This window comes from Enterobacter sp. JBIWA008, from assembly GCF_019968765.1.
Taxonomy (GTDB): domain Bacteria; phylum Pseudomonadota; class Gammaproteobacteria; order Enterobacterales; family Enterobacteriaceae; genus Enterobacter.
Genome location: NZ_CP074149.1, coordinates 2,056,891 through 2,169,288 on the forward strand (window position 1 = coordinate 2,056,891; position 112,398 = coordinate 2,169,288).

General features: G+C 55.8%; 116 protein-coding genes, 2 tRNA genes, 1 other RNA gene and 1 other annotated feature (2 of these 120 cut by a window edge). Of the genes, 57 read left to right on the plus strand and 62 right to left on the minus strand.

The genetic code is table 11. The features are described from left to right. On the plus strand, window positions 1–45 hold the end of the coding sequence (gene ves, locus KGP24_RS10020; RefSeq protein ID WP_223563203.1) for an environmental stress-induced protein Ves. The gene continues 513 nt to the left of window position 1, outside the view; the window shows 45 of its 558 coding nt (coding positions 514–558); the start codon falls outside the window, past its left edge; it ends in the stop codon at window positions 43–45. Here the strand turns inward: ves and cho are convergent. Continuing rightward, window positions 23–901 (minus strand): excinuclease Cho, encoded by an 879-nt coding sequence (gene cho, locus KGP24_RS10025; RefSeq protein WP_223563204.1) that lies wholly within the window; start codon window positions 899–901, stop codon window positions 23–25. The two genes, ves and cho, sit on opposite strands and share 23 nt — an antisense overlap. Before the next feature lie 149 nt (window positions 902–1,050). Beyond that, window positions 1,051–1,878 carry an ammonia-dependent NAD(+) synthetase gene (nadE, locus tag KGP24_RS10030; RefSeq protein WP_223563205.1) on the minus strand — a complete coding sequence of 276 codons (828 nt, stop codon included), beginning with the start codon at window positions 1,876–1,878 and terminating at the stop codon, window positions 1,051–1,053. A gap of 232 nt (window positions 1,879–2,110) precedes the next feature. Here nadE and osmE point away from each other — a divergent pair, with 232 nt between their 5' ends. From osmE to chbG, 7 genes are all read left to right on the plus strand, one after another. Continuing rightward, complete coding sequence (gene osmE, locus KGP24_RS10035) at window positions 2,111–2,455, plus strand: osmotically-inducible lipoprotein OsmE (protein ID WP_014069881.1); 345 nt, start codon at window positions 2,111–2,113, stop codon at window positions 2,453–2,455. A gap of 281 nt (window positions 2,456–2,736) precedes the next feature. Further along, window positions 2,737–3,054, plus strand: a complete 318-nt coding sequence (gene chbB, locus KGP24_RS10040; RefSeq protein ID WP_008500676.1) for a PTS N,N'-diacetylchitobiose transporter subunit IIB — start codon at window positions 2,737–2,739, stop codon at window positions 3,052–3,054. 79 nt (window positions 3,055–3,133) lie between these two features. Then, window positions 3,134–4,492 carry a PTS N,N'-diacetylchitobiose transporter subunit IIC gene (gene chbC / locus KGP24_RS10045; RefSeq protein ID WP_023311283.1) on the plus strand — a complete coding sequence of 453 codons (1,359 nt, stop codon included), beginning with the start codon at window positions 3,134–3,136 and terminating at the stop codon, window positions 4,490–4,492. Between the two features lie 46 nt (window positions 4,493–4,538). Beyond that, window positions 4,539–4,886 (plus strand): PTS N,N'-diacetylchitobiose transporter subunit IIA, encoded by a 348-nt coding sequence (chbA, locus tag KGP24_RS10050; protein ID WP_223563206.1) that lies wholly within the window; start codon window positions 4,539–4,541, stop codon window positions 4,884–4,886. Window positions 4,887–4,915: 29 nt separating this feature from the next. Next, the gene (gene chbR, locus KGP24_RS10055; RefSeq protein WP_033145266.1) at window positions 4,916–5,734 is read left to right on the plus strand and encodes a transcriptional regulator ChbR; all 819 of its coding nucleotides are present in this window, start codon (window positions 4,916–4,918) and stop codon (window positions 5,732–5,734) included. Window positions 5,735–5,843: 109 nt separating this feature from the next. Then, entirely contained in the window at window positions 5,844–7,199 is a 1,356-nt protein-coding gene (locus tag KGP24_RS10060; RefSeq protein WP_223563207.1) for a 6-phospho-beta-glucosidase, read from the plus strand. Window positions 7,200–7,210: 11 nt separating this feature from the next. Then, on the plus strand, window positions 7,211–7,960 hold the full coding sequence (gene chbG / locus KGP24_RS10065; protein ID WP_223563208.1) for a chitin disaccharide deacetylase: 750 nt from the start codon (window positions 7,211–7,213) through the stop codon (window positions 7,958–7,960). Window positions 7,961–7,998: 38 nt separating this feature from the next. Here the strand turns inward: chbG and katE are convergent, their stop codons facing one another. Beyond that, window positions 7,999–10,248 carry a catalase HPII gene (gene katE, locus KGP24_RS10070; protein ID WP_223563209.1) on the minus strand — a complete coding sequence of 750 codons (2,250 nt, stop codon included), beginning with the start codon at window positions 10,246–10,248 and terminating at the stop codon, window positions 7,999–8,001. Between the two features lie 203 nt (window positions 10,249–10,451). Between katE and cedA the strand changes: the two genes are divergently transcribed. Beyond that, window positions 10,452–10,691 (plus strand): cell division activator CedA, encoded by a 240-nt coding sequence (gene cedA, locus KGP24_RS10075; protein ID WP_008500668.1) that lies wholly within the window; start codon window positions 10,452–10,454, stop codon window positions 10,689–10,691. 48 nt (window positions 10,692–10,739) lie between these two features. On the opposite strand, the gene KGP24_RS10080 is transcribed toward cedA, so the two are convergent. The 3 genes from KGP24_RS10080 to hxpB all read right to left on the minus strand — a co-directional run bounded on the left by KGP24_RS10080 (window position 10,740) and on the right by hxpB (window position 13,622). After that, on the minus strand, window positions 10,740–12,131 hold the full coding sequence (locus KGP24_RS10080; RefSeq protein ID WP_223563210.1) for an L-cystine transporter: 1,392 nt from the start codon (window positions 12,129–12,131) through the stop codon (window positions 10,740–10,742). Window positions 12,132–12,258: 127 nt separating this feature from the next. Next, a complete protein-coding gene (locus tag KGP24_RS10085; RefSeq protein ID WP_014883483.1) occupies window positions 12,259–12,849 on the minus strand; it encodes a metal-dependent hydrolase in 591 nt (196 codons plus the stop codon). 101 nt (window positions 12,850–12,950) lie between these two features. Beyond that, window positions 12,951–13,622, minus strand: coding sequence for a hexitol phosphatase HxpB (hxpB, locus tag KGP24_RS10090; RefSeq protein ID WP_223563211.1), 672 nt, complete (start codon window positions 13,620–13,622; stop codon window positions 12,951–12,953). A 148-nt stretch (window positions 13,623–13,770) separates the two neighbouring features. On the opposite strand from hxpB, the gene KGP24_RS10095 reads away from it, so the two are divergent. Further along, window positions 13,771–14,307 carry a YniB family protein gene (locus tag KGP24_RS10095; RefSeq protein ID WP_223563212.1) on the plus strand — a complete coding sequence of 179 codons (537 nt, stop codon included), beginning with the start codon at window positions 13,771–13,773 and terminating at the stop codon, window positions 14,305–14,307. 36 nt (window positions 14,308–14,343) lie between these two features. Here KGP24_RS10095 and KGP24_RS10100 read toward each other — a convergent pair whose 3' ends face one another. The 3 genes from KGP24_RS10100 to pfkB form a co-directional block, all read right to left on the minus strand. Then, a complete protein-coding gene (locus tag KGP24_RS10100; RefSeq protein ID WP_223563213.1) occupies window positions 14,344–15,204 on the minus strand; it encodes a fructosamine kinase family protein in 861 nt (286 codons plus the stop codon). Between the two features lie 105 nt (window positions 15,205–15,309). After that, window positions 15,310–15,600, minus strand: coding sequence for a type V toxin-antitoxin system endoribonuclease antitoxin GhoS (gene ghoS / locus KGP24_RS10105; RefSeq protein ID WP_223563214.1), 291 nt, complete (start codon window positions 15,598–15,600; stop codon window positions 15,310–15,312). Window positions 15,601–15,706: 106 nt separating this feature from the next. Next, on the minus strand, window positions 15,707–16,639 hold the full coding sequence (gene pfkB, locus KGP24_RS10110) for a 6-phosphofructokinase II (RefSeq protein WP_223563479.1): 933 nt from the start codon (window positions 16,637–16,639) through the stop codon (window positions 15,707–15,709). Between the two features lie 295 nt (window positions 16,640–16,934). Between pfkB and KGP24_RS10115 the strand changes: the two genes are divergently transcribed. Further along, the gene (locus KGP24_RS10115; RefSeq protein WP_223563215.1) at window positions 16,935–17,693 is read left to right on the plus strand and encodes a YdiY family protein; all 759 of its coding nucleotides are present in this window, start codon (window positions 16,935–16,937) and stop codon (window positions 17,691–17,693) included. 81 nt (window positions 17,694–17,774) lie between these two features. On the opposite strand, the gene yniD is transcribed toward KGP24_RS10115, so the two are convergent. Together yniD and yncL are read right to left on the minus strand one after the other, a co-directional pair. After that, a complete protein-coding gene (gene yniD, locus KGP24_RS10120; RefSeq protein ID WP_008500658.1) occupies window positions 17,775–17,882 on the minus strand; it encodes a small membrane protein YniD in 108 nt (35 codons plus the stop codon). A 98-nt stretch (window positions 17,883–17,980) separates the two neighbouring features. After that, complete coding sequence (yncL, locus tag KGP24_RS24780; RefSeq protein WP_319875770.1) at window positions 17,981–18,253, minus strand: stress response membrane protein YncL; 273 nt, start codon at window positions 18,251–18,253, stop codon at window positions 17,981–17,983. Window positions 18,254–18,395: 142 nt separating this feature from the next. On the opposite strand from yncL, the gene thrS reads away from it, so the two are divergent. The 14 genes from thrS to selO all read left to right on the plus strand — a co-directional run bounded on the left by thrS (window position 18,396) and on the right by selO (window position 31,043). Continuing rightward, window positions 18,396–20,324: a threonine--tRNA ligase gene (thrS, locus tag KGP24_RS10130; RefSeq protein WP_008500657.1), complete on the plus strand. Its 1,929-nt coding sequence runs from the start codon at window positions 18,396–18,398 to the stop codon at window positions 20,322–20,324. Between the two features lie 3 nt (window positions 20,325–20,327). After that, the gene (gene infC / locus KGP24_RS10135) at window positions 20,328–20,870 is read left to right on the plus strand and encodes a translation initiation factor IF-3 (RefSeq protein WP_014069901.1); all 543 of its coding nucleotides are present in this window, start codon (window positions 20,328–20,330) and stop codon (window positions 20,868–20,870) included. 97 nt (window positions 20,871–20,967) lie between these two features. Further along, window positions 20,968–21,165 (plus strand): 50S ribosomal protein L35, encoded by a 198-nt coding sequence (rpmI, locus tag KGP24_RS10140; protein ID WP_003030583.1) that lies wholly within the window; start codon window positions 20,968–20,970, stop codon window positions 21,163–21,165. Between the two features lie 51 nt (window positions 21,166–21,216). Then, complete coding sequence (gene rplT / locus KGP24_RS10145; RefSeq protein WP_000124850.1) at window positions 21,217–21,573, plus strand: 50S ribosomal protein L20; 357 nt, start codon at window positions 21,217–21,219, stop codon at window positions 21,571–21,573. A 117-nt stretch (window positions 21,574–21,690) separates the two neighbouring features. After that, window positions 21,691–21,815, plus strand: a sequence feature (Phe leader region). Continuing rightward, on the plus strand, window positions 21,696–21,740 hold the full coding sequence (gene pheM / locus KGP24_RS10150; RefSeq protein WP_001386830.1) for a pheST operon leader peptide PheM: 45 nt from the start codon (window positions 21,696–21,698) through the stop codon (window positions 21,738–21,740). Its footprint overlaps the feature before it by 45 nt. A gap of 62 nt (window positions 21,816–21,877) precedes the next feature. Continuing rightward, on the plus strand, window positions 21,878–22,861 hold the full coding sequence (pheS, locus tag KGP24_RS10155) for a phenylalanine--tRNA ligase subunit alpha (protein WP_223563216.1): 984 nt from the start codon (window positions 21,878–21,880) through the stop codon (window positions 22,859–22,861). A 15-nt stretch (window positions 22,862–22,876) separates the two neighbouring features. Further along, the gene (gene pheT, locus KGP24_RS10160) at window positions 22,877–25,264 is read left to right on the plus strand and encodes a phenylalanine--tRNA ligase subunit beta (RefSeq protein WP_223563217.1); all 2,388 of its coding nucleotides are present in this window, start codon (window positions 22,877–22,879) and stop codon (window positions 25,262–25,264) included. Between the two features lie 4 nt (window positions 25,265–25,268). Continuing rightward, window positions 25,269–25,568: an integration host factor subunit alpha gene (gene ihfA / locus KGP24_RS10165; RefSeq protein WP_003857805.1), complete on the plus strand. Its 300-nt coding sequence runs from the start codon at window positions 25,269–25,271 to the stop codon at window positions 25,566–25,568. 103 nt (window positions 25,569–25,671) lie between these two features. Next, window positions 25,672–26,652, plus strand: a complete 981-nt coding sequence (gene btuC, locus KGP24_RS10170; RefSeq protein WP_223563218.1) for a vitamin B12 ABC transporter permease BtuC — start codon at window positions 25,672–25,674, stop codon at window positions 26,650–26,652. A 32-nt stretch (window positions 26,653–26,684) separates the two neighbouring features. Further along, the gene (locus KGP24_RS10175; RefSeq protein WP_223563219.1) at window positions 26,685–27,236 is read left to right on the plus strand and encodes a glutathione peroxidase; all 552 of its coding nucleotides are present in this window, start codon (window positions 26,685–26,687) and stop codon (window positions 27,234–27,236) included. After that, window positions 27,236–27,991 carry a vitamin B12 ABC transporter ATP-binding protein BtuD gene (btuD, locus tag KGP24_RS10180; RefSeq protein WP_223563220.1) on the plus strand — a complete coding sequence of 252 codons (756 nt, stop codon included), beginning with the start codon at window positions 27,236–27,238 and terminating at the stop codon, window positions 27,989–27,991. The genes KGP24_RS10175 and btuD overlap by 1 nt, the downstream gene beginning before the upstream one ends. Window positions 27,992–28,064: 73 nt before the next feature. Further along, a complete protein-coding gene (locus KGP24_RS10185; RefSeq protein ID WP_111965616.1) occupies window positions 28,065–28,529 on the plus strand; it encodes an NlpC/P60 family protein in 465 nt (154 codons plus the stop codon). A gap of 293 nt (window positions 28,530–28,822) precedes the next feature. After that, a complete protein-coding gene (locus KGP24_RS10190; RefSeq protein ID WP_223563221.1) occupies window positions 28,823–29,539 on the plus strand; it encodes an EAL domain-containing protein in 717 nt (238 codons plus the stop codon). Between the two features lie 61 nt (window positions 29,540–29,600). Beyond that, a complete protein-coding gene (gene selO / locus KGP24_RS10195) occupies window positions 29,601–31,043 on the plus strand; it encodes a protein adenylyltransferase SelO (RefSeq protein ID WP_223563222.1) in 1,443 nt (480 codons plus the stop codon). A gap of 43 nt (window positions 31,044–31,086) precedes the next feature. On the opposite strand, the gene KGP24_RS10200 is transcribed toward selO, so the two are convergent. From KGP24_RS10200 to KGP24_RS10220, 5 genes are read right to left on the minus strand one after another with little or no spacing between them, the layout of a single operon-like run. Further along, the gene (locus tag KGP24_RS10200; protein WP_223563223.1) at window positions 31,087–31,857 is read right to left on the minus strand and encodes a 3-hydroxybutyrate dehydrogenase; all 771 of its coding nucleotides are present in this window, start codon (window positions 31,855–31,857) and stop codon (window positions 31,087–31,089) included. 10 nt (window positions 31,858–31,867) lie between these two features. Continuing rightward, a complete protein-coding gene (locus KGP24_RS10205) occupies window positions 31,868–33,259 on the minus strand; it encodes a GntP family permease (protein WP_223563224.1) in 1,392 nt (463 codons plus the stop codon). A gap of 44 nt (window positions 33,260–33,303) precedes the next feature. Further along, the gene (locus tag KGP24_RS10210; RefSeq protein ID WP_223563225.1) at window positions 33,304–34,485 is read right to left on the minus strand and encodes an acetyl-CoA C-acetyltransferase; all 1,182 of its coding nucleotides are present in this window, start codon (window positions 34,483–34,485) and stop codon (window positions 33,304–33,306) included. A 9-nt stretch (window positions 34,486–34,494) separates the two neighbouring features. Then, a complete protein-coding gene (locus KGP24_RS10215; RefSeq protein WP_223563226.1) occupies window positions 34,495–35,151 on the minus strand; it encodes a 3-oxoacid CoA-transferase subunit B in 657 nt (218 codons plus the stop codon). A 2-nt stretch (window positions 35,152–35,153) separates the two neighbouring features. Next, window positions 35,154–35,861 (minus strand): CoA transferase subunit A, encoded by a 708-nt coding sequence (locus KGP24_RS10220; protein ID WP_194401039.1) that lies wholly within the window; start codon window positions 35,859–35,861, stop codon window positions 35,154–35,156. 140 nt (window positions 35,862–36,001) lie between these two features. On the opposite strand from KGP24_RS10220, the gene KGP24_RS10225 reads away from it, so the two are divergent. Then, on the plus strand, window positions 36,002–36,925 hold the full coding sequence (locus KGP24_RS10225) for a LysR family transcriptional regulator (RefSeq protein WP_194401037.1): 924 nt from the start codon (window positions 36,002–36,004) through the stop codon (window positions 36,923–36,925). On the opposite strand, the gene KGP24_RS10230 is transcribed toward KGP24_RS10225, so the two are convergent. The 8 genes from KGP24_RS10230 to KGP24_RS10265 all read right to left on the minus strand — a co-directional run bounded on the left by KGP24_RS10230 (window position 36,892) and on the right by KGP24_RS10265 (window position 44,985). Next, complete coding sequence (locus KGP24_RS10230) at window positions 36,892–37,671, minus strand: heme ABC transporter ATP-binding protein (protein WP_194401035.1); 780 nt, start codon at window positions 37,669–37,671, stop codon at window positions 36,892–36,894. The two genes, KGP24_RS10225 and KGP24_RS10230, sit on opposite strands and share 34 nt — an antisense overlap. Beyond that, entirely contained in the window at window positions 37,664–38,656 is a 993-nt protein-coding gene (locus tag KGP24_RS10235; RefSeq protein ID WP_223563227.1) for an iron ABC transporter permease, read from the minus strand. The genes KGP24_RS10230 and KGP24_RS10235 overlap by 8 nt, the downstream gene beginning before the upstream one ends. After that, a complete protein-coding gene (locus KGP24_RS10240; RefSeq protein ID WP_223563228.1) occupies window positions 38,656–39,477 on the minus strand; it encodes a hemin ABC transporter substrate-binding protein in 822 nt (273 codons plus the stop codon). The genes KGP24_RS10235 and KGP24_RS10240 overlap by 1 nt, the downstream gene beginning before the upstream one ends. Then, complete coding sequence (gene chuS, locus KGP24_RS10245; protein ID WP_223563229.1) at window positions 39,474–40,502, minus strand: ChuX/HutX family heme-like substrate-binding protein; 1,029 nt, start codon at window positions 40,500–40,502, stop codon at window positions 39,474–39,476. The genes KGP24_RS10240 and chuS overlap by 4 nt, the downstream gene beginning before the upstream one ends. Before the next feature lie 35 nt (window positions 40,503–40,537). Continuing rightward, window positions 40,538–42,520 (minus strand): TonB-dependent hemoglobin/transferrin/lactoferrin family receptor, encoded by a 1,983-nt coding sequence (locus tag KGP24_RS10250; RefSeq protein ID WP_223563230.1) that lies wholly within the window; start codon window positions 42,518–42,520, stop codon window positions 40,538–40,540. A gap of 77 nt (window positions 42,521–42,597) precedes the next feature. Then, window positions 42,598–42,780: a hemin uptake protein HemP gene (gene hemP, locus KGP24_RS10255; RefSeq protein ID WP_223563231.1), complete on the minus strand. Its 183-nt coding sequence runs from the start codon at window positions 42,778–42,780 to the stop codon at window positions 42,598–42,600. Between the two features lie 172 nt (window positions 42,781–42,952). Further along, the gene (gene aroH / locus KGP24_RS10260) at window positions 42,953–43,999 is read right to left on the minus strand and encodes a 3-deoxy-7-phosphoheptulonate synthase AroH (protein WP_223563232.1); all 1,047 of its coding nucleotides are present in this window, start codon (window positions 43,997–43,999) and stop codon (window positions 42,953–42,955) included. Window positions 44,000–44,151: 152 nt separating this feature from the next. Further along, window positions 44,152–44,985 (minus strand): pyruvate, water dikinase regulatory protein, encoded by an 834-nt coding sequence (locus KGP24_RS10265; RefSeq protein WP_023311315.1) that lies wholly within the window; start codon window positions 44,983–44,985, stop codon window positions 44,152–44,154. Window positions 44,986–45,320: 335 nt separating this feature from the next. Between KGP24_RS10265 and ppsA the strand changes: the two genes are divergently transcribed. The 3 genes from ppsA (at window position 45,321) to KGP24_RS10280 (ending at window position 51,712) form a co-directional block, all read left to right on the plus strand. Beyond that, window positions 45,321–47,699 (plus strand): phosphoenolpyruvate synthase, encoded by a 2,379-nt coding sequence (ppsA, locus tag KGP24_RS10270; protein WP_023311316.1) that lies wholly within the window; start codon window positions 45,321–45,323, stop codon window positions 47,697–47,699. A gap of 233 nt (window positions 47,700–47,932) precedes the next feature. Next, a complete protein-coding gene (locus tag KGP24_RS10275; RefSeq protein WP_223563233.1) occupies window positions 47,933–49,333 on the plus strand; it encodes an MFS transporter in 1,401 nt (466 codons plus the stop codon). A gap of 3 nt (window positions 49,334–49,336) precedes the next feature. Then, window positions 49,337–51,712 (plus strand): glycoside hydrolase family 3 N-terminal domain-containing protein, encoded by a 2,376-nt coding sequence (locus KGP24_RS10280; RefSeq protein ID WP_223563234.1) that lies wholly within the window; start codon window positions 49,337–49,339, stop codon window positions 51,710–51,712. Window positions 51,713–51,717: 5 nt separating this feature from the next. Here the strand turns inward: KGP24_RS10280 and rprA are convergent. Beyond that, window positions 51,718–51,825: antisense sRNA RprA (gene rprA / locus KGP24_RS10285), an RNA gene on the minus strand. A gap of 209 nt (window positions 51,826–52,034) precedes the next feature. Beyond that, window positions 52,035–53,150: an AI-2E family transporter YdiK gene (ydiK, locus tag KGP24_RS10290; RefSeq protein WP_223563235.1), complete on the minus strand. Its 1,116-nt coding sequence runs from the start codon at window positions 53,148–53,150 to the stop codon at window positions 52,035–52,037. A 199-nt stretch (window positions 53,151–53,349) separates the two neighbouring features. Between ydiK and KGP24_RS10295 the strand changes: the two genes are divergently transcribed. The 3 genes from KGP24_RS10295 to KGP24_RS10305 all read left to right on the plus strand — a co-directional run bounded on the left by KGP24_RS10295 (window position 53,350) and on the right by KGP24_RS10305 (window position 57,093). Next, window positions 53,350–56,406, plus strand: a complete 3,057-nt coding sequence (locus tag KGP24_RS10295; RefSeq protein WP_223563236.1) for an FAD-binding and (Fe-S)-binding domain-containing protein — start codon at window positions 53,350–53,352, stop codon at window positions 56,404–56,406. After that, a complete protein-coding gene (menI, locus tag KGP24_RS10300) occupies window positions 56,403–56,813 on the plus strand; it encodes a 1,4-dihydroxy-2-naphthoyl-CoA hydrolase (RefSeq protein ID WP_223563237.1) in 411 nt (136 codons plus the stop codon). Before KGP24_RS10295 ends, menI begins: the two co-directional genes overlap by 4 nt. Window positions 56,814–56,898: 85 nt before the next feature. Continuing rightward, complete coding sequence (locus KGP24_RS10305) at window positions 56,899–57,093, plus strand: YdiH family protein (RefSeq protein WP_003857766.1); 195 nt, start codon at window positions 56,899–56,901, stop codon at window positions 57,091–57,093. Window positions 57,094–57,196: 103 nt separating this feature from the next. Here the strand turns inward: KGP24_RS10305 and KGP24_RS10310 are convergent, their stop codons facing one another. The 8 genes from KGP24_RS10310 to ycgZ all read right to left on the minus strand — a co-directional run bounded on the left by KGP24_RS10310 (window position 57,197) and on the right by ycgZ (window position 64,066). Beyond that, window positions 57,197–58,768, minus strand: a complete 1,572-nt coding sequence (locus KGP24_RS10310) for an IS66 family transposase (protein WP_223563238.1) — start codon at window positions 58,766–58,768, stop codon at window positions 57,197–57,199. Between the two features lie 19 nt (window positions 58,769–58,787). Next, the gene (gene tnpB / locus KGP24_RS10315) at window positions 58,788–59,135 is read right to left on the minus strand and encodes an IS66 family insertion sequence element accessory protein TnpB (RefSeq protein WP_079896895.1); all 348 of its coding nucleotides are present in this window, start codon (window positions 59,133–59,135) and stop codon (window positions 58,788–58,790) included. After that, window positions 59,132–59,749 carry an IS66-like element accessory protein TnpA gene (gene tnpA / locus KGP24_RS10320; RefSeq protein ID WP_223563239.1) on the minus strand — a complete coding sequence of 206 codons (618 nt, stop codon included), beginning with the start codon at window positions 59,747–59,749 and terminating at the stop codon, window positions 59,132–59,134. Before tnpA ends, tnpB begins: the two co-directional genes overlap by 4 nt. 164 nt (window positions 59,750–59,913) lie before the next feature. Then, window positions 59,914–60,552: a winged helix-turn-helix transcriptional regulator gene (locus KGP24_RS10325; protein ID WP_223563240.1), complete on the minus strand. Its 639-nt coding sequence runs from the start codon at window positions 60,550–60,552 to the stop codon at window positions 59,914–59,916. 299 nt (window positions 60,553–60,851) lie between these two features. Then, entirely contained in the window at window positions 60,852–63,002 is a 2,151-nt protein-coding gene (fdhF, locus tag KGP24_RS10330) for a formate dehydrogenase subunit alpha (RefSeq protein WP_223563241.1), read from the minus strand. Between the two features lie 191 nt (window positions 63,003–63,193). Then, the gene (locus tag KGP24_RS10335) at window positions 63,194–63,472 is read right to left on the minus strand and encodes a biofilm/acid-resistance regulator YmgB/AriR (protein ID WP_023311323.1); all 279 of its coding nucleotides are present in this window, start codon (window positions 63,470–63,472) and stop codon (window positions 63,194–63,196) included. A 29-nt stretch (window positions 63,473–63,501) separates the two neighbouring features. Then, window positions 63,502–63,822 carry a hypothetical protein gene (locus KGP24_RS10340; protein WP_223563242.1) on the minus strand — a complete coding sequence of 107 codons (321 nt, stop codon included), beginning with the start codon at window positions 63,820–63,822 and terminating at the stop codon, window positions 63,502–63,504. A 4-nt stretch (window positions 63,823–63,826) separates the two neighbouring features. Continuing rightward, on the minus strand, window positions 63,827–64,066 hold the full coding sequence (gene ycgZ / locus KGP24_RS10345; RefSeq protein ID WP_023335405.1) for a regulatory protein YcgZ: 240 nt from the start codon (window positions 64,064–64,066) through the stop codon (window positions 63,827–63,829). 337 nt (window positions 64,067–64,403) lie between these two features. On the opposite strand from ycgZ, the gene KGP24_RS10350 reads away from it, so the two are divergent. The 9 genes from KGP24_RS10350 to KGP24_RS10390 all read left to right on the plus strand — a co-directional run bounded on the left by KGP24_RS10350 (window position 64,404) and on the right by KGP24_RS10390 (window position 73,477). Continuing rightward, the gene (locus KGP24_RS10350) at window positions 64,404–65,624 is read left to right on the plus strand and encodes a diguanylate phosphodiesterase (protein ID WP_223563243.1); all 1,221 of its coding nucleotides are present in this window, start codon (window positions 64,404–64,406) and stop codon (window positions 65,622–65,624) included. A gap of 188 nt (window positions 65,625–65,812) precedes the next feature. Then, the gene (locus KGP24_RS10355; RefSeq protein ID WP_223563244.1) at window positions 65,813–66,541 is read left to right on the plus strand and encodes a MerR family transcriptional regulator; all 729 of its coding nucleotides are present in this window, start codon (window positions 65,813–65,815) and stop codon (window positions 66,539–66,541) included. 307 nt (window positions 66,542–66,848) lie between these two features. Continuing rightward, window positions 66,849–67,217 (plus strand): Fe-S cluster assembly scaffold SufA, encoded by a 369-nt coding sequence (gene sufA / locus KGP24_RS10360; RefSeq protein ID WP_008500631.1) that lies wholly within the window; start codon window positions 66,849–66,851, stop codon window positions 67,215–67,217. An 8-nt stretch (window positions 67,218–67,225) separates the two neighbouring features. Beyond that, window positions 67,226–68,716 carry a Fe-S cluster assembly protein SufB gene (gene sufB, locus KGP24_RS10365; RefSeq protein ID WP_032657798.1) on the plus strand — a complete coding sequence of 497 codons (1,491 nt, stop codon included), beginning with the start codon at window positions 67,226–67,228 and terminating at the stop codon, window positions 68,714–68,716. Between the two features lie 9 nt (window positions 68,717–68,725). Next, the gene (gene sufC / locus KGP24_RS10370; RefSeq protein ID WP_223563245.1) at window positions 68,726–69,472 is read left to right on the plus strand and encodes a Fe-S cluster assembly ATPase SufC; all 747 of its coding nucleotides are present in this window, start codon (window positions 68,726–68,728) and stop codon (window positions 69,470–69,472) included. Further along, on the plus strand, window positions 69,447–70,718 hold the full coding sequence (sufD, locus tag KGP24_RS10375) for a Fe-S cluster assembly protein SufD (protein WP_223563246.1): 1,272 nt from the start codon (window positions 69,447–69,449) through the stop codon (window positions 70,716–70,718). Before sufC ends, sufD begins: the two co-directional genes overlap by 26 nt. Beyond that, window positions 70,715–71,935 (plus strand): cysteine desulfurase SufS, encoded by a 1,221-nt coding sequence (sufS, locus tag KGP24_RS10380; RefSeq protein WP_223563247.1) that lies wholly within the window; start codon window positions 70,715–70,717, stop codon window positions 71,933–71,935. Before sufD ends, sufS begins: the two co-directional genes overlap by 4 nt. A 14-nt stretch (window positions 71,936–71,949) precedes the next feature. Then, window positions 71,950–72,366 (plus strand): cysteine desulfuration protein SufE, encoded by a 417-nt coding sequence (gene sufE, locus KGP24_RS10385; RefSeq protein WP_223563248.1) that lies wholly within the window; start codon window positions 71,950–71,952, stop codon window positions 72,364–72,366. A 97-nt stretch (window positions 72,367–72,463) separates the two neighbouring features. Next, a complete protein-coding gene (locus KGP24_RS10390) occupies window positions 72,464–73,477 on the plus strand; it encodes a L,D-transpeptidase family protein (protein ID WP_223563249.1) in 1,014 nt (337 codons plus the stop codon). Window positions 73,478–73,537: 60 nt separating this feature from the next. Here KGP24_RS10390 and lpp read toward each other — a convergent pair whose 3' ends face one another. The 4 genes from lpp to KGP24_RS10410 form a co-directional block, all read right to left on the minus strand. After that, a complete protein-coding gene (gene lpp, locus KGP24_RS10395; RefSeq protein WP_001082307.1) occupies window positions 73,538–73,774 on the minus strand; it encodes a murein lipoprotein Lpp in 237 nt (78 codons plus the stop codon). Window positions 73,775–74,083: 309 nt separating this feature from the next. Then, on the minus strand, window positions 74,084–75,505 hold the full coding sequence (gene pykF, locus KGP24_RS10400; protein WP_023311333.1) for a pyruvate kinase PykF: 1,422 nt from the start codon (window positions 75,503–75,505) through the stop codon (window positions 74,084–74,086). Window positions 75,506–75,882: 377 nt separating this feature from the next. Further along, on the minus strand, window positions 75,883–77,028 hold the full coding sequence (locus KGP24_RS10405) for a PLP-dependent aspartate aminotransferase family protein (protein WP_223563480.1): 1,146 nt from the start codon (window positions 77,026–77,028) through the stop codon (window positions 75,883–75,885). An 11-nt stretch (window positions 77,029–77,039) separates the two neighbouring features. Further along, window positions 77,040–78,410 (minus strand): cystathionine beta-synthase, encoded by a 1,371-nt coding sequence (locus KGP24_RS10410; protein ID WP_223563250.1) that lies wholly within the window; start codon window positions 78,408–78,410, stop codon window positions 77,040–77,042. A gap of 400 nt (window positions 78,411–78,810) precedes the next feature. On the opposite strand from KGP24_RS10410, the gene KGP24_RS10415 reads away from it, so the two are divergent. From KGP24_RS10415 to fumD, 4 genes are all read left to right on the plus strand, one after another. After that, complete coding sequence (locus tag KGP24_RS10415) at window positions 78,811–79,833, plus strand: ATP-binding cassette domain-containing protein (protein ID WP_223563251.1); 1,023 nt, start codon at window positions 78,811–78,813, stop codon at window positions 79,831–79,833. Next, window positions 79,826–80,494, plus strand: a complete 669-nt coding sequence (locus KGP24_RS10420) for a methionine ABC transporter permease (RefSeq protein WP_008500617.1) — start codon at window positions 79,826–79,828, stop codon at window positions 80,492–80,494. The genes KGP24_RS10415 and KGP24_RS10420 overlap by 8 nt, the downstream gene beginning before the upstream one ends. A gap of 23 nt (window positions 80,495–80,517) precedes the next feature. Then, window positions 80,518–81,330, plus strand: a complete 813-nt coding sequence (locus KGP24_RS10425) for a MetQ/NlpA family ABC transporter substrate-binding protein (protein WP_008500616.1) — start codon at window positions 80,518–80,520, stop codon at window positions 81,328–81,330. Window positions 81,331–81,440: 110 nt separating this feature from the next. After that, window positions 81,441–81,650, plus strand: a complete 210-nt coding sequence (gene fumD / locus KGP24_RS10430) for a fumarate hydratase FumD (protein ID WP_223563252.1) — start codon at window positions 81,441–81,443, stop codon at window positions 81,648–81,650. Here fumD and KGP24_RS10435 read toward each other — a convergent pair. The 4 genes from KGP24_RS10435 to KGP24_RS10450 are packed head-to-tail and all read right to left on the minus strand — an operon-like array spanning window position 81,631 to window position 84,724. Continuing rightward, a complete protein-coding gene (locus KGP24_RS10435; protein WP_223563253.1) occupies window positions 81,631–82,317 on the minus strand; it encodes an amino acid ABC transporter permease in 687 nt (228 codons plus the stop codon). The genes fumD and KGP24_RS10435 overlap by 20 nt on opposite strands. Continuing rightward, window positions 82,301–83,077, minus strand: a complete 777-nt coding sequence (locus KGP24_RS10440; RefSeq protein WP_223563254.1) for an amino acid ABC transporter permease — start codon at window positions 83,075–83,077, stop codon at window positions 82,301–82,303. Before KGP24_RS10440 ends, KGP24_RS10435 begins: the two co-directional genes overlap by 17 nt. Continuing rightward, complete coding sequence (locus tag KGP24_RS10445; protein ID WP_223563255.1) at window positions 83,077–83,892, minus strand: amino acid ABC transporter ATP-binding protein; 816 nt, start codon at window positions 83,890–83,892, stop codon at window positions 83,077–83,079. The genes KGP24_RS10440 and KGP24_RS10445 overlap by 1 nt, the downstream gene beginning before the upstream one ends. Before the next feature lies 1 nt (window position 83,893). Then, complete coding sequence (locus tag KGP24_RS10450) at window positions 83,894–84,724, minus strand: ABC transporter substrate-binding protein (protein WP_223563481.1); 831 nt, start codon at window positions 84,722–84,724, stop codon at window positions 83,894–83,896. Window positions 84,725–84,969: 245 nt separating this feature from the next. On the opposite strand from KGP24_RS10450, the gene KGP24_RS10455 reads away from it, so the two are divergent. Further along, window positions 84,970–85,137, plus strand: a complete 168-nt coding sequence (locus KGP24_RS10455; protein ID WP_014831607.1) for a hypothetical protein — start codon at window positions 84,970–84,972, stop codon at window positions 85,135–85,137. A 92-nt stretch (window positions 85,138–85,229) separates the two neighbouring features. Here the strand turns inward: KGP24_RS10455 and KGP24_RS10460 are convergent, their stop codons facing one another. Beyond that, window positions 85,230–85,370, minus strand: a complete 141-nt coding sequence (locus tag KGP24_RS10460) for a hypothetical protein (RefSeq protein WP_003857665.1) — start codon at window positions 85,368–85,370, stop codon at window positions 85,230–85,232. 125 nt (window positions 85,371–85,495) lie between these two features. Between KGP24_RS10460 and KGP24_RS10465 the strand changes: the two genes are divergently transcribed. Next, window positions 85,496–86,278: an MBL fold metallo-hydrolase gene (locus tag KGP24_RS10465; RefSeq protein WP_223563256.1), complete on the plus strand. Its 783-nt coding sequence runs from the start codon at window positions 85,496–85,498 to the stop codon at window positions 86,276–86,278. Between the two features lie 72 nt (window positions 86,279–86,350). After that, on the plus strand, window positions 86,351–86,986 hold the full coding sequence (locus tag KGP24_RS10470) for a carbonic anhydrase (protein ID WP_223563257.1): 636 nt from the start codon (window positions 86,351–86,353) through the stop codon (window positions 86,984–86,986). 28 nt (window positions 86,987–87,014) lie between these two features. Here the strand turns inward: KGP24_RS10470 and KGP24_RS10475 are convergent, their stop codons facing one another. From KGP24_RS10475 to mdtK, 4 genes are all read right to left on the minus strand, one after another. Further along, window positions 87,015–88,610, minus strand: a complete 1,596-nt coding sequence (locus KGP24_RS10475) for an FAD-NAD(P)-binding protein (RefSeq protein ID WP_223563258.1) — start codon at window positions 88,608–88,610, stop codon at window positions 87,015–87,017. Between the two features lie 119 nt (window positions 88,611–88,729). Continuing rightward, window positions 88,730–88,806 (minus strand) — tRNA-Val (locus KGP24_RS10480). 4 nt (window positions 88,807–88,810) lie between these two features. Continuing rightward, a tRNA-Val gene (locus KGP24_RS10485) sits at window positions 88,811–88,887 on the minus strand. A gap of 153 nt (window positions 88,888–89,040) precedes the next feature. After that, the gene (gene mdtK, locus KGP24_RS10490; RefSeq protein ID WP_223563259.1) at window positions 89,041–90,414 is read right to left on the minus strand and encodes an MdtK family multidrug efflux MATE transporter; all 1,374 of its coding nucleotides are present in this window, start codon (window positions 90,412–90,414) and stop codon (window positions 89,041–89,043) included. A 225-nt stretch (window positions 90,415–90,639) separates the two neighbouring features. Between mdtK and KGP24_RS10495 the strand changes: the two genes are divergently transcribed. Continuing rightward, window positions 90,640–91,284: a riboflavin synthase subunit alpha gene (locus KGP24_RS10495; protein WP_223563260.1), complete on the plus strand. Its 645-nt coding sequence runs from the start codon at window positions 90,640–90,642 to the stop codon at window positions 91,282–91,284. A 31-nt stretch (window positions 91,285–91,315) separates the two neighbouring features. On the opposite strand, the gene cfa is transcribed toward KGP24_RS10495, so the two are convergent. After that, the gene (cfa, locus tag KGP24_RS10500; RefSeq protein ID WP_223563261.1) at window positions 91,316–92,464 is read right to left on the minus strand and encodes a cyclopropane fatty acyl phospholipid synthase; all 1,149 of its coding nucleotides are present in this window, start codon (window positions 92,462–92,464) and stop codon (window positions 91,316–91,318) included. 298 nt (window positions 92,465–92,762) lie between these two features. Next, complete coding sequence (gene punC / locus KGP24_RS10505) at window positions 92,763–93,962, minus strand: purine nucleoside transporter PunC (protein WP_223563262.1); 1,200 nt, start codon at window positions 93,960–93,962, stop codon at window positions 92,763–92,765. A 114-nt stretch (window positions 93,963–94,076) separates the two neighbouring features. Between punC and punR the strand changes: the two genes are divergently transcribed. Beyond that, complete coding sequence (gene punR, locus KGP24_RS10510) at window positions 94,077–94,988, plus strand: DNA-binding transcriptional activator PunR (protein ID WP_023311350.1); 912 nt, start codon at window positions 94,077–94,079, stop codon at window positions 94,986–94,988. A 17-nt stretch (window positions 94,989–95,005) separates the two neighbouring features. Here punR and purR read toward each other — a convergent pair whose 3' ends face one another. After that, window positions 95,006–96,031: an HTH-type transcriptional repressor PurR gene (gene purR, locus KGP24_RS10515; RefSeq protein WP_194400987.1), complete on the minus strand. Its 1,026-nt coding sequence runs from the start codon at window positions 96,029–96,031 to the stop codon at window positions 95,006–95,008. Between the two features lie 297 nt (window positions 96,032–96,328). Between purR and KGP24_RS10520 the strand changes: the two genes are divergently transcribed. Further along, the gene (locus KGP24_RS10520; protein WP_008500596.1) at window positions 96,329–96,418 is read left to right on the plus strand and encodes a YnhF family membrane protein; all 90 of its coding nucleotides are present in this window, start codon (window positions 96,329–96,331) and stop codon (window positions 96,416–96,418) included. Between the two features lie 163 nt (window positions 96,419–96,581). Further along, on the plus strand, window positions 96,582–97,748 hold the full coding sequence (locus KGP24_RS10525) for an MFS transporter (protein ID WP_223563263.1): 1,167 nt from the start codon (window positions 96,582–96,584) through the stop codon (window positions 97,746–97,748). 38 nt (window positions 97,749–97,786) lie between these two features. Here the strand turns inward: KGP24_RS10525 and sodB are convergent, their stop codons facing one another. Further along, window positions 97,787–98,368: a superoxide dismutase [Fe] gene (gene sodB, locus KGP24_RS10530; protein ID WP_223563264.1), complete on the minus strand. Its 582-nt coding sequence runs from the start codon at window positions 98,366–98,368 to the stop codon at window positions 97,787–97,789. A 121-nt stretch (window positions 98,369–98,489) separates the two neighbouring features. Next, entirely contained in the window at window positions 98,490–99,263 is a 774-nt protein-coding gene (locus KGP24_RS10535; RefSeq protein WP_223563265.1) for a C40 family peptidase, read from the minus strand. Between the two features lie 338 nt (window positions 99,264–99,601). Between KGP24_RS10535 and grxD the strand changes: the two genes are divergently transcribed. Continuing rightward, window positions 99,602–99,949 carry a monothiol glutaredoxin 4 gene (gene grxD / locus KGP24_RS10540; protein ID WP_003832760.1) on the plus strand — a complete coding sequence of 116 codons (348 nt, stop codon included), beginning with the start codon at window positions 99,602–99,604 and terminating at the stop codon, window positions 99,947–99,949. A gap of 43 nt (window positions 99,950–99,992) precedes the next feature. Here the strand turns inward: grxD and rnt are convergent, their stop codons facing one another. The 5 genes from rnt to eptA form a co-directional block, all read right to left on the minus strand. After that, window positions 99,993–100,643, minus strand: coding sequence for a ribonuclease T (rnt, locus tag KGP24_RS10545; protein ID WP_223563266.1), 651 nt, complete (start codon window positions 100,641–100,643; stop codon window positions 99,993–99,995). Between the two features lie 95 nt (window positions 100,644–100,738). Then, window positions 100,739–101,146, minus strand: coding sequence for a lactoylglutathione lyase (gloA, locus tag KGP24_RS10550; protein WP_013096923.1), 408 nt, complete (start codon window positions 101,144–101,146; stop codon window positions 100,739–100,741). A 100-nt stretch (window positions 101,147–101,246) separates the two neighbouring features. Then, entirely contained in the window at window positions 101,247–102,344 is a 1,098-nt protein-coding gene (locus tag KGP24_RS10555) for an alkene reductase (RefSeq protein WP_223563267.1), read from the minus strand. Between the two features lie 53 nt (window positions 102,345–102,397). Next, entirely contained in the window at window positions 102,398–102,997 is a 600-nt protein-coding gene (locus tag KGP24_RS10560) for a TetR/AcrR family transcriptional regulator (protein ID WP_223563268.1), read from the minus strand. Window positions 102,998–103,038: 41 nt separating this feature from the next. After that, a complete protein-coding gene (eptA, locus tag KGP24_RS10565) occupies window positions 103,039–104,664 on the minus strand; it encodes a phosphoethanolamine transferase EptA (RefSeq protein ID WP_223563269.1) in 1,626 nt (541 codons plus the stop codon). 149 nt (window positions 104,665–104,813) lie between these two features. On the opposite strand from eptA, the gene KGP24_RS10570 reads away from it, so the two are divergent. From KGP24_RS10570 to sodC, 3 genes are all read left to right on the plus strand, one after another. Then, window positions 104,814–105,053, plus strand: coding sequence for a DUF1289 domain-containing protein (locus KGP24_RS10570; RefSeq protein WP_023335439.1), 240 nt, complete (start codon window positions 104,814–104,816; stop codon window positions 105,051–105,053). Between the two features lie 48 nt (window positions 105,054–105,101). Continuing rightward, window positions 105,102–105,998, plus strand: a complete 897-nt coding sequence (locus KGP24_RS10575; protein WP_223563270.1) for an aldo/keto reductase family oxidoreductase — start codon at window positions 105,102–105,104, stop codon at window positions 105,996–105,998. Window positions 105,999–106,078: 80 nt separating this feature from the next. Continuing rightward, window positions 106,079–106,597 (plus strand): superoxide dismutase [Cu-Zn] SodC, encoded by a 519-nt coding sequence (sodC, locus tag KGP24_RS10580; protein ID WP_223563271.1) that lies wholly within the window; start codon window positions 106,079–106,081, stop codon window positions 106,595–106,597. Here the strand turns inward: sodC and KGP24_RS10585 are convergent. From KGP24_RS10585 to KGP24_RS10595, 3 genes are read right to left on the minus strand one after another with little or no spacing between them, the layout of a single operon-like run. Then, entirely contained in the window at window positions 106,576–108,609 is a 2,034-nt protein-coding gene (locus KGP24_RS10585; RefSeq protein ID WP_223563272.1) for an FUSC family protein, read from the minus strand. The two genes, sodC and KGP24_RS10585, sit on opposite strands and share 22 nt — an antisense overlap. After that, window positions 108,609–109,469 (minus strand): HlyD family secretion protein, encoded by an 861-nt coding sequence (locus tag KGP24_RS10590; RefSeq protein ID WP_223563273.1) that lies wholly within the window; start codon window positions 109,467–109,469, stop codon window positions 108,609–108,611. The genes KGP24_RS10585 and KGP24_RS10590 overlap by 1 nt, the downstream gene beginning before the upstream one ends. 2 nt (window positions 109,470–109,471) lie before the next feature. After that, window positions 109,472–109,708 carry a DUF1656 domain-containing protein gene (locus KGP24_RS10595; protein WP_223563274.1) on the minus strand — a complete coding sequence of 79 codons (237 nt, stop codon included), beginning with the start codon at window positions 109,706–109,708 and terminating at the stop codon, window positions 109,472–109,474. 186 nt (window positions 109,709–109,894) lie between these two features. Here KGP24_RS10595 and slyA point away from each other — a divergent pair, with 186 nt between their 5' ends. Further along, on the plus strand, window positions 109,895–110,335 hold the full coding sequence (gene slyA / locus KGP24_RS10600; protein ID WP_032640005.1) for a transcriptional regulator SlyA: 441 nt from the start codon (window positions 109,895–109,897) through the stop codon (window positions 110,333–110,335). A 37-nt stretch (window positions 110,336–110,372) separates the two neighbouring features. On the opposite strand, the gene KGP24_RS10605 is transcribed toward slyA, so the two are convergent. Next, entirely contained in the window at window positions 110,373–111,734 is a 1,362-nt protein-coding gene (locus tag KGP24_RS10605; RefSeq protein ID WP_223563275.1) for a GGDEF domain-containing protein, read from the minus strand. A 200-nt stretch (window positions 111,735–111,934) separates the two neighbouring features. After that, window positions 111,935–112,398: the 3' portion of an outer membrane lipoprotein SlyB gene (slyB, locus tag KGP24_RS10610; protein WP_008500578.1), read on the minus strand. 4 nt of this gene lie beyond the right edge of the window; only the last 464 of its 468 coding nucleotides appear in the window; its start codon lies beyond the right edge, outside the window — the gene reads right to left on this strand; it ends in the stop codon at window positions 111,935–111,937.

Sequence of the window (112,398 nt, forward strand, 5' to 3'; positions counted from 1 at the left end):
GGCACCCTGTTGTTCAGCGAAATCACGTGGCTGCCAGGTCATTGAGCACAATGATCTCAAATTTTCCGGCCAGGACCGGTTTACAGAGAATTTTGTAGCCATCGTGGTCAAATCCGGCGGGCGTGCGGAGCAGGGTTGCTGCGTCGTTGATGTCGTCGACAGCGCCCAGCCAGAGCCAGTTATTGACGATGTGATACTGGGTCATCGCGTCACCCACTTCTTTTAGCGCAACGGCGCTTTCCCAGGGCCAGCACTTCACGCTGATGGCCGCCAGACCGGCGAGGAGCCGGGCGTGGTGAGCCTCAACGCTCTCTTTCCCACAGCAGGCACCGGCACAGCGCTTCAGCGCGGATCGGAAGCAGGCGCGTCCGCGAGTGGTCGCCTCCAGCCCCAAAAGGCTGTAGCAAAGCTGTAGCTCGTCCGCCAGCGTTTGCAGGGCCTGGAGTGCGGCTCGTTTATTGGCAAACAGTCCGAAGAGATTCGGGGCATGAGAAAAATCGACGTCGCGCGCGTAAACGACCTGCGGCTTGCCCTCGCTGATTTGCAGGGAGCAGAGCTGACGATTGCGGCGCAGGCGCTTGTTGAACAGCGGCTGCTGCTCTTTGATCAAACGCGCTTCCAGCAATAACGCGCCCATTTCTCCCGCCGTCTGAAACCAGGTAATGCGTCGGGACTGGCGCAGCATGGCCGCCTCGTCCGGCGTACGCAGATGGGATAACACCCGGCTGCGAATATTGACGCTTTTGCCGATATAGAGCGGCAGGGTGTCGCTTTCACCGTAAAAAATGTACACGCCCGGCTGTTTAGGCAGTACTTCAAGCCAGGGGCGAAGGTGCTCGGGATATTCGTAGATTGCCGCCGCTTCAAATTCAAGACGCGGGGCGGATTGACGCCTGCTCACATATCACTCCGTATACTGTTCAGGTATACAGTGTAGCAGGAGTGTGATGGTTAAAAAAGAGCCGGATGGCCTGATGCCCTCACCTCAACCCTCTCCCACGGGAGAGGGGGCAAATGCTAAAAACGGTAACCTGGGTTACCGTTTTGCGTTTATTTCTTCCAGAAGTCGTCAAACACCGTAATCGGCGTATGGCGCTTGTGCTCGGTTTTCAGGTACCAGCCTTCAATAATCTTCGCGGTACCGTCATCCAGCTTTTTGCCTTCCAGATAATCATCAATGTTGTCATAGGTGACGCCCAGGGCCGCTTCATCCGGCAGGGAAGGGCGATCGTCTTCAAGGTCCGCTGTCGGCGCTTTCTTATACAGATGCTCAGGACACCCCAGCGCGGCCAGCAGCTGTTTACCCTGACGCTTGTTCAGACGGAAGATAGGGTTAATGTCGGTGCCGCCGTCGCCATATTTGGTGAAGAAACCGGTGATCGCTTCTGCCGCATGGTCGGTGCCGACGACGACGCCTTTGGTCATCCCGGCGATGCTGTACTGCGCTTTCATACGCTCGCGTGCTTTCTCGTTGCCGCGAACAAAATCGCTTAGCTCAATGCCCGCTTCGCGGAGCGCCTGCTCGCTTGCCAGCACCGAGCCCTTAATATTCACGGTCAGGACGCGGTCAGGCTGAATGAAGGCAATGGCATCCTGGCAATCCTGCTCGTCCGCCTGAACGCCATAAGGAAGACGCACCGCGATAAACTGCAGTTTCTCATCGCCCGTCTCTTCGCGAAGCTCTGAAATCGCCATCTGGCAGAGTTTACCGGTCAGGGTAGAGTCCTGGCCGCCACTGATGCCCAGCACCAGGGATTTCAGGAAAGCGTTCTTTTTTAAGTACGATTTTAAAAAATCCACGCTGCGGCGGATCTCTTCATGTGCATCTACCGTAGGCTTCGCGCCCAGTGCCTGAATAATCTCTTGTTGCAGAGCCATCACGCCCTCCATATGCAGTACATAAACAGAATGTGTTAGCTGTTAAAACTAACCCTTTGGGCGAGAAACGACAAGGATCACAGTTTCGAGTGCGCTAATTTGCGCCGATTTAGCAGGTTATCGTTGTTTTAATAGAATTTTCCGAAATTCGTCTGGCGTAACTTACAAAGTTGAACAATAGTATTTTTTATCCCATGCTTAGATAACACGCTGATAAACAAGAGGACGGAATATGAACAAGAACGTAGCAGGAATTCTTAGCGCAGCGGCGGTACTGACTATGCTGGCAGGGTGTACGGCTTACGATCGCACTAAGGATCAGTTTACGCAGCCCGTAGTCAAAGACGTTAAAAAAGGGATGACCCGTTCGCAGGTGGCTGCGATTGCCGGTAAACCTTCTTCTGAAATCACCATGATTCATGCGAAAGGGACCTGCCAGACCTATATCCTGGGTCAACGTGATGGTAAGGCAGAAACCTACTTCGTCGCCCTGGATGATACCGGTCATGTGATCAACTCCGGCTATCAGACCTGTGCTGAATACGATACCGATCCGCAGGCACCTAAGGCGCAGTAACCCTGTTTTCCTGAGAATGTTAACAAACCGGCCCATGGGCCGGTTTTTTTATACATCATAAAATCTTATTTCTTTGCGCGAATTATTTGCCCGAAATGTGAAGGGAGTCAACAAGCCAGGTCAACAGGAGACAATTTTAGTCTATTCAGAATTATCCCCTGTCTGTACCATTGCGTATACTCACTCCAACGATAAACAACAGTACGCAAGCTACCTGTCTGCCGGGACAGCGAGTCGAGTGATAGCGCGATGGCAGGTAGTCATACAAGAGGGAAATTACGATGGAAAAGAAACATATCTACCTGTTCTGTTCAGCGGGCATGTCAACGTCGCTTCTGGTGTCAAAAATGCGTGCACAGGCTGAAAAGTATGAAGTCCCTGTGGTGATTGAAGCGTTTCCAGAGACGCTGGCGGGCGAAAAAGGTCAGACAGCCGACGTAGTTTTACTGGGGCCGCAAATTGCCTATATGTTGCCCGAAATTCAACGACTGCTTCCCAATAAACCGGTCGAAGTGATCGACTCGGGGCTGTACGGCAAAATTGATGGTTTAGGTGTTCTTAAAGCTGCTGTGGCAGCCATTAAAAAAGCTGCTAATTAATTTTTATTTTTCCCGTCAAAGAGTTATTTCACACACAATACGCCGTAACATGCGTTACGGCATTTAAGGGTATTTTCCTATGAGTAAAGTCATCGCTTCACTTGAAAAGGTACTCCTTCCTTTTGCTGTTAAAATAGGAAAGCAGCCTCACGTTAATGCCATCAAAAACGGCTTTATTAAATTAATGCCGTTGACGCTGGCCGGGGCCATGTTCGTTTTAATTAACAACGTTTTTCTGAGCTTTGGTGAAGGTTCCTTCTTTTATTCATTAGGAATTCGGTTAGACGCTTCCACTATTGAAACCCTTAATGGTTTTAAAGCCATTGGCGGCAATGTCTATAACGGTACGTTAGGGATTATGTCGCTGATGGCGCCTTTCTTTATTGGGATGGCACTGGCAGAAGAGCGTAAGGTGGATCCGCTGGCTGCCGGGTTATTATCCGTTGCCGCCTTTATGACCGTAACGCCATACAGCGTGGGTGAAGCCTATGCCGTTGGCGCCAACTGGCTGGGTGGGGCCAACATCATCTCCGGTATTGTAATCGGCCTGGTGGTGGCAGAAATGTTCACCTTTATTATTCGTCGCAACTGGGTTATCCGCCTGCCGGATAGCGTACCGGCTTCCGTTTCTCGTTCATTTTCCGCGTTGATTCCAGGCTTCATTATTCTCTCCATTATGGGGATTATCGCCTGGGCGCTCTCTCACTGGGGCACAAACTTCCACCAGATCATCATGGATTCTATCTCTACGCCGCTGGCGTCGATGGGTGGCGTGGTCGGTTGGGCGTATGTGATTTTCACCTCTCTGCTGTGGTTCTTTGGCGTGCATGGTTCACTGGCACTGGCCGCGCTGGACAGCGGGATTATGACCCCCTGGGCACTGGAAAACGTTGCGCTTTACCAGCAGTACGGCTCCGTTGACGCGGCGCTGGCAGCGGGTAAAACCTTCCATGTGTGGGCGAAGCCAATGCTTGACTCCTATATCTTCCTGGGCGGTACCGGGGCGACCTTGGGTCTGATCATCGCGGTCTTTATTGTCTCTCGTCGTGCTGACTACCGTCAGGTCGCGAAGCTGGCGCTGCCATCAGGCATCTTCCAGATTAACGAACCGATTCTGTTCGGTCTGCCAATCATTATGAACCCGGTAATGTTCATTCCGTTCATCCTGATTCAGCCGCTGCTGGCCGCTATTACCCTGACGGCGTATTACATGGGCATCATTCCACCGGTCACCAACATTGCGCCGTGGACCATGCCGGCGGGTCTGGGCGCCTTCTTCAACACCAACGGCAGCGTCGCGGCCTTCCTGCTGGCGATATTCAACCTCGGGATTGCCACCCTGCTGTACATGCCGTTCGTGGCGATTGCCAACAAAGCCGCCACCATTATTGATGAAGAAGAGAGCGAAGAGGATATTGCCCTCTCACTGAAATTCTAAGATTGACCGGCGCGGGGAAACCCGCGCCAGCCACAAGGAGCTTAAAATGTTAGATTTGGATAGTATTGTCGCAGACGAAGCCGTCGAGAACGATCTCGAAGAAGTGGTGATGGGGCTTATCATCAACTCCGGACAGGCCCGCAGCCTGGCCTATGCCGCACTCAAGCAGGCCAAGCAGGGTGATTTCGCCGCGGCGAAAACCATGATGGAACAGTCCCGCACGGCGTTGAATGAAGCGCACCTGGTGCAGACGAAACTCATCGAAGGTGACCAGGGTGAAGGGAAGATGAAGGTTAGCCTGGTGCTGGTCCACGCGCAGGATCACCTGATGACCTCGATGCTGGCGCGTGAGCTGGTGGCGGAGCTAATCGAGCTTCACGAGAAGATGCAGTAATTCAGACTGAGTAGCAGGAGGTCAGCACGATGGAAATTAAAACCGCACTTGAACAGCAGCTGTTTAACGGCAAAAATTTTCACGTGGTTATCTACAACAAGACGGAGAGCGCCAGCGGTCTGCACCAGCATGACTACTACGAGTTCACGATTGTTCTGACCGGCCGCTACTACCAGGAGATCAACGGTAAGCGCGTCCTGCTGGAGCGAGGGGATTTTGTCTTCCTGCCGATGGGGTCTTATCACCAGAGCTTTTACGAATTTGGTGCCACCCGTATTCTTAATGTGGGCGTCAGCAGACGCTTCTTTGAGAAGCACTATTTGCCGCTGGTGCCGTTCTGTTTCGTGGCCTCCCAGGTCTATCGGGTCAAAAACGAGTTCATGACATGGATTGAAACCGTTATCGCCTCGCTTAACTTCCGGGACAATGAATTTGATGAGTTTATTGAAACGGTGACCTTCTACGTGATGAACCGACTGCGTCATCATCGTGAAGAGCAGCAGGTGACGGATGATATTCCACAGTGGCTGCGCAGCACCGTTGAGCTGATGCACGATAAAGGCCAGTTCAGTGAAAATGCGCTGGAAAATATGGTGTCTCTGTCGGGAAAATCCCAGGAATATCTGACCCGCGCGACGCAGCGCTATTATCGTAAAACGCCGGTGCAAATTATTAATGAAATCCGCATTAATTTTGCCAGGAAACAGCTGGAAATTACCAACTATTCTGTTACCGATATTGCTTACGAGTCAGGATACAGCAGTCCCAGCCTGTTTATTAAGACCTTTAAAAAATTGACTTCATTCACACCGAACAGTTACCGGAAAAATTTAACGGTAATTAATTAACTTTCGGCGGATTACCCGCCACAAATATTGCTTTAATGGCTTGCCCAAATAGCGGGAAGAATACGCTATACCTTGCAGGCGATTAACCTGATACGCTAAGGGAGATATTATGCAAAAGAAATTAAAAGTCGTAACCATTGGTGGCGGCAGCAGCTATACCCCGGAATTACTTGAAGGTTTCCTGAAACGCTACCATGAATTACCGGTCAGCGAATTATGGCTGGTGGACGTTGAGGAAGGTCAGGAAAAGCTGAATATTATTTTCGACCTGTGCAAGCGCATGGTGGAGAAAGCGGGCGTGCCTCTGACCGTGCATAAAACCCTCGACCGCCGTCTGGCGCTGAAAGATGCGGATTTCGTGACCACCCAGCTGCGCGTCGGTCAGCTGAAAGCGCGCGAGCTGGACGAGCGTATTCCGCTGAGCCACGGTTATCTCGGGCAGGAGACCAACGGCGCGGGCGGCCTGTTCAAAGGCCTGCGTACCATCCCGGTGATTTTCGACATCGTTAAAGACGTGCAGGAGATCTGCCCGAACGCGTGGGTGATTAACTTCACTAACCCGGCCGGGATGGTGACCGAGGCGGTCTATCGTCATACCGGCTTCAAACGCTTTATCGGCGTCTGTAATATTCCGATCGGTATGAAGATGTTTATCCGCGACGTGCTGGCGCTGACCGACAGCGACGATCTCTCTATCGACCTGTTCGGTCTGAACCACATGGTGTTTATTAAGGACGTCATTGTGAACGGAAAATCGCGCTTTGCCGAACTCCTCGACGGCGTGGCCTCCGGTCGCCTGACCGCGGCCTCCGTGAAAAACATCTTTGACCTGCCGTTCAGCGAAGGGCTGATCCGCTCGCTGAACCTGCTGCCGTGCTCTTACCTGCTTTACTACTTTAAGCAGAAAGAGATGCTGGCCATCGAAATGGGCGAGTACTATAAGGGCGGCGCGCGCGCGCAGATCGTTCAGAAAGTCGAGAAGCAGCTGTTCGATTTGTATAAAGATCCGAACCTGAACGTCAAACCGAAAGAGCTGGAGCAGCGCGGCGGGGCCTACTACTCCGATGCGGCGTGTGAAGTGATTAACGCCATCTACAACGACAAGCAGGCGGAACACTATGTCAACGTGCCGCACCATGGCCATATCGACAATATCCCGGCTGACTGGGCCGTCGAGATGACCTGCATCCTGGGACGCGATGGTGCCAAACCGCATCCACGCATCACCCACTTCGATGACAAGGTTATGGGCCTGATCCACACCATCAAGGGCTTTGAAGTGGCGGCAAGCAACGCGGCGCTGAGCGGCGAGCTCAATGACGTGCTTCTGGCGCTGAACCTCAGCCCGCTGGTGCATTCCGACCGTGATGCGGAGCAGTTGGCCAGCGAGATGATCCTGGCGCATGAAAAATGGTTGCCGAACTTTGCCGCAACGATCGAGACGCTGAAGTTCAAACACCACTGAGAGGACGCACAATGGAAAACCTGCTGATCGTGAATGCTGATGATTTTGGCCTCTCGAAAGGCCAGAACTACGGCATTATTGAAGCCTGTCGCCGGGGTGTTGTGACCTCTACCACGGCACTGGTTAATGGTGAGGAGGTTGAACACGCGGCGCAGCTGAGCCGCGAGGTGCCGGAGCTGGGCGTCGGCATGCATTTTGTGCTGACGCTCGGGATGCCGCTTTCACCAATGCCGGGCCTGACGCGCGACGGCCAGTTGGGTAAATGGATTTGGGAACTGGCGGAGCAGGGGGCTCTGCCGCTTGAAGAGATTGCACGCGAGCTGGACTGTCAGTTCAACCGCTTCGTTGATGTGTTTGGTAAGGCGCCGACGCATATCGACAGCCATCACCACGTGCATATGATCCCGGCAATTTTCCCGGTTGTCGCCGGGTTTGCGCAGCGCAAAGGCGTAGCCATGCGCGTGGATCGGGAGGTGCGTGGATTGCCGGACTGCGCTGTCGCCACCACAGAGGGGTTCAGCAGCGCGTTTTACGGCGACGAGATCGACGAAGCCCTGTTCCTGAAGGTGCTAGATGATTCCGCCGCGCGGGGGGAACGGTCGCTGGAGGTCATGGCGCATCCTGCCTTTGTCGATAATACCGTGCGTAAGAGCGCCTACTGCTGGCCGCGCCTGGCGGAGCTGGACGTGCTGACGTCGGCGTCGCTGAAGTATGCGATTGCCGAGCGTGGGTATCGTCTGGGGACGTTCGGGGATCTGTGAGAAGTGCCGGGTAAGGCGTAGCCGCCACCCGGCTTTTTTTACGCCGGTATCCGATCGATTTTGCTGCTTCGTGACCACACGCGGTGCGCGGCGAGCAAATCAAACAGATTCGTCATGAACGCATCGTCAACGTTGTCTCCCTCGACAATGCCGTCCTCACCCTGATCGGCCACCTTCAGCGGTGCCTTAAACTGTCGCGCGTCGCCAGACAGCGCGATCGGTTTCAGGTGCTTATAGGCTTCCAGCAGATAATAGACGGCGTCACCGTTGGTCAGCAGGCTGTCAATATCCCCGCACGGCACAATCACCGCATCGACGGTCAGCGATGGCGCCCCGGCAAAGGTTGCCGCCACCGGCAGCACGGAGCCGTCATCGGCGGTCACTTCCCCCATGCGGGAATAAAGCAGTTTCGCATGCACTCCCCGGGTTTTCAGCGCCTGCATAATTCCCAGCACGTCGCTGGCGCGGGTGTTGTCGTTCAGCAGGATGGCAACCACGCGGCCTTTAATCGAGCCACCCGGCACGGCATACAGGCTCAGCGACGGATCTTTCTTCACGCCGTTAACCTCTTTCGGCGGGGCAAGGTTGCGCTGCTCGTCGGTCAGCGTAATACCCAGGTTATCCGCAACGCTCTGGGCGAGCTGAATGTCAATGCGCGCCAGCTGATCGACCACCCGCTCGCGGATGTAGGTACGCACCACTTTGCTCAGCTCAAAGCTGAAGCCGCCGATAATGTGCTGCTGCTCAATCGGCGTCTGGCTGTTCCAGAAAAGGCGAGGGTGTGCGTAATACTCGCCGAACGAAGGGCTGCGCTCGCGAATTTTGTTGCCGTCGACACGCTCCTGATACGATTCGAATCCACCGCGTTTGGGCGCCGGGGGCGTTTCGCGCGGCCAGTTATCGTTGATGGAGTTCGGCTCATAGTTAGCCGGGTTGGTATCAATATCCTGACGGTGCATCCCGTCGCGCTGGAAATTGTGGTACGGGCAGGTTGGGCGGTTAATCGGAATTTCGTGGAAGTTCGGCCCGCCAAGACGGCTGATCTGCGTATCGGTATACGAGAACAAACGTCCCTGCAAGAGGGGATCGTTGGTGAAGTCCAGCCCCGGGACGATATGCCCCGGATGAAACGCGACCTGTTCATTTTCGGCAAAGAAGTTATCCGGGTTGCGGTTGAGCACCATTTTACCCACCAGCTGAACCGGAACCAGCTCCTCCGGGATCAGCTTCGTCGGGTCAAGCAGGTCGAAATCAAACTTAAATTCGTCCTCTTCCGGAATGAGCTGCAGACCCAGCTCGTACTCCGGGAAGTCGCCCGCTTCAATGGACTCCCACAGCTCGCGGCGATGGAAGTCCGGATCTCGTCCTGTCAGCTTCTGCGCCTCGTCCCATACAAGCGAGGCTTTACCCGCCACCGGCTTCCAGTGGAAACGAACAAACGTGGCTTTCCCCTCGGCGTTGATCAGACGGAAGGTATGGATGCCAAAGCCTTCCATGGTGCGATAGCTGCGCGGGATGCCGCGGTCTGACATCGCCCACATCACGTTGTGTAAGGTTTCAGGCTGTAGGGAGACATAGTCCCAGAAGGTGTCGTGCGCGCTTTGTCCCTGCGGTATGGCCCAGTGGGGCTCCGGTTTTACCGCATGGACAAAGTCAGGAAATTTATGCGCGTCCTGAATGAAGAACACTGGGGTGTTATTGCCCACCAGATCGAAAATACCCTCTTCGGTATAAAACTTAGTGGCAAAGCCGCGGATATCCCGGACGGTGTCTGCCGAACCCGCGCCGCCCTGTACGGTGGAGAAACGCACAAACACCGGGGTAATTTTATCCGGGTCGGAAAGGAAATCCGCTTTGGTGATCGCTTTCAGGCTCTTGTATGGCTGGAAGTAGCCGTGCGCAGCGGAGCCGCGTGCGTGGACGATGCGTTCCGGTATCCGCTCATGGTCAAAATGGGTGATTTTTTCCCGCAGGATAAAGTCTTCCAGCAGGGTTGGCCCGCGCGCGCCTGCGCGAAGGGAGTTCTGATCGTCAGCAATGCGCACGCCCTGGTTGGTAGTCAGCGCAAAACCTTCGCCGCCTTTGCGGTGCGGCTCAAGCGATTTCAGCTTCTTGTTTCCCGTGTCCGGCGATTTCATGCTTCCCGGTGCGGTAGGCTGTTCACCCGGTGCGGAGTGGCCAGGGGAGGGGCGGTGAGAGCCGTCAGCAGGGGCGAGAGAGTCCATACCCGGTTGAGATTCTTCAGTGCCATGAATCGGTGATTGATGTGTTTTATCTTTATTCGACATTGCACGCTTCTCCTTTATCCAGTGCTAAAAACCTTATTAAGGATAGAACAATGTCGCGAGATGGCTCGCGAACTAAGAGTTTTCACATGCCGTCATTGACGAAAGGAGCTTTCTCGCCCTCTTGGGGCGCGACGGAAGGCAGCAGGATCGGCTATCATAGAATTTTCCTGCTTCAAGAATTTGCTTTAGTGAACCAGTCGCTTATGAAACCTCTTCGACAACAAAACCGCCAGGTTATTAGCTATGTGCCCCGCGTTGAGCCCGCGCCGCCTGACCATGCCCTGAAAGTGGAGGGGTTTCGCGATGTCTGGCAGCTGCGGGGAAAATACGTGGCCTTTGTGCTGATCGGCGAACATTTCCGCCGCTCGCCCACGTTTACCGTGCCGGAGTCAGCGCAACGGTGGGCGATGCAGATCCGCCAGGATGAAGAGGTTGAAGAATAACAGCCATAAAAAAACCGCCATCAGGCGGTTTTTTTATTTCTTACGTGATTAACGGTGCGCCAGCTCGGCATCGTCTTCACTTTCCAGAATCGCTTTATCGGTCTGCTTCAGCCACTGGCTGGTCAGCGTACCGGCGGTCATGGAGCCGCTCACGTTCAGCGCGGTACGACCCATGTCGATCAGTGGTTCAACGGAGATCAGCAGGGCAACCAGCGTCACGGGCAGACCCAGCGCAGGCAGCACAATCAGCGCGGCGAAGGTTGCGCCACCGCCAACACCCGCAACGCCTGCGGAGCTTACGGTAACAATCCCGACCAGCGTAGCAATCCATACCGGATCCAGCGGGTTGATGCCTACCGTCGGGGCGACCATCACTGCCAGCATCGCCGGATACAGACCCGCACAGCCGTTCTGACCAATGGTGGCACCAAAGGAGGCAGAGAAGCTTGCGATGGATTCAGGCACGCCCAGACGACGGGTTTGCGCTTCAACGTTCAGCGGAATAGACGCGGCGCTGGAACGGCTGGTGAAGGCAAAGGTCAGTACCGGCCAGACTTTACGGAAGTATTTCAGCGGGCTGACGCCGTTTACGCCCAGCAGGATGCCGTGCACAACGAACATAATGCCCAGGCCCAGATAAGAGGCGATAACGAAGCTGCCCAGCTTGATGATGTCCTGCAGGTTAGAGCCGGCAACCACTTTGGTCATCAGCGCCAGCACGCCGTAAGGGGTGAGCTGCATGACCAGACGAACCAGCTTCATCACCCAGCTTTGCAGGGTATCAATCGCGGTCAGCACGCGTTCGCCTTTTGGCGCGTCGTCTTTCAGCAGCTTCAGCGCCGCTACGCCCAGGAACGCGGCAAAAATAACCACGCTGATGATGGAGGTTGGGCTCGCCCCGGTCAGGTCAGCAAACGGGTTCTTCGGAATGAAGGAGAGCACCATCTGCGGCACGGTCAGGTCAGCCACTTTACCAACGTAGTTGGTTTGAATTGCGGTAAGACGCGCCGTTTCAGCGGTACCCTGAACCAGACCTTCTGCAGTCAGGCCAAAGAGGTTGGTGACCAGCACACCCACCAGCGCGGCAATCAGCGTGGTGAACAGCAGCGTACCAATGGTCAGGAAACTGATTTTTCCCAGCTGGGTCGCGTTATGCAGGCGGGCCACGGCGCTCAGAATAGAGGCGAACACCAGCGGCATAACGATCATCTGCAGCAGCTGAACATAGCCGTTACCGACGATGTTGAACCACTGAATAGAGTCTTTCAGGACTGGATTGTCGGAGCCATAAATTGCCTGTAATGCCAGACCAAATACGACACCCATGGCCAGACCGACCAGCACTTTTTTCGCCAGGCTCCACTGTTTGTGGCGCGCCTGCGCGAGAAGCAATAGCAATACAACGAACACAACGACGTTCGCGATGAGTGGAAAATTCATCCCCGTTCTCCTGATTTATTATTGGGTCGGTTTTTACCGATCCTGTTGGCGGAAGGTTAGCAGAAGTGTGATGTAGCGCTTATATCCAAATGGAATGGTTTATGACAAATGGGATAATTTTGTCGGTTTACTGTTCAATCTGGTGATGAATAAAGCGATTGAACTGAAATTGCAGCGAATTAATCATCTGTGAAGACCAGCGGACTGCACTGTTTTCGGGCAAAGTTTGCGGCATCCAGACGGCGTAAGCAAACAGCGCCATGCACAATACCCGCTCAAGCTGGTTACCTTTCTGCGGTGCCAGGATTGGGAAACGGAAACGCCAGCGGCAGGGCCAAAGCAGCGGCACGCCTGCGGGCGTCAGCATATCGGCAAGGATATGGCTTAAATAGCCCAGCACCATCCCCTGGATGGCATCGGCGGGGACTATCCAGCTTTCAGGCACCTTTAAATAGAAAAGCGTCAGCAGGCCAAACACGGCCAGCAGGCTGTGCGTAAACCCCCGATGCCCGAACGCGCGGGCGATGGGTTTCGACACCCATTTCAGACGTTGTCCAAGGAAGGATTTCGGGTGATCAATATCGGGAAGCAGACAGGTCAATACGGCGGAAGGGACAATATGCCACCAGTCCCCCTGTGCCAGCACGGGGGTGAGTTCAGCGTTTTTGGCAAATACCGCGCACGCAATAGAAAAAAGCAGGTGGCCTTCCGCCGTCATGATAAAACCCACGAAACTGTCAATTCATACAGTATAGGGTTTTTATACAGTAGGCGGAAGAGGTGACGGTGTAACTGTTTGTCACAAACCGCAGGAGGGCGTTAACCGCCCTGCAGATGATGTGCCGTGAGTTCTGCCAGTGAGTTAAGCTTCACGTCGGCAAGAGCAAACCGGGGATCGTGACGGCCTTCTTCAGCGGGCACCACAATGGAGCGCATCCGCGCAGCCTTCGACGCCACCATACCGTTAACGGAATCTTCCAGCGCAACGCAGTTGAGGGGATCCTGGCCCAGCTTTGCGGCACAGTCCAGATAGACCTGCGGGTGCGGCTTGCTATAAGGCAATTTTTCAGCGGACGCCAGCGCGTCGAAACTGTCGCGCAGCTCAAACATCGTGAGCACTTTTTCCAGCATATGCAGCGGTGAAGCCGAGGCCAGGCCAACCTTCAGCCCCTGGGCTTTACACAGCGCGACGGCCTCACGCACGCCGGGCAGCAGCGGCCTGCTCTCTTCCACCAGAGAAATGGCGCGGCTGATAATGCGTGAGGTCACCTCATTGCGATCGGGGCCAATCCACGGCTGTTGGGCAAACCACAGATCAACCACCATATCGATGCGCAGGCCCAGCGTATCGGGAAGTTCATTACGGCGACTGATATCCACACCCAGGCTGGCCATAACGTCCAGTTCGGCGCGATCCCACAGCGGTTCGGAATCGATCAGTAATCCATCCATGTCAAAAATTGCGGCAAGAATTCGGCGCGGTGTCGACATCACAACATCTCCTTATCCAGGGTGTTCAACAGACGATACGTGCTAAGCACAATCTGCAATTTAGCATATTGCTTTTAAAGAGCGGGCGAAATTGATGACCAGAAGGTAGACTTAGGCACAAATAACGCGTCTTTATGAAGAGGAACTGATGACGTATCAACAGGCTGGACGCATTGCGATCTTAAAACGTATTGCTGGCTGGGTGATTTTTATTCCTGCCGTCATTTCTACGCTGATTTCTGTACTCAAATTTATGTACGACCACAGCGAAAAACAGCCGGGTATCAATGCGGTAATGCTTGATTTTGCTCATGTCATGATTGAAATGATGCGTTTTAATACGCCATTTTTGAATGTCTTCTGGTTTAACTCACCCACTCCGGATTTTCATCAACAGCTGAATATCGGCTTTTGGGTGATATACGCCCTGATCTTCGTCGCGCTGGCATTGCAGGCCTCTGGCGCGAGAATGAGTCGCCAGACGCGCTTTTTACGCGAAGGCGTGGAAGATCAGTTGATTCTGGAGCAGGCCAAAGGCCCGGAAGGAATGAGTCGGGAGCAGATTGAATCCCGCATTGTTGTGCCGCGTCACACCATTTTCCTGCAAATTTTCCCGCTCTATATCCTTCCCGTAATCATCATTGTGGCGGGATATTTCTTCTTCTCGCTGCTCGGTTTTCTGTAAGCGATAAGGGTGGCGGCAAGGCCACCCGTTCGCGTCTCAGGCGGCAAGCATGCGCTCGAGTGCCCTCTGCGCGTTAACCAGGTGTTCTCCGCCAAAAAGAATGGCTCTGTTCAACAGCGTATAAAGCTGATACACCGGCTGGCGGTCAAGGAAACCGGGCGGCAGGGGGGAAACAGACTGGTATCCGTCGTATATTTGCGGCGGCTGCTCAGGATGAAGCGGCAGCATGGCAAGATCGCACTCTCTGTCACCCCAGTAGCAGGCCGGGTCGAAGATGTAGGGGCCATTTGGACCCAGGGCACAGTTATTGGACCACAAATCGCCGTGAAGCAAAGACGCCTGAGGCTGGTGGGATGCCAGACGCTGTTGAACGTGCTCGACGATGGCGTCAATATTGCCAAATTCCAGCCCTTTCTCGGCGGCCAGCTCAAGCTGCCAGCCAATGCGCTGCTCGGCAAAAAATGTCGACCAGCGACGCTGCCAGGCATTAGGCTGTGGCGTGGTGGAGAGATCGTTGTCAAAATCGAGACCAAACTGCGGCTGGTCGCTCCATTGATGCAGGCGCGCTAGCTGTTGGCCAAGGATGAACGCATTATGGGCATCCAGCGGACGGGCAGGGAGATACTCCATCACCAGGAAACTGTAGTCGCGGTCGCTTCCCACGGCCAGAACCTGCGGGACCGTGACCGTGTTACTGCGGGACAACAGCTCCAGCTGGTCGGCTTCGGCGGTAAATATTGGAAGCAGCTCTCGCTCATCGCATTTAACGAAAAGATCGCGCCCTGCGTAGCGTAAATGCCACGCGGCATGGATCTCACCGCCTGGCAGTTCGTTACGCAGTTCAATTTCACCTTCACCCAGCTGCTCACGTAAAAGATGACTGATAGCCTGCCACATGTTGTCTCTCCCATGTTGTCTGCCAGATCATAAAGTTAGCGCATAACTGCGGTAAAAAAATACGAACTAACGCACACCTGAGCGGTTTAAATCCATGCAGCGCACTTATTGTTCTTTTTTCCGCCAGCTTTCCCAGGTATCCACGTCAATCTCTGCAGGCTTGTCGGTCACGCTCTCCACCAGACTGGCGGCAAGCGCATGAACCTCTTCCTGGCTCAGGGCACCGATCAGACCAAATGCCAGGGTGCCTAAATCATGAATATTGCCCTCATCATCCGCCAGCGTGAGGAGAAAATTAGCCCGCGTGAACGCGTTGTTGAGCTCATTCAGCTCGGTCAGCGATGCTTCATGAAGGTTGATGGTCACGACGTAGCGTGTGATATCACCACTGCTCATAATTCACCTCATTGTTATCATAGAAGTTTTCTTAGCATAGTCGATAGTTTGCGTTTGGCGACTCAGAGACGACATTCCCCTCCGTAAAGACGAAGGGGAACGGGCGTTAATCTCGCGACAGGTAATCGACGATTTTTTGCGTATCGGAAAGCGAACAGAGACGCGTGCCCTGGTTGATGGTTGCGGCGCTACCTGCTGCTACGCCGTAGCGTGTCATTTCCAGCAGAGACGCGCCCTGCGCCAGTTTTAGCGTCATCGCACCCACCATGCTATCGCCAGCGCCAACCGTGCTCTGACTCTTCATCGGCGGTGGGACAACCTGAACGCACGACGCTTCATCGACTGCCAGCGCTCCCTGAGGGCCAAGGGAGACGACCACGCGTCGCGCTTTGCCGCTGCGTACCAGCTCCTGCGCGGCGGTGCGAACATCATCGGGCTGCGTCAGTTCACGGTTGACCAGCGCGCTTAACTCTTTCTGGTTGGGTTTCACCAGCTCAAGATTACCTGGCACCAGAGCCGCCTGCAGGGCCTCGCCGCTGCTGTCGACAATGCAGTGGATACCGCGTTGCTGTACCGCCTGAATCAGCGCCGTTAATTTTTCCGTGCTTACGCCGGGCGGCAGACTGCCGCTGACCACCAGCAGCGCGCCGCTTTCTATCGTCAGCACTTTCTCTTCAAGCTGACGAAACTCGTCATCGCTGAGTTTCGCGCCCGGCATGACAAAACGGTACTGCTCGCCACTGGATCCCACGTGGACATGCAGGTTTTGCCGCGTCCAGTCTTTGGCCTCGACGGTCTCTACGGCCACCTGTTCCTCGGCCAGCAGAGAGACCAGGTGTTCACCGGTGGCACCACCTGCGGGGAAAATTGCCGTGGCTTTGCCGCCGAGATGATTAATTGCGCGCGCCACGTTGATCCCGCCGCCGCCGGGCTCAAAGACCGGAGCGCTACAGCGCAATTTACCTTCCGGGTAAATCTGCGGCGTCTGGGTGGCTGAATCAAGGGAAGGGGAGAGCGTCAGGGTGTAGATAGAAACCATCATTACCTCCTTTTAGCATGGGCTCTTATTAGTCTGGCACCATTTTTCAGGAAGGCAATCTAAATAACAGTATGATTTTAAATATGAATACTAACGAAAAGTGAGGCGGGAGATATATAAAATAAAACGCTCTTTGAGATCGTTCTTATTCAAAAAATGAAATAAGAAAACATTGCTATGTTATTTGCGGCTTTTTATAATTTGTTACCTTTCTCTGGACGCCTTGTCATTGATCCTCAAGAAAGATTCCGGGACCGTGTGGTCTCTTTTTTTGTTGTACGGACTCCTTAATAAAATGAAGCTTTTAAAGACAGTGCCCGCTGCACTGATGCTGGCGGGTGGCGTGTTTGCGGCTATGAACGCGACCGCCGATGATACCGTTTTTACTGTCATGGACGATCCCTCCACCGCGAAAAAACCGTTTGAAGGTAACCTGAACGCTGGGTACCTGGCACAATCCGGTAACACCAAAAGCTCTTCTCTGACGGCGGACAGTACGCTCACCTGGTACGGTAACACCACCGCCTGGTCTCTGTGGGGTAATGCCAGCAACACTTCCGCTAATGACGAACGTTCTTCCGAGAAATATGCGGTAGGCGGACGTAGCCGTTACAACATGACCGACTATGACTACCTGTTTGGTCAGGCAAGCTGGTTAACCGACCGTTACAACGGTTATCGTGAGCGTGATGTGTTCACCGCCGGTTATGGTCGCCAGTTCCTGAATGGTCCGGTACATAGTCTTCGTTTTGAATTCGGTCCAGGGGTGCGTTATGACGAGTACACCAATGGAGATACCAAAACTCAACCGCTCGGTTACGCTTCCGGTACCTATGCCTGGCAGATGACTGACAATACAAAATTTACGCAGGGTGTTTCTGTATTTGGTGCCGACGATACCACGCTGAACTCTGAGACGGCGCTGAACGTGGCTATCAACGAACACTTTGGTCTGAAAGTCGCCTACAACGTGACCTGGAACTCTTCACCACCAGAATCTGCGCCGGATCACACCGACCGCAGAACCACGGTTTCACTGGGTTATAGAATGTAATGAAGACGGGCCGATGCTAATGTCGGCCCGTTTATTAAATCTGGTCTTTTGACGTCCCTTCTGATGACCTGTATTCGCCCCCTAGCCCCAAATCATTGCCGCCCAACGGAGCAGCAGCATTGCACCGCAGATGGCAATTAGCACTAGCACCATTTTCCAGTGTTTTACGGCAAATCGTTTTGTTGGCATAACCTAATCCTTGTTCGTTGATACCCACAGTCTACCAAACAGGGCCGAAATATGCCCCTTCTCGGGATCGATTGGGTTATGCCAGCGCAGGATTCGGCTCAGAACCAGTGGAATCGTTCGGCGAGAATCAACAATAAACCTGTGGCGGAAAGGATGTTCAATATCACAACCGTTCTACTGGATACGTTCATGGTATGCACCTTTGGGTTTAAAGACCTGTTCAAGAGTAGCCCAGCATCTTTGAAATGCGAGCGCAGTGGAGAAGCAACCTGCAAATTCGTGCGAAAGCGCCAGCCCATCAATCTGGCCGCAGAGGGTGCAATCTCCTTGCCGTTAGTGTTAACATTACGTCGCTTGCCGTAAATCCACATTAATCTGAATTCGGCTGGTGAATGATGACGAACCAATTTGACGATTGTTGGTCAGATGGTTTCGTAATCTATTGTCAAATCACGATTATTTTCTTTGTATATGCTCTTATGTGTGGGGCATCACTGCAAATAAGGATATAAAATGCCTGTAATTACTCTTCCTGATGGCAGCCAACGCCATTTCGACCGTGCTGTTAGCCCAATGGATGTTGCCCTGGACATTGGTCCTGGTCTCGCGAAAGCGACTATTGCTGGCCGCGTTAACGGTGAGCTGGTGGATGCCTCCGATCTGATCGAAAACGATGCGACGCTAGCCATCATCACCGCGAAAGACGAAGAAGGTCTGGAGATCATTCGTCACTCCTGCGCGCACCTGTTAGGCCATGCCATCAAACAGCTGTGGCCAAACACCAAAATGGCGATCGGTCCGGTTATCGACAATGGTTTCTACTATGACGTTGACCTTGACCACACCCTGACTCAGGAAGATATCGACGCGCTCGAAAAACGCATGCACGAGCTCGCCGAAACGAACTATGACGTCATCAAGAAGAAAGTCAGCTGGCACGAAGCGCGTGAAACCTTCGTGAAGCGCGGCGAGAGCTACAAGGTCTCTATTCTTGACGAAAACATTTCGCATGATGACAAGCCTGGCTTGTACCATCACGAAGAATACGTCGACATGTGCCGTGGACCGCACGTGCCGAACATGCGCTTCTGTCATCACTTTAAGCTGATGAAGATCGCGGGCGCCTACTGGCGTGGCGACAGCAACAACAAGATGTTGCAGCGTATCTATGGTACCGCGTGGGCCGATAAAAAAGCCCTGAATGCATACCTGCTGCGCCTGGAAGAGGCGGCGAAGCGTGACCACCGTAAAATTGGCAAGCAGCTTGACCTGTACCACATGCAGGAAGAAGCGCCGGGTATGGTGTTCTGGCATAACGACGGCTGGACCATCTTCCGTGAACTGGAAACTTTCGTACGCTCCAAGCTGAAAGAGTATCAGTATCAGGAAGTAAAAGGCCCGTTCATGATGGACCGTGTGCTGTGGGAAAAAACCGGCCACTGGGACAACTATAAAGATGCGATGTTTACCACCTCGTCTGAGAACCGTGAATACTGCATTAAGCCAATGAACTGCCCGGGCCACGTTCAGATCTTCAACCAGGGTCTGAAATCCTACCGCGACCTGCCGCTGCGTATGGCGGAGTTCGGTAGCTGCCACCGTAACGAGCCATCAGGTGCGCTGCACGGTCTGATGCGTGTTCGTGGTTTTACTCAGGATGATGCACATATCTTCTGTACTGAAGATCAGGTCCGTGACGAAGTTAACGCCTGTATTCGTATGGTCTACGATATGTACAGCACCTTTGGCTTCGAGAAGATCGTGGTCAAACTCTCAACGCGACCGGAAAAACGTATTGGTAGCGATGAGACCTGGGATCGCGCAGAAGCGGATCTCGCCGTGGCGCTGGAAGAGAACGGCATTCCGTTCGAGTACCAGCTGGGCGAGGGCGCATTCTACGGTCCGAAAATTGAATTTACCCTGTATGACTGCCTCGATCGCGCATGGCAGTGCGGTACTGTACAGCTGGACTTCTCCCTGCCGCAGCGTTTAAGCGCCTCTTATGTTGGCGAAGACAACGAGCGTCAGGTACCGGTAATGATTCACCGTGCAATCCTCGGTTCTCTGGAGCGCTTCATCGGCATCCTGACCGAAGAGTTCGCTGGCTTCTTCCCAACCTGGCTTGCGCCGGTGCAGGTCGTGGTGATGAACATTACCGATTCTCAGGCGGATTACGTTAAAGAATTGACGCAGAAACTGCAAAATGCGGGCATTCGCGTAAAAGCAGACTTGAGAAATGAGAAGATTGGCTTTAAAATCCGCGAGCACACTTTACGTCGTGTCCCGTATATGTTGGTCTGTGGTGATAAAGAGGTGGAAGCAGGCAAAGTTGCCGTTCGCACCCGCCGTGGTAAAGACCTGGGCAGCCTGGACGTAAGTGAAGTGATTGAGAAGCTGCAACAAGAGATTCGCAGCCGCAGTCTTCAACAACTGGAGGAATAAGGTATTAAAGGCGGAAAACGAGTTCAAACGGCACGTCCGAATCGTATCAATGGCGAGATTCGCGCCCAGGAAGTTCGCTTAACAGATCTTGAAGGTGAACCACTGGGGATTGTGAGTCTGAGAGAAGCGATCGAAAAAGCTGAAGAAGCTGGAGTAGATTTAGTTGAAATCAGCCCTAACGCCGAACCGCCAGTTTGTCGTATCATGGACTACGGCAAGTTCCTTTATGAAAAGAGTAAGTCTTCTAAGGAACAGAAGAAGAAGCAAAAAGTTATCCAGGTTAAGGAAATCAAATTCCGTCCTGGTACCGACGATGGCGATTATCAGGTAAAACTCCGCAGCCTGATTCGCTTTCTGGAAGATGGCGATAAGGCCAAGATCACACTGCGTTTCCGCGGTCGTGAGATGGCCCACCAACAGATTGGTATGGAAGTGCTTAACCGCGTCCGTGACGATCTGAGTGAACTGGCAGTAGTCGAATCCTTCCCTACGAAGATCGAAGGCCGCCAGATGATCATGGTGCTCGCTCCTAAGAAGAAACAGTAAGGCCTTCAAGCAGCAAAACCTGTGGAGCCTTCGGGTTTCATAGGTTTTGTTCGCCTATGTTTCGTTTATTTAACAATGCGAAGTGGAAGTTATTAAGATGCCAAAAATTAAGACCGTACGCGGTGCTGCTAAGCGCTTCAAAAAAACCGGTGGTGGTGGATTTAAGCGTAAGCACGCAAACCTGCGTCATATTCTGACCAAAAAATCTACTAAGCGTAAACGTCACCTGCGTCCAAAAGGCCTTGTTTCTAAAGGCGATCTGGGTCTGGTTATCGCGTGCCTGCCGTACGCATAAGCCGTTAACGTTTAATTTTTTTACTAAGAATATAGATACAGGAGAGCACATATGGCTCGCGTAAAACGTGGTGTAATTGCACGTGCACGTCACAAGAAAATTTTGAAACAAGCTAAAGGCTACTATGGTGCGCGTTCACGCGTTTACCGCGTTGCCTTCCAGGCTGTTATCAAAGCAGGTCAGTACGCTTACCGTGACCGTCGTCAGCGTAAGCGTCAGTTCCGTCAACTGTGGATTGCGCGTATCAACGCAGCAGCACGTCAGAACGGTATTTCTTACAGCAAATTCATCAACGGCCTGAAAAAAGCCTCTGTTGAAATCGACCGTAAGATCCTGGCTGACATCGCAGTATTCGACAAAGTAGCTTTCACCGCTCTGGTCGAAAAAGCGAAAGCAGCACTGGCATAAGCCAGTTGAGAGAGGGGGCCTGGCTCCCTCTTTTCATTTAACACCATCAGAAGATTGACATTTATCCGTCCAGGCTTTTCAATAAGGTCTTAACGGTTTCTACCAGACAAGGTAACGCAAGCATGAATGCTGCTATTTTCCGCTTCTTCTTTTACTTTAGCACCTGATTTCAGGAGGCTAGCGCGTGAAAGATGAAACGAAAAACAGCGCCAGATAAGCCTCCCGATGGAGGCTTTTTTTGTGCCTGAATTTGAGAGAATAACTCCACCAAATCGGTGTCTGCACCGACATAATGAGGAAAATCATGTCACATCTCGCAGAGCTGGTTGCCAGTGCAACAGCCGCCATTAATCAGGCCTCAGATGTTGCCGCGTTAGACAATGTCCGCGTCGAATATCTTGGGAAGAAAGGGCACTTGACCCTTCAAATGACAACCCTGCGTGAGCTGCCGCCAGAAGATCGCCCGGCAGCGGGGGCGGTGATTAACGAAGCCAAAGAGCAGGTACAGCAGGCGCTAAACGCGCGCAAAGCCGAGCTGGAAAGCGCGGTGCTGAATGCGCGTCTGGCCGCAGAGACGATTGACGTTTCTCTGCCGGGTCGCCGTATCGAAAACGGCGGTCTGCACCCGGTTACCCGCACCATCGATCGCATTGAAAGTTTCTTCGGTGAGCTCGGCTTTACCGTGGCGACTGGCCCGGAAATCGAAGATGATTACCATAACTTCGACGCCCTGAACATTCCTGGCCATCATCCGGCACGCGCTGACCACGACACTTTTTGGTTCGACGCTACGCGTCTGCTGCGTACTCAGACCTCCGGCGTTCAGATCCGTACCATGAAGGATCAGGAGCCGCCAATCCGTATTATCGCGCCGGGCCGCGTCTATCGTAACGACTACGATCAGACCCACACCCCAATGTTCCATCAGATGGAAGGTCTGATTGTTGATAAAAACATCAGCTTCACCAACCTGAAGGGCACGCTGCATGATTTCCTGAACAACTTTTTTGAGGAAGATCTGCAGGTTCGTTTCCGTCCGTCCTACTTCCCGTTCACCGAACCGTCTGCGGAAGTTGACGTGATGGGTAAAAACGGCAAATGGCTGGAAGTACTGGGCTGCGGCATGGTGCACCCAAACGTGCTGCGCAACGTGGGTATCGATCCGGAAGTTTACTCCGGCTTTGCCTTCGGCATGGGCATGGAGCGTTTGACCATGCTGCGCTACGGCGTGACCGACTTACGTGCATTCTTCGAAAACGATCTGCGTTTCCTCAAACAGTTTAAATAAGGGCAGGACAGAACAATGAAATTCAGTGAACTGTGGTTACGCGAGTGGGTGAACACCACGCTGGACAGCGACGCGCTTTCTAACCAGATCACCATGGCGGGTCTGGAAGTCGACGGCGTTGAGCCGGTTTCCGGTGCATTCAACGGCGTGGTCGTCGGCGAAGTGGTCGAGTGCGGTCAGCACCCTAACGCTGACAAACTGCGCGTAACAAAAGTAAACGTGGGCGGTGAACGTCTGCTGGATATCGTCTGCGGTGCGCCAAACTGCCGTCAGGGCCTGAAGGTAGCCGTGGCGACCGTCGGTGCAGTGCTGCCGGGTGATTTCAAAATTAAAGCGGCTAAGCTGCGCGGTGAGCCGTCTGAGGGCATGCTGTGCTCCTTCTCCGAGCTGGGTATTTCCGACGATCACAACGGCATCATTGAGCTGCCGCTGGATGCGCCAATCGGCACCGATATCCGTGAATACCTGAAGCTTGATGACAACACCATCGAAATCAGCGTCACGCCAAACCGTGCAGACTGCTTAGGTATCATCGGCGTGGCGCGCGACGTGGCCGTGCTGAACCAGACCGAACTGAACGCGCCGGACATTGCGCCGGTTGAAGCGACCATCAGTGACGTGCTGCCTATTCAGGTTGACGCTGCGGATGCTTGCCCGCGCTACCTCGGTCGCGTGGTAAAAGGCATCAACGTTAAAGCGCCAACCCCGCTGTGGATGAAGGAGAAGCTGCGTCGCTGCGGTATCCGCTCTATCGACGCCGTGGTTGACGTGACCAACTACGTTCTGCTGGAGCTGGGCCAGCCAATGCACGCGTTCGATAAAGATCGTATCGACGGCGGCATCGTTGTGCGCATGGCGAAAGAGGGCGAAACCCTGGTTCTGCTGGACGGCAGCGAAGCGAAACTGAACGCCGACACCCTGGTGATTGCCGATCGCAGCAAAGCGCTGGCAATGGGCGGTATCTTCGGGGGCGAGCATTCGGGCGTCAACGATGAGACGCAAAACGTCCTGCTGGAATGCGCGTTCTTCAGTCCGCTCTCCATCACCGGTCGCGCACGCCGTCACGGCCTGCATACCGATGCCTCCCACCGCTACGAGCGCGGCGTTGACCCGGCGCTGCAGTACAAAGCGATGGAACGTGCGACCCGCCTGCTGATCGACATCTGCGGCGGTGATGCGGGCCCGGTTATCGATGTCACCAACGAAGCGACCCTGCCGAAGCGCGCAACTATCACCCTGCGCCGCAGCAAGCTGGATCGCCTGATTGGTCACCACGTTGCCGATGCTCAGGTGACCGACATCCTGAAACGTCTGGGCTGTGAAGTGACCGAAGGCCAGGACGAGTGGAAAGCCGTTGCGCCATCATGGCGTTTCGACATGGAAATTGAAGAAGATCTGGTGGAAGAAGTGGCCCGCGTTTACGGCTACAACAACATCCCTGACGAGCCTGTCCAGGCCGGTCTGGTGATGGGCACCCACCGTGAAGCCGACCTGTCCCTGAAGCGTGTGAAAACCATGCTGAACGACAAAGGCTATCAGGAAGTGATCACCTACAGCTTTGTTGATCCAAAGCTACAGCAGCTGATCCACCCGGGCCAGGAGGCGCTGATCCTGCCAAGCCCAATCTCCAGCGAAATGTCCGCGATGCGTCTGTCCCTGTGGACGGGCCTGCTGGGAACTATCGTTTATAACCAGAATCGCCAGCAAAACCGCGTGCGAATTTTCGAAAGCGGTTTGCGCTTTGTACCGGATAATCAGGCAAATTTAGGCATCCGTCAGGATCTCATGCTGGCTGGCGCCATCAGCGGCAACCGCTATGAAGAGCACTGGGACCTGGCAAAAGGCACGGTTGATTTCTACGATATGAAGGGCGATCTGGAAGCGATTCTGGATCTGACCGGTAAATTATCTGAAATTGAATTCCGCGCAGAAGCCATCCCGGCTCTGCATCCGGGCCAGAGCGCAGCCATCTATTTAGACGGCAAACGCGTTGGTTTTATTGGGGTTGTTCACCCTGAGCTGGAGCGCAAGCTGGACCTGAACGGCCGTACCATCGTGTTCGAGCTGGAATGGAACCCGGTGGCTGACCGCGTGATTCCTCAGGCTCAGGACGTCTCCCGCTTCCCGGCAAACCGCCGTGATATCGCGGTTGTAGTCGCGGAAAATGTGCCTGCAGCAGATATTTTGGCCGAATGTAAGAAAGTTGGCGTAAATCAGGTAGTTGGCGTAAACTTATTTGACGTGTACCGCGGCAAGGGCGTAGCAGAAGGTTTCAAGAGCCTCGCTATTAGCCTTATCCTTCAGGATACCAGCCGTACACTCGAAGAAGAGGAGATTGCCGCTACCGTCGCCAAATGTGTAGAGGCATTAAAAGAGCGATTCCAGGCATCATTGAGGGATTGAACCTATGGCGCTTACAAAAGCTGAAATGTCAGAATATCTGTTTGATAAGCTTGGGCTTAGCAAACGGGATGCCAAAGAGCTGGTAGAGCTGTTTTTCGAAGAGATCCGTCGTGCTCTGGAAAATGGTGAGCAGGTAAAACTCTCCGGTTTTGGCAATTTTGATTTGCGAGACAAAAACCAACGTCCGGGCCGCAACCCGAAGACGGGGGAAGATATTCCCATTACAGCCCGCCGCGTGGTGACCTTCAGACCCGGCCAGAAGTTGAAAAGCCGTGTCGAAAACGCAACGCCTAAAGCAGAGTAATATGAACTAACTAAAAAGGCCGCCCCCGCGGCCTTTTTTCTTTGCCCTCTTCGGCAAACCCACCGTAAAATCAATTACATCTCACGCGACTAAAACCATAAACATGCTTGATTATGCCTATCACCAGCACCGTTCCGATCGGCGTCACCTGCTTTTGCTGGTGCTGTTGCTCATTGTCGCCGCCGGCGTGAGCCTCTGCGCGGGCGACAGATGGATCGGGCCTGAAAGCTGGTGGGGGCCGGACGGGCAGCTCTTCGTCTGGCAAATTCGCCTGCCGCGCACCGTCGCGGTGGTTCTGGTCGGTGCCGCGCTGGCGCTGTGCGGTACCATAATGCAGGCGTTGTTTGAAAACCCTCTCGCGGAGCCCGGGCTGCTCGGCGTGTCGAACGGCGCAGGCGTAGGACTGATTGCAGCGGTGATGGTGGGCGGGGGAGAACTTTCCGGATGGAGTATTAGCCTGAGCGCTATTCTCGGTGCACTGCTGATCACAGCGATCCTTCTGCGCTTCGCCAGACGGCATTTATCAACCAGCCGTCTGCTGCTTGCCGGCGTGGCGCTGGGGATTATCTGTAGCGCGTTGATGACCTGGGCGGTCTACTTCTCAACGTCCTTTGACTTGCGTCAGCTCATGTACTGGATGATGGGCGGCTTTGGGGGCGTTGACTGGCACCAGGGCTGGCTGATGGCGCTGCTGGTACCGGTCATCGTGTGGGCGGCCCTGCAGGCGCAGCCGCTGAATATGCTCGCGCTGGGTGAAACCTCTGCCCGCCAGCTCGGCATGCCGATTGGATTCTGGCGTAATGTGCTGGTAATAGCCATTGGCTGGCTGGTCGGAGTCAGCGTGGCTCTGGCGGGCGCGATCGGTTTTATCGGGCTGGTGATTCCGCACATGCTGCGTCTGTGTGGCCTCACTGACCATCGAACCCTGCTTCCGGCATCGGCGGTTGCCGGGGCCGTCACGCTGCTGGTGGCAGATATCATCGCCCGGCTTGCCCTGACGGCCGCAGAGCTGCCGATTGGCGTGGTGACCGCCACGCTGGGCGCGCCGGTATTTATCTGGCTACTATTAAAAGCTGGACGTTAAAAACTACCCGTAAGACAACCTGAGGGAATGCTATGCAGTCTGATATCCTGAATACCGAAGTGACCACCATTGATGGCGATAACACCACGCTGGAAGGCTACAAAGGCAACGTGTTACTTATCGTCAACGTGGCATCCAAATGTGGCCTGACGCCGCAGTACGAGCAGCTGGAAAACATTCAGAAGGCCTGGGAGAAAGACGGTTTCACCGTGCTGGGCTTCCCGTGCAACCAGTTCCTGGGCCAGGAGCCTGGCAGCGAAGAGGAGATTAAAACCTTCTGCAGCACCACCTATGGCGTGACGTTCCCGATGTTCAGCAAAATCGATGTCAACGGTGAAGATCGCCATCCGCTGTATGCGAAGCTGGTCGCTGCCGCGCCGAAGGCCGTTGCGCCGGAAGGAAGCGGTTTTTATGAACGTATGGCCAGCAAAGGCCGCGCACCGCTTTACCCGGACGATATCCTGTGGAATTTTGAAAAATTCCTGATTGGCCGTGACGGCCAGGTCGTTCAGCGTTTTTCGCCGGATATGACCCCTGAGGATCCGATCGTAATGGAATCGATCAAGCTGGCGCTGGCGAAATAATGTCGTTGCTGATGCAGCTCACTGGCGTTGCCGAGAGAGGACGTCTGGAGCCGATAACCGGAACCATCAATGCGGGAGAAATCCTGCATCTTGTCGGGCCAAACGGCGCAGGGAAAAGCACGCTGCTGGCAAGAATGGCAGGCATGACCGACGGAGAAGGGCAGATCGCGCTGCTGGAGCATACGCTTGCCGACTGGTCACCGATTTCACTGGCGCATCGGCGCAGTTACCTCGTGCAGCAGCAGGTGCCGCCCTTTGCGATGCCGGTCTGGCACTATCTGATGCTGCATTTGCACGACAAACAACAAACGTCACTGTTGACGGACGTGGCCGCGGCTCTGGGGCTGGAAGATAAACTGTCCCGGCATGCCAGCCAGCTTTCCGGTGGAGAGTGGCAGCGGGTGCGTCTGGCTGCAGTCATACTTCAGATCCACCCGGCAGGTAATCCTCACGGGCGGATGCTGCTTCTTGATGAGCCCATGAGCGGTCTGGACGTGGCGCAGCAGGCGGCACTGGATACGCTGTTAAGCACCCTCAGCCGAAAAGGTATCGCCGTGGTGATGAGCAGTCATGACCTCAACCATACACTGCGTCATGCCCACCGGGTGTGGCTGCTTTCGCAGGGCAAGATGATCGCCAGCGGTACTCGGGAACAGGTTCTTACACCGCATCATCTTGCCTGCGCGTACAATATGTCGTTCCGCAGGCTGGATATAGAGGGGCATAAGATGCTGATTTCTACCGGGCAGACGTAACCGTTTCTTGCCTCATAGCACAATTGCACGCTAAATTACGAAAAGAACAAAAAAAGCAGAGGATTCGTCTGAAATGCGATTCTGGTTTATCCTGATGGCCGCACTCTTTCTTGCGGGATGCAGTAGCCATCGTGCGCCGCCGCCTAACCCACGACTTTCAGATTCGATCACCGTCATTGCCAGCCTCAACGATCAGCTGAGCAACTGGCGCGGTACGCCTTATCGCTACGGCGGCATGAGCCGCGGCGGCGTAGATTGTTCCGGCTTCGTTCTGATGACGTTTCGCGACAAGTTTGATTTACAGCTTCCGCGCGAAACGCGTAAGCAGGCAGAAATTGGCACTGAAATTGATAAAGACGATCTTCTGCCCGGGGACCTGGTTTTCTTCAAAACCGGATCGGGTGAAAGCGGTCTTCATGTGGGCATATATGATACGGACAATCAGTTTATTCACGCCTCGACCAGTCGCGGCGTGATGCGCTCTTCTCTGGATAATGTTTACTGGCGTAAAAATTTCTGGCAGGCACGACGTATATAGTCTTTGTCAGATACTTCTCTTATGACGGCATGGTATCTAATAAATCATGCCGTTTTTCTCAAATAAGATGCTTAAAGTTAAATTTATCTGAAATTAGCGAATTCTGTATGTGTCTGTTTTATCTAAAACTGGCTATTAATCGGCAACCAGGATAAAATTATTTTAGATTCAGGGATAAATCTGAAAATAATTACGGAACTAATGAAATTAATCTTATTAAAATCAAGACAGTGGAATTGTGTCGGCAATTGCTCCAGGATGTCCTCTCTCATCTTTAATGCGGAGCGAGTTCAATGATTATTACGCTAGATAATGCTTACCAGTCTGAACTGCTGCTTCTGCCTGCCCGTAATAGCGCAGGGGAGCTTAAAGGTTTAGAGGTTCTGGTTAACTTTACTGGCGTCGGCAGCGATGTGAGGATCCCCACCGAGCTCGTTATCCCTCGGCTTTCAGCAGCTGAAGAGTTAGTGCTGTTTAACGAAAAACTGCAATTGCTTGATACCTGTAAACTGTTTTTTATTCAGCATCAGCTAATTGCATGGATCAATATTACACCTGCAATAGTTGAATTTTTATTAAGTAATGGAAACGCTGTTTCAATCCTTGAGCGTTATCCCTTTCTTGAGTTTACTGTTAATGAGAATTATCCAGGTTTAAATAACGGAAAGGACGATCTGCAGCTGGCGAGAATGGCAATCCATTTCCCGTTGGTCCTGGCAAACTTTGGCGCTGGTGCCGCATCGCTCAAAGCGGTCTATGATGGATTATTTAAACGGGTCATCCTCGATAAAGGGTTCATTCAGCAGCGTGCCCCGCAGCTCTCTTTTGAGCCCTTTATGCGCGCCATCCTCTGGCAAATCACACCGCACTGCCAGTCAGTGATCGTCTCGGGCATTGACGACCACGGCCTGCTGCAACGCGTTTTGTCCTTCAATTTTGGCGCCATGCAGGGCGCACTCTGGCCTGCCGTCTCTGCGGAGCACGTTACTACGCTGGTTCAGCAGCGATAACCCTTGCTTTCGCCCGTGTTTAAGTCCGGGTAAACCCTCTACACTAAAAGCAGGAGGACTTATGACCCTGTCTTTTACTGCTCACTGGCATGACGAGTTGCCTGGCTTTTACACCGCACTCAAACCAACACCGTTACAAAATTCACGCCTTATCTGGCATAACGATTTGCTGGCAGAAGAACTGGCCATTCCACCTGACCTGTTTCAGCGTTCAGAGGGCGCAGGCGTCTGGGGCGGTGAAATGCTTCTCGCCGGGATGCAACCTCTGGCTCAGGTCTATAGCGGACATCAGTTCGGCGTCTGGGCGGGGCAGCTCGGCGACGGCAGGGGGATCCTGCTCGGTGAACAACGGCTTCCCAACGGGGGAACGGTTGACTGGCACCTGAAAGGGGCTGGCCTTACTCCCTATTCGCGAATGGGCGACGGGCGGGCGGTACTGCGTTCAACGATTCGCGAGTGCCTTGCGTCCGAAGCGATGCATGCCCTGGGTATTCCCACTACGCGCGCGCTGTCGATCGTTACCAGCGACACGCCGGTTGCGCGCGAAACCGTGGAAAAAGGGGCAATGCTGATGCGTATCGCGCAAAGCCATCTGCGCTTTGGCCATTTTGAGCACTTTTACTATCGTCGCGAGCCGGAAAAGGTGCGCCAGCTGGCAGACTTTGCCATTCGTCACCACTGGCCGCATTTGCAGGATGAGGCGGATAAATACGTTCTCTGGTTCAGGGATGTGGTGGCCCGTACCGCAACCCTGATTGCCCGCTGGCAAACGGTGGGCTTTGCGCATGGCGTCATGAATACGGACAACATGTCGATCCTCGGGCTGACCTTTGATTACGGTCCGTTTGGTTTCCTGGACGATTATCAGCCAGGGTATATCTGCAACCACTCCGACTATCAGGGACGTTACAGCTTTGACAATCAGCCAGCTGTTGGTCTGTGGAACCTGCAGCGGCTTGCGCAGACCCTGTCGCCGTTCATCGACGTAGATGCCCTCAACGATGCGCTCGACAGCTATCAGGACATATTGCTGCGAGAATATGGCACGCTGATGCGCAACAAGCTGGGGCTGCTGACGCAGGAGAAGGGCGATAACGACATCCTCAATGGCCTGTTTGCCCTGATGGCGCGCGAGGGCAGCGATTACACGCGCACCTTCCGGATGCTGGGGCAGACGGAGCAGCACAGCGCCGCCTCGCCGCTGCGCGATGAGTTTATTGACAGACAGGCGTTTGACGACTGGTTTGCATCGTACCGCGCGCGGCTGCGGCAGGAGCCGGTGGATGACGAGACCCGCCAGACGCAGATGAACGCAACGAACCCCGCGATGGTGTTGCGCAACTGGCTGGCGCAGCGGGCGATTGAACAGGCAGAGAAGGGCGAATACGAGGAGCTACACCGCTTGCATGTGGCGCTGCGCACGCCGTTTGCCGACAGGGATGATGACTACGTCAGCCGCCCGCCTGACTGGGGCAAGCGGCTGGAGGTCAGCTGCTCAAGCTAGCGATTTTTGCCGGGTGGCAGCTTCGCCTTACCCGGCTTGCAAATCACTGCGCAACCCATCCGCCATCCATATTCAACGCGGCGCCGCGAACGTTTACGGCGCTGTCGCTGCACAAAAACAGCGCCAGTTCACCCAGCTGCTCCGGGGTGACAAACTCGCCAGAAGGTTGTTTCTCTGCAAGGAGCAGATCGCGAGCCTGCTCCGGCGGTACGCCCTCAGCGATACGTTGATCGATTTGCTGTTGCACCAGCGGCGTCAGTACCCAGCCCGGGCAGATGGTATTGGCGGTAATGCCGGTGCGGGCGGTTTCCAGCGCCAGCGATTTCGTAAAGCCCACTACGCCATGCTTGGCGGCAACGTAGGCTGACTTCTCTTTTGACGCGACCAGCCCGTGAACCGAGGCGATATTAATGATGCGTCCCCAGTTTTTCTCGCGCATGGCGGGCAGCGCCAGCCGGCTGGTGTGAAATACCGAGGAGAGATTAATGGCGATAATGTCGTTCCATTTCTCCACCGGAAACGCGTCAACCGGGGCGACATGCTGTATCCCGGCGTTGTTGACAAGAATGTCCACGCCGCCAAACTGCGATTCGGCGTAGCGCATCATGGCTTCAATTTGCAGCACGTCACGCAGGTCAGCATCGTGATAGCCCGGCTTTTTGCCCAGTTGCGCAATCTCTTCTCTTGCTGATTCGCTGTCGCCGAAACCGTTGAGGATCAGCTGTGCCCCGGCCTTCGCCAGCACGCGGGCGATCCCAAGGCCAATGCCGCTGGTCGAGCCTGTCACCAGTGCGGTTTTACCGTTCAGATTCATCTTTTTCTCCTTACACAATGCCGGTCAGATAGAACACGGCAATAACAAAAAGCACTGCCAGACTTTTAATGATGGTGATTGCGAAAATGCCGCCGTAGGCCTGACGATGGCTCAGGCCGGTAATCGCCAGCAGGGTAATCACCGCCCCGTTATGGGGTAGGGTATCCATCCCCCCGCTCGCCATTGAAGCCACGCGGTGCAGCACCTCCAGAGGGATATTGGCGGCGTGGGCGGCGGCGACAAACGAGTCGGCCATGGCGGCGAGGGCAATACTCATCCCGCCGGACGCCGAGCCGGTGATCCCCGCAAGCACCGTCACGCTGATGGCCTCATTCAGCAGCGGATTCGGGATGGTCGCCAGCGCTTTGGATAACACCAGGAAACCGGGCAGGGCGGCGATAACCGCGCCGAAACCGTATTCCGAGGCGGTATTCATCGCCGCCAGAATGGCACCGCTCACCGCGGTCCGGCTGCCTTCAGCCAGACGACCCCGGATATTGCGAAAGCCAAAAATCAGCACCAGCACGATACCTGAAATCAGGGCCGCCTCCACGGCCCAGATGGCGGTAATTTTGCCCACCTCGGTCACAATCGGTTTCGCCAGGCCGGGCAGAGTAAGCTCGTGAGTCGTGCCGTACCAGCCTGGGATCCAGCGAGTAAACAGCAGGTTCAGTATGCCCACCACCAGCAGCGGGGAGATGGCAATTAGCGGATGCGGGAGGTTAATGTTATCCGGCGTTTCGGGTTCATTTTTCAGATCCGTGCCGTAGCCCTCGTTGTTATTGAACGCCTTACGACGCTGGCGCTCCAGCCAGAGCAGGCCAAAGACGATAATAAACAGAGAGCCAATCAGCCCAAGCCACGGTGCGGCCCAGGCGTTCGTACCAAAGAAGCTGGTGGGGATGATATTCTGGATCTGCGGCGTGCCGGGCAGGGCGTCCATGGTAAACGAAAACGCCCCCAGCGCCACGGTGGCCGGGATCAGCCGCTTAGGGATGCCGCTCTGGCGGAACAGTTCCGCGGCGAAAGGGTAAACCGCAAACGCCACCACGAACAGCGACACGCCGCCGTAGGTTAACAGCGCACACACCAGGACGATCACCGGAATAGCGTGGCGACGACCGAGGATCTGAATCGCGGCGGCGACGATGGAGCGTGAGAAACCGGAAAGCTCAATCAGCTTGCCGAAAACGGCCCCCAGCAGAAACACCGGGAAGTAGAGCTTGACGAAGCCGACCATCTTTTCCATAAACAGGCCGGTAAACGTCGGGCCGACGGCACCCGGATCGGTCAGCAGCACGGCGCCGAGCGCCGCAATCGGCGCAAACAAAATAACGCTGTATCCGCGATAGGCCGCCAGCATCAGCAGCGCCAGCGCCGCCAGGGCAATTAACACACTCATTACGACTCCTCACTTTAATTATTATTCGGGTACCAACGAGATGCTTAACGCTCGACGGTCATAGCAATGCCTTGCCCGCCGCCCACGCACAGGGTGACGAGCCCTTTTTTAACGTCACGGCGCTGCATTTCGTACAGCAGCGTCACGAGGATGCGGCAGCCGGAGGCGCCAATCGGATGACCCAGGGCGATAGCGCCGCCGTTAACGTTCACCCTGCGCTCATCCCAGCCGAGCTGCTTGCCCACCGCCAGCGCCTGGGCGGCAAAGGCTTCATTGGCTTCAATGAGGTCCACCTCATCAAGCGTCCAGCCCGCCCGCGCCAGCGCCGTCCGGCAGGCGCTGACCGGACCGATGCCCATTACCGACGGATCAACGCCCGTCACGGCGTAGCTCACGATGCGACCGAGGATCGGCAAACCGCTCTCCCGCGCCTTTTCGCCGCTCATCAGCAGCACCGCGGCGGCACCGTCGTTGAGCGTCGACGCATTTCCGGCCGTGATCGTGCCTTCCGCCTGCAAAAAGGCGGGGCGCAGCTGCGCAAGCTGCTCAGCGCTAGTGCCTGGCCGGGGCTGTTCGTCGCGGCTGACGACAAGCGACGGTTTTTTACCCTGCTTCACCGTCACCGGCGCTATCTCGGCGTCAAAGCGACCCGCTTCGATGGCGGAGGCCGCTTTGTGCTGCGACCGGGCTGCAAAGGCGTCCTGCTGCTCGCGGGTAATGTCATTCTCACGGGCGACGTTTTCAGCGGTGATCCCCATGTGGTAATCGTTGAACGCATCCCACAGACCGTCGGTAATCATGCTGTCCTGAAGGCCCGTATGGCCAAAACGCAGCCCTGAACGCGCGCCGTCCAGCAGGTAGGGGGCGTTGCTCATGCTCTCCTGACCGCCAGCGATAATCACGTCCGCGTCGCCGCAGCGGATCGCCTGCGCGGCGAGCTGCACCGCTTTTAAGCCCGCGCCGCACACCAGGTTGACCGTTGCCGCCGGCGTGCTGACGGGTAATCCGGCGGTGATGGCCGTCTGACGCGCAGGGTTTTGCCCGCATCCCGCCGTCAGCACCTGTCCGAAAATCAGTTCATCTACCTGTTCTTCGCTAAGATCGCCGTTCTCCAGCAGGTGCCGCACCGCGACGGCCCCCAGCTCAACCGCTGAAAGGGACGATATCGATCCGCGAAAACTGCCAATGGGGGTTCGCGTTGCCCCGACAATCATGACTTCTTTCATCGTGAGTCCTCAGTTGAAGCGCATCTCGCGAACGTCGTCCGCCACAATCATTTTTCCGGCCGTCTTAGCCACAATTTCGTCGATACTGACGCCGGGGGCGTATTCCCGCAGGATGAACGTGCCGTTCTCGATCTCGAGCAACGCGAGGTCGGTTAAGACCCGACGGATACAGCCCGCGCCGGTGAGCGGCAGCGTGCAGCGCGGCAGCAGCTTTGACTCACCGCTTTTTGACGCGTGGGTCATCACCACCATGATGTTCTGCGCCCCGGCCACGAGATCCATCGCGCCGCCCATGCCCTTCACCATCTTTCCGGGGATCATCCACGAGGCGATATTGCCCTCGACGTCTACTTCAAACGCGCCCAGCACGGTCAGGTCGACATGACCGCCGCGGATCATGGCAAACGACTGGGCCGAGTCGAAAATGGCCGCACCTGTCCGGGCGGTCACGGTCTGTTTACCGGCATTGATCATGTCTGCGTCAAGGCTCTGCTCGTCAGGAAAAGCCCCCATCCCCAGCAGCCCGTTTTCCGACTGAAGCATCACGTCCATCCCGTCCGGAATGTAGTTCGCCACCAGGGTAGGGATACCAATCCCCAGGTTGACGTAATACCCGTCGCGCAGCTCGCGGGCGACGCGCATGGCCAATTGTTCACGGGTTAGCATCGTCACGCTCCTTCCGCGCGCAGGGTGCGCTGCTCAATGCGTTTTTCAAACTGGCCGACAATCAGCCTGTCGACGTAAATTCCCGGGGTATGAATGGCCGACGGGGGCAGCTCCCCCGGTGGAACAATCTCTTCCACCTCCACAACCGTTATCCGGCCCGCCGTTGCCATCAGCGGATTAAAATTTTGCGCGGTATGTCGGTAGACAACGTTGCCGTACCAGTCCGCTTTCCAGCCCTTAATGAGCGCGAAATCACCGGTAATGGCCTCTTCAAGGATGTAGTGCTTCCCCGAAAACTGGCGCACGTCTTTGCCGGCAGCCACGGGCGTGCCGTAGCCGGTGGCCGTGTAAAATGCCGGAATGCCCGCGCCGCCCGCGCGCACCTTTTCCGCCAGCGTGCCCTGAGGCGTGAGTTCAATCTCCAGTTCGCCGCTCAGCACCTGCCGCTCGAACAGCGCGTTCTCGCCGACGTAAGAGGCCACCACTTTGCGAACCTGCCGCGTTTCGAGCAGTAGCCCGAGACCGAAACCGTCAACGCCGCAGTTGTTTGATACCACCGTCAGGTCTTTCACCTGACGGCGTCTGACCTCTGCAATCAGGTTCTCCGGAATACCGCACAGGCCGAAGCCGCCCGCCAGCAAGGTCATTCCGTCCGTCAGCCCATCCAGCGCCTGCGCATAGCTGCCGACGCGCTTATCCAGTCCCGCCATAGTCATCCCTCCCGTTATCCGTGCCGGTATCATTAGGGGCGGCGACTTATTTGTTAATTTTGAATTTGTGACTCACTCATTTGGTTTTTTTATTAATTTCCTGTTAACTAAATTTTTTCAATTAGTTAACGAGATGAAAAATGAGAATGAGTGTCAAACAGTTACGCGCGTTTTTAGCGGTAGCTCACACTCTCAATTTCGCGCACGCCAGCGAACGGCTGAATCTTTCCCAGCCGGCCCTGAGCCTGACGATTAAAGCGCTGGAGGACGCGCTCGGCGGACCGCTGCTGCAGCGCAGCACGCGCAAGGTGGCTCTGACGCAGGAGGGCGAGACGTTTTTGCCGATGGCGCGCCAGCTGCTTGCCGACTGGGATAACGTCGAAGAGGCGATGCACCAGTGCTTTACCCTGCAGCGCGGTAAAATCTCGGTCGCGGCCATGCCGTCGTTTGCCGCGAATGTCCTGCCCGAGGTGCTAAAAGCGTTTCGCGATCGTCATGCCGGAATCAACGTCACCGTGCATGATGTTATTAACGAGCAGGTGATCGAGATGGTGCGGGAAGGGCGGGTTGAGATGGGCATCGCCTTTGAACCCGCGCCGACGCACAACCTGCTGTTTACCCCGCTGGGGCTCGACAGGTTTGTTGCCATAGTGCCGAAAGATTCCTCGCTGGCGGGCAAGAAGCGCCTGACATGGGAGGAACTGCTGACGCTGGATTTCATCACCCTGCAGCGCCCTTCGGCGGTACGTCTGATGATGGAGGAGGAGCTGGCGCGAAGCGGCAGGAAGCTGGACGTGGCGCTGGAGAGTCATCAGCTGGTGACGGTCGGGCGAATGGTTGCGAGCGGGCTGGGCGGGAGTGCCGTCCCGGCGCTCTGCGAGGCGCAGATGACGGCGCTGGGCGCGGTCTGTATTCCGCTTGATAACCCGCCGATAGAAAAGTGTATTGGAGCGATCCATCCAGGACACACGCAGCTCTCTAAAGCGGCGCATGCCCTGCTAGAAACCCTGAAAGATTTTTACCAGCCCAATCAGGGGGCGAGAAAAACCTGCGGCGCGGCGTGAGCCGGATGCCTGCCGACGATAACCTGCGCGCCGTACCAGCGCGCCAGCGCATCGGCCTGTAAAACGGTTTCCGGTTCTCCCTGGGACACGATTCTGCCGCCATGCAGAAGCAGGATGCGGTCCGCCCACAGCGCCGCCAGATTAAGGTCGTGCAGCACCGCGCAAACGTGCAGATGTTCCCGACGGGTCAGGGAGTTCAGCAGGCGCAGCAGATGCTGCTGGTGATAGAGATCCAGCGCAGACGTGGGTTCATCAAGGAACAGCCAGCCGCGCGGCGCGCCGTCGCACCAGAGCTGAGCCAGCGCGCGGGCGAGCTGGATGCGCTGCTGCTCGCCGCCGGAGAGCGCGGCAAACTGCCTGCCCGCCAGCGGTAAACAGCCGGTGACGGCCATGACCTCCTCAATAACCGACGCTTCAGGCGTGCGGGTCCAGGGCGCACGCCCCATACCGACGACCGCCTCAACCGGCCAGTCAAATCCGAGCTGCGTGTTCTGGCGCATTACCGCCCGGTAGCGGGAGAGCCTGTCCGGCTGCCAGGCCCCAAGCGGTGTGCCCGCCAGGCTGCACCGTCCGCCCTCAGGTTTAAGGTAACCGGTCAGGAGCCGCAACAGCGTTGATTTCCCGGCTCCGTTGGGGCCAATCAGTGCCACCAGCTCGCCCTGAGATAAGGTCAGCGACACGTCGTTAATCAGCGTGCGCTGCCCGGCGCGGAAAACAAGGTTTTCTGCGCAATAGCGTTCAGCCATGCGCACCTCCGCGATGAAAGATAAGCCACAGAAACCAGGGAGCGCCGAGAAGGCTGGTCAATAAGCCGACCGGCATTTCCGCCGGGGCGACCAGGCTGCGCGCCAGCGTATCGGCAACCAGCAGGAGCAGCGCGCCGGCCAGCACCGAGCCGGGGATCGCGACCCGATGGTCGGCTCCCAGCCACATGCGCATCAGGTGCGGCACCACCAGGCCGACAAAACCGATCACGCCGCTGACCGCAACGGCGGCAGCTACCAGCAGGGCACTGCACAACAGCAGGATCCGCTGAACGACGGCAACCTCCACGCCGAGGTAATGCGCCTCTTCGTCGCCCAGCTGCAGCAGGTTGAGGGCGCCAGCCAGACGCCAGATAACCAGCGCGGCGGGGACCATCAGCGACGTGACGGCCACCAGCGTTGACCACTGCGCCTGGCCGAGGCTGCCCATTCCCCAGAGCGAAAGCTGACGAAGCTGGGCATCATTGCTGAGCCATGACAGCACCCCGACTGCCGCGCCGCACAGGGCGTTAATGGCAATTCCTACCAGCAGCAGGCGCGACAGGGAAGCGTCACGCTGGCGGCTAAGCAGGAAAATCACGAAGGTGGCGGCCAGCGCGCCGAGAAACGCCGCCAGCATCGGGGCGTACAGCATCATTAGTGCAGGCAGCGAGAGCGGAAGCACCACCCACAGCGCAACGGCAAGTGCCGCGCCGCTGCTGATGCCGAGCAGTCCCGGGTCCGCCAGCGGATTTCGAAATAGCCCCTGCATCACGCAGCCCGCCAGCGCCAGTGAACCGCCGATCGCCAGCGCCAGCAGCACGCGAGGCAGGCGGATCGTCAGCCAGATTTGGCGCAGCGCCTCGTCGGTGCCGTTCCACAGCAGGCTGATCGGCAGATGTAATGCCCCAACCCCGGTCGCTGCGAGCGTCATGATGGTCAGGATCGCGGTCAGCATCCATAACGATAAGGCTATCCGCCGGGACATCAGGGCAGCAGCTCCGCTTTGGCACGCAGCTGCTGGATGGCTTCCGGCGTTCGCACGCTGAAGCCCAGCAGCGCCATATCGTCAATCGCCAGCACCTGCTTGTTCCGTCCCGCCGGGGTTTGCGCCAGGCCGGGCAGCGTCCACAGATTTGCTTCACCGCCCAGTGCGTTGAGACCGTCCTGAGAAATCACCACCAGATCGGGTCGGCTGGCGATCGTGCCTTCCTGAGACAGCGGCTGATAGCGGGTAAACCCCTGCATCGCGTTCTGCAGCCCCGCCGCACGAATGGCAGCATCCGCGCCGGTCTGTTGTCCGGCGGCCATGGCGGTCATCCCGCCGTGGTTGAGAATAAACAGCACCCGCTTATTGAGCGGCGACGCGGGAAGCGCCGACAGCGCCTGACGCAGCGTGTTGCGCAGGACCTCCCCCTCGGCCTCGCGGTGCGTCGCTTCAGCAACGATCCGCACCTTTTCGTCAATGACGTTCAGGTCGTTACTGGCGGGAACAGCGATTACCCTGACGTGGCTTTGCTCAACCTGCTTTAGCGCCAGAGACGGCTGCGCCTGAGCGCTGGCCAGCACCAGCGTGGGGCGCATGGATAAGATCCCTTCCGCATTGAGCTGGCGCAGATAGCCCACGTCAGGCAGCGAATTCGCTGCCTGCGGCCACTGGCTGGTGCTGTCGCGCGCCACCAGCGAAGACGCCGCGCCGAGGGCGTAGACAATCTCGGTGACGTCGCCGCCGAGGGTAACGATTTTCTCCTGCGTTGCAGCAAGCGCCAGCAGGGGCAGGGCGCTGAGCAGGGCAAGCCACCGTTTCATGCGGCCAGCCCTTTCGCCGTTAAGGCGTCAATCTGGCTGCGCCACTGGCTCTGCTCCGGCTCGCCTTCCGTACGCTGGCCGTACAGCTGGGCGATTTGCGTTCCATCGGCGGCAAACAGCTCCAGGCTGGTGACATGCCCGTCAGCCGTCGGCTTGCGCGTGACCCACGTTTCCGCAATGGATCCTTCAAGCAGATGCAGGGTAAAGGTTGGGTTAAAGATGTTCAGCCAGCCTTTCATCGGCACCAGCTTTTCCACCGCGCCGGTGAAAATCTGCACGCAGCCGCGGTTGCCGACGAAGACCATGATTTCGTTACCGTCCCGGCGCGCCGTCTCCAGGAGCTGCGCCAGCGCGGTATTTTCTACCCGGCAGGCTAGATCGTCACCCACCAGGCGAAACGCCTGCTGGCGGCTGAGGTTATGGCGCTTGAGCAGGCTGAAGAACTGATGAACGTCGGTCATGGCGCGCCACTCGTTATCCACGAGAGCAGCATCCGCGCTTTCTGCGTGAGCCGGGGTATCGGCAGCCTTCAGTTCAAGCTGCGGGTTGTCAGCATAGATAAAGCGGGTCAGCACGTCGCCCCAGGCGGAAACGTCGGTGTTATCCGTGGCGTAGACCTTCAGCAGGGCATCGCCCTGGTGGTCGAAGAACTGAATGCTCTGCCGCTCGCCGCGGGCGGTGGCTTCACTGATATGAAACGCGCTCGCCCACTGGTTGAGGAACAGGCGCAGATCCAGCGCGCGCGGGTTCAGCACCAGCCCGGCGTGGCCGTTCAGGTGCTGGTTGGTGAAGTCCCCTACCTGTTCGTGAACGGCGTATTCGTTGCGGCAGATACATTTGGTTTCGCCCACCGCCTCCAGCGCGCCCAGGATCTCGCGGATTTCACCGCGCAGTCGCCAGGCGTCGTGACCCACGCGGGCAAAGGTCAGCTCTGCTTCACTGATGTTCATTAACCCCGCGACGTCGCGCGCGTACTTACCCGGATTGGCTTCTTTTAGCTCAAGCCAGCGCGTGTAGTGATTCATTGTCTCTTCCTTCTGAATAGTTGCCCCGAAGGGAATTACCACTGATAGCTTACGAAAATCTTGCCGTTACGACCGTCCTGCGGAATGCCCTGAGGTGACCAGTACGCTTTGTCAAAGGCGTTGCCCAGCACCAGCGTGGTGGTCACGCCTTTTAGCCTCTCCTGGCCTTTGTAGCTCACGTAGAAATCGTTGACCGCATAGCCCGGCTGCTTGCTGTAGCTGCTGCTGATATGCGTTGAGCGATCGACAAAAGTACCGATCCAGCCGACGGAGAACCCGCTTTGCGCCACCGGAACGTCCAGCTTGCTGGTGACGGTGTCCGGGTTAATGCTGGAGATGTACTCGCCCGTATCGGTGTCTTTCCCGCGCGTGCGGTTATAGGCCAGATCGAGGCTGAAGAGGTCGGCAGAGTATTTTGCCATCATGTCCCAACCCCAGATTTTGGCGTTCGGGACGTTGTACGACATGGTGGTGGCGGCGGCAAAATCGACGGTGGTGGAGATATAGTCTTTGGCTTTGGTATCGAAATAGCTGGCTTTAAACTCCAGCGCATCGTTGGCAAGCATCAGATCGTCAAAGCGCAGGCCAAAACCAAACTCCTGCGTTTCGTTGGTTTCCGGGCGCAGGTTCGGGTTTGGCACCCAGTAGTTGGTATAGAAGCGGCCAATGGAGAAGTGTTTGGCGTCGTTGTACATCTCGCCCATGGTCGGCGCGCGGAAGGCCTGCGCGTAAGAGCCAAACAGCATCAGCCAGTCGGTTGGGCTGACGGTTAACCCGGCGCGGGATGACCACTTATCCGCATCCACATCGTTGTAGCCGTCGCTGCTGCCGCGGTAGTTGTCGTAGCGCGTGCCGCCCAGCAGGGTCACGGGCAGATCGCGCAGTGTTATCTCATCCTGTAGCCAGCCGGAGCTGAAGTCGATTTTCGCGTCCGGGAAGCCGGTGGTTGCCCCGCCAGGATCCTGCTCCTGACGGTAGTATTCCCCGCCGTAGGTCAGAAGGTGTGCTGCAAAGGTGTCGCTGAACAGGCGGGTGCGGTTTTCCAACTTGCCGCCTTTGGTGGTCTGCTTACGAAACTCACCGCTGCCGTCGATGTTCTGGGCATTAATGCGCGCTTCGGACCAGTAGACCTTCGCGTCGGCGTCCAGCCAGTCGTACCCTTCCGGAGCAATGTGGTAGCCAACCTGCGCATCGCGCTGGATGGTGGAGCGGTCGGTCATCGGGTTACTGCTGTCCGCCCCGATAGTTTGCGGGTTTTTCGGCTCCTGAGCGGCGTTGTTGTAGTAGCGCAGGGAGCCGCTCAGGGTCTGGGCCGGGTCGAGTTTCCAGCTGCCTTTCGCCAGCATGTTGTTGATGGATTCGTCGTTAGGCGCGGTTGCTCCGTCGCTCTGGCGGATATCACCGCGATCCCGGCTTGACCAGGAGACCAGACCGTCCAGCGTATCGGTGCGGCCGTAGGCACTGGCTCCCATCCCGAGGCTGTGATCGCCCGTCGCGCCCGTTCCAAACACGCGGTAGCCGCTGTTTTTACCCGGTTCGAGCAGATTTTTGGCATCGACGGTGTCATAGGAAATCACGCCGCCCAGCGCGCCGCTGCCGTACAGCAGGGCCGACGGGCCGCGGACCACCTCGATACGTTTGATTAGTGCGGGATCGAGGAAGGTGCTGTTCAGGTGGCCGGTATCGGTTCCCTGGCGCACGCCGTCAACCAGCACCAGCACGCCGCGACGGTCATAGCCGCGCAGATTTACGTCCTGTCCGTTGGTGCGCCCGGTGCCGTCCAGCGTCAGACCGGGGACGTTACGCAGCAGGTCGGCAGCAGAGCTGGCGGTTTGTTTCTCCGGCGCGCTGGCGTCAATCACGCTTACCATCATGGGCGCTTCAAAGGCGCTGCGGGCGTTGCCCGTGGCGGTGACGGTAATGTCGTCTGTGGCGGCGAACGCGACGCCTGGCAGGGTACTGGCAATCGTCAGCGCCAGAAGTGACGGACGTAAAGATGCGGAAGGCAGGTGTGGCATAGCAACTCTCCATAAGAAGTGAAAAGCGCTGGCTGCCTGGGGGTCACCTGGGTGGCTGGCGTATTTTTAGGTGTTGTTTATTTTGTGAGGATCAGTTTTCCGGCATGGGTCTGACGCAGAAGATAGCGCTGGCCATCATGCTCGATAATGACCCGCCCCTCATCGCCGAGGAGGGTTTTGCTGTCAATCCGACGCTCGGCGGGGGCTAGTGCTGTGAGTGTTTTTGCTGGCGTTGCCGCGCTGTTATCCGTACGTGACATAATGTTTATAAATAGCAATCTATGTAACAATGATAATCATTATCAATAAACTGCAAATTGACGGCAAGCGTTTTTGTGAAAAAAGGGTGAGGGGATCAAATTTGGGGGTGAGGTGTGGTCTGATGCCCTCACCCCAACCCTCTCCCACAGGGAGAGGGAGAAGGGCTGAATTTCAGAAGCGCGTATCGACCGCAGACGCCAGCTTATCCAACAGCAGTTCGCTGTCTTCCCAGCTCAGGCACGGGTCGGTGATCGACTGGCCGTAAACCATCTGCTGTCCGGCAACGATTTTCTGCGTGCCTTCCTTGATGAAACTCTCGGCCATAATCCCTGCAACGGCGGTTGAACCGCTGCGGATCTGCTGGCAGATCTCATCGCAGACGTCCAGCTGGCGGCGATGCTGTTTCTGGCAGTTGCCGTGGCTGAAATCCACCACCAGATGTTCCGGCAGGTCGAACTCGGCCAGCGTTTCACAGGCCGCCGCAATATCTTGCGCATGGTAATTGGGTTTCTTCCCGCCGCGCATAATGATATGGCCGTAAGGGTTACCGCTGGTCTGGTAGATGGTCATATGACCGCTTTTGTCCGGCGACAGGAACATGTGGCTGGCGCGGGCAGCGCGGATGGCATCAACCGCGATACGGGTGTTGCCATCGGTCCCGTTTTTGAAGCCGACCGGGCAGGAGAGGGCGGAGGCCATCTCACGGTGGATCTGGCTTTCGGTCGTGCGCGCGCCAATCGCGCCCCAGCTTATCAGATCGGCGATAAACTGGCCGGTCACCATATCGAGAAACTCGGTCGCCGTCGGAACGCCCAGCTCGTTGACCTGTAAAAGCAGCTTCCGCGCCAGCTCGATACCGTGGTTAACGCGATAGCTGCCGTTGAGATCAGGATCGGAAATCAGGCCTTTCCAGCCCACCACGGTCCGCGGTTTTTCAAAGTAGGTACGCATCACGATCTCAAGGCGATGCTGGTGCTTATCCCGCAGTCCCTGAAGTCGTTTCGCATAATCCATCGCGGCATCCAGATCGTGGATGGAGCAAGGCCCAATCACCACCAGAAGACGTTTGTCTTCACCATTCAGGATTTTTTCAATGCGGCGGCGGGATGCCGTCACGTGTTCCGCGACGGCGGCGGAAACGGGGTGCCGCTGTGCCAGTTCAGCCGGCGTGACCAGGCTGTCAATGCGCGCAGTGCGGAGTTCATCGGTTTTATTCATGGAATGTCTCAGAAAATTTTTGCTTCATCGGCAGACTACCGGGAAGTGATGGGCATCACCTTAAACCAATCCCTGCTGATTTCAAGTTCGGGGCGATACCGCCCCGTGGTTGCAAATGATGATACCTGAATCTGAGCTAATGTACTAGCATATTAGTACATGCGGCGATTAAGCCCCATGATGTCGAGAATTTTGGTGGCAATTTCTTCAACCGAATAGTTGGTGCTGTTCAGCCACGGGATCTGGTTTTTGCGGTACAACGCTTCCACTTCGGAGACTTCCATCCGGCACTGGCGCATGGAGGCGTAGCGGCTGTTCTCGCGGCGCTCTTCGCGGATGGCCGCAAGGCGTTCCGGGTTGATCGTCAGGCCGAACAGCTTGTGCTGCAGCGGCTTGAGGGCGGCAGGCAGCACCAGGTTATCCATGTCGTCGGCAATAAACGGGTAGTTTGCGGCGCGAATGCCAAACTGCATCGCCAGATAGAGGCTGGTCGGGGTTTTGCCGCAGCGCGACACGCCAAGCAGGATCACCTGCGCCTGGTCGAGATTCCGCAGAGAGATCCCGTCGTCGTGGGCAAGGGTGTAGTCAATGGCGGCGATACGCGCGTCGTATTTGGTCAGGTTGCCGGGGTTCAGCCCGTGGGTACGGTGGGCGATGGGGGTTGGGTCAAGCTTGAGTTCGCTTTGCAGCGGAGCCACCAGCGCCTGCACGATATCCTGGCAGAAGCCTTCACTTTGCAGAATGATAGAGCGAATCTCCGGGATCACGATCGAGTAGAACACCAGCGGGCGGACGCCGGTCTGCTGGTAGATGGCGTCAATCTGGTCCTTCACCGCTTTGGCGCGGCTCTCGTTTTCGACAAACGGCAGCGTGATGCTGTTAATCGAAACGGGAAATTGCGACATCACCGCGTGGCCCAGCACCTCGGCGGTGATTGCCGTACCATCAGAAATATAAAAAACGTGGCGATCGACAGCACTATCCATTTTACTCACCCTGAATATCATACGTAATTGTCTGAAAGCATAAATTAAAAAAGTAAATTACACAGCAAAGAACTTATCCTAATTATAAATGAAACGGTGTTTTTGATTTTACTGAAAAATGGATTTCATTTTTCAAATAGCGACTTTATTTTTGGGGTTTCTGGCTGAATATAGAGGAATCATCGGGTTATTGGCTGGTGGGAAAGTATCCGAAAAGTTGAAAATTTAAATTGCTTACACGATTCACCGTTTTTTTAGCGGAAATAATTATGCCAGTATAAATACGTAGTCAGGTGTTTCTTACTCCGATCAAATATCACAAAAGGATTGTTTCGATGTCCAACAATGGCTCGTCACCGCTGGTGCTTTGGTATAACCAACTCGGCATGAATGATGTAGACAGAGTTGGGGGCAAAAATGCCTCCCTGGGTGAAATGATTACAAATCTGTCGGGTATGGGTGTCTCCGTACCGAATGGGTTTGCCACCACCGCCGATGCCTTTAACCTGTTTTTAGACCAGAGCGGTGTTAACCAGCGCATCTACGACCTGCTGGATAAAACGGATATTGATGACGTTACCGAGCTTGCCAAAGCCGGAGCGCAGATCCGCCAGTGGATCATCGACACACCTTTCCAGCCGGAACTGGAAAAAGCCATTCACGACGCGTACAACCAGCTCTCTGCTGACGATGCGCAGGCCTCATTCGCCGTACGTTCCTCTGCGACCGCAGAAGATATGCCGGACGCCTCGTTTGCCGGGCAGCAGGAAACCTTCCTGAACGTCCAGGGTTACGATGCGGTGCTGGTGGCGGTGAAGCACGTGTTTGCTTCCCTGTTCAACGACCGCGCGATCTCCTATCGTGTACACCAGGGCTACGACCATCGCGGCGTGGCGCTCTCCGCAGGCGTGCAGCGCATGGTGCGCTCCGACGTGGGCTCATCCGGCGTAATGTTCTCCATTGATACCGAATCCGGCTTCGACCAGGTGGTGTTTATCACCTCCGCGTGGGGGCTGGGTGAGATGGTCGTGCAGGGCGCGGTAAACCCTGATGAATTCTACGTCCACAAGCCTACGCTGGCCGCTGGCCGTCCGGCGGTGGTGCGGCGCACCATGGGCTCGAAAAAAATCCGCATGATCTATGCCCCGACCCAGGAGCATGGCAAGCAGGTTAAAATTGAAGATGTACCGCAGGAGCAGCGCGACCGCTTCTCCCTGACCGACGCCGAAGTGCAGGAACTGGCGAAGCAGGCGGTGCAGATCGAAAAACACTACGGCCGTCCGATGGATATCGAATGGGCGAAAGACGGGAACACCGGCAAGCTGTTTATCGTGCAGGCGCGTCCGGAAACCGTCCGCTCACGCGGTCAGGTGATGGAGCGTTATACGCTGCACGCGCAGGGTAAAATCGTGGCGGAAGGCCGCGCCATCGGTCACCGCATCGGTGCCGGTCCCGTCAAAGTGATCCACGACATCAGCGAGATGAACCGTATTGAGCCGGGCGACGTGCTGGTGACCGACATGACCGACCCGGACTGGGAACCGATCATGAAGAAAGCGGCGGCTATCGTCACCAACCGCGGCGGCCGTACCTGCCACGCGGCGATCATTGCCCGCGAGCTGGGTATCCCTGCGGTTGTCGGCTGCGGTGACGCCACCGAGCGCATGAAGGACGGCCAGAACGTGACCGTCTCCTGTGCTGAAGGCGATACCGGCTACGTCTACGCCGATATCCTCGATTTCAGCGTGAAGAGCTCCAGCGTGGATACCATGCCGGACCTGCCGCTGAAGATCATGATGAACGTCGGTAACCCGGACCGCGCGTTTGACTTCGCCTGCCTGCCGAACGAAGGCGTGGGCCTGGCGCGTCTGGAATTTATCATCAACCGTATGATCGGCGTTCACCCGCGCGCGCTGCTGGAGTTTGACGACCAGGATCCGAAGCTGCAGAACGAAATTCGCGAGATGATGAAAGGCTACGACTCACCGAAAGAGTTCTACGTTGGCCGCCTGACCGAAGGGATCGCGACGCTGGGTGCCGCCTTCTATCCGAAACGCGTGATCGTGCGTCTGTCTGACTTTAAGTCTAACGAATACGCCAACCTGGTGGGCGGCGAGCGCTACGAGCCGGAAGAAGAGAACCCGATGCTGGGCTTCCGCGGCGCCGGACGCTACGTGTCCGACAGCTTCCGCGACTGCTTCGCGCTGGAGTGCGAGGCGGTGAAGCGCGTGCGCAACGACATGGGGTTGACCAACGTCGAAATCATGATCCCGTTCGTGCGTACCGTGGATCAGGCGAAAGCCGTTGTGGACGAGCTGGCGCGTCAGGGTCTGAAGCGCGGTGAGAACGGGCTGAAGATCATCATGATGTGCGAAATCCCGTCCAACGCCCTGCTGGCAGAGCAGTTCCTCGAGCACTTCGACGGCTTCTCTATCGGCTCGAACGACATGACGCAGCTGACGCTGGGTCTGGACCGTGACTCCGGCGTGGTCTCCGAGCTGTTCGACGAGCGCAACGAGGCGGTGAAAGCGCTGCTCTCTATGTCCATCCGCGCGGCGAAGAAGCAGGGTAAATACGTCGGGATCTGCGGTCAGGGTCCATCCGACCATGAAGACTTTGCCGCATGGCTGATGGAAGAGGGGATTGATAGCCTGTCCCTGAACCCGGACACCGTGGTGCAAACCTGGCTGAGCCTGGCGGAACTGAATAAGTAACCGCTTAAAAACGGATAAAGGCGAGGAGATATCTCCTCGCCTTTTTTATTTCACCTCTTATTTGCTCCTCATCACAAATAAAGTAAAAAACCAAATATCATAATTTGTCTGTCAATTTAGACAATTGTTAGCGCGCAAACCGTTGCTAATACTTGAGCCTTACTGCGCATTTCCCTTAAGAAGATGCGCAACTGGTTGAAATACGTTTTAACCTGATAAAAAGGCAAATAACAATGACACTTTCCTCTGTATTGCGTACCAAAGATAAAATAGGTTATGGCTTAGGCGATATGGCCAGCGCGCTGGTCTGGCAAACGGCAACGTTATTTCTTGCCTATTTCTATACGGACGTTTTCGGTTTACCCGCGGCGATTATGGGTACCATGTTTCTGGTGGTGCGCGTGGTCGACGCCTTTGTCGACCCGTGTATTGGCGCACTGGTTGACCGTACCCGAACGCGTCACGGTCGCTTCCGTCCCTGGCTGCTTTGGTTTGCCATCCCGTTTGGCGTGAGCTGCCTGATTACCTTCTATGTGCCGGACGTTGGGCCGACGGCAAAAATCGTTTACGCCTGCCTGACCTACGCGATTTTAAGCCTGATTTACTCCGCGATTAACGTGCCTTACTGCGCCATGCCCGGCGCGCTGACGCTGGACCCGCGCGAGCGTCACTCTCTGCAGTCGTGGCGCTTTGGCCTGTCGTTTATCGGCGGGCTGATCGTGACGGTTATCGCCCTGCCGCTGGTCTCACTGTTAGGCCAGGGCAACGTGCAGAAAGGCTATTTCTATGCCATGAGCCTGATGGGGCTGCTGGGAATTGTGCTGTTCTTCTGCTGTTTCCTGATGACCCGCGAGCGTTATTCTCCGCGCAATGATACTTCCGGCTCGATGCTCACCGATTTAAAACTGCTGGCCGGGAACAGCCAGTGGCGTATTGTGTTCCTGTTTAATATTTTGCTGTTAACGGCGGTGGTGACGCGCGGTTCCGCCACCATGTATTACGTGAACTACGTGCTGCTGCGTCCGGATCTTGTTTTTGCCTTTATTGTTTCCGGAATGGTCGCCTCCTTAAGCGGGGCATTATTATCTGAACGGCTGCTCGGGAAATTTGACCGCGTACGCGCCTACCAGTGGACGATTATCTCCTTTGTGATTTTCGGCGCGCTGATTTTCTTCCTGCCCCCTTCACAGGTGTGGCCGATCTTTGGCCTTAACATCGTCTTTAGCTTTATTCAAAACCTCACCACGCCGCTGCAGTGGACCATGTTCTCCGATGTGGTCGACTACGAAGAGCATCGCAGCGGCCGCCGCCTGGACGGGCTGGTCTTCTCCACCGCGCTGTTTGCCATCAAGTTTGGCCTGGCGCTGGGCGGGGCGGTGGTCGGCTGGGTGCTTGGCATGGTGGACTACGCCCCGGGACAGGCAACCCAGGCGCCGAACGTTCTCTCGACCATCAGCGCGCTGTTCACCCTTATCCCATGCGCGCTTTTCCTCTGCATGGTCGCGCTTCTTGCCATCTACAAGCTCAACAGCCGGCTGGTGGATTCCATCGCCCGGGAGCTGGCCAGCAAGCGTGAGGTAAGACCCGACGCGGGGCAGCTCAGCCCGGCAACCCCTTCCGCACTACAGGAGTAAAACATGACGGCTATCTATAAGGACGCGGGACGTCCCGTGCACGAGCGCGTCGCCGACTTACTGGCGCGCATGACCCCGGAAGAGAAGTTCGCCCAGATGCATGCGTACTGGCTGATCCTCGATGAAAACGGTAACCACCGCGAGCGCAGCGACCTCAGCGATGAATTCGCCGGCGTGAGCGAGCAGGCTGCGCTGAGCGAACGGCTGAAGCTGGGCGTCGGGCAGATCACGCGTCCTCTGGGCACCCATATCGTTGACGCAAAAACCGGCGTGCGCGCCGCGAACCGCCTGCAGCGCATGATGATGGAAGAGACGCGGCTCGGCATTCCGGCGCTGTTCCATGAAGAGTGTCTGGTGGGGCTGCTGTGCAAAGACGCAACCCTGTTCCCGTCGTCATTGAACTACGGATCGACCTGGGACCCGGAGCTGGTGCAGCGGGCGGCAGAGCAGATTGGCAAAGAGGCGCGCTCCGTCGGCTGCCAGCAGGGGCTTGCGCCGGTGCTGGACGTGTCCCGCGACGTGCGCTGGGGGCGAACCGAAGAGACCTTCGGGGAAGATCCCTGGCTGGTGGGCGTGATGGCGACCGCCTACGTGAAGGGCTTACAGGGCGATAAACGCGACCTGCTTGCGACGCTCAAGCATTACGTGGGGCACTCGTTCAGCGAAGGGGCGCGCAATCACGCCCCGGTCCACCTGGGGGTCAGCGAGCTGAACGACACCTTCCTGCTGCCGTTTGAAATGGCGGTCAAGCTGGCCAATGCCGGTTCGGTTATGCCCGCGTACCACGATATTGATAACCAGCCGGGGCACAGCGACAGCTTCCTGCTGACCACCGTCCTGCGCGATCGGTGGGGGTTCGACGGGATTATTGTGGCGGATTACGGCGGCGTCAGCCTGCTGCACCAGCATCACGGGATTTCCCACGATGCGGCCGAATCCGCCGCGCTGGCGTTCAACGCCGGGCTGGACGTTGAGCTGCCGAAAGATGACTGCGCGCGGCATCTGGCGGAAGCGGTAGCGCGCGGGCTGATCTCTATGGCCAAAGTCGATGAGATCGTGGCGCGCGTGCTGACGGAAAAATTCCGTCTGGGGCTGTTTGAAAAACCGTACGCGGATGAAAACGGTATCAATCTGCAAAACGATATGACCCGCCAGGCCGCGCGGGAGGTGGCGACGAAATCGATCACGCTGCTGGAAAACAACGGCATTTTACCGCTCGGCGGCAAACCCCGCGTGGCGGTGGTGGGGCCGACGGCAGACGATCCGCTGGCGCTACTGAGCGGCTACAGCTTCCCGGTGCATTTGATCATCAGCGATATGGTGGAAGAGACCTCGCAGGTCACGACCCCGCGCGCGGCGCTGGAGCGGTATCTCGGTGCCTCGAACGTTCGCTATGCCAAAGGGTGCCACATCATCGAAAAACGGATGGCGGGGGCACCCGTATTCCCGGGCGACAGCGGCGGCAAACCGATGCAGCAGTCGCCGGTATCGCAAAGTACCGTCCCGATCCCCGAGGCCGTGAAGGCAGCTCAGGAAAGTGACGTGGTAGTGGCCTGCGTGGGCGATCTCGCCGGGCTGTTCCAGAGCGGTACCGTGGGGGAAGGTTCCGATACCGATTCCCTGAACCTGCCGGGCGTGCAGCAACAGCTGCTGGGTGCGCTGGTGGCGACGGGCAAGCCGGTGATTGTCGTGATGACCGGCGGGCGTCCGTACAACCTGCAGGGGCTGGAAGATAAGGTCGCGGCGCTGATGATGGCGTGGGCGCCGGGGCAGGAGGGGGGCTGGGCGATTGCGGACGTGCTGACGGGGCGGGCGGAGCCGCAGGGGCGTCTGGTGGTGAGCGTGCCGAAAAGCGCCGGGGCAATGCCGTATTACTACAATCACAAGCTCAAAAGCGGCGGCACGCCGTTTGCGTTCCATTTCGGTTCACGTTATCCGTTTGGCTTCGGCCTCGGCTGGACGACGTTTAGCTGGGGTGCAGCCCGCGTCGCCGAAAGCAGCGTGCCGGTCGACGGTGAGGTGGAACTCAGTGTGGATATCACCAATACCGGAGAGCGCAGCGGCAGCGAGGTGGTGCAGGTCTACGTCAGGGATAAGGTCGCTACGCAGGTGCGGCCGCTTCAGGAGCTGAAGGCCTTCCAGCGCGTCACGCTCTCACCGGGAGAAACCGCCACGCTCACCTTTACGCTGCCGGTTGAGATGTTCAACTTCACCCGTCGCGACGGGAAACGCATCGTTGAGCCGGGCGAGTTTGAGCTGCAGGTTGGCGCATCGTCGGCGGATATCCGCGAGGCGGTGACGGTCAGTGTGACAGGGGAAACGCGGGTGCTGCCTGCTGAGTGGCGGATGCTCAGTACCTGTGAGGTAAAACGCGCGTAGTCAGGATAAAAAAAAGCCCATCGTGGGAGATGGGCAAAGACTACACACAGCAATTCGTTGTTTCACTCAGGGGATTTCCATGCTTATAAATCAAGGTGTTGATTTATAACCGTGTGCTAATAGTAGGCATTGTGTTATTTAGCGTCGATCGGATTCGTCTCAATAGTTTAAGAGACGTAAAGATTTCTTGAGGTTATTAGCAGACTTACTGCTGAAAAGGCGGGTCTGACCAGTGATTAAGGAATAAATACTTTAGTATTGTTTAAGTATCATGTGGGGGAGTGTAGGCCGGGTGAGCGTCTGCGCCACCCGGCCGCAGGGATTAATGCGTGTTCTTCTCTTCCAGGTCTTCCAGTTCGCTCAAAATCACGTCCGGGTCTGTTCCCGGAGGCGGAATTTCATGCACCCAGGCAGAGAACAGCCGCCATGTGACGGCGAGCAGCACGGGGCCAATAAACAGGCCAATCATGCCAAAGGCAATCAGTCCGCCAATTACCCCGGAGAGGATCAGGATCAGCGGCAGGTCAGCACCCATGCGGATGAGGATCGGACGAATGACGTTATCCATGGTGCCGACCACGCAGCTCCAGACCAGCAGCACCGTTCCCCACGTGGTATCGCCCGTCCAGTAGAGCCAGATAATGCTGGGTACCAGCACCAGCAGCGGCCCCAGCTGCGCAAGACAGGTCATCAGCATGATAACGGTGAACACGGTGGCGTACGGTACGCCGGAAATAGCCAGACCAATACCGCCCAGCACCGCCTGCACCAGCGCGGTGACCACCACGCCCAGCGCAACCGCGCGCACGGCCTGCGCAGCCAGCAGCACCGCGGCGTCACCCCGTTTACCCGCCAGGCGAGTGGCAAAGTGACGAACGCCTAAAGCCACCTGCTCGCCGCGCCAGTAGAGCAGTGCGCTGAAGAGCAGCATCAGGGTACAGTGCATCATAAAGCGGCCGATATGCGCCGCCTGACCGACAAACCAGGTGGTGGTGGAGCCTATGTACGGACGGACTTTTGCCATCAGCGCGCTGCCGCCCATCTCCAGCAGGCTATGCCAGCCGCTGTAGAGTTTGGCCCCCACCAGCGGAATGCCTTTCAGCCAGGCGAGATCCGGCAGCGTCAGGTCACCGCTGCTAATGGCGCGAATAACCGGGCCACTGGAATCCACCAGGCTATTCACCAGCAGGGCAATAGGAATAATAAACAGCAGGAACAGCAGGAGCGTCATGACCAGTACGGCTAACCCGCGGCGGCCAAACAGCAGCTTCTGCAGGCGCAGCAGCAAAGGCCACGTGGCGACGACAACGGTCCCAGCCCACGCAAAGCCGAGAATAAAGGGTTGAACAATCCACAGACACGCAATAATCATGAGGGCCAGAAACAGCACCGACAGCAAAATTTGCGCAACATCCCTGGGCTGGCGAAGATTGACCATAAATGAAACTTTCCTTAAAAGAACGCCAGTACGACTGGCGGGAACGGAAAACCGCGTCTCTTTAATCATTAATGATCTCAGCGGTTTTTGACAGGCGGATTTTGCCTGTAATTCAGCAGAGATTATAAGAAAAAAATGTGATAAAACTTTTAAGATACACGCAAACGATTTCATACAACTCTAATTAGGGTCGACAGTCATGATCCCACAGATTTCTCAGGCACCTGGCGTCGTTCAGCTGGTGCTTAATTTTTTGCAGGCACTGGAGCAACAGGGTTTTACAGGTGATACCGCCACGAACTATGCCGACAGGCTAACGATGGCGACCGATAACAGTATCTACCAGCTTCTTCCCGATGCCGTGGTTTTCCCCCGTTCAACGGCCGACGTCGCGCTTATCGCCCGACTGGCCACGCAGGAGCGGTTTGCCTCGCTGGTCTTTACGCCGCGCGGCGGCGGCACCGGGACCAACGGTCAGGCGCTGAACCAGGGCATAATTGTTGATATGTCGCGCTATATGAACCGCATCATTGAGATCAACCCGGAAGAGGGGTGGGTGCGGGTTGAAGCGGGCGTCATCAAAGATCAGCTTAATCAGTATCTCAAGCCTTACGGCTACTTTTTTGCCCCTGAACTCTCCACCAGTAACCGTGCGACCCTTGGCGGGATGATTAACACGGATGCCTCCGGCCAGGGCTCGCTGGTCTACGGTAAAACCTCCGATCACGTGCTGGGCGTGCGTGCGGTGCTGCTGGGCGGCGATATCCTCGATACTCAGCCGATGCCGGTCGAACTGGCGGAAACGCTGGGCAAGGATAACACCGCTATCGGGCGCATCTATCGCACCGTGCTGGAGCGCTGCCGAGACAACCGTCAGCTGATCCTCGATAAATTCCCCAGGCTGAACCGCTTCCTGACCGGGTACGATCTGCGTCACGTCTTCAACGATGACCTGACCCAGTTTGATTTAACACGCGTGCTGACCGGCTCCGAAGGAACGCTGGCATTTATTACCGAAGCGCGGCTGGATATCACCCGGTTGCCGAAGGTGCGTCGTCTGGTAAACGTCAAATATGACTCCTTCGACTCCGCGCTGCGCAATGCGCCGTTTATGGTGGCAGCTAAAGCGCTTTCGGTGGAAACCGTCGACTCTAAGGTGCTCAATCTGGCCCGGGAAGATATTGTCTGGCATTCCGTGAGTGACCTCATTACCGACGTGCCGGATAAAGAGATGCTCGGTCTCAACATCGTGGAATTTGCCGGCGATGATGCGGAGCTGATTGAGCGCCAGGTCACCACGCTCTGTCAGCGGCTGGATGAGCTGATTGCGCAGGGTGAAGGCGGCGTGATCGGCTGGCAGCTCTGTAACGATCTGGCCGGGATTGAGCGTATCTATGCGATGCGTAAAAAAGCCGTGGGCCTGCTCGGCAATGCGAAAGGGGCGGCGAAGCCGATTCCCTTTGCCGAAGATACCTGCGTGCCGCCCGAGCATCTGGCGGATTATATCGTCGAGTTTCGCGCCCTGCTGGACGGTCACGGCCTGAGCTATGGCATGTTCGGCCACGTCGACGCCGGGGTGCTGCACGTGCGTCCGGCGCTGGATATGTGCGACCCGCAGCAGGAGATCCTGATGAAGCAGATCTCCGACGACGTGGTGGCCTTAACCGCTAAATACGGCGGTCTGCTGTGGGGGGAACACGGGAAAGGGTTCCGTGCGGAATACAGCCCGGCATTCTTTGGCGAACAGCTCTACGCGGAGCTGCGCAAGGTGAAAGCGGCTTTCGACCCGCATAACCGCCTCAACCCGGGCAAAATCTGCCCGCCTGAGGGCGTTGATGCCCCGATGCTGCAGGTGGATGCCGTCAAGCGCGGCACGTACGACAGGCAGATCCCGATTGCGGTGCGATCGTCCTGGCGCGGCGCGATGGAGTGCAACGGCAACGGCCTGTGCTTTAACTTTGATGTGAAAAGCCCGATGTGCCCGTCGATGAAAATCACCAGCAACCGTATTCACTCGCCGAAAGGGCGGGCGACGCTGGTGCGCGAGTGGCTGCGTCTGCTGGCCGACCGCGGGGTGGATCCGCTCAGGCTGGAGCAGGAGCTGCCGGAAAAACGGGCCAGCCTGCGCTCGCTGATTGAGCGAACCCGCAACAGCTGGCATGCCAACAAGGGCGAGTATGATTTTTCCCATGAGGTGAAAGAGGCGATGTCCGGCTGTCTGGCCTGTAAAGCCTGCTCCACCCAGTGCCCGATAAAAATCGACGTGCCGGAATTCCGCTCGCGCTTCCTGCAGCTTTACCACACCCGGTATCTGCGTCCGGTGCGCGACCATCTGGTGGCGACGGTGGAAAGCTACGCGCCGCTGATGGCGCGTGCGCCAAAGACCTTCAACTTCTTTATCAACCAGCCGCTGGTGCGCAAGCTCTCCGAAAAACACATCGGCATGGTCGATCTGCCGCTGCTGTCGGTCCCGTCTCTGCAGCGCCAGCTTGTTGGCCACCGTTCGGCAAACATGACCCTGGAACAGCTGGAGGTGCTCACGCCGGAGCAAAAAGCCAGTGTAGTGCTGGTGGTGCAGGATCCGTTCACCAGCTACTACGATGCGCAGGTCGTGGCCGATTTCGTCCGTCTGGCGGAGAAAGTGGGTTACCAGCCGGTTGTGCTGCCGTTCTCTCCGAATGGCAAGGCGCAGCATATTAAAGGTTTCCTGAACCGCTTTGCGAAGACCGCGCAGAAAACGTCTGACTTCCTGAATCGCGTGGCGCAACTCGGGATACCGATGGTCGGCGTCGATCCGGCGCTGGTGCTTTGCTATCGCGATGAATACAAGCAGACGCTGGGCGATAAGCGCGGCGATTTCAACGTGATGCTGGTGCATGAGTGGCTTCCGGTTGCGCTGGCAGACAAAGCTGTTCAGGACGTCAGCGGTGAACCGTGGTATCTGTTCGGCCACTGCACGGAAGTGACCGCGCTGCCGGGCGCACCCGCCCAGTGGGCGTCCGTCTTTGCCCGGTTCGGCGCGAAGCTTGAGAGCGTCAACGTAGGCTGCTGCGGGATGGCCGGAACCTACGGACACGAAGTGAAAAACCACGCCAATTCGCTCGGCATCTATGAGCTGTCCTGGCATCAGGCGATGCAGCGTTTGCCGCGAAACCGCTGTCTGGCGACGGGGTACTCCTGCCGTAGCCAGGTAAAACGGGTGGAAGGTAACGGCGTACGTCACCCATTGCAGGCTTTACTGGAGATAATTGGATGATCTGGAAACGTGCCGTGACGCTGCAGGCGCTGAACGCCATGGGCGAGGGGAATATGGTTGGGCTGCTGGATATCCAGTTCATCCGCATTGGCGACGATGAGATTGAGGCCACCATGCCCGTCGATCGTCGCACCCACCAGCCGTTTGGTTTATTGCACGGCGGAGCGTCCGTCGTGCTGGCCGAAACGCTGGGCTCGGTGGCGGGATATCTCTGTACCGAAGGGGAGCAGAAGGTTGTGGGACTTGAGGTGAATGCTAACCACATTCGCTCGGTGCGCAGCGGGCGCGTGCGCGGCGTTTGTCGCGCGCTGCACGCCGGAAGCCGCCATCAGGTGTGGCAGATAGATATTCTCGATGAGCAGGATCGTCTGTGCTGCTCGTCGCGGCTGACCACGGCGGTTGTGTAAAGTTTTCAGATGTTTTGCCTTTGGTCAAAAACTAGACAGTGCGTTGTGATATACTGGTCAGGTTTTGTACATAAGCGAGGACATCATGGATACTGAAATAACCCCAACACAGCTGGCAATTGAATATTTACGTCGCGATAAGAGCAACCTGTCTCCGGCGCAGTACCTGAAAAAGCTGAAACAGCTTGAGCTGGAATTCACAGATTTGCTGGCGCTCTCTTCGAATGAGCTGAAAGAAGAGATCTACTTTGCCTGGCGGTTGGGCGTTCACGTCCATTGAGTACATAAGAATAAAAGGGCCGCGAGTGCGGCCTTTTTTGTGTACGGAAGACAGTATTTAGCGCAAAGCCTGGGTAAGCGTCACATACTGACCGTATTGACTGTCAGGCCTGGGTGAGTTCAACTTTCCATGGCAGCAGATCACGCAGCCGGTTCACCGGCCAGTCCTGGATATGCCCCAGAACATAGCGCAGCCACGCCTCCGGCTCCACACCGTTCAGCCGGCAGGAGCCGATCAGCGAGTACAGCACTGCTGCCCGCTCTCCACCCGCATCAGAACCGGCGAACAGCCAGTTTTTTCGACCCAGAGCAACGCCACGCAGCGCGTTCTCCGCGATGTTGTTGTCGATTTCCGCCCAGCCGTTGCTGCAGTACAGGTTCAGCGCATCCCACTGCTTCAACAGATATGCGAACGCCTTCGCCGTATCCGAGTGGCGCGACAGCACCTTCATCTGCCCCTTTATCCAGTCGTACAGCGACTGCATCAGCGGAACGGTCTGCTCTTTTCGTACCGCCAGTCGCTCGACAGCCGGGCTGCCGCGTATTTCCGCCTCGATGGCATACAGCTCACCGATTCGCTTCAGCGCTTCTGTTGTGATGTCGGTCGGGGTTCGGACGTGGACGTCGTGGATTTTCCGACGGGCGTGTGCCATGCAGGCCGCTTCCGTGATGCGGCCGCCTTCGTACAGCGCGTTGTAGCCACCGTACGCGTCCGCCTGCAGGATACCACTGTACCCGGCAAGATGTTGCTGCGGATGTACTCCTTTACGGTCCGGCGAGTATGCGAACCACACCGCCGGAGGCAGCGGCGATCCCGCATTGCGGTCATCCCGTACGTAGACCCACAGCCGGGCCGTGCGGGTTTTACCGCTGCCCGGCTCCTGCACCGGTACCGGGATATCATCGGTATGCACATTGCCTGGCATCAGCACGTACTGGCGCAGCAGGTCGTACAGCGGCTCCAGTAGCTCACTGACCGCACCAGACCAGCGCCCCAGCGTGGCCCGGCTCAGTTCAACGCCCTGACGGCGATATATCTCTGACTGACGATAGTGAGGCGTGTGTTCGGCGAACTTCGCCGTGACGATGCGCGCCAGCAGACCGGGACCTGCGTAGCTGCGTTCGATGGGTTTTGACGGCATGGGGGCCTGAACGATATGGTCACAGCTGCAGCAGGTCAGTTTTGGCCGCTGCGTTTCGATGACCTTAAAGGCACTGCTGATAAGCTCCAGTTGCTCCGATACGTCGCAGCCCAGCACGCTGAGCTCGCCGCCGCAGGCCGGACAGGCGGTTTCTGCCGGCGACAGCGTACGGGTTTCACGGGGAAGCGAGGCTGGCAGCGGTTTGCGGGCGGAAGACTGGCGCAGCGGCTGCGGCAGTACCGGGTCATGCTGCTCGCCCAGTACCTCTGCCATCTCCTCCTGCAGGGCGCTGATGCGCTCCTCCGCCTCGCGTACCTGGCGCTGCGTTTTCTCACGCAGCTTTTCGGAGCTTTTGCCGAACTGCATGCGCTGAAGCTTAGCGACCAGCGCCTTCAGCCGGTTGATTTCGCTGGCATACGCCGCCACCCGCTGTGAGAGCAGGCGGTTATACTCCGCCATTTTGCGGATGGTGGTCTGCTGCTCCAGCAGCAGTGCCCTGAGCCGGGCATTTTCATCAGGGTATGAGGTGGCCATAACCCCACTTTACAGCAGGTTATATACGCAGGCCAGTTCGTTCCGTCCGTTGCGGGCGCTTCCAGTTAATACCTTCCAGCAACATGGACAGCTGCGCAGGCGTCAGGTGGATTTTTCCATCGCGGGTCACCGGCCAGACGAAGCGGCCACGCTCCAGCCGTTTGGTAAACAGGCACAGACCATCACGGTCAGCCCACAACACCTTTATCATGTCGCCACGACGCCCCCGGAAGATGAACAGGTGCCCGCTGAACGGGTCGGTGCGCAGCGTGTTCTGCACTTTCGCTGCCAGCCCGTTAAAGCTACAGCGCATATCTGTCACGCCAGCAACCAGCCAGATGCGCGAACCTGCTGGAAAGCTAATCATGACTCACCATCCCTGAGCTCGATGATCAGTGCGCGCAGAAGCTCAGGAGTCAGCGGGCCGGTCAGGTTGAGGCTTCCACCTGGCAATGTCAGCCTGCAGCTGATGACCGGTGGCATATCTGTTAATACGGCACCGTTTTGCCTGGGTGGAGGGACAACAGGCTCCATCGTAACTGGGATGAGCGTCGCTCTGTTGGCCGGATCCAGTAGCCCCTGACGATGCAGATTGCGCCAGTTAAACAGCAGGTTATCGTTAATACCATGCTCACGTGCAATCTGAGCCACACAGGCATCCGGCTGCAGGGTCAGCTCCGCCATGCGAATTTTAAACTCCAGAGGCCAGTCCGGACGGCGTTTCTTTACGGGAAGATTGGTCTCAAGATTGAATGCATAAAGCTCTTCCTCCAGACGTTCAGGTGTGTATTCCTCCGGCAATGGCCAGTTAATACCGGTACGTCGGAAGCGGGTAAACATCTTATGTATGGCTGATGAGCTAATGTTCAGTTGCTCTGCGATTTCACGGTAAGTCAGAGCCTCATTAAACCGCAGGCTCAGCGCAGTGAAGATCCAGGGTCTTCTGTTGTAAGGCGTATTTTTGTCCACGGTAGTGTCCATGTTCGCGAAAGTGTCCATGGTAGGAAACGCGGGCAAAAATGAAAGACGGTTCGAATGTGACGCTTACAAGCCTGGCGTGAAGTGGACGCAAAATAATAGGGCAGGCGTAATGTCGTGAGACCGGGTCAGGTCATTTTCCGCCAGGTAATTACCAGCCGGTAAGATTAAAATTTTTCAGGTAATTTCCCCATATTGATTAGCACACCTCTTTCAACTTCGATATAACCACCTTCTTTTAAAGCTGCAAGAATACGCATGATGCTGCTACGGGACAGGTGGGTTTTATCCCGGATATAACTTTCTGCAGTAATGTTTAGCCTGAATGATTCTTCTTCGTTTGAGAGTGCATAAAGCTGGGCGCGGACAATATTGTAAGCGGAAGGCCCGGTTATATCTTCATAGCTATGAAATAGCTTACCTGCAAGGGCCATCAGGTGATATGCCAGCGGCTCCCATAGTTCATGATGCTTGATAATTTCATAAACAGAATCCATTTTAAGGGTTACGATCTCACAGTGATTAAAGGTTTTGATGTAACCGAACATCTGAGCGTAATGCATATTACTGAGACCGAGCAAAGCGGGCCCCTTAACCGTTGCCATGGCTAAATCGTCGTTGCTACGATGAATCATGACGCGTCCGTTGAGGAGGATATAACAGAGGCGTTCATCGCCAACTACAAAATTTAATCGACGGCGGGGGATCACTCTCTTCAGATTTGCCCCCTGTTTTAGATAATCGATCAGCAGTTGTGTCGAGGAAGAACAATCGAATATTAACGTCTGGGACATTTCATCAGCCATATGCGCGCCTATCCATTAAACCTGTCAATAGTGATGCGGTTCAGTATAGCGTGGATCCTGCGGAGTCTGTTTTATTCAACCCTGTTGCTACGTATTTCAGCGGTAAATGTTTGATTGAAATTAAGAACCCTCGATGAAATTCAACATATCCAGCAACTTTCAGAGGGGGACATCTGCATTATCAGCGGCGCGGATATGCAGGATGTCACGGCATGAAAAACAAAGTATTTCGAAATGTTGAAGATAGCGAGAGATGAGTTAACTATTACCGGGTTCGCATAGCGCACCCGGTATTTTCCTCAGACGTTGAGCGCACTAATCAACCGCGACTTCATGGACTGATATGCAGACGCTGCATAGTTCTCCGCCCAACGCTGATCCTCAATTGCCTCGAGCTGCACCGCGCAGTACTTTGTTTCCGGCGTTTTGGAGATGGGATCGAGGTTATCCTGGGTCAGCTCGTTGCAGGCGCCAATCCACCACTGATAGGTCATGTAGACGGCCCCGGCGTTGATACGCTCGCTGATGCTGGCGCGGGTTATCACTTTGCCGCGGCGTGAACGTACCCAGACCAGCTGTCCGTCCGTAATGCCCAGTCTGTCAGCATCGGAAGGGTGCATTTGCACCCGGCCCGGCTCGTCGGCCAGGCTTTGCAGCGCGGCGCAGTTCCCGGTCATTGAGCGACAGGAGTAATGCCCCACCTCGCGTACCGTACACAGCACCAGCGGATAGTCGTCATCAGGCGTTTCCGCCGGCGCGCGCCACGGCGCGGCAAAGAGCTGCCCCTTACCGGTTGGGGTGTCGAACTGATTGTCTTTGTACAGGTACGGCGTTCCCGGATGATCCAGCGTCGGGCACGGCCACTGTACGTGACCCATCTCGCCCATTTTTTCATAGGTCACGCCGTAGAAGAGCGGGCACAGCTCGCGCATCTCATCCCAGATCTGCTGGTTAGAGTCATAATGCATCGGGTAGCCCATCTCGGTGGCGAGCAGGCTGATGATCTCCCAGTCGCGCTTCACGTTACCGCTGGCATCAATGGCTTTACCAAAACGCTGGAACCCGCGATCGGCACAGGTAAAGACGCCGCCGTGCTCACCCCAGGAGGTGGCCGGGAGCAGAACGTCCGCCACTTCTGCCGTTTTGGTCATAAAGATGTCCTGAACCACGACGAAGTCGAGCGCCTCAAAACCGCTGCGAACGAGACCGAGATCGGCTTCGGTCTGAAGCGGGTCTTCCCCCATGATGTAGTAGGCCTTGACCTTGCCTTCCAGCGCCAGATGGGGCACCTCGGTAATGCGCGTTCCGACCCGAGCGTCCATATTATTGACGTCAATTCCCCAGGCATCGGCAAACTTCTGCCTGACCGCTGGATCGGTTACATTCTGATAGCCCGGGAACATATTCGGCAGAACACCCATATCGCAGGCGCCCTGAACGTTGTTTTGTCCGCGCACCGGCCCGACGCCGACGGCAGGGCGGCCGAGGTTGCCGGTCAGCAGCGCCAGGCTGGAAAGCCCTTTGACCACATCCACAGCCTGACCAAACTGGGTTACGCCCATACCCCACATCACGGTGGCGGAAGGGGCCGCCGCGAAGGTGCGCATTGCCTGGCGAACGTCACGGGCGGGAACGCCGGTAAGATGCTCAACCTTCTCCGGCGCATAGTCTTTCACCGTCTGGCGGTAGGCCTCAAGCCCCTCCGTGAAGCGCGCCACATAGCTTTTGTCGTAGAGCTCCTCTTCCAGCAGCACATAGCCAAAGGCGTTCACCAGCGCCATGTTGCTGCCGTTTTTCAGCTGCAGATGCTGGTCGGCGATGCGCGCCGTTTCAATGCGCCGCGGATCGCAGACGATAATTTTTGCGCCGTTTTCCCGCGCTTTCAGCACGCGTCGGGCGACGATAGGGTGGGAGTCCGCGCAGTTATAGCCAAACACCAGCAGGCATTTTGAGTTTTCAATATCGTTGATTGAGTTGCTCATCGCGCCGTTGCCGAGCGTTTCCTGTAAACCGGCCACGGAAGGGCCGTGACAAACGCGCGCGCAGCAGTCCACGTTGTTGGTGTTCAGCACAGCGCGGGCAAATTTTTGCATCACATAGTTTGTTTCATTGCCGGTTCCGCGAGAGGATCCGGTGGTCATGATCGACCGCGGCCCGTGCTGCGCTTTAATGCTGCTGAGCCTGTGGGCGGTGTAGCGGATAGCCTCTTCCCAGGTAACGGGAGTGAATGCCTCGCCTTTGCGGTAGCGGATCATCGGCTGGGTCAGGCGCGGGGTGAGGAGACGGGTATCGTTGAGGAAGTCCCAGCCGTAAAAGCCTTTCAGACACAGGGTGCCCTGGTTTGTGACGCCCTCTGCGGCTTCGGCACGGATGATACGGTTATTTTCAACGACAAGGTTTAATTTACAGCCTGCACCGCAGTACGGGCAGACGCTGGCGATCTTTTTCATCAATAACAGACCTGTTAAGAAATGAAGCAAAGTTGACTGGAAAACCCAGTCCCGTAAGCGGAGGTAAGCAGGAACCGTGCCAGGTTGGCTTTGCTGGTTTTACAGGGTGTTAAGCGGGGAAGGCGCGTGTCATCGTCAGAACATTCGTCAGTTTTGACGATGACACGAAAGCAGGATGAGTGGCCGTGAAATTACAGGTCGTCCATTGTGTAACCCACCACGATTTCCAGGGTCTTGCGAATCACATCCGCCTGGACAACATCGTGGGTCGCTTCCAGCGTCTGAATGAGCCAGAGGATTATCGCTTTGTTGGACAGATGGCCTTCGGAGGCCAGAACACAGCGTACTGCAGTAGAAAAAACAGCGGACTCTTCAGCAAAACGATCGCCTGCGTGACGGAAATATTCCGACAGCGCACTGTCTAAAAAAGCAGAGTGGTATTCGGGTTGAAGCTGAATATTTTGTCTCATTTGTTCTCACCGTAGCTGTTAAATTGCAGTCAATGTATTTTTTTTGGGTCGGACGGTTTTCCACTTCCAAATAACGGCACTACATTGTCTCTGTTAACGTTGAGAGGTCCCTCTCTTTTCGTTCGTCCTTGCGCGGTTCTGCGACGTGTAAAGGCGATGCTGTTTGAGCCGATCTCGGCAATCACCACCGCAAGTGTCTCCCGCCGCCGGGGATCCTTTTCATGTTCTTTCATTACCCGCAGACGCTGCAGCAATCCTTCGGTTGTCACTGGCCCCCGCTCTTTCAGAAGAGAGAGAACGGCTTCACCGATAAGCTGGTCGATCAGTCGATCTGCGTCACTGCTATTCATCACGTTATCGTTCGAAGAGCAGACCAAGCAGCATGTGGTAATGCTCTTCCTCTTCCGGCCCTTCGGCCTTTTCGAGGCGGCTGAGAAGTTTGGTACAGAGCGATTTGCGATTCAGATTCCGCCCGTCGCTGAGAATTTCTACCACTACCTGGCCCAGCGTCTCCTGCTGGGTAGGAAGCGCGGCTTTTTCGAAGTACTGTGCGATCGCTGCTGCGGAATCTGTGGCGTAACCTTTCTGCTGCATGTTTCGCTCCTGTAAAATTTTGTAATCACTAACGTTACAATTAAGGTATACATAATTTCTAAATCTGTACACTTAAAATGTACAGATTTTTAATATTTTTATGATATATTTTATAAATTTCTTTATTTTCATTAAGTTACAATCTTTTCATAAACCGGTAATGTTACAGGATATATTGTACAAAAAGGTCTGGCGCTGGTAAGTTGTACACCTCAGGAAAAAGTGTCATTAAATGCCGTAAATGGTTGAGATGTAAATTATTTGTCAGGCAATTAATGTGCTATAAGAGATCTTTATCCACCTCTTTTGTGGCCAAAAACCTAACCCCAGGAATCGCATGCTAACAACCATCATTTACCGCAGTCATATCTGCGAAGACGTTCCAGTGAAGGCGCTGGAAGCAATGGTCGCTGCTGCAAATAGTAAAAACCGGCAATCCAACGTCACGGGCATCCTGCTGTTTAACGGCACACATTTTTTTCAACTGCTTGAAGGGCCAGTGGAACACGTTTCTGCCATCTATGAGCAGATCTGCAGCGACCCGCGCCACCATAACGTGGTGGAGCTGATGTGCGACCACGGGCCTGTCCGACGTTTTGGCAACGTAGGCATGGAGCTGTTTGATTTACGCCAGTTCTACAGGGATGAGGTGCTGCAGCAGGTGCTCAACAAAGGAACGACGCGTTACCAGCTGACCTATAACGACCGCCCGCTGCAGTTTTTCCGCACCTTTGTCGAGGCCACGGAAAAAGCGAACTATTTTGAACTGCCGCCTGCGGATTCCTGGGAATTCGTTCGCGAAGAAACGCCCCTGTCCGCACAGCCTGAGGTGGTCGCGAAGGGGGCGGATTGCAGCTTTGCGTTTCAGCCGATAGTCGATCCGTTTATGCAGCAGGTCGTCTCCTGGGAGGCGCTTCTTCGCACCCCTGACGGTGACCCACCGGGGGTCTATTTCGCTAACCGCCCGCGTGACGAAGTATATGCATCTGATTTGCAGAGCAAGCAGGTAGCACTTTCCATGGCCAGCGCGCTGGGGTTACAGGACCAGACGCTATCCCTTAACCTGCTGCCCATGACGCTGGTTAACATTCCCAACGCCGTGGATTTCCTGCTCACCGCGATTGAAGCAAACGGTTTTGTACCCGAACAAATCGTGGTGGAGTTTACCGAGAGTGAAGCTATTTCCCGTTTTGATGAATTCACGGATTCGGTCAGGCAGCTCAAAAGTGCGGGCCTCAGCGTAACGATCGATCATTTCGGTGCCGGTTTTGCCGGGCTGCAGCTGCTGGCCCGCTTCCAGCCTGACAGAATTAAGATTAATCGCGATCTGGTCGCGGACGTGCACAAAAGTGGCCCCCGGCAGGCCATTATTCAGGCGATTATCAAATGTTGCTCCTCCCTTGAGATCCAGTTCTGCGCGGTGGGAGTAGAGAAGGCTGAAGAGTGGATGTGGCTGGAGTCCGCGGGGATTTCCCAGTTCCAGGGGCATCTTTTTGCCAGCCCGCGACACGGCGGTATTCCCGCGATAGCGTGGCCGGAGAAAAAGTTCGACTTCTGATAAAGCTGTACACAATCCGGAAGACTTAACTGTACGAACGGATAATTTTATACAACAATGTATTAACAGGTGGATTGAAAAGAAGCCCGTTCACTCGTTCTAAATGCGGTCTTAGTTATACAAATGGTGTGTACAATCTGATAAGGTTGGTGTAGTTAGGTATGGAAGTTCTGAGCGTGAGGGAGTTAATGGCCTATTACAGTATCGGCGAAGTGGCCGAACGATGCGGTATCAACCCCGTTACGCTGCGTGCCTGGCAGCGCCGTTATGGATTGTTGAAGCCGCAGCGAAGTGAAGGAGGTCATCGTCAGTTTGACGATGAAGATATCCTGCGTATTGAAGAGATCAAGCGCCTGATGAAAAGCGGCGTCTCGGTCGGAAAAGTCAAAGCCTTGCTGGAAAACAAAGAAGTGTTGACTCCGGGTAACTGGGTCTCGTTCCAGGAAGAGATGATGTCCGTTCTGCGTTACGCCAGCCCGGCAAAGCTGCGCGCCAAAATCGGCGAATTCCGCCGCGATCACGCGATAGACGCGCTGATTGACAATATTATCTCTCCGGTTCGTCAGCGCATGAACCAGGATCAAAACACCGTGCGTCACATGGCTAGCCTGTTTGACGGCGTACTGATCGAATTCGCGGTTGCAAGCCTGTCGGAGTCCCGCAAAAAACCCGGTAAAGACGCACTCCTGATTGGCTGGGAATGTGATGACCGCACCCACCTGTGGCTGGAAGCCGCGCGCTTATCGCAGAAGGGCTGGCACATTGACGTCCTGGCAGAACCTATTGATTCGCCGCGTCCTGAACTGTTCCCTGGGCAAAAAATCTTCGTCTGGTCGGGGAAATCCCCAACGCCTCGACAGCAGGAACAGCTCGACCACTGGCGTGAACAGGGGTTTGCTGTCTCATTTCATCACTGATCGTCAGAGGCCCAGAGGGCCTTTTTTTGTCATTTTCTGAGCAAAAGCTATCTTAAAAATAGGCATTTCCGATGCATATTTTACTTTTCTCTTCCCCGTCATAAATGCCGCGATGAAATGCATTATTAATCAATGCATTGAACAAATACATCCATCCTGACTGCATCCTCTCACAGGGTCTATGCTTAATAAAAGTAGGCAAAAAGGGCGGTTTAGCCGAATGCCCCTGCTGACAGAGGGTTGAAGTGATAATCGTTATCACTAACATGGTGTTATGCCCTGATGGCTTATCAGATGAGGTGGACCTATGGAACTGCATTCAGAAACCTTTAATCCTGCCGATTTTGCCTGGCGCGGTTTAACGCTCACGCCAGCGGCGGCGGCACACATACACGAACTGGTGGCGAAAAAGCCCGAGATCCTCGGCGTACGTTTGGGTGTCAAACAGACCGGCTGCGCGGGCTTCGGTTACGTGCTCGACACCGTCACCGAACCCGAGAAAGATGACCTGGTGTTCGAGACTGACGGCGCGAAACTGTACGTCGCGCTGCAGGCCATGCCGTTTATTGACGGTACCGAAGTGGACTACGTCCGCGAAGGCTTAAACCAGTTATTCAAATTTCATAACCCGAAAGCCCAGAACGAATGCGGCTGCGGCGAAAGCTTTGGGGTATAGGCGGTACTATGTCTCGTAATACTGAAGCAACGAGTGATGTAAATACCTGGAGCGGTGGGCACCTCAACTATAAAGAGGGGTTCTTCACCCAGCTGCAGACCGATGAGCTGGCGAAAGGCATTAACGAAGATGTCGTGCGGGCGATCTCGGCGAAACGCAACGAGCCGGAGTGGATGCTGGAGTTTCGCCTGAGCGCCTTCCGCGCCTGGCTGGAGATGGAAGAGCCGCACTGGCTGAAAGCGCATTACGACAAGCTGAACTATCAGGATTACAGCTACTACTCCGCGCCCTCCTGCGGAAGCTGTGACGATACCTGCGCCTCCCAGCCGGGGGCGGTGCAGCAAACCGGTGCCGAGAACAGCTTCCTCAGCAAAGAGGTGGAAGAAGCCTTTAACCAGCTGGGCGTGCCCGTTCGCGAAGGGAAAGAGGTGGCGGTGGACGCCATTTTCGACTCCGTCTCGGTGGCGACCACCTACCGTGAGAAGCTGGCAGAGCAGGGGATCATTTTCTGCTCCTTCGGCGAAGCGATTCACGATCATCCGGAACTGGTGAAAAAATACATTGGGACCGTGGTGCCCTCTAACGACAACTTCTTTGCGGCGCTCAACGCGGCGGTAGCCTCTGACGGCACCTTTATCTACGTGCCGAAAGGCGTGCGCTGTCCGATGGAGCTTTCCACCTATTTCCGCATCAATGCCGAAAAAACCGGCCAGTTCGAACGCACGATTCTGGTCGCGGATGAAGGCAGCTACGTCAGCTATATCGAAGGGTGCTCCGCCCCGGTTCGCGACAGCTACCAGCTGCACGCGGCGGTGGTGGAGGTCATCATCCACAAAGATGCCGAGGTGAAATACTCCACGGTGCAAAACTGGTTCCCGGGCGACGGCAATACCGGCGGTATCCTGAACTTTGTCACCAAGCGCGCGCTGTGCGAAGGCGAAAACAGCAAGATGTCGTGGACCCAGTCAGAAACCGGCTCCGCCATCACCTGGAAATACCCGAGCTGCATTCTGCGCGGGGATAACTCCATCGGCGAGTTTTACTCGGTGGCGCTGACCAGCGGCCATCAGCAGGCCGATACCGGCACCAAGATGATCCACATTGGTAAAAACACCAAATCGACCATCATCTCGAAAGGGATCTCTGCCGGGCATAGCCAGAACAGCTATCGCGGGCTGGTGAAAATCATGCCGACGGCCACCAATGCGCGAAACTTTACCCAGTGTGACTCGATGCTGATTGGCGCAGACTGCGGGGCGCACACCTTCCCCTACGTCGAGTGCCGTAACAACACGGCCCAGCTTGAGCACGAGGCGACGACGTCGCGGATTGGGGAAGATCAGCTCTTCTACTGCCTGCAGCGCGGGATCAGCGAAGAAGACGCCATCTCAATGATCGTTAACGGCTTCTGTAAGGATGTGTTCTCTGAACTGCCGCTGGAATTTGCCGTTGAAGCCCAGAAACTCCTCGCCATTAGTCTTGAACACAGCGTCGGTTAAGGAAAGCACATGTTACGTATTAAAGATTTACAGGTTAGCGTAGAAGACAAAGCCATCCTGCGTGGCCTCAATTTTGACGTCAGGCCGGGTGAAGTCCACGCCATCATGGGGCCGAACGGTTCCGGGAAAAGTACGCTTTCTGCGACGCTGGCGGGGCGCGAAGATTATGAGGTGACCCACGGCTCGGTGGAGTTTAACGGCAAGGATCTGCTGGAGATGTCTCCGGAAGACCGAGCGGGAGAGGGCATCTTCATGGCCTTCCAGTACCCGGTCGAAATTCCGGGCGTCAGCAACCAGTTCTTCCTGCAGACGGCGCTGAATGCGGTGCGCAAGTATCGCGGCCTGGAGGCGCTGGACCGCTTTGACTTCCAGGATCTGATGGAAGAGAAGATCAAGCTGCTGAAAATGCCGGAAGATCTGCTGACCCGTTCGGTGAACGTTGGCTTTTCCGGCGGAGAGAAAAAGCGTAACGACATTCTGCAGATGGCGGTGCTCGAGCCCGAGCTGTGCATTCTGGATGAGACCGACTCCGGCCTGGATATCGACGCCCTGAAGATTGTCGCTGACGGGGTGAACTCCCTGCGCGACGGCAAACGTTCGTTCATTATCGTCACCCACTACCAGCGCATCCTGGACTACATCAAGCCGGATTACGTTCACGTGCTTTACCAGGGGCGTATTGTGAAATCCGGTGATTTCACGCTGGTTAAACAACTGGAGGAGCAGGGCTATGGCTGGCTTACCGATCAGCAGTAATGCGCTCCAGCAGTGGCACAGGCTGTTTGAAGCCCAGGGCGGCACGCGCTCTGAGCAGGCGCAGCAGCATCTTCAGCAGATGCTGCGTCTCGGCCTGCCGACGCGTAAGCATGAGAACTGGAAGTACACCCCGCTTGATGGCCTGCTGAACGCCGAGTTTGTGACCCGTCGGGCGGATCTCACGCCTGCGCAGCGTGACGCGCTGGCAGTACGCGTGGATGCCGTGCGCCTGGTGTTTGTCGACGGTGAGTTCCGTCCGGAGCTGAGCGACGCCCTTCAGGGGAGCGGATTTGAGATTGAGATAAACGACGAGCGCCAGCCCCTGAGCGCCCCGGTTCAGCCTGAGGTTTTCCTGCACCTGACCGAGAGCCTGGCCCGCCGCGTGACGCACATCCGCGTGAAGCGTAACCAGCGTCCGGCAAAACCGCTGCTGCTGATGCATATCACCCAGGGTGTGGACGGCGACGAAATCAACACCGCGCACTATCGCCACCATCTTGAGATGGCGGAGGGAGCGGAGGCCACGGTAATCGAACATTACGTCAGCCTCAACGATATCCGACACTTTACCGGATCCCGTCTGACGATGAATGTTGCCGCCAATGCCCAGCTTCACCACGTCAAGCTGGGGTTTGAAAATGCGCAGAGCCACCACTTTGCCCATAACGACATTGTGCTGGGTCAGGATGCCGCAGCGTACAGCCATAGCTTCCTCCTCGGCGGGTCGGTGCTGCGCCACAATACCAGCACGCAGCTTAACGGTGAAAACACCACGCTGCGCATCAACAGCCTGGCGATGCCGGTTAAATCAGAGGTGTGCGACACGCGCACCTGGCTGGAGCACAACAAGGGCTACTGCAACAGCCGCCAGCTGCATAAAACCATCGTCAGCGACAGAGGTCGCGCGGTGTTTAACGGACTGATTAACGTGGCGCAGCACGCCATTAAAACCGACGGGCAGATGACCAACAACAATCTGCTGTTAGGTCGCCTGGCGGAAGTGGACACCAAACCGCAGCTGGAGATCTACGCCGACGACGTGAAGTGCAGCCACGGTGCGACGGTCGGGCGCATCGACGATGAGCAGATGTTCTACCTGCGTTCCCGCGGTATCGACCAGCAGGCGGCGCAGAAAATGATTATCTATGCGTTTGCCGCCGAACTGACGGAAGCGCTGAACGATGGTCAGTTGAAACAGCAGGTGCTGGCGCGTATCGGTCAGCGTCTGCCTGGAGGCGAAGCATGAGTTTTCCCGTCGAGAAAGTGCGGGCAGATTTCCCGGTTCTGACCCGTGAAGTAAACGGTCTTCCTCTGGCCTATCTGGACAGCGCGGCCAGCGCCCAGAAGCCGAATCAGGTGGTGGATGCGGAAGCCGAGTTTTATCGCCATGGCTACGCCGCCGTGCACCGGGGGATTCACACGCTGAGCGCGGAAGCCACCCAGCGTATGGAAAACGTGCGTACGCAGCTGGCCGCCTTCCTCAACGCGCGCTCGCCTGAAGAGCTGGTCTTCGTGCGCGGAACCACCGAAGGGATCAACCTTGTCGCCAACAGCTGGGGCAACGCGCAGGTCCACGCCGGGGATAACATCATCATCACCCAGATGGAGCACCACGCCAATATCGTGCCATGGCAGATGCTCTGCGAGCGCGTTGGCGCGCAATTGCGGGTCATTCCGCTCAACGTTGACGGGACGCTGCAGCTCGACCAGCTTGACGCATTGCTCGACGATAAAACCCGGCTGGTGGCGGTCACCCAGGTCTCCAACGTGCTCGGGACTGAAAACCCGGTGGCAGCGATTGTCGAAAAAGCTCATCAGGCCGGTGCGAAGGTCCTGATTGACGGCGCTCAGGCGGTGATGCACCACGCGGTTGACGTCCAGGCGCTGGACTGTGATTTCTACGTCTTTTCAGGCCACAAGCTCTATGGGCCTACCGGGATTGGGGTGCTGTACGTAAAAGAGGCAATTCTGCAGGCGATGCCGCCGTGGGAAGGGGGCGGGTCAATGATCGCCACCGTTAGCCTGACGGAAGGCACCACCTATGCCCGCGCGCCGTGGCGTTTTGAGGCGGGCACGCCCAACACCGGTGGGATTATCGGTTTGGGGGCGGCGGTGTCTTATGTCTCCGCAATCGGCCTTGATAGCATTCAGGAGTACGAACAGCTGCTGATGCACTATGCGCTTGCGGAGCTTGCCAGCGTGCCGGATCTGACCCTCTACGGGCCTGCCGATCGGCAAGGGGTGATTGCGTTTAATCTCGGGAAACATCACGCCTATGACGTGGGTAGTTTTCTCGATAACTACGGCGTGGCGGTCCGTACCGGGCACCACTGCGCCATGCCGCTGATGGCGTTTTACCAGGTACCGGCAATGTGCCGCGCGTCGCTGGTGATGTACAACACAACGGAAGAGGTCGACAGGCTGGTGGCGGGGCTTAAGCGCATTCATCAGCTGCTGGGCTAACGGAGAGGCGAAAGATGGCGGAACTGCCGGACAAAGATAAATTACTGCGCAACTTCTCGCGTTGCGCAAACTGGGAAGAGAAGTATCTCTATATCATTGAACTGGGACAGCGCTTATCGCCGCTCGGTGAAGAGGCGCACAGCCCGGAGAACAGTATTCAGGGCTGTCAGAGCCAGGTGTGGATTGTGATGGCGCAGTCAGATGACGGCACTATCGAATTGCGCGGCGACAGCGATGCGGCCATTGTAAAAGGCCTTATTGCGGTCGTCTTTAGCCTTTATCACCGGATGTCGGCGCAGGATATTGTCGCGTTTGATGTCCGCCCGTGGTTTGAAAAAATGGCCCTGACCCAACACCTCACCCCGTCCCGTTCTCAGGGACTGGAAGCGATGATTCGCGCCATTCGCGCCAAAGCTGCAATCCTTAGCTAGACTTACAGAACAGCATTCATTCTGTTTCGCGAGGTGGTTCTCGCCTCGCTGGTTTTTCAGCTTTCTGGCGTCCTGCCAGTGAATAAGGAATCTCAGCATGAAGCGCGCGTCTCTCATAACTCTATTACTCCTCAGTTCGCTCGGCGCACTTAATTCGGCCCGCGCGATGGACTATCCGTTGCCGCCCGCAGGCAGTCGCCTGATTGGGCAAAATCAAACCTACACGATACAGGAAGGGGATAATAAGCTGCAGACCATCGCCCGTCGGTTTAATACGGCGGCGCAGGTGCTCCTGGAAACGAACAATACCATTGCGCCGGTAAACCCTGCGCCTGGAACCGTCATTACCATCCCGTCGCAGATGCTGTTGCCGGACACGCCGCGCGAGGGCATTGTGGTGAACCTCGCAGAGCTTCGGCTTTACTACTTCCCGCCGGGAGAAAACATCGTTCAGGTCTTCCCGCTCGGCATCGGACAGCTGGGGCTGGAAACGCCGGTCACGACCACGCGCGTGAGCCAGAAGATCCCGAATCCCACCTGGACGCCCACGCCGGGCATCAGAGCACGCTCCCTGGAGCAGGGAATTAAATTACCTCCGGTGGTGCCTGCCGGGCCCAATAACCCGCTGGGACGCTTCGCGCTGCGTTTAGGCGTGGGCAATGGGGAATATCTCATCCACGGCACCAGCGCACCGGACAGCGTTGGTCTGCGGGTCAGTTCCGGCTGTATGCGTATGAACGCCCCGGATATCAAAGCGCTGTTCGAACAGGTGCGGGTGGGCACGCGTGTGCAGATTATTAATGAACCCGTCAAGTTCTCCGTTGAGCCGGATGGTAAACGCTATATTGAAGTCCACCGTCCGCTGGCGCAGGTAGAAGGGGAAAATCCGCAGGTCTCGCCAATTACCCACTCCGCCGACTTTGCGACCTTTGTTTCTCAGGCGGGAAGCGATAAGGCGCTGATTGATAAAGCCCTGTCACGCCGTGCCGGGATCCCGGTTATCGTGTCGTCAGGTAGCGCTCCGTCAGCCAGCAATAGCGTGTTGTCGGTGCAGAACAGTCGGGTGTCTGCAGCTGTTGCGGAAGATGAAGGGGAGAAGGTGACGCAGTAGCCGTTTGTCGCAGGCAAAAAAAATGGCGCACGATGTGCGCCATTTTATTAACAGGTACTATTACTTACGGTATTTAGTAGCCTGGTTGTCCAGACGCTGGTTAGCGCGAGCTGCGTCGTCTTTAGCAGCCTGAACGTCGGAACGCATTGCGTTCACGTCGTTGCTCAGCTGGTCAACTTTAGCGTTCAGAGTCTGAACGTCAGAAGACAGCTGATCGATTTTAGCGTTGCTGGAGCAACCAGCCAGCAGAGTAGAACCCAGGATTACCGCGCCCAGTACCAGTTTAGTACGATTCATTATTAATACCCTCTAGATTGAGTTAATCTCCATGTAGCGTTACAAGTATTACACAAAGTTTTTTGGGTTGAGAATATTTTTTTGATGGGAATACACCTATTTTTGATCGTTCGCTCAAAGAAGCATCGAATCAGCCCTTTTCGGGCAAAAATCTAAGGAAAAAAAGGCATTTATCATCGGATTCATCTTAGATAAATCGCAATTAAATAGAAAAACCCGATTTGCATTTTGAATGACTTTGGCTAATGCCTGTAATAAAAAAAGCGCCCGAAGGGCGCTTTTTATCCAAACTAATTCGTTCGGGAATTATTACAGCACGTGAACAGATGCGGTATTGGTGGTTCCGCTTGGTACCAGTGCGCCAGAAACCATGACCACAACGTCACCTTTCTGTGCCAGACCACGATCAACCAGCTCCAGCGCCACTTCTTTACCCAGACGGTAGAAATCATCCGTAGAGGCGATCTCTTTCACCAGGTGAGGGATCACGCCTTTGCTCAGCACCAGCTGGCGGGCAGTGGTTTCATTGGTGGTCAGCGCCAGGATAGTCGCATCCGGGAAGTATTTACGCACCGCGCGAGCAGATTTACCGCCCTGGGTGGCAACCACGATCAGTGGCGCTTCCAGTTTCTCAGCCGTTTCTACTGCACCGCGGCATACCGCTTCGGTGATGCGCAGCTTGCGGCTGTCGTTGTTGTAATCCAGACGGCTTTTCATCACGCGGTCGGTACGTTCGCAGATGGTGGCCATGATGGTCACCGCTTCCAGCGGATATTTACCCTTGGCGGATTCGCCGGACAGCATAACGGCATCAGTACCGTCAAGGATGGCGTTTGCCACGTCGCCTGCTTCAGCGCGGGTAGGGCGTGGGTTTTTGATCATGGAGTCCAGCATTTGCGTTGCGGTGATAACCACTTTACGCGCGCGAACACATTTCTCGATCATCATCTTCTGCGCGAAGATCACCTCTTCAACCGGGATTTCTACGCCCAGGTCGCCACGTGCAACCATGATGCCGTCAGACGCTTCGAGGATTTCGTCGAAGTTGTTCAGGCCTTCCTGGTTTTCAATTTTGGAGATGATCTGGATCTTCTCGCCGCCGTGCGCTTTCAGGTGCTCACGAATTTCAACCACGTCTGAGCGCTTACGGATGAAGGAGGCCGCAACAAAGTCAACGCCTTGTTCGCAACCGAAGATCAGGTCCTGTTTGTCTTTTTCAGCCAGTGCTGGCAGCGCGATAGAAACGCCCGGCAGGTTAACGCCTTTGTTTTCGCCCAGGTCGCCGTTGTTCAGCACTTTACAGATAACCTTGTTGCCTTCGATCGCGGTGACTTCCATACCGATCAGACCATCGTCCACCAGCACGGTGTTACCGACGGACAGGTCGTTGGTGAAGCCTTCATAGGTCACTGCAACGATTTCGCTGTTGCCGACAACGGATTTGTCGGTGGTGAAGGTGAAGGTCTGGCCCGCTTTCAGAGAGACGTCGTTACCGCCTTCCAGTTTGATGGTACGGATTTCTGGACCTTTGGTATCCAGCAGGATCGCAGCTTTTTTACCGGTCTTGCTCATCACGTTGCGCAAGTTCTGGATACGCTGACCGTGTTCTGCGTAGTCACCGTGGGAGAAGTTCAGACGCATCACGTTCATGCCGGCGTCCAGCATTTTGGTCAGCATCTCTTCAGATTCGGTTTTCGGGCCGATAGTACAAACAATTTTCGTCTTTTTCATGACAGTCTTAGTCTTTAAGTTGGGAAGGATATGGAAATCTCGCTCCGGGGGCGCACCGCCGCGGAGTCAAACCTGTGTTGCAAAAGAGTATATGACACGCACTAAGGATAGGAGACATCAAATGAGCGTGCAGAAGAAAGTGTGCCTGAGTGACAGCCCAACGAAGGAGAGGAGAAGTTGTACGTTGTTTTTTGTATTCCAAGCGCTGAAACCATTCACCAGGGATTAGGCGCGCATTATACGCTGATTTTAAGATAAAAGGAAAATGGAAACGGTGTTTCAGAAATAATCTGAGCAGTTTCACACAATATTGTTATCAATGCGTTAAGCCATGATGACAACTTATGGCGGCAGGTGATTGACCTGCCGCGTTTTGCTTATTTTTGCAGCGCCTGGCTGAGGTCGGCAATCAGGTCTTTGGGATCTTCAATCCCGACTGACAGACGGATCAGCTGCGGCACAATGCCGTTCGCCAGGCGTTGCTCCAGCGGAATCGAGGCGTGCGTCATGCTGTAAGGCTGGCTCACCAGACTTTCCACGCCGCCCAGGCTTTCCGCGAGGGTGAACAACTTCAGGTTGCGAATCACCTCGGTGGCGCGTTGCGCATCGCCTTTTACCACGACGGAAATCATCCCACCGGGCAGGGCCATCTGCGCGCGGGCAAGCTGGTATTGCGGGTGCGATTCCAGGCCGGGATAGAACACCTTTTCGACCAGAGGATGCTGCTCCAGCCATTGCGCAATCGCCAGCGCGTTGGTGCTGTGCTTTTCTACCCTCAGCGCAAGCGTGCGAATACCGCGCAGCGTCAGGAAGCTGCTGAACGGATCCAGTACGCCGCCCACCGCGTTTTGCAGATAGCTCAGCCTATCCGCCAGTTCCCTGTTGTCCCCGACAATCGCCAGCCCGGCCACCACGTCAGAATGGCCGTTCAGGTATTTGGTGGCGGAATGCACCACGATATCGAAACCCGACTCCAGCGGACGGTGGATCACCGGCGACGCGAAGGTGTTATCCGCCACGCTGATGACGTTATGACGACGGGCGATCGCCGCAATGGCCGCCAGATCCGCCAGCTTCAGAAGCGGGTTGGTTGGCGTTTCGACCCACACCATGCGGGTATCCGGGCGGATGGCGGCCTCAAGCCCGGCCAGGTCGTCCGGTTTAACCCAGCTGACCTGCAGGCCGGTGCTGCGCTTGCGCACGTTTTCAATCAGGCGGTACGTCCCGCCGTAAACGTCATCAATGGCGACAATATGGCTGTCTTTGTCCAGCAGTTCGAGCACCGTGGAGATGGCCGCCAGACCGGAGGCGAAGGCGTAACCGCGCGTGCCGCCTTCCAGTTCGGCGATGGCGGTTTCCAGCGCATGGCGTGTAGGGTTGCCGCTGCGGGAATATTCATAGCCGGTATGCTCGCCGGGTGACGGTTGCGAAAACGTCGAGGTGGCGTAAATCGGCGGCATTACGGCGCCGTGCTGGTCGTTGAACTCGCCGCTGTGTACGCTCAGGGTTGCCAGGTTTTTCATCATCGATTCCTTTATTGCTGAAGACGGTTGCGCCAGGCGGTCAGAACGTCGCTGCGCGTAATCAGACCGAGAAAACGGTCGTTGTCATTAATCACGGCCACCAGGCCGCGGTCGAAGATGGCGTTCAGGGCGCTTTCCGGAGCGTGTTTATCAAGAAACTCCACCTGACGCGTCATGGCTGCCGTCACCGGAAGCGCGAAGCGGTCGCCGTCGCCGCCGATGTGCCGCAGGAGATCCCACTCGTCGATAATGCCCACCACCTTGCCGTTCTCCAGCACCGGCAGCTGGGAGATGTCATACAGGCGCATGCGTGCCAGCACGGTGGAAAGCGTGTCGTCCGGGGCGGCGGTGACGGTGGCGCCTTCATCGTGGCGCAGGGCGATGTAGTCGGAGAGGTCGCCGGCCTGAGGGCGGGTGATAAGGCCTTGCTGACGCATCCAGTCGTCGTTGAACATCTTCGAGAGATACTTATTGCCGCTGTCGCAGGCGAAGGTCACCACGCGCTTCGGCGTGGTCTGCGCCTGGCAATATTTCAGCGCGGCCGCCAGCAGCGTGCCGCTGGAGGAGCCCGCCAGAATGCCTTCCGTTTTCAGCAGATCGCGCGCGGTGGTGAAGGCCTCGCGGTCGGTAATGCGCCAGGCGCGATTCACCCCTTCAATGTGGGCCAGCGGCGGAATAAAGTCTTCGCCAATACCCTCAACCAGCCAGGAGCCCGCGTCCTGGTAGCGTCCGGTTTCAACCTGGTCGGCCAGCACCGATCCGGCCGGGTCTGCCAGGACAAACTCGGTATGCGGCGAGTGCTCGGCGAACCACGCCTGCAGGCCGCCCAGCGTACCGCCTGAGCCGACGCCCACCACGATGGCGTCGATCTGGCCGTCAAGCTGTTCGTACAGTTCCGGTGCCGTGGTGGTCCGGTGCGCCAGCGGGTTGGCTTCGTTATTGAACTGGTCGATGTAAAACGCGCCGGGCAGCTCGCTGGCCAGGCGCTGGGCGTAATCCTGATAATAGGCGGGGTGGCCCTTGTTGACGTCTGAGCGGGTCAGCACCACCTGGGCACCCAGCGCGCGCAGGTGGAAAATCTTCTCCCGGCTCATTTTGTCCGGCACCACCAGGATCAGCGAGTAGCCCTTCTGGGCGGCGATCAGCGCCAGCCCGAGACCGGTGTTCCCCGCCGTCGCCTCAATAATCGTGCCGCCCGGCTGCAGCTGGCCGGTACGCTCCGCTTCGTTAATCATCGACAGCGCAACGCGATCCTTAATCGAACCGCCCGGATTCTGGTTTTCCAGCTTCAGGAACAGCGAGCAGGGACCGGTATCAAGCTTATGCAATTGGATAAGCGGGGTACGACCAATCAGTTCAGTGACGGAGTGATAAATCGTCATGATGTTTACCTTTCTGGATGTCATGACGGGATGATAGGGCGGTGAAATTTTCTCAATAAAGAACCATTCACTGCCGTTTAGAACAGAAAAGAATATAAATGCCATTTATGGATGGCAGGACAGCAAGACGTAAAGTTGTCTGGATGTGAGGATGGCTATATCGGGACAAAATGCTGCAAAAATGACCGTTTTTTGCGGGCGTCAGCCAGAAGATATGCATTTGGCAGATATTCATTGCTGAAATTGGTCTAAATACTTCCCACCCTGTAAATCCGCTGTTTATTTCCGAAAGTTATAACACATTCTTTTTTGTTCATTTAAAAGCTGATAACGGCTGTTTACTATCGTTTGGACATCCATACTGCTAAACAGCCATGCGCGAAACGGATAAAGAATAAGAATGATCGTACTCAGGAATATTTCGAAGGTTTTTGACAACGGAAAGGTCGCGCTGACTGCCGTTGATAACGTCAATTTGACGATAGAGCAGGGACAGATTTACGGAATTATTGGCTACAGCGGGGCCGGGAAAAGCACGCTGATTCGTCTGCTGAACGGCCTGGAAAAACCCAGCGCCGGAAGCGTGACCATTAACGGGCAGGATATCTCTGCGGCAAAAGGTGAAGCGCTGCGCCAGGCGCGCCTGAAAATCAGCATGGTGTTCCAGCACTTCAACCTGCTGTGGTCGCGTACGGTGAGCGAGAACATCGCTTTCTCGATGCAAATCGCCGGTGTGCCAAAAGCCAGCATTAAGGCGCGCGTCGCCGAGCTGGTGGATCTGGTTGGCCTGAAGGGGCGCGAGAATGCGTACCCGTCCCAGCTGAGCGGCGGGCAAAAGCAGCGCGTGGGTATTGCGCGCGCTTTGGCTAACAGCCCTGACGTGTTGCTCTGCGATGAAGCCACGTCCGCGCTCGACCCGCAGACCACCGATCAGATCCTCGATCTGCTGCTGGATATTAACCGCCGCTTCAGGCTGACCATCGTGCTGATCACCCACGAGATGCACGTGGTGCGCAAAATCTGCGACCGCGTGGCGGTGATGGAGAACGGTAAAGTGGTGGAGGAGGGCGACGTGCTGAGCGTCTTTACCCATCCGCAGCAGCCCATCACGCAGCAGTTTGTCCGCCAGGTGAGCCAGTATGCCGAAGAGGAAACCTTCAATACCGAACTGGCAAACGATCTGGAAGGCACGGTCATAAGGCTGACCTTTACCGGGCACAGCACCCATAAGCCGATTGTGGGTGAACTCACGCTGCGCTACGGCCTGCCGTTTAACATCCTGCACGGGAAAATGACGCAAACCGCCCACGGCGTGTTTGGCCAGCTCTGGGTACATGTAGTGGCATCCGATGAACAACTGAACAATATCCTCGCCGACCTGAAGCACAGCGATATTGAAGGCGAGGTGATTAAACATGGCTGAGAATCTCTTTCCGCATCTGAAGTGGGATCAGCTTTGGGCGGCGACGCTGGAGACGCTGTACATGACCGCGCTGTCCGGCGTGGCGACGTTTGTGCTGGGCATCGTGCTGGGTCTGGCGCTGTTTTTAACCGCGCGCGGCGGATTGTTCCACAACCGCACGGTCTATAGCGTCATTTCGATTGTGGTGAACGTGTTCCGTTCCATTCCGTTCATCATCCTGATTGTCCTGCTGATCCCGTTCACCAAGACCGTCGTCGGCACCATCCTTGGCGCCAACGCGGCGCTGCCGGCGCTGATTGTGGGCGCCGCACCGTTCTACGCACGCCTGGTGGAAATTGCCCTGCGTGAAGTGGATAAAGGCGTCATCGAAGCAACGCGCTCGATGGGCGCACGACTGAGCACGTTAGTGTTTCGGGTTTTACTGCCGGAATCATCACCCGCACTGGTATCGGGTATTACGGTGACGCTGATTGCGCTGGTGAGCTACAGCGCAATGGCGGGGGTGATTGGCGCCGGCGGTTTGGGAAATCTGGCTTATCTGGAAGGATTCCAGCGCAACCATGGTGACGTCACGCTGGTGGCAACGGTGACCATTCTGATCATCGTTTTCATTATCCAGTTCTGCGGCGATGTCATTACTTCACTGTTAGATAAACGCTAATAAATACACACAGGAACCACATCATGAAAAAAACACTGACACTGATCGCCGCCGCAACCCTGAGCGCCCTGAGCTTCGCCTCCTGGGCCGATACCCTGACCGTGGGCGCATCCAACACGCCGCACGCCGAAATTCTGGAGCAGGCTAAGCCGATTCTGGCGAAGCAGGGTATCGACCTGGAGATTAAACCGTTCCAGGACTACATTCTGCCGAACACCGCGCTGGCGGGTCATGACATCGACGCGAACTATTTCCAGCACATTCCTTACCTGAACAGCGTGCTGAAGGATCATGCGGGCGATAAAGACTACGATTTTGTCAGCGCGGGCGCGATCCACATTGAGCCCATCGGCATCTACTCCAAAAAATACAAGTCGCTGAAAGACCTGCCGGAAGGTGGCAAGATCATCATGCGCGACGCGGTTTCAGAAGAGGGGCGCATTCTCTCCATCTTTGAGAAAGAGGGCGTGATCAAGCTCAAGCCGGGCATCGACAAAGTGACCGCGCGCATCAGCGACATCGTTGAGAACCCGAAAAAGCTGAAGTTCACGCCGAACGTGGAAGCCTCTCTGCTGCCGCAGATGTACAACAACAACGAAGGCGATGCGGTGGTGATTAACGCCAACTACGCGATTGACGCCGGTCTGGATCCGGTTCACGACCCGATTGCGGTAGAGAGCGGTGAAAATAACCCGTACGCCAACATCATTACCGTGCATCGCGGTGACGAGAAGAAGAAAGATATCGTCGCGCTGGTGAACGTGCTGCACTCGAAAGAGATTCAGGACTGGATCCGCACTAAGTACAAAGGCGCGGTGATCCCAGTAAACAACTAATTTACTGATTTTACAGATGAAGCCCGGCGAGTCTCTCGCCGGGCTTCTTTTTTGTATCCGGCAGGAGAATCATTTAAGCTCAACGTTTAAGAGGCAATGGAGTGATGACGATGGGTAACGTGACCAGAGATGAAGCGCTGTACCAGGAGATGTGCCGGGTGGTCGGGAAGGTGGTGCTCGAGATGCGTGATTTAGGGCAGGAGCCAAAGCATATTGTCATTGCCGGAGTCCTGCGTACCGCGCTGGCGAACCAGCGCGTTAAACGCAGTGAACTGACAACCGAAGCGATGGAAACGGTAGTTAAAGCGCTGGCCGGGTAATGCGCCAGCGCTTCGCAAGCTGCTCGAGCGAGCAGCAGAGCAGGTAGTAGACCACGCCCGTAAAGATAAAAATGGCCGCCGGGTAGATTTGCACCCGGTTGTTGACCTGTCCCGCCACCGTGGTCAGCTCCGGTACGTTCACGATAAACGCCAGCGACGTATCCTTCAGCAGGCTGATAAAAATCCCCACCAGCGACGGCAGAATATTCCTCAGCGCCTGCGGCAGCAGCACGCGCAGGAGGGTTTGCTGCGTGCTGAATCCCTGAGACAGCGCGGCCTCGTACTGCCCGGACGGTAGCGCGTTAAGCCCGGCCAGTACCGAGTGCATCACCGTTGCCGCGGTAAACCAGGCCAGGGCCAGCGTGACGGTCAGTGCCCCCGGCAGATCGCCTCCGGTTATAAGCGGCAGAAGATACCACATCCAGAAAATCACGAAGATGAGCGGAATGCCGCGAATCAGCTCTGCCCATAAAAAGAGGGACTTTCGCACGAGCCCGGTAAAGCGCCAGGCCAGGCACGCGAGCACTATCCCACCGGGCAGAGCGATGACGGCGGACCCGGCAGCCATCATCAACGAGAGCAATACGCCCCCCGGTTCACCCGTTGCCGCGCGTCCCCACAGCAGATAATCGAGGTTATCGGTGATGACGTTAAGTCCGGCAATCATGTTTTTCACTCCCTGTGGTGGCGTCGCCTGGGCGTTTACGTTTCAAGTCAGGTCCGATGCGGACCAGCACCATCCCCATGACCAGGCCGGTCAGCAGATAGAGCGCGGTACCGAGGGTAAAGGCCTCCAGCGCGTGCGCGTTGTAGCTTTCGATTTGCCGCACCTGATAGGTGAGTTCGGCAAAGCCAATTCCGCTGGCGAGCGAGGAGAGCTTCATCAGATTAAGGTACTGGCCCACGACAGGCTGCCAGGCGTTGGCCAGGCCCTGCGGCAGAAGGATGTAACGAAACAGACGCCACGCGGAGAATCCCTGCGCGAGCGCCGCCTCCCGCTGTCCGGCAGGCACGGAACGTAACCCCGATTCCACCTCTTCGATTAAAAATGCCGAGGTAAAGACGCCCAACCCCCAGGCAGAACATAAAAATTCGGGCGTAAACCACCAGACGTCGCCGGGCAGAATTGACCAGCTATGATCCGCGTTCACCGCGTCGCGGAACGCCTGCGGAAGCCCGTTCCAGGCGGCAAAATACCAGAACAGCAGCTGCACCAGCAGCGGCGTATTGCGAAACAGCGACACCCAGCTGCTGACGACCGCGTTCCCGGGGCGTCCGCCGGAAAGGCGCAGAAGCATAAAGAGCAGTGCGAGCAGGCTGGCCAGCATCATTCCGGCAAGCGTGACCCACAGCGTGGTGAGGAATCCGGAGAGTATCCACTGCAGAGGCTGTCCGGTCAGTACCCCCTGCCAGTCGAGCGCGGGCATTACAGATGCTCCTGATGCAGCGGGTCTAACACCTTTTGCAGGAATCGCTGCGCGCGCGGATGCGACGGCTGGCTGAAAAACTGTGCCGGCGGCGCCGTTTCCAGAATTTGCCCGCCGTCGATAAAGACAATCCGGTCGGCGATTTCCCGGGCAAACTGCATCTCGTGGGTCACCACGATCATCGTGATCCCGCTGTGGGCGAGGGCTTTCATCACAAACAGCACTTCGCCAATCATCTCCGGATCCAGCGCGGAGGTGGGTTCATCGAACAGGATTATCTGCGGTGAAGAGGCCAGGGCGCGGGCAATCGCCACGCGCTGCTGCTGTCCACCGGACAGCTCTGCCGGGAAATGGTGGGCTTTTTCCAGCATCCCGACCTTCTCCAGCAGGGCCAGCGCGCGCTCCTGGGCAGGCTGCGGCTTCCAGCCGTGAACGTGCTCCAGCGCCAGGGTGATGTTCTGGCTGGCGGTGAGGTGGGCGTAAAGATTGAACTGCTGGAACACAAATCCCACGCGGCTTCGCAGCTGGCGCAGCCCGGTGCCGGAAAGCTTTGCGGTAGGCTTGTTGTCGACAAGAATCTCTCCGTCGCTCAGGGTTTCAAGTTGGTTGATGAGACGAATCAGGGTGGATTTACCGGAACCCGAAGGGCCGAGGATGGCGACCACTTCACCGGGCGCGATGGTGAGGTTAATGTCGTTTAAAACCTGATGGTTGCCGTAGCGTTTGTCCACATGACGAAACTCGACGCTGGCCTGTTCCAGATGTGAAAAATCCGCGGCACCGGCCGCGGAGTGTGAAAATAAACCTGAGAGCATATTACTGGGCTTCTATTTTAAAGGCGCGAGGCTGTGGAGCGGGCGTGTTTGGGCCAAACCAGACGTCATAGATTTTTGCCGCCTGGCCGTTCTTCTCGAGATTAACCAGCTCGTCGTTAACGGCCTTCAGCAGCGCCGTTTCGCCTTTTTTCACCCCAACGCCAATCTCTTCCTTGCTGAGGAGATCGGGCAGGATTTTGAAGTTCGCTTTATCCGGCGCCTGCGCCAGCAGACCGGCCAGAATGGTGCTGTCCTGGGTGATGGCCTGTACGTTACCGTTGCGCAGTGCCGTCAGCGCCAGCGGAATATCGTCATACGAGAGCACGCGTGACTGCGGGAAACGCTGGTGCAGCGCCTGCTCGCCCGTCGTTCCTTTGACCGCGCCAATGCGCGAACGGCTATAGTCATCAAGCTTGTCCGGTGATTTAGCCGGCACCAGGAACTGCTGGCCGGTGACGAAGTAAGGCGTCGAGAAATCAATCACCTGCGCGCGTTCAGGGGTGACAGTAATATCCGCCACGATCAGGTCTGCTTTCCCGGACTGCAGCAGCGGAATACGGTTGGCCGGATTGGTGGCAACCAGTTCAAGCTTCACGCCGAGCGATTTTGCCAGCGCTTTGGCGAAGTCCACGTCGTAACCCACGATCTCATGCGTTTTTGCATCAACAGAGCCAAACGGCGGATTGGCGTCAAAAGTGGCCACTTTCACCACCCCTGCGGCCTTAATATCCGCCAGCTGATCTGCCTGTGCCTGCGCTGAAAGCAGGCTGCCCGCCGCCAGTAATCCCAGAACCAGTGTCCTTTTGGTAAAGCCTTTCATGTTTGCTGCCATAGTCATTCGCCATCCCGTTGTTTTTGTTTTACCCCGCTACGCTCCCATAAGCGAAAGCTATCGCCAAATAAGAAATCGTTCTTTGCTATGAGCAAAAAAGCATTAGTGAACAAGGTGTTAATGAAGAGTGAAAAGACCGGGATGCTATTTGCAGATCCTGCACATCGACAGTGGATTTTGGTATTTCCCTTGCGCAGACATTGGGTGTTTAACTGAAGGCAGACACGGCGAGAGAGGGTAAGACGATGAAAAAATGGATCAGCACGTTACGGCGGTTTTTTGCGACCCGACCAGTGAATGCGGAGAACAGCGCGCAACGTGTTCTTGAGTCAATCCTGCCTGTCGCCAGCCTGTATGGCGTGGACGTTGCCAACATTGACCCGGAGTGGTTCCATGATAAAACGTCACGCTGAACTGCGCCGCACGCGCGAAACGTACTGGAACGAGGTGTGCGTAACGTTTAACGAGTGAAATAAAAAAGCACCGGTTTCCCGGTGCTTTTTTATTAGATCTTGCAGGCGTCGCCGCAGTCGTCGTCGGCGACAATCGCCTGCGCTTTTTTGTCTGCATCGTCCAGACGTTCGGCATTACGCTCTTCGGCTTCATCCAGACCGTTAAAGACTAAGTTATCGAGATCAATTTCCATGTGGCACCTGCTCAGTTCAGTTTTTGATACCGGCACAGTATAGGGCAAAAAAAGCCAGCAATGTACCTCGCAGCACATAAGGATAATCCCTGCCATACTCAGTGCTTTATCGCTGAGGAGAGCACATGATTACACTCTGTAAAACCTGCGGAACCGCCTACGATGCCCGGCCGGACAGATGCCCAATTTGCGAGGACGAGCGCCAGTATGTGCCCGCCACGGGCCAGTCGTGGACCGATCTCGACACCGTCACCGCCACGCATACCAACAAATGGCAGCTGCTGGAGCCGCGGCTGTTTGGGATCAAAACGGTGCCCGCGTTTGCTATCAACCAGCGGGCGCTGCTCCTGCAAACGTCCCACGGGAATATTCTCTGGGACTGCATCGCCAACCTCGACGCCGCAACCAAAGCGCTCATTACCGCCCTCGGCGGCCTCAGCGCGATAGCGATTTCACATCCGCACTATTACACCACGATGCAGGAGTGGGCTGCGGCGTTTGATGCGCCGGTGTACCTGCACGCCAGCGACAGAGAGTGGGTTATGCGCCACAGCCCGGCCATTCATTTCTGGGAAGGGGATGCGCTGGAGATTTTCCCGTCGGTCACCCTGCTGCGTCTGGGCGGGCATTTTGCCGGTGGGACGGTGCTGCACTGGCAGGAGGGGGATGGGGTGTTGCTGGTGGGCGATATTCTGCAGGTCACGCCGGGTAAAGACGCCGTCTCGTTTATGTGGAGCTACCCGAATTATCTTCCGCTGCCGGCCCGCACCGTGGCGTCGGTGGTGAGTCATCTCGAAGGCAAAACCTTTGAACGTCTTTACGGCGCGTTCGAAGGGCAGAATATCCAGGCCTTCGCGGACGAGATTGTGCAGCGGTCGGGCCAGAAATATATTGCTTGTCTGAAGTAAACCACGATGGGTAAACTTTACGAGTGTGATCTCGATCATACCTAAACTAAAACAGATAAAAGAGACATTGCTATGCAACATATCATTGAAGGTTTTCTCAGCTTTCAAAAAGAGATTTTCCCGCAACGTAAAGAACTCTTCCGCAGTTTAGCGTCCAGCCAGAATCCCAAAGCGCTGTTCATCTCATGCTCCGACAGCCGTCTGGTCCCGGAACTGGTCACCCAGCAAGAGCCAGGACAACTCTTTGTCATTCGTAATGCTGGCAACATCGTGCCGCCTTTCGGGCCGGAGCCTGGCGGCGTGTCCGCCACTATCGAATACGCCGTGGTGGCGCTGGGCGTCACGGACATCGTGATCTGCGGTCACTCCAACTGTGGCGCGATGAAGGCGATTGCCGATAACGCGAACCTGGAGCCGATGCCTGCTGTGTCACACTGGCTGCGCTATTCTGACGCGGCGAAAGCCGTGGTAGAGAAGAAAACCTGGGATAAGCCGATCGATAAAGTCAATGCGATGGTGCAGGAGAACGTGTTTGCACAGCTGAGCAACATTAAGACCCATCCGTCTGTCGCGGTGGGCCTGCGTAATAATTCCATCCGACTGCACGGCTGGGTGTACGACATTGAAAGCGGCAAAATCCTTGCCCTGGATAAAGCGACGAAAACCTTCGTTTCGCTGTCTGAAAAACCGGAAGTCTTCTTCGAGTAATCCGCGACAGCAGGGCACGGAAGCCCTGTCAGCTCTCGATATACGGTAATCTCCGCCGCGATCCCGACGCGGGTTCTTCCGCCGCTTTCGCTATTGCTTGTGCAATCTCTGCACATTCCGCCAGCCCCTGAACGAAGGGACGATCGTGCATCAGCCAGGGTATCGCGCCGAAGGCGATGCGCCCGCGAACCGTTTCAGGTGCTTTTAGCGTGTAATCCTCGCCGATGTCGGGTATCTCTTCGCCCGTTGCTTCCAGCTGTTTGCGCAGCGTCGGGAAGGGCAGATCTTTCGTTTTGAGTGGTTTCTGCCCTCGCGCATCAATAAAAACGTCGAAACGGTAAACGGTCTCTTTAGTGGTTATCACCGTTCGATCGCTGCAAACATCCAGCGTGTAATCGTCACCGAGCGCAGCCGCGCTAATGATGCCGGCTTCCCGAAGCGCGAGCAGCCTGCGGATAGACTGCGGGGGGATGGCCGCATAGTTGTCAATAAATATCCGGGCCAGCCCCTGTTTGAAGCGTTTGCCGTCTCGCTCGTCGAGATGGGGCACGATCGCCTGAACCACTTCATGCAGCCGAAGCACGGTATAGCGCCAGGCCACGGTACGGCGTTCGCGTTTGTTGCGTTCAACCTCGTCGAGATTCTCTTCCGCCCAGGTAAAGGGGCCGTGCCGTTTGCGATCTTCAAACCATGCCTCACGAATGCTGTCCGCATTCTGCTTATGCAGGGATATTTTCTCGCACCACATCGGGTCAGCGAGCTGAAGCTCTTTCACCATCAGCGTAAAGATGCGATCGAGCAGGCTATCCGAACCTTTGGCAATCTCGGTTTCAACCACGCGTTCGGTCAATACCGACAGCGGCTCGTAAGGAATAGGGCAGTAAAAATCGGCCTCAGGCAGAATGCCCGTCCGGGACATCAGGACAATGTTTAATGCCTCGCTGCCTTTATCGAGGATAAATTTACCGTCACGAAACTCGCCGTGCTGCATCACTACCGCCATGGCGGCATCCAGCCCGCTCAGGGATGTCCCCATGATGCCAACGCGGCAGGGAGGGATACTGGCGTCCATCAGACCGGACCACGGGCTGGGGAAGAACGTGCGCGTGGCTTCATCCTCGTCTGGCCAGACGTGGCCGGTGGCGATAACCGCAAGGTCGAATTGTTCGGGCAAGACGCTGCCGTTGACGGAAAGCGTAACGCCGGTTGTCGCGGGAATGATGTCAGTGACCTTCGCAGATTCATGGACATTAACTTTGATTCCCAGCTTTTTTGCCTCTTTTACGATGGAAAGAAAGCTGTCGCGGAAATACTCACCCAACAAGAGCCTGGGCAGGAACTGTCGGTCATGCAGGTGGGATTTATCAACCTTAAAGCGCGCAAGATGAGCTTCACTCTGTTCCTTGAGCCAGTCGAGGTAGGTCATAAAAATGGGCGGGATTTCAATGCTCGCGATATTCGCCAGCATCAGCCGGGAATTATCGTCGTCGTTATAGGGCATACCCACGCCGGCGTCTTCGGATTGTTCAAAGATGGAAACTGAGAGCGGCGCGCTGTTTTTAAGGAGATGATAAAAAGTATAAATCCCCGTGGGGCCGGAGCCGATAATCGCGATCTTCTTCATCAACACGTTTCCTGTGTTTTTTTCCATAGGAAAAGCGTAGCAGGAGAACAATGAAGAAAATAAGGGATTAGGAAAATTCAGGATGTCAGAAGAGGATTTGCACCATTTCAGGACTGAAATGGTGCGTCCGAGTGGACTCGAACCACCGACCCCCACCATGTCAAGGTGGTGCTCTAACCAACTGAGCTACGGACGCAGAATGGTGCGTTCAATTGGACTCGAACCAACGACCCCCACCATGTCAAGGTGGTGCTCTAACCAACTGAGCTATGAACGCAACGTGTTGTCGGTGACAACGGGGACGAATATTAGCGGCACAGCACCGAGGTGGCAAGAGGGAAAATGCATTTTTCTCTCTGATTTCACGCGATTGCTTCATTACCGCGCAAAGTGAAGAGAAAGTAGCCGCCGGGCGGCGGCTACCGCATCGTTAACGTGCCGCGCGTTGCAAAATAACCGTTGATGGCTGGCGTTGCAGGAAGCGCATTCGCATCATCATCATAATCGCCGCCGACGTCAGGCCGATGATAAAGCCCATCCAGAACCCAGCCGGACCCATGCGATCCACTACCAGATCGGTAAGCGCCAGGATGTAGCCACTCGGCAGTCCCAGCACCCAGTAGGCGATGAAGGTGATAAAGAAGATGGAGCGCGTGTCTTTATATCCGCGCAGCACGCCGCTGCCAATCACCTGGATGGAGTCAGAGATCTGGTAAATCGCGGCCAGCAGCATCAGGTGTGATGCCAGCGTGACCACTTCCGGATTGTCGTTATAGAGCAGGGCAATCTGCTCGCGTAATGCAACGGTAAAGAGCGCAGTACAGACCGCCATGCAGACGCCGACGCCCAGCCCGGTCCGGGAGGCCGTTTGCGCATCCAGCGTTGAGCCCTGGCCCAGGCGGAAGCCCACGCGAATCGTCACCGCCGCCGCCAGCGACATCGGCAGGACGAACATCAGGGAGCTGAAGTTCAGCGCAATCTGGTGCCCGGCCACGTTCACAATGCCCAGCGGGGAGACCAGCAGGGCGACCACGGCAAACAGGGTCACCTCGAAGAACAGGGCGAGGGCAATTGGCAACCCTAACTGCACCAGACGCGTCATGATGTTCCAGTCCGGCGTGCTAAATCTGTTCTCGTTGCGAATATCGCGCATGGAGCGGGCGCGCTTCACAAAGGTGAGCATTGAGAAGAACATCACCCAGTAAACGGCTGCCGTCGCCACGCCGCAGCCGACGCCGCCGAGCTCCGGCATCCCGAAATGACCGTAAATAAAGACATAGTTCACCGGAATGTTGACCAGCAAACCGATAAAGCCCATCACCATCCCGGGCTTGGTTTTCGCCAGGCCCTCACACTGGTTACGCGCCACCTGGAAAAAGAGGTAGCCGGGCGCACCCCAGAGCAGGGCGCGCAGATAGCCCACGGCTTTATCAGCCAGCGCCGGGTCAATGTTATGCATCGCCCGAATAATATGACCCGCGTTCCAGAGCACGACCATGATCAGCAGGGAGACAAACCCTGCCAGCCAGAAACCCTGACGGACCTGATGCGCAATGCGATCGCGACGACCCGAGCCGTTCAGCTGAGCGATAACCGGCGTGAGCGCGAGCAGCAGACCGTGGCCGAACAGGATGGCCGGAAGCCAGATTGACGTGCCGATAGCAACGGCCGCCATATCGGTGGCGCTGTAGCCACCTGCCATTACCGTATCCACAAATCCCATTGCGGTCTGGGCCACTTGCGCGACGATCACTGGTATAGCCAGTGCCAATAGCTGGCGCGCTTCATTCATGTACTTCTGCACGTGAACACCTTTATTTTGTTGTTATTTGAGAGACTAAAAAAGCCGCCGTAACTGGCAGCAAGAAGAAAATGCAGGGGGGTGCCAGCTATTGTAGCGAGCTTTAGCTATTTATCTAGTGAAAAAATCGCCAGAAAATGCGCCCCGCTGGCAACCTGTTTTTCCAACTGTTATTGTGGTGGGATTAAACGGTGTCGCCACCGTCTGGAAAAAACAGGAGTTGTAAGCATGTTTACTGGTATTGTGCAGGGCACCGCCAAAGTGGTGTCCATTGATGAAAAACCCAATTTCCGTACTCACGTGGTTGAGCTGCCGGAATATATGCTCGACGGCATAGAGACCGGCGCGTCGATTGCACATAACGGCTGCTGCCTGACCGTTACCGAAATTAACGGTAACCAGATTAGCTTTGATTTAATGAAAGAGACGCTGCGTATCACCAACCTGGGTGAACTGGTGGTGGGGGATACCGTCAACGTTGAGCGCGCGGCGAAGTTCAGCGATGAGATTGGCGGCCACCTGATGTCCGGGCACATCATGACCACCGCTGAAGTGGCAAAAATCGTGACCTCGGAAAATAACCGTCAAATCTGGTTTAAAATGCAGGATCCTTCATTAATGAAATACATCCTCTATAAAGGATTTATTGGCATTGACGGGATTAGTCTGACCGTCGGAGAAGTGACGCCGACGCGCTTTTGCGTGCATTTAATTCCCGAGACGCTGCAGCGCACAACGCTGGGCGCCAAAAAACTGGGGCATCGCGTGAATATCGAAATCGATCCGCAAACCCAGGCGGTAGTGGATACCGTTGAGCGCGTGCTGGCAGCAAAAGAAGCCGCAATAATAAAGACCGCCGCGGAAGAAGAATAAAAAATAACCCCGGGTATCCGGGGTTATTTTTTTAGCGTGCGACACGTAATCCGTGTTCAATCCCACGGCTGAATACCACCTGCCAGAGCTGAATATCCCGCGCGCGAAACGCTCCCGCGCAGGCATTTAAATAATAGCTAAACATCCGCTTGAATCGTTCAGAATAGTTGTCCGCAATTTCTGGCCAGGTTTCCTGAAAACGCGCGTGCCATGCCATCAACGTAGTGTCGTAATCCGCGCCAAAGTTATGCCAGTCTTCCATCACGAAATGGGATTCGCTGGCGTTGGCAATCTGGCGAACGGACGGTAAGCAGCCATTCGGAAAGATGTATTTGTTGATCCATGGGTCGACGTTATTGTCGGTCCGCTTAGAGCCGATAGTGTGGAGCAGGAAGATGCCGTCCGGTTTCAGATTACGATCCACCACCTCAAAATAGGTATCGTAGTTTTTCGGCCCGACGTGCTCGAACATGCCGACGGAAACGATCCGGTCAAACTGTTCGTTCAGGTCACGGTAATCCTGCAGCCGGATATCCACATCGAGACCCTGGCAGCGCTCTCGCGCCATTTTTTGCTGTTCCGCTGAAATCGTCACGCCGACAACGCTGACGCCATAGTGCTTCGCCATAAAATACGCCAGCCCACCCCAGCCGCAGCCAATATCCAGCACGCGCATACCGGGCTGCAGCTGCAGCTTCTCGCTAATCAGACGCAGCTTGGCCTGCTGGGCATCTTCAAGGGTCGACGCCTCTTTCCAGTAGGCGCAGGAGTACTGCATGAAAGGGTCCAGCATACGGCTGAACAGGTCATTGCCAAGATCGTAGTGTTCTTTGCCAACAATCCACGCGCGTTTTTTACTTTGCAGATTGAACAGTCGGGCAGAGGCGACGCGCAGGGTGTCTTTCAGATTGCGAGGGAGTTGATTTTCAAGACCGGCACGCAGCACGCTGGCGAAAAAGGTATCCAGACGTTCACACTCCCACCAGCCGTCCATATAACTTTCTCCCAGGCCTAACGAACCCTCCCGCAACACGCGTTTAAAAAAGTCGGGATGTTTAACCTGAGGATCGGATGGCGATGATCCATTAATAGTGATGCCTGCTCGACCTAACAGTTCACTGACGATCCGGGACCAGTTGTCGTCCGGAACGCTGACTTCTTCTATACACGATGAACTCATAGCTTCTCCATCACCCTACTGTGATCAGAACCTTAAAACAGCGTAGACGCTTTTTTTGGTTTGTGAGAAATCTCACGGTAAATACCGCGAGGCTAGTATCCGACGTAGAACAGAGGAAGGGAGATAACCCTTGCCGAAATGCCTTCCATGGTAAAACGGGAGCGCTCCGGCTCCCGTTAACACTTAATATTTATCGTATTTAATCGAACCAAATTTAGTATAGGCCTCAAAATTTGGTGATTCAATAGAAAATTCTTAGCAACCTAATCACTGAAAATTAACATGATTTCCGGCGCGATCAGGCATGTGATGTTTCAACCTGAGTGCGGTTGTCCTGCTCACGCTGCGCGGCTGCCTGCATGCGATAGCCCATCACCGCCAGCGCAACGGTTACCAGCATCACGCTGGTGGTGGTCAGGAGCGGCGTGGCAATGAGCGCGGAGACCACCAGACTTGCCAGGAAACACAGCCCCAGCTGCAGGGTGTTCTGCAGCGCGGCGGCGCGGCCTGTCGCCTGCGGGAACGGACGCAGCGCCTGGGCTACGACAATCGGGTAAATCGCCCCGTTCGCGACGGCCATCACGCAGAATGGGATCAAAATTTCAGCCAGACCGGCACCCGGAATAAAGCCAACGGCCCAGGTCCCGATGACGCTCAGCGCATACAGCACCAGCAGCCACGGCAGCATCTGCTGACCTTCCCATTTTTGCAGCGCCGCGCGACAGCCGTACCCGCCCACCAGAAACGCGATAGTCTGCGGAACATAGCTCAGGCCGATGGCTGCAGGGCTGTAGCCCATATCGTGCAGAATGAACGGCGAACCGGTGAGCCACGCGAAGAAGCTTGCCGAGCAGGCGGCATAGATCAGGACATTACCGCGATACGCTTTGGTGCTGAGCAGGGAAGTGAAGGTAATCGGCGTCGCGTCAGCGTGCGCTTCTTTTTTATGCGCGGGCCTGAGGGCGAACGCCGGCAGCATCAGTACCAGGGTAATGGCAAACAGCGTGGCGAAGATGGCCTGCCAGTCGAAATGCGCGAGGATCCAGCTGCCCAGCAGTGGGGCAAGGGCAGGTGAAAGACCCACCAGCGGCATAATGGTGGCGAAAATACGGTTTGTGCGGTTAGCCGGGTAATAGTCGGTGACCAGCGCCTGCCAGGTCACGGCCGCGGCACAGACGCCCACGGCCTGAATAAACCGCAGCACCAGCAGCCAGGTGGCATCGCGTACCCATAGCATCCCCAGGCAGCCCACGGCAAAAATGGCCAGACCCAGCAACAGTACCGGTTTACGACCAAAGCGATCCGAGAGCGGTCCCCAGAGCAGCTGTGCGAAAGCAAAACCGGCGAGGAACAAACTCAGGCTGGCGCTGATGGCGGCAGCAGGCGTTTGTAAATCTTCCTGCATGGCGGCAAACGCCGGCAGGTACATATCGGTGGCCAAAAAGCCCAGCACGCTTAAGCCGCCGAGCCAGACTAAAAAACCGATCCTGGGTTGCATTATTTTATTCTCCTGAGGAGGCAGGTATACATTGGCGCTGAGTGTAGGGAGTGCAAAGCCGCTTGTGAAACGCTAATATTTGGCTGGTGCATTCAAAAATTTTGCAGGCAGAAAATGTGGTCAGATTATTCTCTTGAAGTGGTCGATGCTGTTGCGCGTAACGGCAGCTTCAGCGGTGCGGCGCAGGAGCTGCACCGCGTCCCTTCGGCAATCAGCTACACGGTGCGCCAGCTGGAGGAGTGGCTGGCGGTTCCGCTGTTTGAACGACGGCATCGTGATGTGGAATTAACGCCCGCAGGCGCGTGGTTTTTAAAGGAAGGGCGTTCTGTTATCAAAAAAATGCAGATCACCCGCGAACAGTGTCAGCAGATCGCTAACGGCTGGCGGGGACATCTTTCCATCGCGGTGGATAATATCGTTAAGCCGGAACGCACCCGGCAGATGATCGTCGATTTCTACCGTCATTTCTCTGACGTCGAGCTGCGGGTCTCGCAGGAGGTGTTTAACGGCGTCTGGGATGCGCTGGCGGACGGCAGGGCAGAGATGGCGATTGGGGCTACGCAGGCGATCCCGGTCGGGGGACGTTACGCCTTTCGTGATATGGGGATGCTGAGCTGGAAATGCGTGGTGGCAAGCGATCATCCGCTGGCGGCGATGGAAGGGCCGCTGAGCGATGATACGCTGCGCAACTGGCCGTCGCTGGTGCTGGAGGATACGTCTCGTTCATTGCCCAAGCGTATCACCTGGCTTCTGGACAACCAGCGGAGGGTGGTTGCCCCTGACTGGGAATCGTCGGCGACGTGCCTCAGCGCCGGACTTTGCGTCGCGATGGTGCCCGTTCATTTCGCGCGTCCGCGCATCGATACCGGAGAGTGGGTTGAGCTGACGCTGGAGAATCCGTTCCCGGACGCGGCCTGCTGCCTGACCTGGCAACAAAATGATGTCTCGCCCGCGATGGCCTGGCTGCTTGATTATCTGGGGGACAGCGAAACGCTGAACCGGGAATGGTTACGGGAGCCAGCATAGCTGGCCCCGTAAAGGGATTAACGACGGTAGTCGCGGAACGGACCATCCGCAACGGAACGGCGTTCAATCAGGCGCGGGTGAACTTCAATGGACTGCGACTCTTCGCGTTTGTTGACGATTCTGTCCAACAGCATATTGAAGGCCGTTTCCCCCAGCGAATCTTTCGGCTGGTGAATGGTCGTCAACGCTGGCGTGAAGAAACGCGCGTTACGCACGTTGTCATACCCGATCACGGAAATATCCTGCGGTACGCGCAGGCCCAGCTCGTCGGCGGCGCAGAGCGCGCCCATGGCCATGATGTCGCCTCCGCAGAACACGGCGGTCGGACGGTGTGGCTGGGAGACGATCTGCTGCATCGCGCGGTAGCCCGACTCCGGCTCAAAGTCGCCCTGCACAATCCAGTTTTCCGGCACGTTGATCAGCGCTTCTTCCATCGCTTTCATAAAACCGGCCAGACGGCCCGCGCCGGTGTTGCGCTCCAGCGGACCGGGGATCACGCCAATCTCGCGGTGACCGCGTTCGATCAGATAACGTCCGGCCATATAGCCGCCTTCAAAGGCGTTATCGATAACGGAATCGGTGAAGTCTGCGCGCGCTTCGCCCCAGTCCATCACCACCATCGGAATATGGCGATACTCTTCAAGCATCGACAGCACGGATTCCGGGTACTCGGAACACATCACCAGCAGGCCATCAACGCGCTTTTGCGCCATCATCGACAGGTAGGCACGCTGTTTTTCAATGCTGTTCCACGCGTTGCCCAGAATCAGGGTATAGCCTTTCTGGAAGCAGTTTTTTTCAACTGCTTCAATAATCTCGGCAAAATAGGCCGCTTCACTGCTGGTTGCCAGCAATCCAATGGACTTGGTGTGATTAACCTTGAGGCTACGTGCAACCGCACTTGGCGAATAGTGCAGCTCTTTAATCGCTGCCCAGACGGCGTTGCGCGTCTCTTCCGCCACAAAGCGGGTTTTGTTAATTACATGTGATACGGTTGTAGTGGAAACGTTTGCGCGTTTTGCTACGTCTTTAATTGTTGCCATTAAATGTCACTCCAGACCATATCCTAAACTCCTGAAAAACTTGAAGGTAAACGTTTGCCTTCTCTCACCCTTATCTCGCAATGTTGAATTGCGGCACGCCGGGAAAACGACACGGGACGTCAGGAGGGGGTCAATGGCCGGTACGCTAATAAATTTAGCGTGGAATTTTGTCCTATCTTGATGAAAAGGGGAAGAGGTAAAGTGGTTATCAGTATAAATCCAGGAAGATTTTTGACGTAATCTGTGCAAAAATGAGCAAGCTCACTTTTCGTGGGGGGATTAAAAGGAGAAAAATTGATGAGTTCCGATCTTAAGTTTTCGCTGTTCACCACCGTTGTTGTGCTGGCTCTGATTGTCGCGGCCGGTCTGACGGCTGCGCTGCATTGATTTACGCGGAGGGAGAGCCTTCTCCCTCCCGACTCCCCGGATTGTTACTTCTCTGGCAAAAATCTTTTGCCATTTTGTTAACTTCTCATTTTTTGTGATTGATGTCATGCTTTCCGCTTCTTTGTTCTGTGTCACCACATGACACGGCATCCGGAGTTGACGCATGAAAATCAATTTTCCCCTGCTGGCCCTGGCGATTGGCGCTTTTGGGATTGGCACCACTGAATTCTCCCCGATGGGGTTACTGCCCGTTATTGCCCGGGGCGTAGATGTCTCGATCCCTGCGGCAGGGATGTTAATCAGCGCCTACGCCATCGGCGTGATGATCGGGGCACCGCTGATGACCCTTCTGCTTTCGCACCGCGCGCGCCGCAATGCGCTGATTTTCCTGATGGCGATTTTCACCCTGGGCAACGTGCTTTCGGCCATTTCGCCGGACTACACCACATTAATGCTGTCGCGCGTTCTGACCAGCCTTAACCACGGCGCGTTCTTTGGGCTGGGGTCGGTTGTTGCTGCAAGCGTGGTGCCAAAACATAAGCAGGCGAGCGCCGTGGCAACCATGTTCATGGGGCTGACGATTGCTAATATCGGCGGGGTGCCTGCGGCAACCTGGCTGGGAGAATCGATCGGATGGCGTATGTCTTTCCTGGCGACTGCCGGGCTGGGCGTGATTGCAATGGTGGCGCTGTTCTTCTCCCTGCCGAAAGGCAGCTCCGGAGAACGTCCGGAAGTGCGTAAAGAGCTGGCGGTGCTGATGCGCCCGCAGGTGCTCTCTGCGCTGCTCACGACCGTGCTGGGGGCAGGGGCGATGTTTACCCTCTACACCTATATTTCACCGGTGCTGCACGATATCACCCACGCAACGCCTCTCTTCGTTACCGCGATGCTGGTGCTGATTGGCGTGGGCTTCTCGATCGGCAACTATCTCGGCGGGAAATTTGCCGACCGTTCCGTGAGCGGGACGCTGAAGGGCTTCTTAACCCTGCTGATTGTCATCATGGTTGCAATTCCGTGGCTGGCGCGTAATGAGTTCGGGGCCGCGATTGCGATGGTCGTCTGGGGAGCCGCCACCTTTGCCGTGGTGCCGCCGCTACAGATGCGCGTAATGCGCGTCGCGCATGAAGCGCCGGGACTTTCATCTTCCGTGAATATCGGTGCGTTTAACCTGGGCAATGCGCTGGGCGCGGCGGCCGGTGGGGCCGTGATTTCGGGGGGACTGGGATACAGCTTTGTGCCGGTGATGGGGGCGATTATTGCCGCGCTCGGCCTGCTGCTGGTGATGATGTCGGGTCGTAAACAGCCTGAAGCAGCCTGCGCTGCGGAATAAACCAAAAACGCAGAAGGGCGAACCCTTCTGCGTGACTTTTACGCGGCGAAGTTCTTCGCGATAAAGTCCCAGTTAACCAGTGCCCAGAAGTGTTCCAGGTAGTTCGGACGCGCGTTGCGGTAATCAATGTAGTAAGCGTGTTCCCATACGTCCACGGTCATCAGCGGCTTAGCGCTGGTGGTCAGCGGGGTGCCCGCGTTTGAGGTGGACACGATAGCCAGTTTGCCATCCGCCTCTTTAACCAGCCACGTCCAGCCAGAACCGAAGTTTTTGATGGCTGCATCGGTAAATTTCGCTTTGAAATCCGCGAAGCTGCCAAATGCGGCATTAATAGCGGTAGCCAGTTCACCGGTAGGTTCACCGCCGGCATTCGGCGCCAGGCAGTGCCAGTAGAAGGTGTGGTTCCACACCTGAGCCGCGTTGTTAAAGACACCACCCTCTGAGCTGCGGACGATCTCTTCCAGCGTTTTGCCTTCAAAATCGGTGCCTTTGATCAGATTGTTCAGGTTGGTGACGTACGTCTGGTGATGCTTGCCGTAATGATATTCCAGGGTTTCCGCAGAAATGTGCGGTGCCAGGGCGTCTTTTGCATACGGTAGTGCAGGTAATTCGAACGACATTGCTTCTCTCCTTATTGTATTTTGCGTTGTCAATAACCACACAGACAACATGGACAGAATAGCAAATTGAAAGAGTATGCAAAAGAGGAACTTACCCCGCCACGGATGTGGCAGGGTAAGGTTAGCGAATGGTTTTCGGCGTCATCACGCGGCGCGCGCCGACGTAGTGGCGTACCCAGTAGTCTTCACTGAGAGAGGTGATCTGAATATCCTGGCCGCTACGTGGAGACTGGATGAATTTGCCGTTGCCTATATAGACGCCGACGTGGTCAGCCGTGCCGCGACCCTGAGTGCGGAAGAATACCAGATCGCCGTTTTCCAGTTCACCGCGGTCAACCGGTGAAGCATCCCGCAGGTGGTACATCTCATTGGCGGTACGAGGAATGCGGAATTTGACCAGATCTTTATAGGCGTAATAGACGAGGCCGCTGCAGTCAAACCCGGTACGCGGCGAGCTGCCACCCCAGTGATAAGGTTTGCCAATCTGCCCCATCAGTTTGTTCATCGCGGTCTTTTGCGCTTTCTGTACGCGCACTTTATGCACTTCCGCTATTTTCGTGACCTTCGTGCATTTCGCCTTGTGGCCTTTACGCGTGATGCATTTTTCGGTAACGAGGTTAGCGGCGGTTTGCGAAGCTTTACTTTTAGCGGAGTGGGCAGTGCGGGAAGGTTTTGTTTTCGTCTTGCTGGAAGCGGTCTGTTTCGTCTGAGCCGGTGTTTTTTTCTTGTCGTTCTTAGCGGTGGTTTTTTTCTTACGTTCTGTGGCTTTCACCAGATGGTTTTTTTGTACAGCAGAATGCCGCGCCTGCTGAGAGGCGTTTGCCACTGGCGTGAAAGTGAGTGAAGTAAACAGTAAAGCACAGAGCGTGATCGAGATTTTATTTATCCGCGCCACTGGGCAGTCCCCTGATAAATGCAGGTCATCAATAATACCCGCGTGTGATTTACAAAGCCCGTCGATTCTAATCTATAAAAACCCGGAAAGTTAATAGCATTTTTCAATCTTCAATCGTGTTTCGTTAGCAAGTGCAAAAAAATTCATCGTTCTGTCACACATTTGCCCACTCCCTAAGTAAAACCCTGACCGCCGCAGGGGTAAACACCATTTGCAATGCAACTTTTCGTGACTCGGGGTAGAATGTATAAACGTGACAAAAATGTTATTTTCCGATGCCAGTCTGACCCGCTACAATGTCAGACGAATGCCGTAACAGAAGTTAAAGGAAGCAAGACATGAGCACCACTATTGAAAAAATCCAGCGCCAGATCGCTGAAAACCCGATTCTGCTGTATATGAAAGGTTCTCCGAAGCTGCCAAGCTGCGGCTTCTCCGCACAAGCGGTTCAGGCGCTGTCTGCCTGTGGTGAGCGTTTTGCCTACGTTGATATCCTGCAGAACCCGGACATCCGCGCTGAGCTGCCTAAGTACGCTAACTGGCCGACTTTCCCGCAGCTGTGGGTTGACGGTGAGCTGGTTGGCGGCTGCGATATCCTGATTGAAATGTATCAGCGCGGCGAACTGCAGCAGCTGATCAAAGAGACGGCGGCGAAGTACAAAACTGAAGAGCCGGACGCAGAGTAATTTTCTGCGCGAATAAAAAGCGACCTGATAAGGTCGCTTTTTTTTATTCTTCGCTGTTGCCAATCGGCAGCGGCCAGCCGCCCAGACGCTTCCAGCGGTTGACGATCTCACAGAACAGCTCTGCGGTACGCTCAGTGTCATACAGCGCGGAGTGCGCCTGTGTACCGTCGAACGGAATGCCAGCCGTAATACAGGCCTTTGATAACACCGTTTGTCCCAGCGCCAGGCCGCTCAGCGCGGCGGTATCAAAGGTGACAAAAGGGTGGAAGGGGTTGCGTTTGAGCGCGGCGCGCTCCGCTGCAGCCATGGTAAAGCTGTGATCGAAGGTGGCGTTATGGGCCACCATGATGGCACGGCTGCAGTTACTCTCTTTCATGCCTTTACGCACCATTTTAAAAATGGCGTGCAGCGCATCATATTCACTGACTGCACCACGCAGCGGATTATGCGGATCGATACCGTTAAACGCCAGCGCTTCCGGCTGTAAGTTTGCCCCTTCAAAAGGTTCAACGTGGAAATGCAGCGTGGTGTCCGGTGTAAGCCAGCCCTGTTCATCCATCTTCAGCGTGATGGCGGCAATTTCGAGCAGCGCATCGGTTTTAGCGTTAAATCCGGCTGTTTCTACATCTATGACAACGGGATAAAAACCACGAAAACGGTCGCACAGACCGCTAAATTGAGCGTTATCGGACATCAGGGTCTCTTACAAGGGGAAAAAGCTGAGCGCATTATGGCAAATTTTGCAGGGTGATGCAGTAAAACTACGGGCGCATGTTGCGCCCTGAGGGATCAGTTGCCCAGACCGCGACCCGCGTCTTTGGCTTCAATCAACTCGATTTTGTAACCGTCCGGATCTTCCACGAACGCAATTACGGTCGTGCCGCCTTTTACCGGGCCCGCTTCACGCGTGACGTTACCGCCGTTGCTGCGAATACGCTCACACGCTTCGGCCGCGTTGTCCACTTCGAGCGCGATGTGGCCGTAGGCGGTGCCCAGCTCATAGCTGTCTACGCCCCAGTTGTAGGTCAGCTCGATCACCGCTTCATCCGTTTCCGGGCCGTAACCCACGAACGCCAGCGAGTATTTGTATTCCGGGTTTTCGCTGGTGCGCAGCAGCTTCATGCCCAGCACGTTAGTGTAGAAATCAATGGAACGTTGCAGATCGCCAACGCGCAGCATGGTGTGAAGTAGGCGCATAATTTCCTCATTAACCAATGAAATAGACTGTCTTTTTGAACAGAAACGATGTTTTAGTATAGCGGCGAAGTATCGCCGCTATCAATGAACAATGGCGAGATTACAGAGAAGGGTAGTCGGTGTAGCCTTCCGCGCCGCCGCCGTAGAAGCTTTCCGGGCGCTGCGGGTTCAGCGCCGCCTTTTTCTGCAGACGGACAACCAGATCCGGGTTGGCAATGTAGTCGCGGCCAAACGCCACGGCATCGATCAGTCCTTTGCCGATCAGGTCTTCGGCTTTCTCTGGGGTATAAGCCCCTGCACCGATGATCACCCCGTGGAAACGCTCGCGCACCTTCTGACGGAAAGCGTCCGTGTAAGGCTTACCGCCAGCCCAGTCCGGCTCTGACATGTGCAGATAAGCGATGCCACGTTTAGCCAGCTCTTCGATCAGGTACAGGGCATCTGCTTCTTCGTTCGGACCGTTGTCGACGTTCTGGAAAGAACCGATTGGGGAGACACGGATCCCGATACGATCCGGACTCCACTCCTGGCATACGGCGTCAACCACTTCCAGTACCAGGCGAGCGCGGTTTTCGACGCTGCCGCCGTACTGGTCGGTGCGATGGTTAGACGACGGTGACAGGAACTGGTGCAGCAGATAGCCATGGGCGGAGTGCAGCTCAATCAGGTCAAAACCGGCTTCACGGGCGTTGGCCACGGCCTGGCGGAAGTCATTCACGATACCCGGGATCTCATCCAGCTCAAGCGCGCGCGGCATAGAGGTATCCACGCGGATTGCATTGCCGTTTTCATCACGCAGGGAAGTACGGGTATTTGCGCTCAGGGCCGAAGCGGAGACCGGTGCCTGGCCGCCAGGCTGAATGCTGCTGTGAGAGATACGACCGGTATGCCACAGCTGGACCGCAATGCGACCCTCTTCAGCGTGAACGCCCGCGGTGATTTTCTTCCATGCGGCGATCTGTTCCGGGCTGTGAAGACCCGGCGCACCCGCATAACCCTTAGCCTGCGCAGAAATCTGTGTGGCTTCCGTTATGATCAGGCCAGAGCTTGCGCGCTGACGATAGTATTCACCCATCAGTGGGGTTGGGATGTCACCCGGCTCAATGCTGCGCAGACGGGTAAGCGGAGCCATAAATACGCGGTTCGGCGCCGTGACGGTACCCACTTTCAATGGGGTAAATAATTTTTCAGCTGACATAAAGACTCCTGAGTAGACCAGTCGACTAGTGATAGGGTAAATAAAAACGCCTGCTATACGCCAGGCGCAGTAATACTGATTTTCACATGTGCCAGCGCGCTTTCCAGCGGCACGGCACTGCGCGAAATTTTTGCCTGCAGGTTAGCGCCTAGCCAGAGCGCATATAACACCTGCGCCTGGGTTAGCGGTTCGCCGGAAAAGGCCAGCGTTTTTTCATCGCGGCCTTTCTCCAGCGCCTGGGCCAGCAGGGCGATAACGCCGCGGGCACCTTTATCCATCGCCGTGCGCATATCTTCAGAAAGATCGCACACTTCTGCAGACAGTTTGACCGTCAGGCATCCGCTGATAATGCCCTGCTGACAGAACTGGTTCAGCGTTTCCTGATAGTAGTTCAGAACACGATCCCGATAGTTACCTTCACCCGAGCAAAAGTGGGTCGCCAGACGCTGGTGGTAGCCAGCATAATGACGCTCCAGCATTGCCACGCCAAAAGCCTCCTTGGACCGGAAGTAGTGATAAAACGACCCCTTCGGTACCTCGGCGGTTTTTAAAAGCTCGCTCAACCCCATACCGGTGAACCCGCGATGCATGCAAAGTTGCTCGCCGGTCGCCAGTAAATGTTCGCGGGTATCGTGTTCAGTATTTCTGCTCATGGCCGAACTCTAATAGACCGTTCGGTCTAATGCAAGCGAGTTTACTTCCGACATGCGCTCAGGATATCCAGCTGCTGTTGATAAACCGTTGATTTCACGTCCATCATACCCAGCACGGTTGAGAACAAATTGTCCTGAGAAACCGCATTTTTTGCTGCATGGTCACGCAAACACTGTTCGTTGATGCCAAAGTTTTTCGCGTAATCCGGTGACAGCCAGAACATAAACGGAATATGCGTTTGCTGCTCCGGCGCCAGCATGTACGGCGTGCCGTGCAGATAAATACCGCTTTCACCCAGTGATTCACCATGATCTGAGAGATAAATCAGCGCGGTGTTCATGCTCGACTGGCGCGCCTTCAGCGCATCAATGGTTTTGCTCACCATACTGTCGGTGTAGAGGATGGTATTGTCATAGGTATTCATCAGCGCCTGATGGTCGCAATCCTGAATTTCATTGGTATCGCAGGTCGGGGTGAATTTCCGGAAATTGTCCGGGTAACGGCGATAGTATGCCGGACCGTGGCTCCCCATCAGGTGGATAACCAGCACCGTATCTTGCTTGACGCCATCCAGCACGTTGTCCAGACGGTAGAAATTCACGTCGTCAATACAGGATTTGTCTTTGCAGAACTGATTCAGCTGCCACTGCGTCATGTCGGTATGGGGTACGCGATCGCAGGCACCTTTACAGCCGCCGTCGTTGTCGCGCCACAGCAGGTTGATACCCGCATGCTTGAGCACGTCGAGCAGTCCTTCGCGATGGTGAGCCAGGTCTGCATCGTATTTGCTGCGCGTCATGCCGGAGAACATGCACGGAACGGAAACCGCGGTTTCAGTGCCGCATGAGGAGGCCTGCGGGAAGTTAATCACATCCTGCTTTTTCAGCTCCGGGTTGGTTTCGCGCCCGTAACCATTCAGGGAGTAGTTTGCCGCGCGCGAGGCTTCGCCGACGACAAGAACCAGAACGGTTTTCTTTTGTTGACCGGTAATCAGTGGCCCTTTATGGGCATCTTCACCAATGCGCACCAGCGTTTGATCGCCGGCAAACCAGCGCATCTTGCTGTACTTCACCACGGCGCTGACATAGTTCGCCGGAGTGACCATTTTGACGATGCTTTTGTTGTTGCGAAACAGCGACGCGTAATCTTTATAAAACACGGCTGCTATCAGGATAATCACCAGCAGGGCACCAAGCATCGCGGCAACGCGCGTGAGCAGTGCATACCACCATTTCCCGGTACGAATGCGGGTCAGCGCCAGCACCACCGAGGGCACGAGGCCTGCGATAACAATCCACAGAATCATCTGCGGGGTCACCAGGGCAGTCGCTTCCTGAGAGTTGGTTTCGAACACGTTCACAATCATATTCTGATCGATCACCGCGCCGTAGGCATACATAAACCAGGTCGCGGCCGCGCAACCCAGCGTCAACACGATCAGCAGCGGCTTACGGATATAGGGGATATTAAGCAGGCTAAAGACAATCACCCAGCCGCAAAACAGCACCAGCGGTACGGAGGCGGCAAAGAGGAAGTCGTGCAGATGAACTGGGCCGATAATGGCCCAGCTGCGCTGGATAAACAGCCCGTTGATTAGCGTAAAGAAGAGAGCACAGCCCAGAGTAAATTTTATGTCGTTACATTGTAACTTTTTGATTAACCACATCGATCGGTAAACCTGTTATTGTCATGATGGGCCGAGTATAAAGAGGGAAGATTAGTGAAACCTTAATACCATAAATCTGTGGTACAGGCCTTGCACGTGACGCGTTTAGCGTCTTCACTGTAGGTGAGAGTAGCTATCTGGAGGTGAGTGTGGCAGAGCAGCTGGAGTTTTTCCCTATCCAGAGCCCGTGCCGGGGTATTTGTCAGGTGGATGAACGCGGATATTGCCGCGGGTGCATGCGTACCCGTGACGAGCGTTTTAACTGGCAAAACTTTAGCGACACGCAAAAGCAGGAAGTGCTACGCCTATGTCGACAGCGCTTTCTGCGCAAAATACGCGCAAACAAAGCGGGTGAGACCGAAGAACCCCAGCAACCTTCACTTTTTTAACACGGTAATTGCGTATACTCATGACATCACGTCCTTGAGGAAAATGTTATGGTTCAGCGAATTACCCTTGCCCCCCAGGGGCCAGTATTCTCCCGTTTTGTAATGGGCTACTGGCGCCTGATGGACTGGAATATGTCCCCCCTCCAGCTGGCGAATTTTATTGAAGAGCACCTCGATTTAGGCGTTACCACGGTCGATCATGCGGATATTTACGGTGGCTACCAGTGCGAGGCCGCGTTTGGCGAGGCGCTCAAGCTGGTTCCGGTACTTCGCGATCGCATGGAGATTGTCACTAAATGCGGCATTGCCACCACGGCGAAACCTGAACACGCCCTCGGTCATTACATCACCGACAGCGCGCATATCATCAAGAGCGCTGAGCAGTCGCTGGTCAATCTGGCGACCGATCGTATTGACCTGCTGTTAATCCACCGCCCCGACCCGCTGATGGATGCCGATGAGGTGGCCGAAGCCTTCCTGAACCTGCACCAGAGCGGGAAAGTGCGTCACTTCGGCGTGTCTAACTTTACCCCGGCACAGTTTGCGCTGCTTCAGTCGCGTCTGCCGTTTACCCTGGCCACTAACCAGGTAGAGATCTCCCCGGTACACCAGCCGCTGCTGCTGGATGGTACCCTCGATCAGATGCAGCAGCTGCGCATTCGCCCGATGGCCTGGTCCTGCCTGGGGGGAGGACGTTTGTTCAATGATGATGAATTCCAGCCGCTGCGTAATGAGCTTGAAACCATCGCCCGCGAACTGAACGCGGAGAGTATCGAACAGGTGGTTTACGCGTGGATCCTGCGCCTGCCGTCAAAACCGCTGCCGATTATCGGTTCCGGCAAAATTGAACGCGTGCGTTCTGCGCTGGCGGCAGAAGAGCTGCAGATGACCCGTCAACAGTGGTTCCGCATTCGCAAGGCCGCCCTGGGTTACGACGTGCCATAAATCGTCAAAAGATGACTTCCCGGTGAAATCTTTGCCCCTGATATACACTTAAGGGGCAAAAAATAACCCGCGGAGGTCATATGAAGCGTTTTGCTCTGGCAATGGTCACGCTGGTTGTTTGCGCAGGTGCGCAGGCAGCCAGCGACGAAGTGGAAATGAATCTCGTCACCTCTCAGGGTGTGGGTCAGTCCATCGGAACGGTGAAAATTACTGAAACCGACAAAGGACTGGAGTTCGCCCCCAACCTCAAAGCCCTCCCTCCCGGTGAACATGGCTTCCATGTTCATGCCAAAGGCAGCTGTCAGCCTGCTCTAAAAGAAGGTAAACCGTCGGCGGCGGAAGCGGCAGGAGGGCACCTCGATCCGCAGCATTCCGGCAAGCATGAAGGCCCGGATGGAATGGGGCATTTAGGCGATCTGCCTGTGCTGGTGGTGAATAACGACGGTAAAGCCACCGATCCCGTCGTCGCGCCGCGCCTGAAAAAGTTGGATGAGGTGAAAGGCAAAGCGCTGATGATCCATGTCGGCGGCGACAATATGTCCGATCGGCCTAAACCCCTTGGCGGTGGCGGGGCGCGCTATGCGTGCGGCGTCATCTGATCCCCAATCGTTCCCGGGGACGGTGCCTGTTCGAGCTGCGAGAGCGAGCAGTGCAGGCGCCAGATTATCGAGGCCAAATCACGGGCTGCGGGCAGATGATGCTGTGCAAGCGTGTCGCAGATCCGCTGCAGTTCATTCAGCATGGTTTCCAGCGGCCTCTGCTGGACACCTCGCTCACTCATCACGTCGCGCAGCAGGGAGATGCAAACATCACGAACCTGCGACAGCGGATCGGAACGCGTTTCCCACGCGCGAAGCTGCCAGACTACGTGCGAGCAGTTCAACAGCACCACGCCCCAGCGCAGCAGCCAGCGCCGGGACAGCGCGTCCTGGCTGTTATTCAGCTGGCTGACGTGATGATAAACCAGCGATTCATACTCTTTTTCGCTCAGATGCGGTTTACGACTGAGCTGGTCGACAAATCCTCTGCGTAACTCCCGGATATGCCTGCGGCTTTTGCGGGCATCGGAGCCGGGACGCAACACGGCGAATGCCAGCCATGCCAGCCCCACGCCCAGGATCTTCGCCAGATTGTCATTAAGAAAATCGGCGTAATCATAAACCGGTGGATTCGTCACGGAGATAAACGAGCCCATAAAGACAATCAGCTGTCCCCAGAGGCCCGCCAGTTTAGGCATTTGCAGTTTCAGAAGCTGCATAGTAGTCAACAGGGGAAACAGAAACAGCAGGAACTGCCACAGATCGCTTATCTGCACCATCAGGCCAAACTTCACCACAAAACTGAACAACGACAGCAGCACTAGCGTGCGCAGCAGGAGCGTAAGCGAGTTGAACGGCGATGCCGCGACGGAGTAAAGCACGCAGCTGATGGCGGCAAGCGTCAGGGCCGCCGTACCTGACTCCCACTGCGTCGTAATGCTCCACGCGCCCACCAGCATCAGCGCACAGAAGGTGCGAAAACCGCTCCACAGCGCTTCCAGATAGTCGGTATGGCGTGCAAGTGCCGGGCTGCCGGGGACGTTAAACTCCGTCAAAGGGGTCGCATTTTCGACAGCCGTAATCCAGCGGCTGCTGCGCAGGTACAGACGGCAGAAGTAATTCAGACGCTGCCAGAAGGCGCGATGGCGGTAGTCGTACTCATCAACCGGGGCGAGCGGAGCGATAATCCTTGCCACGGTATAGATGTCCGTATCCGGTCGCGCAAGGGTCGCGAGCAGCGTTTCAATCACTGCACGGGTATTTTCAGGCGGCGTCGGCCAGTTGAGCAGCATCCGACGCAGGCTGGAGATGGCGCTGGTCATGCGCAGCTGCTGGTGCAGCAAATAGTTAAGCAGGGTGTTCTGGCGGCGAAAGCGGTAGTGGCTCCAGAACGCCTGAATACGCAACAGATTCATGGTCAGAATCTGCCCGATAACCTTTTCATGCGCGAGGCGGATATCGTCGCTGGTATCCGGTTGCCACAGCAGGCTAGCGTGTTCGAGTAACCGGGTATGCATGGTTTTTAGCGCAGTGATGAGCGCGGTGCCGTCGGAGGTGCTGGGAAGAATCATCATCATGAAGCCGCCGCTGAGGATCCCGACAATCACTTCACAGACGCGCGCCTGAGCGATATCCCACAGCTCGGTGGTGTCGAGCACGTTAACCACCGGAAAGGCAATAATGGCGGCGGTATAGCCCGCCAGCTGGAAAGCGTAGGCGACGTTATTGGTAAAATGGGCGCATGCCCAGGTACAGTATCCCAGCCATGCCGCCATGCTCAGCAGGAACAGCCACGGATCGTTCAGCGTATGGCCGGCGATAATTAACGCCGCGGTGGCCCCCAGCAGGCTGCCTGCGATACGGCCAAGGCTTTTACTGATAACCCCGCCTACCGTTGGAAAACTTACCACCGCCGCAGACGTCATCGCCCAGTAGGGCTCATCCAGATTCAGGTAATAAGCCACAGTCAGTGCAAGACACATGGCAATGCCATTACGCAGCGCGTAGCGCCACTGGGGAGGCGTCGCTTTCATCCACGGCGTATTTTGCCAGAAGAGCGCCTGCAGCTTCATTAACGGGTCCCGATGGAGACAGTGCAGGTTGTGCCGGACACCAGGGTAATGTCCTGCGGCAAACGGTCAAACTCCACGCGAACTGGTACGCGCTGAGCCAGACGCACCCAGGGTACGTTCGGCTTTATGTCCGGTACCAGCCCTGAATCCGTTTCAACGCTTTGATCGTAAATGGCGCGCCCAATGCTGGATACGTGACCCTGTAACTTCTGCGAGCCGCTGTAAAGGGTTATCGCGGCTGGCGACCCCTCGCGAATATGCCGAAGCTTGGTTTCTTCGAAATAGCCCACGACGTAGAAGGAGTGGCTGTCGACGAGGGCGAATATCGGTTGTCCCGTGGTGGCATAATTCCCCACGCGAGCCGAGAGGTTGGTCACCCACCCGTCGACAGGTGCCGTAATCACTGTTTGAGTCAGTTGCCACTGCGCCTGCTTCAGCGTCGCCTCCGCCACGTTGACGTTAGCCTGCATCGCCTTAACGTTGATATTGGCGGTATCTAAATCTTCTGCTGAGATGTAGTTTTGCGACAGGTGGCGGCGGCGGTTGGCCTCGTTGTTGGCCTTTGCCAGATCCGACTGGGCTTTCGCCAGTTGCGCCTGGGCGTTCAGAATGGCTATGTGGTACGGGGTGTCGTCGATACGGAATAAAATGTCTCCCTTTTTGACGAACTGGTTATCCTTAACCAACAGCGTCGTAATACTTCCCGACACCTGAGGGGTAATGCTGACCTGCTCAGCGCGAACTTTGCCGTCACGCGTCCAGGGCGACTGCATATAAAAATTCCACATCCACCAGCCCGCAACCAGCGCGAAGGCAAGGACAAGCAGAGTTGAAAAGTACTTTAGGGTTTTCAGGGACATATTTACCACACAGTCAAAACGGCCAGGCCCAGGCATACGGAAAGGGCAAACAGGGAAAGATCCATCAGCATGGGATGCCAGATTTCGCCGGAGTACATCCAGTCGCGAAGCAGACGATGCGCGATGAGCCAGAGCATAAAGCCCACCAGAACGGCCTTAAACAGGGGCGGAAAGTAGACTGACGCACCGAAGACCAGGTCCTGAAGGGGTAAACCCTCTGAGCGATGAAAAAACGTCACGGGGAGAAATCCTCTGCAGTGAACAGAATGCCGCGTTGGCTTGTCTTAGTATGATGAAGCATCACAATTCAGTGTAAGTCATACTTTTAAGTTGGATGAATGCAGTATTGCATTTGTTTTGGCAATACAAATGCTGCACACTATTCTAAAATCAGTATAATAACTTAGCAAGCTAATTATAAGGAGATGAAATTGGAATCGCCATTAGGTTCTGATCTGGCAAGGTTGGTACGCGTCTGGCGTGCTCTGATTGACCATCGCCTGAAACCTCTGGAACTCACACAGACGCATTGGGTCACGCTGCACAACATTCATCAGCTGCCGCCCGATCAGTCGCAGATTCAACTGGCAAAAGCGATAGGGATTGAGCAACCGTCGCTTGTGCGCACGCTTGACCAGCTGGAAGATAAGGGGTTGATCTCGCGGCAAACCTGCGCCAGCGATCGTCGCGCCAAGCGGATTAAACTCACCGAGAAAGCAGCGCCTATCATCACGGAGATGGAAGCCGTGATCACCAAGACGCGCGGTGAAATCCTGTCAGGCGTTTCACCGGCGGAGCTGGAAATGCTTATCAGCCTCATTGCTCGCCTTGAGCAAAATATCCATGAGCTGCAGTCGCGTGACTGATAAACACCGGGGCCTTGCAGCAGCAAGGCCTTTTTTTTTACTTAAAGACGACTACACGGTTACGGCCTGTCTCCTTCGCTTCATACATCGCCTTATCGGCATTTTCCACGCACGCTTCTGCGGCTATTGTTGGTGACGTTGCCGTAAACACCCCCATGCTGATGGTGATTGGTTCCGGTAGTTGACCGCCGCTGCTGGTGTTATCAAAGCTGCTCAGATTTAAGCGTATGCGTTCAGCCACCTGGTACGCCGCGTCTGATGAGGTGTTGGTCAGCATCAGAACAAACTCCTCACCACCTATACGGGCTGCGATGTCCTGCGGACGTACGGAATCCATTAGCATGTTAGCGACAAACTGCAGGACTTTGTCGCCCTGCAGATGTCCGTAGGTGTCATTGATACGCTTGAAGCGATCGAGATCGCTGATGATGACGGAAACAGGACTGCTGGGTTTGGCGATATCCAGCGCCTGCTTTAATGATTCATAAAAATAACTGCGGTTATAAAGGCGCGTGAGCGGGTCGCGAATTGAGTTCTGGTAGGACTGCTGATACTTGACGTGCGAGTCGCGATACAGCCTGAAAACATCGTAGAGCAGAACAAAAATGAGCAGCAGCGTGGCGAAAGTTTCAAATAAGCGGGCGCGATACCAGGAGACATCTTCGACATTTCCCCCCGCTAACAGCATTGTGAGTGTGACGATATAGCAAACGCACAGAAAATTACCGCCCACCCAGAATAAATTGCGAATGCGCGTAATAAACATCAGCGTGCCTAATGTCACCACCCAGAGAGCAATTAATGCAATATTAATGAAATGGCTCCAGAGAACCATAAACTCACGGGTCTCATTATCAACAAGATCAATGGATAAAAAGGAAGAGTGACTGGAATACATCCAGGCCAACCCTAATGTAAAGGCGGTAAAGAAAAATTCGCCGCTCACAATAGCGATATGCGCCAGCCGTGAAAGGGGACAATTGCGCGTGGTATAGAGTATTGCCGAAACGATTATTAGTACAGCCATTAGGAGATGGCGGAACATATAGAAGATCATCGCATCGTTGTAGTTCACAGCGTTGAACTGATAGAGGTCCAGCCAGGCGGGAAAGCAGGACAGCGTTCCGACCATCAGCGATGCCGATCCGGCAAAGGCAAAAGCAATCGCTACCAGATATAACCGTTTTCGGTCACACCAGTATTTCATTGCCATAAAGAAGGCAACAAACAGGTTAAACACCAGTAAAAAAATGGTGAGCGTAGGGAACAAATGAGACGAGAAAGTAGGAACCCATTCGGCAATTTTTGAAAATAGGGCGTGTAATATGCCGATGACAGCAATACAGCCCAGACAGAACGAGATATAACGACCCGTTACAGAACGATGATTCGAAAACATATACGTTTTTTAATGGCTTTGTAATGAATTAAGGTGAGGTAATTACGAAGAGTTTAATCAATTAGCGCGCTAAATACCTTGCGCAGAAACAATATATGGCGTGGTTAATAATGGGTGGGGCGAATGTATTTTGTAAATATATTTGTGTGGATGATATATAATGTAAGAGGATGTGGCCAGAACGCCACATCCTCTTTTAATTAACGTGGAGAAACGGTCACCTGACTTCCGTTGCTTGCCAGAACAACGCGCTGGCCTGCAGAGAAGCGAGTGCTGCCTTGTTTCTGTACAACCATGATAGTGCTGCCATCGTCTTTACGAATTTCCAGCTCTACCCCCTGGGTTTTGTTCATTGCACCCTGAACGCCCTGGCCGGCTACACCACCCGCAACGGCGCCTGCGGCCGTTGCCAGGGAGCGGCCAGTGCCACCGCCGACGGTATTACCCAGGAAACCACCCAGCACAGCACCGCCGATTGCGCCCATCACGTTGTTTTCATCTCCACCCTGGATCTGTACAGGGCGCGCGTTAACAACGGTACCGTAAGTCACGTTCTGAACCTGTTTCGCTTCAGAAGCGCTGTAAACGTCGCCAGAAAGTGAACTGTCATTCACACAGCCAGCCAGAGTTAAACCAATCAACGAAACGCCCAGTACACGTAAAA

Coding starts and splice junctions, on each gene's coding strand:
- nadE (WP_223563205.1), bottom strand. CDS start 1,878: ATGGCTCTGCAACAAGAGATTATTCAGGCACTGGGCGCGAAGCCTACG.
- osmE (WP_014069881.1), top strand. CDS start 2,111: ATGAACAAGAACGTAGCAGGAATTCTTAGCGCAGCGGCGGTACTGACT.
- chbB (WP_008500676.1), top strand. CDS start 2,737: ATGGAAAAGAAACATATCTACCTGTTCTGTTCAGCGGGCATGTCAACG.
- chbC (WP_023311283.1), top strand. CDS start 3,134: ATGAGTAAAGTCATCGCTTCACTTGAAAAGGTACTCCTTCCTTTTGCT.
- chbA (WP_223563206.1), top strand. CDS start 4,539: ATGTTAGATTTGGATAGTATTGTCGCAGACGAAGCCGTCGAGAACGAT.
- chbR (WP_033145266.1), top strand. CDS start 4,916: ATGGAAATTAAAACCGCACTTGAACAGCAGCTGTTTAACGGCAAAAAT.
- KGP24_RS10060 (WP_223563207.1), top strand. CDS start 5,844: ATGCAAAAGAAATTAAAAGTCGTAACCATTGGTGGCGGCAGCAGCTAT.
- chbG (WP_223563208.1), top strand. CDS start 7,211: ATGGAAAACCTGCTGATCGTGAATGCTGATGATTTTGGCCTCTCGAAA.
- katE (WP_223563209.1), bottom strand. CDS start 10,248: ATGTCGAATAAAGATAAAACACATCAATCACCGATTCATGGCACTGAA.
- cedA (WP_008500668.1), top strand. CDS start 10,452: ATGAAACCTCTTCGACAACAAAACCGCCAGGTTATTAGCTATGTGCCC.
- KGP24_RS10080 (WP_223563210.1), bottom strand. CDS start 12,131: ATGAATTTTCCACTCATCGCGAACGTCGTTGTGTTCGTTGTATTGCTA.
- KGP24_RS10085 (WP_014883483.1), bottom strand. CDS start 12,849: ATGACGGCGGAAGGCCACCTGCTTTTTTCTATTGCGTGCGCGGTATTT.
- hxpB (WP_223563211.1), bottom strand. CDS start 13,622: ATGTCGACACCGCGCCGAATTCTTGCCGCAATTTTTGACATGGATGGA.
- KGP24_RS10095 (WP_223563212.1), top strand. CDS start 13,771: ATGACGTATCAACAGGCTGGACGCATTGCGATCTTAAAACGTATTGCT.
- KGP24_RS10100 (WP_223563213.1), bottom strand. CDS start 15,204: ATGTGGCAGGCTATCAGTCATCTTTTACGTGAGCAGCTGGGTGAAGGT.
- ghoS (WP_223563214.1), bottom strand. CDS start 15,600: ATGAGCAGTGGTGATATCACACGCTACGTCGTGACCATCAACCTTCAT.
- pfkB (WP_223563479.1), bottom strand. CDS start 16,639: ATGGTTTCTATCTACACCCTGACGCTCTCCCCTTCCCTTGATTCAGCC.
- KGP24_RS10115 (WP_223563215.1), top strand. CDS start 16,935: ATGAAGCTTTTAAAGACAGTGCCCGCTGCACTGATGCTGGCGGGTGGC.
- yniD (WP_008500658.1), bottom strand. CDS start 17,882: ATGCCAACAAAACGATTTGCCGTAAAACACTGGAAAATGGTGCTAGTG.
- yncL (WP_319875770.1), bottom strand. CDS start 18,253: ATGTGGATTTACGGCAAGCGACGTAATGTTAACACTAACGGCAAGGAG.
- thrS (WP_008500657.1), top strand. CDS start 18,396: ATGCCTGTAATTACTCTTCCTGATGGCAGCCAACGCCATTTCGACCGT.
- rpmI (WP_003030583.1), top strand. CDS start 20,968: ATGCCAAAAATTAAGACCGTACGCGGTGCTGCTAAGCGCTTCAAAAAA.
- rplT (WP_000124850.1), top strand. CDS start 21,217: ATGGCTCGCGTAAAACGTGGTGTAATTGCACGTGCACGTCACAAGAAA.
- pheS (WP_223563216.1), top strand. CDS start 21,878: ATGTCACATCTCGCAGAGCTGGTTGCCAGTGCAACAGCCGCCATTAAT.
- pheT (WP_223563217.1), top strand. CDS start 22,877: ATGAAATTCAGTGAACTGTGGTTACGCGAGTGGGTGAACACCACGCTG.
- ihfA (WP_003857805.1), top strand. CDS start 25,269: ATGGCGCTTACAAAAGCTGAAATGTCAGAATATCTGTTTGATAAGCTT.
- btuC (WP_223563218.1), top strand. CDS start 25,672: ATGCTTGATTATGCCTATCACCAGCACCGTTCCGATCGGCGTCACCTG.
- KGP24_RS10175 (WP_223563219.1), top strand. CDS start 26,685: ATGCAGTCTGATATCCTGAATACCGAAGTGACCACCATTGATGGCGAT.
- btuD (WP_223563220.1), top strand. CDS start 27,236: ATGTCGTTGCTGATGCAGCTCACTGGCGTTGCCGAGAGAGGACGTCTG.
- KGP24_RS10185 (WP_111965616.1), top strand. CDS start 28,065: ATGCGATTCTGGTTTATCCTGATGGCCGCACTCTTTCTTGCGGGATGC.
- KGP24_RS10190 (WP_223563221.1), top strand. CDS start 28,823: ATGATTATTACGCTAGATAATGCTTACCAGTCTGAACTGCTGCTTCTG.
- selO (WP_223563222.1), top strand. CDS start 29,601: ATGACCCTGTCTTTTACTGCTCACTGGCATGACGAGTTGCCTGGCTTT.
- KGP24_RS10200 (WP_223563223.1), bottom strand. CDS start 31,857: ATGAATCTGAACGGTAAAACCGCACTGGTGACAGGCTCGACCAGCGGC.
- KGP24_RS10205 (WP_223563224.1), bottom strand. CDS start 33,259: ATGAGTGTGTTAATTGCCCTGGCGGCGCTGGCGCTGCTGATGCTGGCG.
- KGP24_RS10210 (WP_223563225.1), bottom strand. CDS start 34,485: ATGAAAGAAGTCATGATTGTCGGGGCAACGCGAACCCCCATTGGCAGT.
- KGP24_RS10215 (WP_223563226.1), bottom strand. CDS start 35,151: ATGCTAACCCGTGAACAATTGGCCATGCGCGTCGCCCGCGAGCTGCGC.
- KGP24_RS10220 (WP_194401039.1), bottom strand. CDS start 35,861: ATGGCGGGACTGGATAAGCGCGTCGGCAGCTATGCGCAGGCGCTGGAT.
- KGP24_RS10225 (WP_194401037.1), top strand. CDS start 36,002: ATGAGAATGAGTGTCAAACAGTTACGCGCGTTTTTAGCGGTAGCTCAC.
- KGP24_RS10230 (WP_194401035.1), bottom strand. CDS start 37,671: ATGGCTGAACGCTATTGCGCAGAAAACCTTGTTTTCCGCGCCGGGCAG.
- KGP24_RS10235 (WP_223563227.1), bottom strand. CDS start 38,656: ATGTCCCGGCGGATAGCCTTATCGTTATGGATGCTGACCGCGATCCTG.
- KGP24_RS10240 (WP_223563228.1), bottom strand. CDS start 39,477: ATGAAACGGTGGCTTGCCCTGCTCAGCGCCCTGCCCCTGCTGGCGCTT.
- chuS (WP_223563229.1), bottom strand. CDS start 40,502: ATGAATCACTACACGCGCTGGCTTGAGCTAAAAGAAGCCAATCCGGGT.
- KGP24_RS10250 (WP_223563230.1), bottom strand. CDS start 42,520: ATGCCACACCTGCCTTCCGCATCTTTACGTCCGTCACTTCTGGCGCTG.
- hemP (WP_223563231.1), bottom strand. CDS start 42,780: ATGTCACGTACGGATAACAGCGCGGCAACGCCAGCAAAAACACTCACA.
- aroH (WP_223563232.1), bottom strand. CDS start 43,999: ATGAATAAAACCGATGAACTCCGCACTGCGCGCATTGACAGCCTGGTC.
- KGP24_RS10265 (WP_023311315.1), bottom strand. CDS start 44,985: ATGGATAGTGCTGTCGATCGCCACGTTTTTTATATTTCTGATGGTACG.
- ppsA (WP_023311316.1), top strand. CDS start 45,321: ATGTCCAACAATGGCTCGTCACCGCTGGTGCTTTGGTATAACCAACTC.
- KGP24_RS10275 (WP_223563233.1), top strand. CDS start 47,933: ATGACACTTTCCTCTGTATTGCGTACCAAAGATAAAATAGGTTATGGC.
- KGP24_RS10280 (WP_223563234.1), top strand. CDS start 49,337: ATGACGGCTATCTATAAGGACGCGGGACGTCCCGTGCACGAGCGCGTC.
- ydiK (WP_223563235.1), bottom strand. CDS start 53,150: ATGGTCAATCTTCGCCAGCCCAGGGATGTTGCGCAAATTTTGCTGTCG.
- KGP24_RS10295 (WP_223563236.1), top strand. CDS start 53,350: ATGATCCCACAGATTTCTCAGGCACCTGGCGTCGTTCAGCTGGTGCTT.
- menI (WP_223563237.1), top strand. CDS start 56,403: ATGATCTGGAAACGTGCCGTGACGCTGCAGGCGCTGAACGCCATGGGC.
- KGP24_RS10305 (WP_003857766.1), top strand. CDS start 56,899: ATGGATACTGAAATAACCCCAACACAGCTGGCAATTGAATATTTACGT.
- KGP24_RS10310 (WP_223563238.1), bottom strand. CDS start 58,768: ATGGCCACCTCATACCCTGATGAAAATGCCCGGCTCAGGGCACTGCTG.
- tnpB (WP_079896895.1), bottom strand. CDS start 59,135: ATGATTAGCTTTCCAGCAGGTTCGCGCATCTGGCTGGTTGCTGGCGTG.
- tnpA (WP_223563239.1), bottom strand. CDS start 59,749: ATGGACACTACCGTGGACAAAAATACGCCTTACAACAGAAGACCCTGG.
- KGP24_RS10325 (WP_223563240.1), bottom strand. CDS start 60,552: ATGGCTGATGAAATGTCCCAGACGTTAATATTCGATTGTTCTTCCTCG.
- fdhF (WP_223563241.1), bottom strand. CDS start 63,002: ATGAAAAAGATCGCCAGCGTCTGCCCGTACTGCGGTGCAGGCTGTAAA.
- KGP24_RS10335 (WP_023311323.1), bottom strand. CDS start 63,472: ATGAGACAAAATATTCAGCTTCAACCCGAATACCACTCTGCTTTTTTA.
- KGP24_RS10340 (WP_223563242.1), bottom strand. CDS start 63,822: ATGAATAGCAGTGACGCAGATCGACTGATCGACCAGCTTATCGGTGAA.
- ycgZ (WP_023335405.1), bottom strand. CDS start 64,066: ATGCAGCAGAAAGGTTACGCCACAGATTCCGCAGCAGCGATCGCACAG.
- KGP24_RS10350 (WP_223563243.1), top strand. CDS start 64,404: ATGCTAACAACCATCATTTACCGCAGTCATATCTGCGAAGACGTTCCA.
- KGP24_RS10355 (WP_223563244.1), top strand. CDS start 65,813: ATGGCCTATTACAGTATCGGCGAAGTGGCCGAACGATGCGGTATCAAC.
- sufA (WP_008500631.1), top strand. CDS start 66,849: ATGGAACTGCATTCAGAAACCTTTAATCCTGCCGATTTTGCCTGGCGC.
- sufB (WP_032657798.1), top strand. CDS start 67,226: ATGTCTCGTAATACTGAAGCAACGAGTGATGTAAATACCTGGAGCGGT.
- sufC (WP_223563245.1), top strand. CDS start 68,726: ATGTTACGTATTAAAGATTTACAGGTTAGCGTAGAAGACAAAGCCATC.
- sufD (WP_223563246.1), top strand. CDS start 69,447: ATGGCTGGCTTACCGATCAGCAGTAATGCGCTCCAGCAGTGGCACAGG.
- sufS (WP_223563247.1), top strand. CDS start 70,715: ATGAGTTTTCCCGTCGAGAAAGTGCGGGCAGATTTCCCGGTTCTGACC.
- sufE (WP_223563248.1), top strand. CDS start 71,950: ATGGCGGAACTGCCGGACAAAGATAAATTACTGCGCAACTTCTCGCGT.
- KGP24_RS10390 (WP_223563249.1), top strand. CDS start 72,464: ATGAAGCGCGCGTCTCTCATAACTCTATTACTCCTCAGTTCGCTCGGC.
- lpp (WP_001082307.1), bottom strand. CDS start 73,774: ATGAATCGTACTAAACTGGTACTGGGCGCGGTAATCCTGGGTTCTACT.
- pykF (WP_023311333.1), bottom strand. CDS start 75,505: ATGAAAAAGACGAAAATTGTTTGTACTATCGGCCCGAAAACCGAATCT.
- KGP24_RS10405 (WP_223563480.1), bottom strand. CDS start 77,028: ATGAAAAACCTGGCAACCCTGAGCGTACACAGCGGCGAGTTCAACGAC.
- KGP24_RS10410 (WP_223563250.1), bottom strand. CDS start 78,410: ATGACGATTTATCACTCCGTCACTGAACTGATTGGTCGTACCCCGCTT.
- KGP24_RS10415 (WP_223563251.1), top strand. CDS start 78,811: ATGATCGTACTCAGGAATATTTCGAAGGTTTTTGACAACGGAAAGGTC.
- KGP24_RS10420 (WP_008500617.1), top strand. CDS start 79,826: ATGGCTGAGAATCTCTTTCCGCATCTGAAGTGGGATCAGCTTTGGGCG.
- KGP24_RS10425 (WP_008500616.1), top strand. CDS start 80,518: ATGAAAAAAACACTGACACTGATCGCCGCCGCAACCCTGAGCGCCCTG.
- fumD (WP_223563252.1), top strand. CDS start 81,441: ATGGGTAACGTGACCAGAGATGAAGCGCTGTACCAGGAGATGTGCCGG.
- KGP24_RS10435 (WP_223563253.1), bottom strand. CDS start 82,317: ATGATTGCCGGACTTAACGTCATCACCGATAACCTCGATTATCTGCTG.
- KGP24_RS10440 (WP_223563254.1), bottom strand. CDS start 83,077: ATGCCCGCGCTCGACTGGCAGGGGGTACTGACCGGACAGCCTCTGCAG.
- KGP24_RS10445 (WP_223563255.1), bottom strand. CDS start 83,892: ATGCTCTCAGGTTTATTTTCACACTCCGCGGCCGGTGCCGCGGATTTT.
- KGP24_RS10450 (WP_223563481.1), bottom strand. CDS start 84,724: ATGGCAGCAAACATGAAAGGCTTTACCAAAAGGACACTGGTTCTGGGA.
- KGP24_RS10455 (WP_014831607.1), top strand. CDS start 84,970: ATGAAAAAATGGATCAGCACGTTACGGCGGTTTTTTGCGACCCGACCA.
- KGP24_RS10460 (WP_003857665.1), bottom strand. CDS start 85,370: ATGGAAATTGATCTCGATAACTTAGTCTTTAACGGTCTGGATGAAGCC.
- KGP24_RS10465 (WP_223563256.1), top strand. CDS start 85,496: ATGATTACACTCTGTAAAACCTGCGGAACCGCCTACGATGCCCGGCCG.
- KGP24_RS10470 (WP_223563257.1), top strand. CDS start 86,351: ATGCAACATATCATTGAAGGTTTTCTCAGCTTTCAAAAAGAGATTTTC.
- KGP24_RS10475 (WP_223563258.1), bottom strand. CDS start 88,610: ATGAAGAAGATCGCGATTATCGGCTCCGGCCCCACGGGGATTTATACT.
- KGP24_RS10495 (WP_223563260.1), top strand. CDS start 90,640: ATGTTTACTGGTATTGTGCAGGGCACCGCCAAAGTGGTGTCCATTGAT.
- cfa (WP_223563261.1), bottom strand. CDS start 92,464: ATGAGTTCATCGTGTATAGAAGAAGTCAGCGTTCCGGACGACAACTGG.
- punC (WP_223563262.1), bottom strand. CDS start 93,962: ATGCAACCCAGGATCGGTTTTTTAGTCTGGCTCGGCGGCTTAAGCGTG.
- punR (WP_023311350.1), top strand. CDS start 94,077: ATGTGGTCAGATTATTCTCTTGAAGTGGTCGATGCTGTTGCGCGTAAC.
- purR (WP_194400987.1), bottom strand. CDS start 96,031: ATGGCAACAATTAAAGACGTAGCAAAACGCGCAAACGTTTCCACTACA.
- KGP24_RS10520 (WP_008500596.1), top strand. CDS start 96,329: ATGAGTTCCGATCTTAAGTTTTCGCTGTTCACCACCGTTGTTGTGCTG.
- KGP24_RS10525 (WP_223563263.1), top strand. CDS start 96,582: ATGAAAATCAATTTTCCCCTGCTGGCCCTGGCGATTGGCGCTTTTGGG.
- sodB (WP_223563264.1), bottom strand. CDS start 98,368: ATGTCGTTCGAATTACCTGCACTACCGTATGCAAAAGACGCCCTGGCA.
- grxD (WP_003832760.1), top strand. CDS start 99,602: ATGAGCACCACTATTGAAAAAATCCAGCGCCAGATCGCTGAAAACCCG.
- rnt (WP_223563266.1), bottom strand. CDS start 100,643: ATGTCCGATAACGCTCAATTTAGCGGTCTGTGCGACCGTTTTCGTGGT.
- gloA (WP_013096923.1), bottom strand. CDS start 101,146: ATGCGCCTACTTCACACCATGCTGCGCGTTGGCGATCTGCAACGTTCC.
- KGP24_RS10555 (WP_223563267.1), bottom strand. CDS start 102,344: ATGTCAGCTGAAAAATTATTTACCCCATTGAAAGTGGGTACCGTCACG.
- KGP24_RS10560 (WP_223563268.1), bottom strand. CDS start 102,997: ATGAGCAGAAATACTGAACACGATACCCGCGAACATTTACTGGCGACC.
- eptA (WP_223563269.1), bottom strand. CDS start 104,664: ATGTGGTTAATCAAAAAGTTACAATGTAACGACATAAAATTTACTCTG.
- KGP24_RS10575 (WP_223563270.1), top strand. CDS start 105,102: ATGGTTCAGCGAATTACCCTTGCCCCCCAGGGGCCAGTATTCTCCCGT.
- sodC (WP_223563271.1), top strand. CDS start 106,079: ATGAAGCGTTTTGCTCTGGCAATGGTCACGCTGGTTGTTTGCGCAGGT.
- KGP24_RS10585 (WP_223563272.1), bottom strand. CDS start 108,609: ATGAAGCTGCAGGCGCTCTTCTGGCAAAATACGCCGTGGATGAAAGCG.
- KGP24_RS10590 (WP_223563273.1), bottom strand. CDS start 109,469: ATGTCCCTGAAAACCCTAAAGTACTTTTCAACTCTGCTTGTCCTTGCC.
- slyA (WP_032640005.1), top strand. CDS start 109,895: ATGAAATTGGAATCGCCATTAGGTTCTGATCTGGCAAGGTTGGTACGC.
- KGP24_RS10605 (WP_223563275.1), bottom strand. CDS start 111,734: ATGTTTTCGAATCATCGTTCTGTAACGGGTCGTTATATCTCGTTCTGT.